This is a genomic window from Kibdelosporangium persicum (genome assembly GCF_013280595.1).
Classification (GTDB): Bacteria; Actinomycetota; Actinomycetes; order Mycobacteriales; family Pseudonocardiaceae; genus Kibdelosporangium; species Kibdelosporangium persicum.
On record NZ_JAAATY010000001.1, the window covers coordinates 378,329 to 492,298 of the forward strand.

Annotated in this window: 101 protein-coding genes (2 of these 101 only partly in view); 53 read left to right on the forward strand and 48 right to left on the reverse strand. The window is 68.6% G+C overall.

What is annotated here, in order from left to right; all coding sequences use genetic code 11:
* Window positions 1-547, forward strand: the 3' portion of a protein-coding gene (locus GC106_RS01775) for an AraC family transcriptional regulator (protein WP_173124626.1). The gene continues 320 nt to the left of window position 1, outside the view; the window shows 547 of its 867 coding nt (coding positions 321-867); the start codon falls outside the window, past its left edge; it ends in the stop codon at window positions 545-547.
* Between the two features lie 7 nt (window positions 548-554).
* Here GC106_RS01775 and GC106_RS01780 read toward each other — a convergent pair whose 3' ends face one another.
* Window positions 555-1,916: a PepSY-associated TM helix domain-containing protein gene (locus tag GC106_RS01780; RefSeq protein WP_173123607.1), complete on the reverse strand. Its 1,362-nt coding sequence runs from the start codon at window positions 1,914-1,916 to the stop codon at window positions 555-557.
* A gap of 140 nt (window positions 1,917-2,056) precedes the next feature.
* On the opposite strand from GC106_RS01780, the gene GC106_RS01785 reads away from it, so the two are divergent.
* Both GC106_RS01785 and GC106_RS01790 read left to right on the forward strand, forming a co-directional pair.
* Complete coding sequence (locus tag GC106_RS01785) at window positions 2,057-3,058, forward strand: carboxylate-amine ligase (protein ID WP_217279921.1); 1,002 nt, start codon at window positions 2,057-2,059, stop codon at window positions 3,056-3,058.
* A 44-nt stretch (window positions 3,059-3,102) separates the two neighbouring features.
* Window positions 3,103-4,008, forward strand: a complete 906-nt coding sequence (locus tag GC106_RS01790; RefSeq protein WP_173124630.1) for an iron-containing redox enzyme family protein — start codon at window positions 3,103-3,105, stop codon at window positions 4,006-4,008.
* On the opposite strand, the gene GC106_RS01795 is transcribed toward GC106_RS01790, so the two are convergent.
* The 3 genes from GC106_RS01795 to GC106_RS01805 are packed head-to-tail and all read right to left on the reverse strand — an operon-like array spanning window position 3,965 to window position 5,275.
* Window positions 3,965-4,195 carry a CDGSH iron-sulfur domain-containing protein gene (locus tag GC106_RS01795; protein WP_173123609.1) on the reverse strand — a complete coding sequence of 77 codons (231 nt, stop codon included), beginning with the start codon at window positions 4,193-4,195 and terminating at the stop codon, window positions 3,965-3,967. The two genes, GC106_RS01790 and GC106_RS01795, sit on opposite strands and share 44 nt — an antisense overlap.
* Window positions 4,179-4,832 carry a HemK2/MTQ2 family protein methyltransferase gene (locus GC106_RS01800; protein ID WP_173123611.1) on the reverse strand — a complete coding sequence of 218 codons (654 nt, stop codon included), beginning with the start codon at window positions 4,830-4,832 and terminating at the stop codon, window positions 4,179-4,181. Before GC106_RS01800 ends, GC106_RS01795 begins: the two co-directional genes overlap by 17 nt.
* A gap of 38 nt (window positions 4,833-4,870) precedes the next feature.
* Entirely contained in the window at window positions 4,871-5,275 is a 405-nt protein-coding gene (locus tag GC106_RS01805) for a DUF6098 family protein (RefSeq protein ID WP_173123613.1), read from the reverse strand.
* Between the two features lie 93 nt (window positions 5,276-5,368).
* On the opposite strand from GC106_RS01805, the gene GC106_RS01810 reads away from it, so the two are divergent.
* The 3 genes from GC106_RS01810 (at window position 5,369) to GC106_RS01820 (ending at window position 6,637) form a co-directional block, all read left to right on the forward strand.
* Window positions 5,369-5,869, forward strand: coding sequence for a hemerythrin domain-containing protein (locus GC106_RS01810; RefSeq protein WP_173123615.1), 501 nt, complete (start codon window positions 5,369-5,371; stop codon window positions 5,867-5,869).
* A gap of 35 nt (window positions 5,870-5,904) precedes the next feature.
* On the forward strand, window positions 5,905-6,180 hold the full coding sequence (locus GC106_RS01815) for a hypothetical protein (protein WP_173123617.1): 276 nt from the start codon (window positions 5,905-5,907) through the stop codon (window positions 6,178-6,180).
* A gap of 109 nt (window positions 6,181-6,289) precedes the next feature.
* Window positions 6,290-6,637: a DUF1330 domain-containing protein gene (locus GC106_RS01820; RefSeq protein WP_173123619.1), complete on the forward strand. Its 348-nt coding sequence runs from the start codon at window positions 6,290-6,292 to the stop codon at window positions 6,635-6,637.
* On the opposite strand, the gene GC106_RS01825 is transcribed toward GC106_RS01820, so the two are convergent.
* From GC106_RS01825 to GC106_RS01840, 4 genes are read right to left on the reverse strand one after another with little or no spacing between them, the layout of a single operon-like run.
* Window positions 6,625-7,311 (reverse strand): J domain-containing protein, encoded by a 687-nt coding sequence (locus GC106_RS01825; protein WP_173123620.1) that lies wholly within the window; start codon window positions 7,309-7,311, stop codon window positions 6,625-6,627. The two genes, GC106_RS01820 and GC106_RS01825, sit on opposite strands and share 13 nt — an antisense overlap.
* Window positions 7,312-7,350: 39 nt before the next feature.
* On the reverse strand, window positions 7,351-9,336 hold the full coding sequence (locus GC106_RS01830) for an iron ABC transporter permease (protein WP_173123622.1): 1,986 nt from the start codon (window positions 9,334-9,336) through the stop codon (window positions 7,351-7,353).
* Complete coding sequence (locus GC106_RS01835) at window positions 9,336-10,298, reverse strand: ABC transporter substrate-binding protein (protein WP_173123624.1); 963 nt, start codon at window positions 10,296-10,298, stop codon at window positions 9,336-9,338. The genes GC106_RS01830 and GC106_RS01835 overlap by 1 nt, the downstream gene beginning before the upstream one ends.
* Before the next feature lie 11 nt (window positions 10,299-10,309).
* A complete protein-coding gene (locus GC106_RS01840; RefSeq protein ID WP_312872348.1) occupies window positions 10,310-11,047 on the reverse strand; it encodes an ABC transporter ATP-binding protein in 738 nt (245 codons plus the stop codon).
* Window positions 11,048-11,362: 315 nt separating this feature from the next.
* Between GC106_RS01840 and GC106_RS01845 the strand changes: the two genes are divergently transcribed.
* A complete protein-coding gene (locus GC106_RS01845) occupies window positions 11,363-13,582 on the forward strand; it encodes a PQQ-dependent sugar dehydrogenase (RefSeq protein WP_173123628.1) in 2,220 nt (739 codons plus the stop codon).
* A 43-nt stretch (window positions 13,583-13,625) separates the two neighbouring features.
* Here the strand turns inward: GC106_RS01845 and GC106_RS01850 are convergent, their stop codons facing one another.
* From GC106_RS01850 to GC106_RS01875, 6 genes are all read right to left on the reverse strand, one after another.
* Window positions 13,626-15,734: an amylo-alpha-1,6-glucosidase gene (locus GC106_RS01850; RefSeq protein ID WP_173123630.1), complete on the reverse strand. Its 2,109-nt coding sequence runs from the start codon at window positions 15,732-15,734 to the stop codon at window positions 13,626-13,628.
* On the reverse strand, window positions 15,731-16,906 hold the full coding sequence (locus GC106_RS01855) for a glycosyltransferase family 4 protein (protein ID WP_217279923.1): 1,176 nt from the start codon (window positions 16,904-16,906) through the stop codon (window positions 15,731-15,733). The genes GC106_RS01850 and GC106_RS01855 overlap by 4 nt, the downstream gene beginning before the upstream one ends.
* Before the next feature lie 111 nt (window positions 16,907-17,017).
* Window positions 17,018-18,055 (reverse strand): class I SAM-dependent methyltransferase, encoded by a 1,038-nt coding sequence (locus GC106_RS01860; protein WP_173123632.1) that lies wholly within the window; start codon window positions 18,053-18,055, stop codon window positions 17,018-17,020.
* 10 nt (window positions 18,056-18,065) lie between these two features.
* Window positions 18,066-19,220 carry an esterase-like activity of phytase family protein gene (locus GC106_RS01865; RefSeq protein ID WP_173123634.1) on the reverse strand — a complete coding sequence of 385 codons (1,155 nt, stop codon included), beginning with the start codon at window positions 19,218-19,220 and terminating at the stop codon, window positions 18,066-18,068.
* 76 nt (window positions 19,221-19,296) lie between these two features.
* Entirely contained in the window at window positions 19,297-19,488 is a 192-nt protein-coding gene (locus GC106_RS01870; protein ID WP_173123636.1) for a PspC domain-containing protein, read from the reverse strand.
* A 319-nt stretch (window positions 19,489-19,807) separates the two neighbouring features.
* Window positions 19,808-20,557: a TetR/AcrR family transcriptional regulator gene (locus GC106_RS01875; RefSeq protein WP_173123638.1), complete on the reverse strand. Its 750-nt coding sequence runs from the start codon at window positions 20,555-20,557 to the stop codon at window positions 19,808-19,810.
* Window positions 20,558-20,614: 57 nt separating this feature from the next.
* Between GC106_RS01875 and GC106_RS01880 the strand changes: the two genes are divergently transcribed.
* Window positions 20,615-21,469 carry an SDR family oxidoreductase gene (locus tag GC106_RS01880; protein WP_173123640.1) on the forward strand — a complete coding sequence of 285 codons (855 nt, stop codon included), beginning with the start codon at window positions 20,615-20,617 and terminating at the stop codon, window positions 21,467-21,469.
* A gap of 93 nt (window positions 21,470-21,562) precedes the next feature.
* On the opposite strand, the gene GC106_RS01885 is transcribed toward GC106_RS01880, so the two are convergent.
* Together GC106_RS01885 and GC106_RS01890 are read right to left on the reverse strand one after the other, a co-directional pair.
* Entirely contained in the window at window positions 21,563-24,883 is a 3,321-nt protein-coding gene (locus GC106_RS01885; protein ID WP_173123642.1) for a ThuA domain-containing protein, read from the reverse strand.
* 14 nt (window positions 24,884-24,897) lie between these two features.
* A complete protein-coding gene (locus GC106_RS01890; protein ID WP_173123644.1) occupies window positions 24,898-25,998 on the reverse strand; it encodes a sugar phosphate isomerase/epimerase family protein in 1,101 nt (366 codons plus the stop codon).
* 688 nt (window positions 25,999-26,686) lie between these two features.
* Between GC106_RS01890 and GC106_RS01895 the strand changes: the two genes are divergently transcribed.
* Entirely contained in the window at window positions 26,687-28,501 is a 1,815-nt protein-coding gene (locus tag GC106_RS01895) for a S8 family peptidase (protein ID WP_173123646.1), read from the forward strand.
* Between the two features lie 47 nt (window positions 28,502-28,548).
* On the opposite strand, the gene GC106_RS01900 is transcribed toward GC106_RS01895, so the two are convergent.
* The gene (locus tag GC106_RS01900) at window positions 28,549-29,907 is read right to left on the reverse strand and encodes an NAD-dependent succinate-semialdehyde dehydrogenase (protein ID WP_173123648.1); all 1,359 of its coding nucleotides are present in this window, start codon (window positions 29,905-29,907) and stop codon (window positions 28,549-28,551) included.
* A gap of 194 nt (window positions 29,908-30,101) precedes the next feature.
* Between GC106_RS01900 and GC106_RS01905 the strand changes: the two genes are divergently transcribed.
* Window positions 30,102-31,034 (forward strand): RluA family pseudouridine synthase, encoded by a 933-nt coding sequence (locus tag GC106_RS01905; protein WP_173123650.1) that lies wholly within the window; start codon window positions 30,102-30,104, stop codon window positions 31,032-31,034.
* A 6-nt stretch (window positions 31,035-31,040) separates the two neighbouring features.
* Here GC106_RS01905 and GC106_RS01910 read toward each other — a convergent pair whose 3' ends face one another.
* Complete coding sequence (locus GC106_RS01910; RefSeq protein WP_173123652.1) at window positions 31,041-31,736, reverse strand: SDR family NAD(P)-dependent oxidoreductase; 696 nt, start codon at window positions 31,734-31,736, stop codon at window positions 31,041-31,043.
* An 82-nt stretch (window positions 31,737-31,818) separates the two neighbouring features.
* Between GC106_RS01910 and GC106_RS01915 the strand changes: the two genes are divergently transcribed.
* Both GC106_RS01915 and GC106_RS01920 read left to right on the forward strand, forming a co-directional pair.
* Complete coding sequence (locus GC106_RS01915; RefSeq protein ID WP_173123654.1) at window positions 31,819-32,706, forward strand: NAD-dependent protein deacetylase; 888 nt, start codon at window positions 31,819-31,821, stop codon at window positions 32,704-32,706.
* 9 nt (window positions 32,707-32,715) lie between these two features.
* Entirely contained in the window at window positions 32,716-33,798 is a 1,083-nt protein-coding gene (locus tag GC106_RS01920; RefSeq protein ID WP_173123656.1) for a carboxylate-amine ligase, read from the forward strand.
* Here the strand turns inward: GC106_RS01920 and GC106_RS01925 are convergent, their stop codons facing one another.
* A complete protein-coding gene (locus GC106_RS01925) occupies window positions 33,799-34,944 on the reverse strand; it encodes an AI-2E family transporter (RefSeq protein WP_312872349.1) in 1,146 nt (381 codons plus the stop codon).
* A gap of 236 nt (window positions 34,945-35,180) precedes the next feature.
* Here GC106_RS01925 and GC106_RS01930 point away from each other — a divergent pair, with 236 nt between their 5' ends.
* From GC106_RS01930 to GC106_RS01940, 3 genes are read left to right on the forward strand one after another with little or no spacing between them, the layout of a single operon-like run.
* The gene (locus GC106_RS01930) at window positions 35,181-35,951 is read left to right on the forward strand and encodes a hypothetical protein (RefSeq protein ID WP_173123658.1); all 771 of its coding nucleotides are present in this window, start codon (window positions 35,181-35,183) and stop codon (window positions 35,949-35,951) included.
* A complete protein-coding gene (locus GC106_RS01935) occupies window positions 35,948-36,370 on the forward strand; it encodes a phage holin family protein (RefSeq protein ID WP_173123660.1) in 423 nt (140 codons plus the stop codon). Before GC106_RS01930 ends, GC106_RS01935 begins: the two co-directional genes overlap by 4 nt.
* Before the next feature lie 10 nt (window positions 36,371-36,380).
* On the forward strand, window positions 36,381-36,980 hold the full coding sequence (locus tag GC106_RS01940; protein WP_173123662.1) for a DUF3618 domain-containing protein: 600 nt from the start codon (window positions 36,381-36,383) through the stop codon (window positions 36,978-36,980).
* A 64-nt stretch (window positions 36,981-37,044) separates the two neighbouring features.
* On the opposite strand, the gene GC106_RS01945 is transcribed toward GC106_RS01940, so the two are convergent.
* Window positions 37,045-37,929 (reverse strand): YihY/virulence factor BrkB family protein, encoded by an 885-nt coding sequence (locus tag GC106_RS01945; protein WP_312872350.1) that lies wholly within the window; start codon window positions 37,927-37,929, stop codon window positions 37,045-37,047.
* 435 nt (window positions 37,930-38,364) lie between these two features.
* On the opposite strand from GC106_RS01945, the gene GC106_RS01950 reads away from it, so the two are divergent.
* Together GC106_RS01950 and GC106_RS01955 are read left to right on the forward strand one after the other, a co-directional pair.
* On the forward strand, window positions 38,365-39,444 hold the full coding sequence (locus GC106_RS01950) for an NAD(P)H-dependent amine dehydrogenase family protein (protein ID WP_246364614.1): 1,080 nt from the start codon (window positions 38,365-38,367) through the stop codon (window positions 39,442-39,444).
* A gap of 62 nt (window positions 39,445-39,506) precedes the next feature.
* Window positions 39,507-39,989, forward strand: coding sequence for a carboxymuconolactone decarboxylase family protein (locus tag GC106_RS01955; protein WP_173123666.1), 483 nt, complete (start codon window positions 39,507-39,509; stop codon window positions 39,987-39,989).
* A 55-nt stretch (window positions 39,990-40,044) separates the two neighbouring features.
* On the opposite strand, the gene GC106_RS01960 is transcribed toward GC106_RS01955, so the two are convergent.
* From GC106_RS01960 to GC106_RS01970, 3 genes are all read right to left on the reverse strand, one after another.
* Window positions 40,045-41,520 carry a GMC oxidoreductase gene (locus GC106_RS01960; protein ID WP_446684925.1) on the reverse strand — a complete coding sequence of 492 codons (1,476 nt, stop codon included), beginning with the start codon at window positions 41,518-41,520 and terminating at the stop codon, window positions 40,045-40,047.
* Between the two features lie 460 nt (window positions 41,521-41,980).
* Window positions 41,981-42,970 (reverse strand): helix-turn-helix transcriptional regulator, encoded by a 990-nt coding sequence (locus GC106_RS01965; RefSeq protein WP_173123669.1) that lies wholly within the window; start codon window positions 42,968-42,970, stop codon window positions 41,981-41,983.
* A 35-nt stretch (window positions 42,971-43,005) separates the two neighbouring features.
* Window positions 43,006-43,353, reverse strand: coding sequence for a hypothetical protein (locus GC106_RS01970; protein ID WP_173123671.1), 348 nt, complete (start codon window positions 43,351-43,353; stop codon window positions 43,006-43,008).
* Between the two features lie 43 nt (window positions 43,354-43,396).
* On the opposite strand from GC106_RS01970, the gene GC106_RS01975 reads away from it, so the two are divergent.
* Entirely contained in the window at window positions 43,397-44,287 is an 891-nt protein-coding gene (locus GC106_RS01975; protein ID WP_173123673.1) for a PfkB family carbohydrate kinase, read from the forward strand.
* On the forward strand, window positions 44,284-44,508 hold the full coding sequence (locus GC106_RS01980; protein ID WP_173123675.1) for a hypervirulence associated TUDOR domain-containing protein: 225 nt from the start codon (window positions 44,284-44,286) through the stop codon (window positions 44,506-44,508). The genes GC106_RS01975 and GC106_RS01980 overlap by 4 nt, the downstream gene beginning before the upstream one ends.
* Here the strand turns inward: GC106_RS01980 and GC106_RS01985 are convergent.
* Genes GC106_RS01985 through GC106_RS02000 form a run of 4 tightly spaced genes read right to left on the reverse strand, consistent with a single transcriptional unit; the run spans window position 44,489 to window position 48,146 of the window.
* Entirely contained in the window at window positions 44,489-44,980 is a 492-nt protein-coding gene (locus tag GC106_RS01985; protein WP_173124638.1) for a DUF1360 domain-containing protein, read from the reverse strand. The two genes, GC106_RS01980 and GC106_RS01985, sit on opposite strands and share 20 nt — an antisense overlap.
* Before the next feature lie 53 nt (window positions 44,981-45,033).
* Window positions 45,034-45,918 (reverse strand): carbohydrate ABC transporter permease, encoded by an 885-nt coding sequence (locus GC106_RS01990; RefSeq protein ID WP_173123677.1) that lies wholly within the window; start codon window positions 45,916-45,918, stop codon window positions 45,034-45,036.
* A complete protein-coding gene (locus tag GC106_RS01995; RefSeq protein ID WP_173123679.1) occupies window positions 45,915-46,817 on the reverse strand; it encodes a carbohydrate ABC transporter permease in 903 nt (300 codons plus the stop codon). Before GC106_RS01995 ends, GC106_RS01990 begins: the two co-directional genes overlap by 4 nt.
* 3 nt (window positions 46,818-46,820) lie before the next feature.
* Window positions 46,821-48,146: an extracellular solute-binding protein gene (locus tag GC106_RS02000; RefSeq protein ID WP_312872351.1), complete on the reverse strand. Its 1,326-nt coding sequence runs from the start codon at window positions 48,144-48,146 to the stop codon at window positions 46,821-46,823.
* 63 nt (window positions 48,147-48,209) lie between these two features.
* On the opposite strand from GC106_RS02000, the gene GC106_RS02005 reads away from it, so the two are divergent.
* Entirely contained in the window at window positions 48,210-49,055 is an 846-nt protein-coding gene (locus GC106_RS02005; protein ID WP_173123681.1) for a phosphotransferase family protein, read from the forward strand.
* A 41-nt stretch (window positions 49,056-49,096) separates the two neighbouring features.
* Here the strand turns inward: GC106_RS02005 and GC106_RS02010 are convergent, their stop codons facing one another.
* Complete coding sequence (locus tag GC106_RS02010; RefSeq protein WP_173123683.1) at window positions 49,097-49,582, reverse strand: GNAT family N-acetyltransferase; 486 nt, start codon at window positions 49,580-49,582, stop codon at window positions 49,097-49,099.
* Window positions 49,583-49,605: 23 nt separating this feature from the next.
* Window positions 49,606-51,642 carry a transglycosylase domain-containing protein gene (locus tag GC106_RS02015; protein WP_173123685.1) on the reverse strand — a complete coding sequence of 679 codons (2,037 nt, stop codon included), beginning with the start codon at window positions 51,640-51,642 and terminating at the stop codon, window positions 49,606-49,608.
* A gap of 229 nt (window positions 51,643-51,871) precedes the next feature.
* Between GC106_RS02015 and GC106_RS02020 the strand changes: the two genes are divergently transcribed.
* Window positions 51,872-52,975 (forward strand): AIR synthase-related protein, encoded by a 1,104-nt coding sequence (locus GC106_RS02020; protein WP_173123687.1) that lies wholly within the window; start codon window positions 51,872-51,874, stop codon window positions 52,973-52,975.
* A 49-nt stretch (window positions 52,976-53,024) separates the two neighbouring features.
* On the opposite strand, the gene GC106_RS02025 is transcribed toward GC106_RS02020, so the two are convergent.
* The 3 genes from GC106_RS02025 to GC106_RS02035 all read right to left on the reverse strand — a co-directional run bounded on the left by GC106_RS02025 (window position 53,025) and on the right by GC106_RS02035 (window position 57,428).
* A complete protein-coding gene (locus tag GC106_RS02025) occupies window positions 53,025-55,073 on the reverse strand; it encodes an nSTAND1 domain-containing NTPase (protein ID WP_173123689.1) in 2,049 nt (682 codons plus the stop codon).
* Window positions 55,070-55,963: an SIR2 family NAD-dependent protein deacylase gene (locus GC106_RS02030; protein ID WP_173123691.1), complete on the reverse strand. Its 894-nt coding sequence runs from the start codon at window positions 55,961-55,963 to the stop codon at window positions 55,070-55,072. Before GC106_RS02030 ends, GC106_RS02025 begins: the two co-directional genes overlap by 4 nt.
* Window positions 55,964-56,177: 214 nt before the next feature.
* Window positions 56,178-57,428 carry an outer membrane protein assembly factor BamB family protein gene (locus tag GC106_RS02035; RefSeq protein ID WP_173123693.1) on the reverse strand — a complete coding sequence of 417 codons (1,251 nt, stop codon included), beginning with the start codon at window positions 57,426-57,428 and terminating at the stop codon, window positions 56,178-56,180.
* Between the two features lie 137 nt (window positions 57,429-57,565).
* Here GC106_RS02035 and GC106_RS02040 point away from each other — a divergent pair, with 137 nt between their 5' ends.
* Window positions 57,566-58,315, forward strand: coding sequence for an SDR family oxidoreductase (locus tag GC106_RS02040; RefSeq protein WP_217279925.1), 750 nt, complete (start codon window positions 57,566-57,568; stop codon window positions 58,313-58,315).
* Window positions 58,316-58,334: 19 nt separating this feature from the next.
* Here the strand turns inward: GC106_RS02040 and GC106_RS02045 are convergent, their stop codons facing one another.
* From GC106_RS02045 to GC106_RS02065, 5 genes are all read right to left on the reverse strand, one after another.
* Entirely contained in the window at window positions 58,335-59,555 is a 1,221-nt protein-coding gene (locus tag GC106_RS02045) for a serine hydrolase domain-containing protein (protein ID WP_173123697.1), read from the reverse strand.
* 285 nt (window positions 59,556-59,840) lie between these two features.
* Window positions 59,841-60,602 carry an ABC transporter permease gene (locus tag GC106_RS02050; RefSeq protein WP_173123700.1) on the reverse strand — a complete coding sequence of 254 codons (762 nt, stop codon included), beginning with the start codon at window positions 60,600-60,602 and terminating at the stop codon, window positions 59,841-59,843.
* Complete coding sequence (locus tag GC106_RS02055; protein ID WP_173123702.1) at window positions 60,602-61,375, reverse strand: ABC transporter ATP-binding protein; 774 nt, start codon at window positions 61,373-61,375, stop codon at window positions 60,602-60,604. The genes GC106_RS02050 and GC106_RS02055 overlap by 1 nt, the downstream gene beginning before the upstream one ends.
* On the reverse strand, window positions 61,375-61,779 hold the full coding sequence (locus GC106_RS02060; RefSeq protein ID WP_173123703.1) for a DUF1048 domain-containing protein: 405 nt from the start codon (window positions 61,777-61,779) through the stop codon (window positions 61,375-61,377). Before GC106_RS02060 ends, GC106_RS02055 begins: the two co-directional genes overlap by 1 nt.
* A complete protein-coding gene (locus GC106_RS02065) occupies window positions 61,776-62,105 on the reverse strand; it encodes a PadR family transcriptional regulator (protein WP_173123705.1) in 330 nt (109 codons plus the stop codon). Before GC106_RS02065 ends, GC106_RS02060 begins: the two co-directional genes overlap by 4 nt.
* A gap of 133 nt (window positions 62,106-62,238) precedes the next feature.
* Between GC106_RS02065 and GC106_RS02070 the strand changes: the two genes are divergently transcribed.
* The 4 genes from GC106_RS02070 (at window position 62,239) to GC106_RS02085 (ending at window position 68,239) form a co-directional block, all read left to right on the forward strand.
* Complete coding sequence (locus tag GC106_RS02070) at window positions 62,239-63,237, forward strand: acyl-CoA dehydrogenase family protein (RefSeq protein WP_173123706.1); 999 nt, start codon at window positions 62,239-62,241, stop codon at window positions 63,235-63,237.
* A gap of 145 nt (window positions 63,238-63,382) precedes the next feature.
* Window positions 63,383-63,538, forward strand: a complete 156-nt coding sequence (locus GC106_RS02075) for a hypothetical protein (RefSeq protein ID WP_173123708.1) — start codon at window positions 63,383-63,385, stop codon at window positions 63,536-63,538.
* Between the two features lie 2 nt (window positions 63,539-63,540).
* Entirely contained in the window at window positions 63,541-65,799 is a 2,259-nt protein-coding gene (locus tag GC106_RS02080) for a TOMM precursor leader peptide-binding protein (RefSeq protein WP_173123710.1), read from the forward strand.
* Window positions 65,800-65,926: 127 nt separating this feature from the next.
* Window positions 65,927-68,239: a sensor histidine kinase gene (locus GC106_RS02085; RefSeq protein WP_173123712.1), complete on the forward strand. Its 2,313-nt coding sequence runs from the start codon at window positions 65,927-65,929 to the stop codon at window positions 68,237-68,239.
* 34 nt (window positions 68,240-68,273) lie between these two features.
* Here the strand turns inward: GC106_RS02085 and GC106_RS02090 are convergent, their stop codons facing one another.
* Together GC106_RS02090 and GC106_RS02095 are read right to left on the reverse strand one after the other, a co-directional pair.
* Complete coding sequence (locus GC106_RS02090) at window positions 68,274-68,879, reverse strand: response regulator transcription factor (protein WP_173123714.1); 606 nt, start codon at window positions 68,877-68,879, stop codon at window positions 68,274-68,276.
* 93 nt (window positions 68,880-68,972) lie between these two features.
* Window positions 68,973-69,737 carry an AfsR/SARP family transcriptional regulator gene (locus GC106_RS02095; protein ID WP_312872352.1) on the reverse strand — a complete coding sequence of 255 codons (765 nt, stop codon included), beginning with the start codon at window positions 69,735-69,737 and terminating at the stop codon, window positions 68,973-68,975.
* A 271-nt stretch (window positions 69,738-70,008) separates the two neighbouring features.
* Between GC106_RS02095 and GC106_RS02100 the strand changes: the two genes are divergently transcribed.
* The 8 genes from GC106_RS02100 to GC106_RS02135 are packed head-to-tail and all read left to right on the forward strand — an operon-like array spanning window position 70,009 to window position 81,330.
* Window positions 70,009-71,211: a 3-deoxy-7-phosphoheptulonate synthase gene (locus tag GC106_RS02100; RefSeq protein ID WP_312872353.1), complete on the forward strand. Its 1,203-nt coding sequence runs from the start codon at window positions 70,009-70,011 to the stop codon at window positions 71,209-71,211.
* A gap of 29 nt (window positions 71,212-71,240) precedes the next feature.
* Window positions 71,241-72,575, forward strand: coding sequence for an NDP-hexose 2,3-dehydratase family protein (locus tag GC106_RS02105; protein WP_312872354.1), 1,335 nt, complete (start codon window positions 71,241-71,243; stop codon window positions 72,573-72,575).
* Window positions 72,572-73,684, forward strand: a complete 1,113-nt coding sequence (locus tag GC106_RS02110) for a DegT/DnrJ/EryC1/StrS family aminotransferase (RefSeq protein WP_173123718.1) — start codon at window positions 72,572-72,574, stop codon at window positions 73,682-73,684. The genes GC106_RS02105 and GC106_RS02110 overlap by 4 nt, the downstream gene beginning before the upstream one ends.
* A gap of 29 nt (window positions 73,685-73,713) precedes the next feature.
* Window positions 73,714-74,367 carry an isochorismatase family protein gene (locus GC106_RS02115; RefSeq protein WP_173123720.1) on the forward strand — a complete coding sequence of 218 codons (654 nt, stop codon included), beginning with the start codon at window positions 73,714-73,716 and terminating at the stop codon, window positions 74,365-74,367.
* Window positions 74,364-76,256, forward strand: a complete 1,893-nt coding sequence (locus GC106_RS02120; protein ID WP_173123722.1) for an anthranilate synthase family protein — start codon at window positions 74,364-74,366, stop codon at window positions 76,254-76,256. The genes GC106_RS02115 and GC106_RS02120 overlap by 4 nt, the downstream gene beginning before the upstream one ends.
* Window positions 76,257-76,259: 3 nt before the next feature.
* Window positions 76,260-77,807, forward strand: a complete 1,548-nt coding sequence (locus GC106_RS47470; RefSeq protein ID WP_246364616.1) for a zinc-binding dehydrogenase — start codon at window positions 76,260-76,262, stop codon at window positions 77,805-77,807.
* Between the two features lie 32 nt (window positions 77,808-77,839).
* On the forward strand, window positions 77,840-79,399 hold the full coding sequence (locus GC106_RS02130) for a class I adenylate-forming enzyme family protein (RefSeq protein ID WP_173123724.1): 1,560 nt from the start codon (window positions 77,840-77,842) through the stop codon (window positions 79,397-79,399).
* On the forward strand, window positions 79,396-81,330 hold the full coding sequence (locus tag GC106_RS02135) for an FAD/NAD(P)-binding protein (RefSeq protein WP_246364618.1): 1,935 nt from the start codon (window positions 79,396-79,398) through the stop codon (window positions 81,328-81,330). The genes GC106_RS02130 and GC106_RS02135 overlap by 4 nt, the downstream gene beginning before the upstream one ends.
* A 45-nt stretch (window positions 81,331-81,375) precedes the next feature.
* Here GC106_RS02135 and GC106_RS02140 read toward each other — a convergent pair whose 3' ends face one another.
* Window positions 81,376-82,185: an AfsR/SARP family transcriptional regulator gene (locus GC106_RS02140; protein ID WP_312872355.1), complete on the reverse strand. Its 810-nt coding sequence runs from the start codon at window positions 82,183-82,185 to the stop codon at window positions 81,376-81,378.
* 241 nt (window positions 82,186-82,426) lie between these two features.
* Here GC106_RS02140 and GC106_RS02145 point away from each other — a divergent pair, with 241 nt between their 5' ends.
* From GC106_RS02145 to GC106_RS02170, 6 genes are read left to right on the forward strand one after another with little or no spacing between them, the layout of a single operon-like run.
* On the forward strand, window positions 82,427-83,674 hold the full coding sequence (locus GC106_RS02145) for an IS701 family transposase (RefSeq protein ID WP_246364620.1): 1,248 nt from the start codon (window positions 82,427-82,429) through the stop codon (window positions 83,672-83,674).
* A complete protein-coding gene (locus tag GC106_RS02150) occupies window positions 83,659-84,420 on the forward strand; it encodes a 2,3-dihydro-2,3-dihydroxybenzoate dehydrogenase (RefSeq protein ID WP_173123726.1) in 762 nt (253 codons plus the stop codon). Before GC106_RS02145 ends, GC106_RS02150 begins: the two co-directional genes overlap by 16 nt.
* Window positions 84,421-84,453: 33 nt before the next feature.
* A complete protein-coding gene (locus GC106_RS02155; RefSeq protein WP_173123728.1) occupies window positions 84,454-85,188 on the forward strand; it encodes a class I SAM-dependent methyltransferase in 735 nt (244 codons plus the stop codon).
* Window positions 85,188-85,808 carry a dTDP-4-dehydrorhamnose 3,5-epimerase family protein gene (locus GC106_RS02160; RefSeq protein ID WP_173123730.1) on the forward strand — a complete coding sequence of 207 codons (621 nt, stop codon included), beginning with the start codon at window positions 85,188-85,190 and terminating at the stop codon, window positions 85,806-85,808. Before GC106_RS02155 ends, GC106_RS02160 begins: the two co-directional genes overlap by 1 nt.
* Entirely contained in the window at window positions 85,808-86,722 is a 915-nt protein-coding gene (locus GC106_RS02165; RefSeq protein WP_173123732.1) for an NAD-dependent epimerase/dehydratase family protein, read from the forward strand. The genes GC106_RS02160 and GC106_RS02165 overlap by 1 nt, the downstream gene beginning before the upstream one ends.
* A gap of 3 nt (window positions 86,723-86,725) precedes the next feature.
* Window positions 86,726-87,646: an oxygenase MpaB family protein gene (locus GC106_RS02170; RefSeq protein ID WP_173123734.1), complete on the forward strand. Its 921-nt coding sequence runs from the start codon at window positions 86,726-86,728 to the stop codon at window positions 87,644-87,646.
* A gap of 48 nt (window positions 87,647-87,694) precedes the next feature.
* On the opposite strand, the gene GC106_RS02175 is transcribed toward GC106_RS02170, so the two are convergent.
* Window positions 87,695-88,498, reverse strand: coding sequence for a phytanoyl-CoA dioxygenase family protein (locus GC106_RS02175; RefSeq protein WP_173123736.1), 804 nt, complete (start codon window positions 88,496-88,498; stop codon window positions 87,695-87,697).
* Between the two features lie 212 nt (window positions 88,499-88,710).
* Between GC106_RS02175 and GC106_RS02180 the strand changes: the two genes are divergently transcribed.
* Window positions 88,711-89,820: a nucleotide disphospho-sugar-binding domain-containing protein gene (locus GC106_RS02180; RefSeq protein WP_173123738.1), complete on the forward strand. Its 1,110-nt coding sequence runs from the start codon at window positions 88,711-88,713 to the stop codon at window positions 89,818-89,820.
* Window positions 89,817-91,142, forward strand: a complete 1,326-nt coding sequence (locus GC106_RS02185; RefSeq protein WP_173123740.1) for a protoporphyrinogen/coproporphyrinogen oxidase — start codon at window positions 89,817-89,819, stop codon at window positions 91,140-91,142. The genes GC106_RS02180 and GC106_RS02185 overlap by 4 nt, the downstream gene beginning before the upstream one ends.
* 200 nt (window positions 91,143-91,342) lie before the next feature.
* Here GC106_RS02185 and GC106_RS02190 read toward each other — a convergent pair whose 3' ends face one another.
* Window positions 91,343-92,947 (reverse strand): MFS transporter, encoded by a 1,605-nt coding sequence (locus GC106_RS02190; protein ID WP_173123742.1) that lies wholly within the window; start codon window positions 92,945-92,947, stop codon window positions 91,343-91,345.
* A gap of 33 nt (window positions 92,948-92,980) precedes the next feature.
* Complete coding sequence (locus tag GC106_RS02195; RefSeq protein ID WP_312872415.1) at window positions 92,981-93,613, reverse strand: NADPH-dependent FMN reductase; 633 nt, start codon at window positions 93,611-93,613, stop codon at window positions 92,981-92,983.
* Between the two features lie 137 nt (window positions 93,614-93,750).
* On the opposite strand from GC106_RS02195, the gene GC106_RS02200 reads away from it, so the two are divergent.
* From GC106_RS02200 to GC106_RS02230, 7 genes are all read left to right on the forward strand, one after another.
* Window positions 93,751-97,017 carry an AfsR/SARP family transcriptional regulator gene (locus GC106_RS02200; RefSeq protein ID WP_173123744.1) on the forward strand — a complete coding sequence of 1,089 codons (3,267 nt, stop codon included), beginning with the start codon at window positions 93,751-93,753 and terminating at the stop codon, window positions 97,015-97,017.
* 101 nt (window positions 97,018-97,118) lie between these two features.
* Entirely contained in the window at window positions 97,119-97,856 is a 738-nt protein-coding gene (locus tag GC106_RS02205) for a DUF2306 domain-containing protein (protein ID WP_217279926.1), read from the forward strand.
* A gap of 73 nt (window positions 97,857-97,929) precedes the next feature.
* Entirely contained in the window at window positions 97,930-98,874 is a 945-nt protein-coding gene (gene ispH, locus GC106_RS02210) for a 4-hydroxy-3-methylbut-2-enyl diphosphate reductase (RefSeq protein WP_173123746.1), read from the forward strand.
* A 29-nt stretch (window positions 98,875-98,903) separates the two neighbouring features.
* Complete coding sequence (locus GC106_RS02215) at window positions 98,904-99,965, forward strand: polyprenyl synthetase family protein (protein WP_173123748.1); 1,062 nt, start codon at window positions 98,904-98,906, stop codon at window positions 99,963-99,965.
* A 13-nt stretch (window positions 99,966-99,978) separates the two neighbouring features.
* The gene (locus GC106_RS02220; RefSeq protein WP_173123750.1) at window positions 99,979-101,781 is read left to right on the forward strand and encodes a 1-deoxy-D-xylulose-5-phosphate synthase; all 1,803 of its coding nucleotides are present in this window, start codon (window positions 99,979-99,981) and stop codon (window positions 101,779-101,781) included.
* Between the two features lie 17 nt (window positions 101,782-101,798).
* Window positions 101,799-102,923, forward strand: coding sequence for a flavodoxin-dependent (E)-4-hydroxy-3-methylbut-2-enyl-diphosphate synthase (ispG, locus tag GC106_RS02225; protein WP_173124653.1), 1,125 nt, complete (start codon window positions 101,799-101,801; stop codon window positions 102,921-102,923).
* Window positions 102,924-103,023: 100 nt separating this feature from the next.
* Window positions 103,024-105,162: an ATP-binding protein gene (locus GC106_RS02230; RefSeq protein ID WP_173123752.1), complete on the forward strand. Its 2,139-nt coding sequence runs from the start codon at window positions 103,024-103,026 to the stop codon at window positions 105,160-105,162.
* A gap of 2 nt (window positions 105,163-105,164) precedes the next feature.
* Here GC106_RS02230 and GC106_RS02235 read toward each other — a convergent pair whose 3' ends face one another.
* Complete coding sequence (locus GC106_RS02235) at window positions 105,165-106,136, reverse strand: UbiA family prenyltransferase (RefSeq protein ID WP_173123754.1); 972 nt, start codon at window positions 106,134-106,136, stop codon at window positions 105,165-105,167.
* 135 nt (window positions 106,137-106,271) lie between these two features.
* On the opposite strand from GC106_RS02235, the gene GC106_RS02240 reads away from it, so the two are divergent.
* Together GC106_RS02240 and GC106_RS02245 are read left to right on the forward strand one after the other, a co-directional pair.
* Window positions 106,272-107,483 carry a methyltransferase domain-containing protein gene (locus GC106_RS02240; RefSeq protein WP_173124654.1) on the forward strand — a complete coding sequence of 404 codons (1,212 nt, stop codon included), beginning with the start codon at window positions 106,272-106,274 and terminating at the stop codon, window positions 107,481-107,483.
* Entirely contained in the window at window positions 107,480-108,865 is a 1,386-nt protein-coding gene (locus GC106_RS02245; protein WP_173123756.1) for a class-II fumarase/aspartase family protein, read from the forward strand. Before GC106_RS02240 ends, GC106_RS02245 begins: the two co-directional genes overlap by 4 nt.
* 42 nt (window positions 108,866-108,907) lie before the next feature.
* On the opposite strand, the gene rfbA is transcribed toward GC106_RS02245, so the two are convergent.
* The gene (gene rfbA / locus GC106_RS02250) at window positions 108,908-109,780 is read right to left on the reverse strand and encodes a glucose-1-phosphate thymidylyltransferase RfbA (RefSeq protein WP_173123758.1); all 873 of its coding nucleotides are present in this window, start codon (window positions 109,778-109,780) and stop codon (window positions 108,908-108,910) included.
* Window positions 109,781-109,965: 185 nt separating this feature from the next.
* Here rfbA and GC106_RS02255 point away from each other — a divergent pair, with 185 nt between their 5' ends.
* A complete protein-coding gene (locus GC106_RS02255; protein WP_173123760.1) occupies window positions 109,966-110,706 on the forward strand; it encodes a phosphotransferase family protein in 741 nt (246 codons plus the stop codon).
* Between the two features lie 53 nt (window positions 110,707-110,759).
* Window positions 110,760-111,983: a PP2C family protein-serine/threonine phosphatase gene (locus GC106_RS02260; protein ID WP_312872358.1), complete on the forward strand. Its 1,224-nt coding sequence runs from the start codon at window positions 110,760-110,762 to the stop codon at window positions 111,981-111,983.
* Here the strand turns inward: GC106_RS02260 and GC106_RS02265 are convergent.
* The 3 genes in view from GC106_RS02265 to GC106_RS02275 are tightly spaced (at most 57 nt apart) and all read right to left on the reverse strand, a layout consistent with a single transcriptional unit that may run on beyond the window.
* A complete protein-coding gene (locus GC106_RS02265) occupies window positions 111,945-112,484 on the reverse strand; it encodes an ATP-binding protein (protein ID WP_173123762.1) in 540 nt (179 codons plus the stop codon). The genes GC106_RS02260 and GC106_RS02265 overlap by 39 nt on opposite strands.
* 57 nt (window positions 112,485-112,541) lie before the next feature.
* Complete coding sequence (locus GC106_RS02270; protein WP_173123764.1) at window positions 112,542-113,678, reverse strand: MFS transporter; 1,137 nt, start codon at window positions 113,676-113,678, stop codon at window positions 112,542-112,544.
* On the reverse strand, window positions 113,654-113,970 hold the 3' portion of the coding sequence (locus GC106_RS02275; RefSeq protein ID WP_173123766.1) for a MarR family winged helix-turn-helix transcriptional regulator. It continues 181 nt past the right edge of the window; 317 of the gene's 498 nt are visible here — the last part of the coding sequence; its start codon lies beyond the right edge, outside the window — the gene reads right to left on this strand; its stop codon occupies window positions 113,654-113,656. Before GC106_RS02275 ends, GC106_RS02270 begins: the two co-directional genes overlap by 25 nt.

Consider the following 113,970-nt stretch of genomic DNA (forward strand, 5'->3'; position numbering starts at 1 on the left):
TCCACTTCTGCGGACTTTGCCCGAAACCATCCACCTACCGGCTCGGCTGGGCGTCGACCTGCGGCTGGCGGTGGACCTGCTGAGCGCGGAGCTGACCGAGCCGCGTCTGGGCACGGACGCGTTGGTCCCGGCGTTGCTGGAGTCCCTGCTCGTCTACATCCTCAGGACCTGGTTCGAGTCTCCGGACGAACCGGCGACCGGCTGGGCGCTGGCCCTTCGTGATCCGGTGATCGCGGCCGCGCTGCGCGCCATGCACGAGAATCCGGCTGAGCCGTGGACCGTCGCGACTCTGGCTTCCTCGGCGGGCCTCTCCCGGGCTCCGTTCGCCCGCCGCTTCGCGGAGAAGGTCGGTCAGCCGCCGTTGACCTACTTGACCTGGTGGCGTATGACCATCGCCGCCCAGTTGCTGCGTGACACCACGGCTCCGCTGACCGTGATAGCCGGGAAGGTCGGCTACGGGTCGGAGTTCGCCTTCTCGGCTGCTTTCAAGCGTCAGTTTGGTGTCTCTCCTGGTAGGTATCGGCGTGCTCGGGATCTTCAGTCGTAGGTTCTTCCTACTTCTGGGCGTTTCTCCTGGTGGCTTTCGTTCGGCCGATCGCCGTGTCGACGAGGAGGAAGCCGATCAGCGACACGCCCAGAACCGGGAGGTACCACGCGAACACGGCGGCCACCGCTACCAGGCCGGCCAGTACTGGTTTCGGCAGGGCCCGCCATGCCCCTCGGGGGTATGGTCTGCCGAAGGCGAGGGTGTCCTTCGTCGGTCTCCGGTGCCACCACATGCGATAGCCCCAGACGATCATGGCCAGCAGGGCCAGGCAGACCACTGCCAGAAGTATCTGGTTGGGCAGGCCGAACAGCACACCCATGTGAGCGTCGATTCCCCACCGCGCCAACTTCGCGCCCACCGGATAGTCGTCGAACTTCAGGGTCGCCAGGACCTCGCCGGTGCCCGGGTCGATGGCCGCCGAGTCCGCTTTGGTCGGCCAGGAATTCTGGATCTGCTTGACCACGTAGGAACTGCCTTGTTCGGCAGGCACCGCGATCTCGACCGCGCCGTCCAGACCGGCACCTCTGGCGATGTTCAGGATCTGGTCGACGCTCGCGCCGGTGACCTGGCCACCGCCGTGACTGTGCTCGCCGTGGCCGCCGTGGTCGGACGCTGCGGCGGGCAGTGCCGGCGTTTCCCACGACAGTGCCGCGCGGATGTCACTGACCGTCTCGCCTGCGTACTGCGACCAGGTCAAGCCCGTGGCCGACAGGAACAGCAGGACGATCGCGACCGACGTACCCGTGGTGGCGTGCCAGGACAGCAGCCTCCGGCGGCCGGTGCCCTTCGCTGGCCGGCGGCGGCCCCACCAGAGGACCAGGCCGCCGAGCACCACCACCCAGAGCCAGCTCGCCGCCAGTTCGCTGTACAAGCGGCCGAAGTCGCCGAGGTGCAGGCCACGGTGCAGCTCGTCGATCCAGGTGCGGACGGGTCCGGCCTGGCTCGAGCCGTAGGTCTCCAGGGTGCCGCGGACCTCGCTGGTGTACGGGTCGACGTAGGCCGTCAGCCAGTGGCTCGGCGCCAGATCCGCCCGGCTGAAGATCACCTGCGTGGTCGCGTCCTCGGCGTCGCCTGGTCGTACGCGCACGAGGGTGGCGTCAGGCAAGGCCCGCTGTGCCGCGTCCACCTGCTCCTGCAGCGGCTGCTTGCCCTGCCCGACCGGCACAGTCATTTCGTGTGCGTAGATCACCCGTTCCAACTGCGGCGTGAAGATGTACAGCAGGCCGCTCAGCGCCGCGACGAACAGGAACGGGCCCACGAACACGCCGAGGTAGAAGTGCAGCCTCAGCAACAGCGGGCGTAAGGAGCCTTTTCGCGCGGGTCTGGCCGACGCGGGCGTGGTCGCCTCAGTCAGTTCGTGGGTCGTCATCGTCGTCCTCGCGATCGCAGGGTGCTGGACAACCAGTCGGATGAGAGCCACCGGAAGTTCCCGGCCTCCCCTTCCCCTCGTGAGCGTTTATCGGGGTTCTAACACTGATAAACACTCACGAGGGCGGGTACTCCCTGGTCGTGACGATCGGTGTGGAAGAGGAGTTCCTGGTCGTGGATCCGGTCACCCGCCGGACCGCGCCCTTCGCGGACTCCGTGCTCAAGCAGGTCGGGCGGCTGCCGCGCGGCGCCCGGGTGCATCCGGAGATGCTCACCAGTCAGGTCGAGTTCGCCACCGGTGTCTGTGACTCCCTCGGTGACCTGAGGGAACAGCTCGTCGCGGGACGGCGGGAACTGGCCGCCGCCGCCGGACGCGAGGGCCTGGGGCTGGTCTCGTCGGGTACTGCGGTACTGGCCGGACTGGACGTGCCCATGACGTCCGGTGCCCGTTTCGAGCGGATCGCGGGTATGTACGCGGGCGTCCTCGAGGACTACGAGGTCTCGGGGTGCCATGTGCACGTCGGGATCGAGGATCGGGACACCGCTGTCGCCGTGATCAACCACCTGTCGTACTGGTTGCCGACGTTGCTGGCGGTGTCCGCCAACTCACCGTTCGACAACGGACGCGACACCGGATATGCCAGTTGGCGGATGGTCCAGCAGTCACGGCTGCCAGGCGGTGGGCTGACGCCGTGGTTCGGTTCCGCCGCCGAGCACGATCACGCCGTCGATCAGCTGGTGGACCTGGGGGTGCTCGTCGACCACGCCATGACGTTCTGGCTCGCGCGGCCGTCGCCGCGTTATCCCACGGTCGAGGTGCGGGTGGCGGACGCGGCGGCGACCGTGGACGAAGCCGTGCAGCAGGCCGCGCTGACCGAGGCACTCGTGAAGTACGCCCTCGACCAGCTGGATGCCGGGCACGAGGCGAAGCCGATTCCGGACCAGTGGGCGGCGGCCGCGGTCTGGTCCGCCGCACGGTACGGAATGGACGGTCCGGGGATCGACCTGCGGACCGGACAGTGCGTGCCCGCCAAGGTCCTGCTTGCTGAACTGACCGCGTTGACCGGAACGGACGTGCACGTCAGACCGCGGATGACGGGCGATCCGGTGACCGTGGTCGACGCCTTGTTGGAGGAACTGTGAAGTTGCCGGAGCCCCGTGGGCCCCTTTCCCACGCGGTGATCGACATGCTGCGTGGCGGCAGCCGGGAGTGGCCGGCGATGTCCGACCCCTACGGCGAAGACCTGCAGTTGGCGCTGCATACCGCGTACGAACTGCACTACCGCGGTTTCACCGGCGTGGATCCCGAATGGGAATGGGATCCCGACCTGCTGCGGCTACGCCGTGAGATGGAGAAGGCGTTCCTTGACGCGTTGCGTGCCGACGTGCGCGGCGGCGACGACATCGAAGGCGAACTGGCCGAGTTGCTGGTCGAGCCGGTCGACGGCAAGGGCGTCAGCCACTTCCTCAAGGACGAGGGGGAGTGGTGGCACATGCGTGAGTACTTCGTGCACCGGTCGATCTACCACCACAAGGAGGCCGACCCGCACGCGTGGGTGATCCCCCGGTTGCAGGGGCAGGCCAAGGCAGCCCTGGTCGCGGTCGAGTTCGACGAGTTCGGCGGCGGCCGGGGCGACCGGCTGCACTCCCAGCTGTACGTCGACCTGCTCGCCGGGGCCGGGCTGAACACCGGCTACCTGCACTACCTCGACCAGGCACCGGCCGAGATGCTGGCCGTGGTGAACATGATGTCCCTGTTCGGGCTGCACCGGTCACTGCGCGGTGCGCTGGTCGGGCATTTCGCCGCCGCGGAGATCACCACCGCCCCCAGCGCGCAGCGGATGGTCAAGGCGCTCGCGCGGCTGGAGGCGGACGAGGCGTGCGTGCACTTCTACACCGAACACATGGAAGCCGACGCGGTGCACGAACAAGTGATGCGCCGCGACGTCATCGGTGACCTGCTCAAGCGTGAGCCGGAACTGACCGGATCGGTCGTGTTCGGCATCCAGGCGACCGAACTGCTGGAGGACCGGTTCGGCGAGCACGTCCTCAGTTCGTGGCGGGCCGGTCGTTCTTCGCTTCGTCAGTCCTGACCTTGCGGCGGTGGCTGGTGTCGCAGAACGGATACCGTTTGCTGCGCCGGCACGCGCACACCGCGACGACGAACCGGTCGGAGCGGACGACGGTACCGTCGTCCATGGTGACTTCGACCGGTCCGTCGATCAGGATCGGTCCGCCCGGTACGACGACGACTCGCCGTGCCTCATCGGGTCGGGACATCGGCGCGGATCACCACCAGTTCCTCGTGGTCCTGGCCGGGCTCGACAAGCCCTTGGGACACAAGCCATTCCGTGCGTGACCGCATCACGGGTCCGAACGGGACGACCTGACGGGCGATCACGGAGGCCTTCAAACCGGATCCCCGCAACGCATGGACAGTGCTGTCCGAACCACACAGTTCGGAGTGGACGATCAAAGCCATGCCGTCCTCGTTCAACAGCAACGGGATGACGGCACACAAGGGATCGAGGACCGCGCGGCCACGGTCTCCGGCGTCCCACGCCCTGGCCTTGCCGTGCGGGGCGACCTGACGTGCGGGCACATAGGGAGGATTCGCCAGGATGACGTCGAAGCGTTCCCTGCCGACGAGATCGCCGAAATGCCCGCGCAACGCACGGATCGGGACGCCGTTGACGCGCCCGTTCACCCACGCGGCGGTGGCTGCCCGTCGGGACACGTCGATCGCGGTCACTTCGGCGGCACCGAGCCGACCCGCCGTCACAGCGAGTGCACCGGTCCCGGTGCAGACGTCCAGAACGGACGCCCGGGCGGGAAGCGGCGCCGTGCGCAGGGCATCGGCCAACAGCCAGGTGTCTTCCTGCGGGCGGTACACACCCGGCGGTCTGAGCAGCCACATAGGACGTAGATTCCCGTTGCGCGACCGGTCAAACTGCTTCAGGCGCCGGACTTCCCGGCGTCCATTCGCTCTCTGTAGCGCTGTTGCGCCTCGGCCAGCAACTCGTCACCCAACCACGCCACAGGCGTCACGTTGACCAGCAGCGGTTCGTTGTCCGGGCCATGGCTGATCACCTCACCGGTCAGCACCCACGGCCGGGCGCCCTCGTCGACCTTCTGCACGTACTGGCAGATCCGCCGGGCCATCCAGTCCTCTGTGGGCAAAGTCCACCAGGACGGCGGGCGTAACGGGTTGGCCGAGTGTCCCGGCATGCGCAGACCGCTTTCGTGATCCACGCTGGGGTGCACGGCATCGGCTTCCGGCCCCGAGGAGTACCTCAGGAACAGCGGCAGATCCATGCCCATCAGCTCGATCAGCTGGTCGAGCCTCGTCACCACAGGCATTCCCACCCGCAGGTGGTTCCCACGTCCGGCCGTATTAAACGCGACAACCGGCGGGTAACCCCCGGATACCGAGACTGACTTCTGGGAGGGATCATGTCGACCGACGCCATTGTGCTGCTGAAGGAAGACCACAAGCAGATCCGCAGGCTGTTCACCGAGTTCACCAACGCGGGCGAGAACGCGACGGCGACCAAGGGCCGGCTGGTCGACAAGATGATCGAGCTGCTGACCGTGCACACGTACATCGAGAACGAGTGCATGTACCCAGAGGTGCGCAAGCTCCTGCCGGACATCGAGGACGACGTGCTGGAGTCCTATGAGGAGCATCATGTCGCGGACGTGCTGTGCGCCGAGCTGGCCATGATGAAGCCGGAGGACGAGCGGTTCGACGCCAAGACGACCGTGCTGATCGAGAACGTCACGCACCACATGGAGGAAGAGGAGTCCGAGTGGTTCCCCAAGGTCCGTGCGGGCCTGGGCCGCAAGCAGTTGCAGGAGATCGGCGCCAGGATGATCGAGATGCGGAAGCAGGCGCCGCGCAGGCCGTCGCAGCCGAGCGCGCTCAAGAAGGCGGTGGACGCGATACTCTCGTAATGGCGGGAGCGCCACCAGGTGGAATGGAGCAGCTGATGACCGAGCCGGACCCGAGGATCGTCGACGCCGAGATCGTCGAGGAACCGGCGCAGCCGGTCCCGCAGCCGCAGTTCGACTACACCGACGGTGGCGTGCCCACGTTCGACTACGTACGCGACCGGATCGAGAACAAGTACGCCACCTCGATCGGCGCCAACGAACTGGCCGAGGACACGCCGCAGGCCAAGTCGGTCGACGAGCAGATGGCCGAGCGCGAGCAGGCCGGCCGCGACAAGCTGGAGGAGATCCGCCGGCAACTGCGTGGCGAGTGACCGATCCGATCGAGTTGCGCCTGCCCGCCGTCACATTACGTGGCGGGTAATCGACGCCATTCCCTCCTTCGAACAGGATGGACACATCCGATTCGAAAGGGAGAACACCATGACCGCCTACGGAATCGCCCACCTGCGCCAGGCCGGGCCGCCGCACCCCGAGGTGTACGAGTACCTGGAGCGCATCCAGGCCACTATGGATCCGTATGGCGCGAAGTTCCTCGTGCACGGTGGCGAGATGGACGTCCTGGAAGGGGTCTGGCCGGGAGCTCTCGTGATGATCGAGTTTCCGAGCATGGACGCCGCACGCGAGTGGTACCGGTCACCGGCGTACCAGGAGATCCTGCCGCTGCGGGCCGATCACATGGTCGGGGACCTCATCCTGGTCGAAGGGTGCGGGCCCGATCACGACTCCGCGCAGTTCGCCGCCGAACTCCGGGCGGTTCACAGCCGGTAGCCGTGGTCCAGCAGGGCGGCGATCGGCGGGTGGTCGAGCAGACGGTGGTGGAAATCCTGGGCCTGGCGCCGGATTTCCACCGCACGCCGGACGATCGGCCGCATTCCCAGCACCAGCAGGGTGATGATCGTGGCCCACAGCAGGAACAACAGCGTCAAGGAATGGGACGGCTCGAAGAGGAAAAGCAGGTACCCGATCATCGCGACCAGACCGAGAAACGCCGCGACCAGCAAAGCGAATCCGAGCCGGGACGACGCCCCTGCCGTTTGCAGTGCCGCGACGAGCCGCCGGTCTCGGGCATTGACCCGCTGTGACCAGCACCAGTCGCAGTACGGCAAATCCACTCGCTCCTCGGGCACGTCGAGCTTGGTCAGGACGATGACCAGCGGTCTTCGGGCCGTGCGCACCCCGCACGACCAGCAGATCATCCGTTTCCACCTGTCCGGTCTTCGCCGCGCTCGGGTTGTGGTGGAGGCGGTGTACGCCGAAGGCATGCTGACCGTGCGAAGGGCCCGGATTTTCCGGTACGCCTGCTGAATCCGCTGGAATGTGTCGACGTTTCCCCCGTTGTCCGGGTGGGCGCGCCGTACCAGCTTCCGGTACGCCGATCTCAGTTCGGCGTCCGAAACCGACTTGGGTACGCCGAGAATGGCGTAATAGTCGACATCCGGCACAGCTCAGTACAGTACCGCCGGGTCCATCACTCAACTGTGTCACTTGGCACGGAGCAGCCACACCAGATATGGCGTCCCCAGCAGCGCGGTGACGATGCCGACCGGGATCTCTGTCGGGGCGAGCACACTCCGGCCGACGGTGTCCGCCACCACCACGAGCACCGCTCCCAGGACTGCCGCCATCGGCATCAACCGGTGGGTCGCGGTGCCGACGATGCGCCGCGCGAGGTGCGGCGCGACGAGACCGACGAAGCCCACGGTGCCGACGGCCGCAGCTGTGCCCGCCGCGAGCAGGGCGCCGCCGCACAGCACCAGCATCCGTGTCCGGCCCAAAGCCAGGCCCAGGCTGCGCGGCAGGTCATCACCGAGTGCCAGCATGTTCACCGCGCGACCGCCCACGATCAACATCACCGCGACGACCGCGGGCAGCAGCAGCCAGCCGAGCGTGCTGAGGTCACGCGCGTACGTGCTGCCGGCGAGCCACGTGAGCGCTGCCGTGATGTTCATCTGTGCCCCGACGACCATGACATTTACCAGCGCCATTGTCGTCGCGGCCATACCGAGACCGATGAGCACGACACGGGTCGGGTCGAGTTGCCGTGCGATGAGGACGATGATCACCATCGCCAGCACACCACCGGCTGTCGCGGCCACGGGGAGCACGGCGACCGGCGCCGAAGGGATGACGAGGATCACCAGCATCGCCGCGGCCGAGGCGCCGCCGGTGATGCCCATCAGTCCCGGTTCGGCCAGCGGATTGCGTACCACCGACTGCACGGCGACACCCGCGATCGCCAGGCACGCACCCGCACCCGCCGCGACAAGAATCCGTGGCAGCCGGAAGGACACCACCGCGTTCGCCATCTCCTGCCCGGACCCGGTGACGACCGACGCCAGATCACTCCAGCTGATGTCCATGTCGCCGACCCGCAGACCGACGACGGCGGCCACAGCCAGAAGACCGCACCCGATGACCAACGCGGTGACGAAGCGGGACTTGCGTGCCTGTGCCACGACGACAGCGGCACCGCGATCAGCGTCGCCGGTGATCACCCGCCTGGCCAGGACGATGAAGATCGGACCGCCGATGAGCGCGGTGACGATCCCGACGGGAAGCTCGCCGTACCCGGCCGACGGCGGGAGGGCCACCTGCGCGGCCGCGTCCGCCGCCAGCACGAGCGTCGCGGCGGTCAAGCCTGCCAACGGAATCAGCAGCGAATGACCGTGAATGCCGAGCAACCGCACGGCGACCGGAGCGATCAGACCCACAAAACCAATGGGACCGGCGACGGTCACGGCGGCCGCGGCGAGAACCACCGCGAGCGACAGGGCCATCGGACGGACCCGGTTCACCTGCACGCCCATCGCCTGAGCGGTCTCGTCACCGAGCGACAGCAGATCCAGCGACCTGGCCAGCAAAGGCGCGAGGGCCGCTCCGGCAAGGACGACCGCGCCGACGACCAGCGGCCGGTCCAGTCCTGTCTGCATCAGCGAACCGTTGCCCCAGAAGAACAGTCCCCGAGTCTGGTGCTCGTCCAGGATCTGCAGGAACTCCGCACCGGCCATGCCGATCAGCGAGACCGTGGCTCCCGCCAGCAACACCCGTCCGGGCGTCAGCACACCGCCGACGGTCAGCAGGTACACCAGCGCCACGGCGGCCAGACCACCGAGGAACGCGACTCCGCCGTTGCCGAACACCCCGGCGTTCACGCCAGCGAAAGCCAGTGCGGCGACGGCGAAGTACGCGCCCGCGTTGACGCCCAGCGTGTCCGGCGCCGCCAACGGGTTGCGCGTCGCGCCCTGGATCAGCGCACCCGAGACGCCGAGCGCTATGCCGACGACCAGACCGGCCAGCGTGCGGGGAATCCTGCTGCCCCACAGCACGTTCCGGGTGTTCTCGTCCCCGTTGCCGGCCACGAAGGACAGGACGTCGAGGACACCGACACCGGCGGCGCCGAGCCCGAGGTGCACGACGATCACCGCGCACAGGACGACCGCGACGCCGCCGGTGATGAGCTTGGGCATCAGGCCGCCAGTGCCTTGCCCACACCGTCGAGGATCTGCACGGCCGACAGCGGGCCGCCGAAGGTCCAGGTTCCCGGGTCGAGCGCGTACAGCTTGTTCTTCTTGACGAACTCGAGGTTGGTCCACACCGGATTGGCGGCGAGCGACCCGGTGAACGGGTTGTCGTTGGCCTGGGCGACGTAGATCAGGGCGGCGTCGGCCGGGATCTGGGTCAGTCCTTCGACGCCCACGGTGGTCAGGCCCCACTTGTCCGGCTGGCCCTGCCAGGTGTTGCGCAGCCCGGCCAGTCCGAGGACCTCGGCGACGAGCGTGGTGCCGCCGAACATCCGGATGTTCGGCGTGCCGTTGGCGGTGTAGGCCTGCGCGAACGCGTACGGCATGCCCGCGGGGATCTTCTGCTTGACCTCGGCGGCCTTCGCGTCGATCCGGCCGAGCACCTCACGGCCCTTGTCCTGCTTGCCCACGGCCTTGGCCAGCTCGGTGAAGTTCTTCTTCATCGTCTCGAACTGCGGGGCGACCGGGTAGTCGAACGACAGCACCGGCGCGATCGCCTTGAGCTGGTCGTGGTTGACCGCGACGGTCTTCTCCTCGCCGACGATGAGGTCGGGCTGCAACGCCTTGATCCGTTCCAGGCTGGGCTCCTGGCGCTGGCCGACGTCGGCCACGCCGGCGGGCAGCGCCGCACCGGGCGCGGTGACCCACTTCTGGTAGCCCTCGTTGTCCGCGTTGCCGACCGGAGTCACGCCGAGCGCGACGAGTTCCTCGGTATAAGCCCATTCCAGCACCACGACCTTGGTCGCCGGCTTGGGCAGGCTGACCTGACCCCGTGCCGTCTGGACGGTGATCGCCCCGCCGCCGCCGTCACCGGCACTGCCGCCGCCACCGGCGGTCTGCCCGGCCGTACCACCGCCACACCCGGCGAGGACCAACGCGACACACGCGACTACAAGCGCGCGAACCATTTCCTACTCCCTTACGCTGTGCGGCGCGGAAAACACGCCAGATACCCGGTCCCCGGGTCACGGACCACGGTCACAGCCAGGCCGAACGCCTGCTCGATCGTCGCCGCGGTCAGGACTTCTCCGGCCGCGCCGGCGGCCACGATCTTCTGGTCGGCCACCACAACGACGTCGTCGCCGTACGCGGCCGCCTGGGTGAGGTCGTGCAGGACGACCCCGCACGCGATGTCGTGCTCGTGGGCCAGCTTGCGGGCCACGTCCAGGACTTCGAACTGGTGCTTGAGGTCCAGGTAGGTGGTCGGTTCGTCGAGCAGGACGATCCGGGTCTTCTGCGCCAGCACGGTCGCCAGCCACGCGCGTTGCCGTTCGCCGCCGGACAGTTCGTCCAGCCGGCGGTCCGCGAGCGAGGCCGCGTCGGTGACGTCCAGCGCCCATTCCACCGCTTCGGCGTCCTCCGGCGTGTGCCGGGCGAAGGCGCCCCGGTGCGCGTAACGGCCGTGCCGCGCCAGTTCCCGGACCGTCACGCCTGCCGGAACGACGGGCGTCTGCGGCAGGAAGGCCAGGTGCCGGGCCAGCTCACGCCGCGGCAGCTCGGCCAGTGAGGTGCCGTTGACCTGCACGTTTCCGTCGATGGCCGGCAGCAGGCCGGCCAGGGTCCGCAGCAGGGTCGACTTGCCGCACCCGTTCGGGCCGACGAAGACCGTCACTGTGCCCGGCCGCAGCGCCACGTCGACGTCACGCAGCACAGGCACGCCCGCATGGCCCACTACCAGCCCAGTTGCTCGAAGCTCTCCCCGCACGGCGGCGACCCTAAACGATATAGGCAAGCCTAACCTAATCGGGTAGGATTGATCACACTTTTCCGGCGCCGGTGCGGTGTGACCGGGTGAGCGCCGGGGAACGCACCGCGACCGGGTTCGTCCACTCGGCACGGTCGATGCGACTCATCGGTGGCCCGGCGAGTGTGCGATGTGCACCAGTCGGCCGATCATGCTACCGCCGTCTGTCCGAAGTGCGATGTCCGCGGCGAAACCCCATCCCTGCCGAACCGCCAAGGGGAACCGCCGATGAAAAGGCTCATCTCCGTGCTGGTCCTGCTGGCCGGCGCGCTGGTCGGCTTACCCGGCGGGCTGGTGGCCTCCGCCGCCGTGCCCGCCGGCTTCACCGACACCGCCGTGATCTCCGGACTGTCCGCACCGACCCAGGCCGCCTTCTCGCCTGACGGACGCGTCTTCATCGCCGAGAAGAGCGGGATCGTCAAGGTCTACGACGGTCTGGGCGACACCACGCCGACCGTTTTCGCCGACCTCAGGCCACAGGTGCACGACTTCTGGGACCGCGGCCTGCTCGGTCTCGCACTCCACCCGCAATTCCCGGTCACACCGCATGTCTACGTGCTGTACACATACGACTACCTCGGGTGGGGGGACGTGTGTCCCGACCCGCCGGGTGCGACCAATCAGGGCTGCCTCGTCCAGGGCAGACTGTCGCGGCTGATCGCGAACGGCAACACCGCGTCCGCCGAACAGGTCGTGCTCACCGACTGGTGCCAGCAGTACCCGAGCCACTCGATCGGCTCGCTCGCGTTCGGCCCGGACGGCGCGCTGTACGTCAGCGGCGGCGACGGTGCCAGCTTCAACTTCGCCGACTGGGGCCAGGTCGGCAACCCGTGTGGTGACCCGCCCGGCGCCGCTGGGACGAATCTCAGCCCGCCGACCGCACTCGGTGGGGCACTGCGGTCCCAGTCCGTCCGTCGGGCGGCCGACCAACCGCGCACATTGGACGGGACGGTCATCCGTATCGACCCAGCGACGGGCGCGGGCATGCCCGGCAACCCGTTCGCGTCGAGCACGAACGCCAACGCCAAGCGTGTGATCGCGTACGGCCTCCGGAATCCCTTCCGGATGGGCGTCCGGCCCGGCACCAACGAACTGTGGGTCGGCGACGTCGGCTGGGGAACGTGGGAAGAGGTCAACCGGATCTCGAACATGACCGACGGCGTGGCCGAGAACTTCGGCTGGCCCTGTTACGAAGGCGGCGCCCGGCAGTCGGGCTACGACAACGCGAACCTCACGTCCTGTGAGAACCTCTACGGCACCGGGCAGAACGCGCCGCACTTCGCCTACAACCACAGCAACAACGTTGTCGCGGGCGACGGATGCCCGACCGGCAGCTCCTCGGTCGGCGGAATGGCGTTCGAGAACAACAGCAATTACCCCGCCGAGTACCGAGGTGCGTTGTTCTTCGCCGACGCGTCCCGAGGATGCATCTGGGCCATGCGCCGCAACGCTTCCGGCACGCCTGACCCGTCGATGATCACGCCGTTCGTGACCGGTGCCGCTGTGCCGGTGCACATCCTGTCGGGACCCGGTGGCGACATCTTCTACGTGGCGCTGAACGGCGGCCAGCTGCGTCGCGTCAGCTACCCGACCGGCAACCGCGCGCCGACGGCGGTCGCCACGGCGAACCCCACCAGCGGTGCCGTGCCGTTGAACGTCCAGTTCTCGGGCTCGGGATCGAGCGATCCGGACGCGCAGGCGTTGGCCTACGCGTGGGATCTCGACGGTGATGGCGCGTTCGACGACTCGACGGCGGTGAATCCGGCGCGGACGTACACCACGGACGCGATCGTGCCGGTCAAACTCCGGGTCACCGATCCCGGTGGCCTGACGGACACCGCCACCGTGGTGGTGACCGCGGGCAATCCGGCCAATCCCGATCCGGTCCCGGTGATCGACACCCCGGACACCACACTGAGGTGGAAGGTCGGTGATCCGATCACGTTCTCCGGTCGCGCCACCGACGCCCAGGACGGTCCGCTGGCGGCCAGCGCGCTGACGTGGACGCTGCTGTTGCAGCATTGCCCGAGCAACTGCCATTCCCACACCGTGCAGACCTTCTCCGGCACCGCGAACGGCGGTTTCTCCGCACCCGACCACGAATATCCGTCCTATTTGGAGCTCGTGCTCACCGCCCGGGACTCCAGCGGGCGCACCGCGAGCACCTCGGTGCGGCTGGATCCGCGAACCGTGGTGCTGACGTTCGCCAGCAACCCGTCCGGCCGGACGCTGACGCACTTCAGCACCTCGGCGACGGCACCGTTCACGCGGACCGTGATCGTGGGTTCCGCCAACACGATCAGTGCTCCCAGCCCGCAGGGCAGCGGGCTGGTCAGGTACTGCTTCCGGTCGTGGTCTGACGGTGGCGCGCAGAGCCACACGATCACGGCTCCGGCAACACCGACGACCTACACGGCCAGCTTCCGGACGGCATTGCTGTCCTGTTAGCTCCGAAGGCGGCCGGGGCGTCCGAAGTGGACGCCCCTGACCGCTAACCGAGCGTCCAGTCGCCCGGCAGACCCGTCACGTTCGCGTCGTCCCCGCTGCCGTGGATGTCCACTGTGGCCGAACCGAGGCGCAGCTCGGTGAGGGCGAGGGAACCCCACTGCGCCGGGATGTTCGGTTTGACGGTCAACGTCCGGCGGGGCACGTTCGGATCCAGCCCGAGGAACGCGCGCACGAGCAGCATCGGCGCCGCGCTCGCCCACGCCTGTGGTGAGCACGAGGTGGGATAGGGCACCGGTGGGCTGAACCGGTCACGGGCGAATCCGCAGTACAGTTCGGGTAGCCGCCCGCCGAACGCCGCTGCGGCGTCGAGCAATCCGGTGGCCAGCCGCTGTGCCAACGCGATGGCGCCATCAAGATGGCTGTAGCGCAGCAGACCGGCCACAGCGATCGCTGTGTCGTGTGGCCACACCGACCCGTTGTGGTAACTCATCGGGTTGTACGCGCCCATGGACGCGGCGAGCGTACGCAAACCGTAGCCCGTGTCCATGTCGTCGCCGCTCAACCGCTTGATGATGGTGGCGGCGTGCTCGTCGGTGGCGATTCCCGACCAGAGACAGTGCGCCACGTTGCTGGTCAGGGCGTCCACCGGCGTCTTCTGACCGTCCAGTGCCACGGCGTACCAGCCCTTGTCGGGCAACCAGAACGCTTCGGCGAAGCGTCGCCGCAGCTGGTCCGCGTTGGCCCGGCACCGTTCGGCGAGCGCGGTGTCGTCGGATGCTTCAGCCAGTTCCGCTCGTGCCAGCCAGGCCGCGTAGACGTATGCCTGGACCTCGCACAGGGCGATGGGCGCCCGCGCGATGCGGCCACCGGCGTCGTTGACACCGTCGAAACTGTCCTTCCAGCCCTGGTTGATCAGGCCTCGGTCGGTAGCCCGCCGGTATTCGACGAAGCCGTCGCCATCACGGTCGCCGTACTCGGTGATCCACGACAGTGCCGCGTCGGCGGCCGGCAGCAGCGACCGGATCGTCGCCTCGTCAGCGCCCCACCGCCAGCATTCGGCCAACAGCATGACGAACAGCGGTGTGGCGTCGACCGAGCCGTAGTACTGGCTGCCACCGAGCACGCGGGTGTTGTCCGGCCCCATCCGCAGCTCGTGCAGAATCCGGCCCGGCTCCTCCTCGGTGAGCGGATCGACGCGCTTGCCCTGCAACTCCGCCAGCGTCTGCAGGGTTCCTGTGCCCAGCCCCACGTCCAACGGCAACGCCATCCACGCCGTCAGCAGGCTGTCACGGCCGAACAACGTCATGAACCACGGTGCACCCGCGGCGACGAACGGCCGGCCGTTGCGGGACGGGTCGTGGATCTGCAACGCGCCCAGATCGCTTTCCGTGCGGCGCAGCACCTGGGACAGCACGGGATCGTCGGCCCGGACCGCGGTGCTGGCACTGCGCCACGCCTGGATCTTGCGGGCCGGGCCACTGCTCTCCAGCTGCTGGCCGCGGTGGAACAGGGGCTTCACCCGGCGGTCGGCCAGCGTCGGCTGCACCACGATCTCCGTCGACCACCGGCCTTTGGCCGGGACGACCGCGTGCCAGCTCAGCATGCCGGGCACCACGACCGGATCGGCCGAGGCGCTGACCGAGAGGCCACGCGACCCGTCGTGCCGGTCACGCAGCAACAGTTCCGCCCCTGTGACGATCGTGTCGGCGTCTCGCTGGGCCGCCCGGCCCTCCTTGACCGCGAACAGGTCCTGGAAGTCGGCGTCCACGTTGAGCACCAGCGTGACGACAGTCGCCTCGGCACTGAGGTTCTCGAGCGTGACGGTCTCGCGGAGACCGTCACCGATCAGCCGCTCGCGCACCACCAGCAGAGTGCTGTCCGCCTGACCGGCCCGGGGAGGCCGGCGCGCGACGAACCGGCCGACGAACGCCTCCGGCGTGATCACCGACAACGGGTGCGGCACGTCACCGTCCAGCCGCAGTTCCCACCGCGACATCAGCCGGGCGTCCCGGAAGAAGAGCCCCTGCGCGGTGCCCGGCCTGATGTCGCCGGTGTTGTCCGACAGGCAGAAGGTGCCGCCTTCCACGAGGGTCACCGTGCCGCCCGGACTGAACGTCGACACGGGTTCGCCCGCGTTGAACGCCTCGGTCATACCCTGTCCCCGGCGGTGCGTTCATAGGCCCGGTCCAAGGCCGAGTCCAGGGCCGCGAAGTCCTTCCGCAGAGTGGCCAGCGTGGTGGGCCGCGCCAGCCGCACGGCAGCACGGTAAGCGGCTTCATAACCCGAGCCGAGACCGTCCACCCCGAAGTGCTTCGTGACGTGCTCGCGGCACGCGGCGGGATCGATGGACCGCACCTCGTGCAGCGCGTCGACGAGTTCGTCCGGTTCGTCGCGGATCAGGCCGGTCACGCCGTCGACGACGACTTCCGGCACGGCGCCCGCGCGCAAGGCGACCACCGGCGTGCCGCACGCCATGGCCTCGATCATCACCATGCCGAACGGCTCCTCCCACCGGATCGGGAAGAGCAGGCAGCGCGCGGACGCCAGCAGCCTGCGCTTCTCCGTGGCGTCGGCGACGCCGAAGACGTGGTCCTCGTCGGTCAGCCGCGGCCGGACTTCCAGCTCGAAGTATTCCTTCTCGATCGGCTCCGCGCACTTGCCCGCCAGCACCAGCGGTATGCCCGCGGCGTGCGCCGCTTCCAGCGCCAGGTGCGGCGCCTTGTCCGGATGGAACCGGCCGAGGAACAAGGCGTAGTCGTCCTTGTGGCGCTGGAACGGCCATTCGTCCACCCGCAGGGCGTTGTGCACGGTGCTCAGCCAGTTCAGGTCCGGCGCGAGCTTGCGTTGCCGTTCGCTGATCGCGACGAGTTGGACGTCGTCGCCGAGCGCCCGGTAGTACCGGTAGAGGTCCGCGTCGACCGGGCCGTGGACCGTCACCACGGTAGGCAGGCCGGTGGTGGCGAAAACGGGAGCGTTGAGCGGTCCGGCGAACGTGTGGTCATGCACCACGTCGAGGCCATCGGCCGACGCGATCCGCTCGATCGCGCGGCGGACTGCCATCGCGTGCATGACTTCGGGATACGGCTCGCCGAGCCGTTCGGGGACAGTGCGATCCCACACCGGCTCGAAGTCCGCGGTGGTGCCGTTGCGGCCGGCGCCGACCAACGTCACGCGGTGCCCACGCGCCACCAGGGCATCCGCGAGATCGGCCACGACGGCCTCGACGCCGCCGTACGCACGGGGCGGGACATCGAAGTAGGGCGGGGCGACCAGTGCGATCCTGAGCCGATCTGCCACAGCGCCAGTGGAAAGCACGCTGCTCAAATCCTCCTCCTCGTCGTGACGGGCGAACGACTGTTAGCACTCTCCGCCCTTGAGTGCTAACAAGTCCGGCCTGTCCCGCGCAAGATCTCCGGCGCGGAGATCTGGATCACATCACCCGAGCCGGTAGAACCGCCACGTGTCCGACTCGATCGGCAGGATGCTGACGTCGCTGAACCCGGCCTCCTCGGCGTACTTGCGCATCGTGGCCGGGCGCATGACGGTGCCGGTCATGGCCGAGGCCGGGTCGCCCATCGTGGCGGGGAGGCAGGCGACCAGGCTCCAGCCGTACTCGAACTGTTCGACGAGCGGGCCGGGCGCGGTGAACTCCTCGCCGGGCTTCGTGTCGACGACCAGCACGGTGCCGCCGGGCGCCAGCAGGCCGCGCGCGGTGCGTAGGGTGTCGACCGGATGGGTCATGTCGTGCAGGGCTTCGATGATGATCACGACGTCATAGGGGTCCGCCGAGGTCAGTTCGGCCGCGTCCATCGCCGAGAACGTGACCCGGCCGGCGACACCCGATTCCCGGGCGTTGCGCCGGGCGGCTTCGATGGCCTTGGTGTCGAGGTCGAGACCGTCCACTGTGATCAGTGGGTACGCCAGCGCCATGGCGATGCTCGACCACCCGAGACCACAGGCGATGTCGGCGACCCGGGCCCCGCCCTCGGACAGTCGCTTGTGGACGTCCGGGATGGCGGGCAGCCATTCCCTGCCCAGCAGGTTCAGGAACGTCGCGCGGTTGGAGGTGGACCGGCCTTCCGGCTCCCACGGGATGGGGGAGGGTGCCTCGCCGGTGCGGTAGACGTCCACCAGTTCGGCCAGCCGGCGGGCGACGCGGACGAGGTCGATGGTGGGCTGGGTGCCGTAGAGCACGTGATCACGGTCGGCCAGCACCGGGACGTGCTCGGCGGGCAGGGTGAAGACGCGGGCACCGTCCACTGTGAGCAGACCGCAGGACGCCTGGTGTTCCAGCCACTCCCGGGTGTACCGCTCGTGGGTTCCGGTCCGTTCGGCCAGTTCCGCCGACGTCATCGGGCCGCCTTCGGCGAGCGCCCGGTAGTAACCGAGGCGCTCGCCGAGGTACACGGCGTACATCCGCAGTGCGCCGGTGATGTCCTCGAACAGCTTGCCTGCCAACGCGGTCGGTTCCATGACCGCCAAGTTAGCGCAGGTCGTCCGGCAGGCGCAGGACGATGAACTCGTTGTCGTCCGGCTTTCCGGCAGTGCGTCCGGAGGAGAACGGCAGGTTGTTGTCGTTCAGCACGCCGAGTGTCCGGTCGTCCAGCAGGACCAGGTCCTCGATGGTCTGGAACGGGAACGTGAACGTCTCGCCGAAACCACCGACCCGGCGCGGGTTGGCGATGTTCATCAGGTCGGCGACGAGGGTCTTGTCCAGCTTGCCGTCCCGGTCCCGGTCGCGCTTGTCGGCGAGGTAGACCCGCTTGATCCTGGCATCCGCGCCTTGGCCGCCGTCGCGTTCGACGACCAGGATCCGGTTGCGGTCCACCGTAATGGCGTCGCCGATGGCCAGGTCCGGCGAACCGAGCTGGTAGATCCACCGCTTGCCGGTGTACCGGTTGGCCGCGAGGTCGAACTCGTTGAGCCGCAACGTTCCCGGCTCGTCACCGGCGACCGTTCCTTCCAGCAGCGCGTTGAGCGTGCGGCCGTCCGGTGAGATCGCCAGGCCTTCGAAACCCTTGCTGCCGCCGATGTTCGCGGTGCCGCCGGGGTTTTCCGGGGCGAACACGCCGGGCAGCGGGACCGGCGGGGCGAGCAGGCGGCCGCCGCGGTCGAAGTGCAGCAGGTACGGGCCGAACTCGTCACCGAGCCAGAACGTCCCGTCACCGGCGCGGACGATCGACTCGGGGTCGAAGTCCGCGCCGGTGAGGACCCGGTCCGGCCTGGTCAGCGGGAACGGGACGTGCCGGTCCGGGTCGGTCAGGGTGATTCCGCCGAGCACGTCCACGCGGCCCGCGGCGAAGTCAGGTCCGATGCGGTGAATCCGCAGCGCGAAGTCCGCGCTGGTGGCCTTGTTGCCGAATCCGTTGTCGCTCAGGACGTCGAAGGTGCCGTCCGAGTTTCTGACGACACCGCTGAAGCCCTGGATCGGCTGGTCGGCGAACGGCAGGGAGACGCCGTTGACCGGCGCGGTCCCCAGTGCCGCGCCGGACGGCTCGCTGGCTGGTACGAAGCTCGCCGCGGGTAACGACGCGAACTGCAGCAACGTCGCCCGCCTGGTCTCGTACGCGGGCGCCGCCGGAGCCAGCGCCAACGCCGTGACCAGCACGGACAGGCCGACGGCCAGGGGTTTTCTCATGACGTTCCGATCTATCGGGGGGTGAAGCGTGCCGGACGCTAAGACCACCAGAAGAACGGACCGTGAACAAGATCGATCAGTAGTCCCGCCGCGGCATGACCATCCACAGCACGATGTACAGCACGAACTGCGGCCCGGGCAGCAGGCAGGACACCACGAAGAGGATCCGCATGGACTTCGGTTTCCAGCCCAGCTTCTCGGCCAGCCCGGCGCACACGCCCGCGATCACCTTGTTGTGCCGCGACCTGGTCAAAGTTGTGGTTGCCATACAGATAGGTTGCCATCGCCCGGGCATGCGAAACATCGGTGACAACCCGGACCCGGACCCTGAACCGCGTGCTCAGGGCAACCAGGGCAGCGCCGTGTCCACCATTGCGGCACCACGAAACGCACGTTCCGGCACCATGAAACGCACGTTCCGGCACCATGAGATCCCCCTGGCGGACGGGCTGGCTGGGGACACCTTGGTCTCGCCCCTGGCCGGTGCGGGCGGTGCGGAGCCGCCCGCCGGAATTTCACGGTGCCGGAATGGTGGACACGGGGTGCCGGAATGGTGGACACGGGGTGCCGGAGTGGTGGACACGGGTTTAGTGCTGGGATGTCATCGCGGCGATGCCGTCGAGGAGGGCCTTCAGGCCGAGCGTGAACGCGTGCGTGGTGGCCTGGGCGGCGGTGCGGTCGAAGCCGCCGTCCTGCCAGGACTGCGTGATCGCGGGGTAGCGGTCCGGGTCGAAGATCTCCTCCCAGAACACCTGGCGGTCGGTCCACCAGTCCGCCGTGGACTGACCGCTGAGGGTTTCGGCCTGCCGGTGTTCGGCCTGTGCGCCCGCTGCCGCTTCGACGAAGGTGACGATCGCGTCGACCGCCGCCGAGGCCTGGGCGGCGGGCAGGCCGGTGCCGGCCAGTGCCGACAGCAGGAAGTCCTGACGGGCGAACAGGCCTGGGCCCAGGGGCGGGCGGACGGTGGACACGCCGCGCAGCCACGGGTGGCGTTCGTGCAGGTTCGAGGTCTGCCGGGCGTAGTGCTCGACCTGGGCGCGCCAGTCGCCCGCCGGTACGAGGTCGAGTTCCCGCCAGGCCGCGTCGACCATCAGGTCGAGCAGTTCCGCCTTGCCGGGCACGTGCGTGTACAGGGTCATCGTGCCGACGCCCAGCGCGGCGGCGACTTTGTCCATGGTCATCGCGTCGAGACCGTCCTGGTCGGCGACTGCCACGGCGGCCTCGACGATCTTGGCCAGGGAGACCTTGGGCGGGCGTCCCCGGCCCGACCGGACCTGGTTCTCGCGCCACAGCAGGCGCAGGGTCTCGCGGGGATCGCCGGTGCCGCTGTGTTCCATTCCGTAGATCGTACGGTAATGTTTATCCGTAGCTGATACGGAAATCGGGGAGGCGTGGTGCGGGTATTGGTCACGGGAGCCACCGGCAACGTCGGGCGGCATGTGACGGCGAGTCTGGTCGAAGCGGGTATCCCGGTCCGGGTGCTGACCCGGGACCCCGCGAAGGCGCCGGAGGGCGTGGAGGTCGTCCGGGGCGACCTCAGGAAGCCTTCGGGTGCTTGGTTCGACGGCGTGGACCGGCTCTATCTCTTCCCGGAGCCGGCCACGGCGGCGCAGGTCGTCGATCTCGCCAAGGGCGCGGGTGTGCGGCGGATCGTCGTGCTTTCGTCGGGAGCCGTGACTGGTGGCCTCGACACGACGTTCCACCTGCCGGTTGAACAGGCGGTCGAGCGGTCCGGTCTGGAGTGGACACACGTCCGGCCGGGGGAGTTCGCGGCCAACAAGGTTTCGCTGTGGGGGCCGTCGATCCGGGCCGAGCGGGTGGTGCGGGACGCGAACCCGGACGCCGCCTGGTTCCCGGTGCACGAACAGGACGTCGCCGACGTGGCGGTGAAGGCGTTGGTGGAGGACGGCCACACGGGCAAGGCTTATGACGTCAACGGGCCCGAACTGGTCAGCCTGCGCGATCAGGTGCGGGCGATCGCGCGGGCGCTGGGCGAGGACGTCCGCTTCGAGCAGGTCACTCCGGAGCAGGCGCGGGAGATCTACGTCGCACAGGGCGGATTCGCCGCCGAAGCCGCCGACTTCCTGCTGGGCTTCACCGATTACGACGGCAATCCGGCCGATCCCGGCCAGGTCGCGGACTTCGACCCGAGCCTGCTCGGGCCTTTGCCGACGGCCGAGGCGGTGACCGGCAGGCCGGCGCGGACCTTCGCCCAGTGGGCGCGGGACCGGGTGGCGGACTTCCGATAAGCCACACACAAAAGTGCGCCCACCGCGCGGGCCGTGGCGGGCAGTTCGCCACGGACCTGCGCGGTGGGCGCGGATCCGGGTCGAGAACCTCCGCTAGGAGGTGAACTCGACCCAGTTCAGGTTGATCAGACCTGTTTGCGGTCCGCCCGGCACCCCGGTGAACACCAGGTACAGCCGGTGTGTCCCGGGCGCCTGGCTGACCGGCACGCTCTGGCTGGCGAACCCGTTGTTGCCGTTGGTCGCCGCCAGTGTCGCGGTGGCCACCACCGGGCCGGTCGGCGAGTCCAGCCGCAGTTCGACGCCGGCCCGTGGCTGGCCCACGGTCGCCGCCGAGCCGCCGGAGTACCGGAATGTCACCGAGGTGATGCCGCCGAGGTTGACCGGGTCGAAGGCGATGTGGTCGCCCACGTCGATCGCGTTGACGTGCAGGCCCGCTCCGGTGTCCGCGGTCAGCGTCGTGTCGACGCCCTGCTTGACTTGGGCGAACTCCGCCTGCTGGCGCCGGAGCTGGATCTTGGCCTGGCTGATCGTCTCCAGTGCGGGCTGGCCGTTCGCGCCGAGGTCCGTGTACTTGGCGCTGATGCCGCCGTACAGGTAGCCGCCGGCGTGGTCGCCGCCGTCAGGCGGTGTCGGCAACGTGCCCGAACACCCGGAGGTCTCGGCCTGCCCGTGGCCGTGTTCGTCGTGCCCGAGCACGAACGACACCGTCACCCGGCTGCAGTCGATCTGGCCGTCCTCGGGATCGGTCACGTTGACGGTGAACGGAATCGGGTCGCCCCAGTTGAAGAACGTGCCTTCGATCGGGGCGTCCACCGTCACCGTCGGTGCCGTATTGCCGACCGTGATGGTCCGCGTCAGCACCGCTGTCTTGCCACTGGAGTCCGTGACCGTGAGTTTCGCGTTGTAGACGCCGTTGGTGGTGTATGTGAACGACGCGTTCGGGTCGGCCGAATCCACCGTGCCGTCGTTGGTGAAGTCCCAGGCGTACGAGATCGACTCACCCGGGTCCGGGTCGTGCGACCCCGCGCTGGAGAAGTTCACGGTCAGCGGCGCCTGGCCTGAGGTCGGCGAGGCGTCGAGAACCGCGACGGGCGAGCGCTTGCCCTTGACGTACCGGATCACGGCGAGCTGGGCGTCCGGGTTCGGCCGGAAGAAGCCGTCACCGTACTCCAGCACGTACAGGCTGCCGTCCGGGCCGAACTCCATCTCCATCGGGTTGTCGAAGACGAACCCGGGCAGCAGTTGCTCGACACCGGTCAGGTTGCCCTTGCCGTCGGTGTTCATCATGAAGATCTTGTCGCGGGTGAACTCGCCGAACACGACCGAGTTGTCGTAGTACTCGGGGAACTTGGTCTCCGACGTGGATTCCTTGTCGTACTTGTAGATCGGGCCGCCGTGCGGGCCGACGCCACCGGTGCCGATCACCGGCCACTTGAAGTCACACGGCGTCGGCGGGTTCTGCATGTAGGAACCCGGGCACGGCGTGCGGGCCTCGTAGGTGTACCAGAACTGCGGCTGCTGAACGGGCGGCAGCACGGTCCGGCCGGTGTTGCGCGGTGAGTTGTTCACCGGTGCACCACAGTTGAACGGCTGACCCGGCGTGCGCGTGGCGAAGTCGAAGTCCACATAGGGCGACGACGGCAACGTGCAGAACGGCCAGCCGTGGTTGCCCGAGGTCCTGGTGGCGAACCACTTCCCGGTGCCCTCCGGTCCCCGGGTCGGCGAGGACGTCCGGGAGTCGGGGGAGTAGTCGCCGACGTAGACCATGCCGCTGGCGTCCACATCGAACCGGAACGGGTTGCGCAGGCCCATCAGGAAGATCTCCGGGCGGGTCTTGTTGTCGTGGTCCTCCGCCTCGGGGAACAGGTTGCCGTCGGGGATCGTGTACGTCCCGTTCGGACGGACCTTGATCCGCAGCAGCTTGCCGCGCAGGTCGTTGGTGTTGGCCGACGAACGCTGCGCGTCGTAACCCGGGCCCTGCGTCGGCGCGTCGTTGATCGGCGTGTAGCCGTCCGACCCGCTGGCGTTGGTGTCGTCACCGGTGACCATGTACAGCAGGCCCTTGGCGTCGAACTTGACCTTGCCCGCCACGTGGCAGCAGATGCCGCGGTCCACGTCCACCCGCAGGATCTGCTGCTCGGTGGCCATGTCCAGGTGTGGCGTCGGCGTCTCGACGAGCTTGACCCGGGAGAGCTGGTTGTAGCCCTTGAACGCGTCCCACGCCTTGGGGTCGTTGCTGGTCGCGGGAGCGTCGCCCTCATTGACGTTCGGGGTCGCCGGGTTGTCGAGCGGGGTGTTCAGCGGTGGCGCGTAATAGATGTAGACCCACTTGTTGTTCGCGAAGTCGGGGTCGATCGCGACCGACTGCAGCCCGTCCTCGTCGTGCTGGTACACCGGGATCGTGGTGATCACCGGGCTGGCGTTGGTCTTCGGGTCGTACAGGCGGATCTGGCCGCCACGCGTGTTGTGCAGCACACGCCCGTCCGGCAGCACCGCGAGCGACATCGGCTCGCCGGGCTCGTCGTTGAGCGTGACCTTCTCGTAGTTGCCGATCACGGTCGCACCGCAGTCGCCCTCGACGACGCCCGCGGCCCACTCGATGCCGCCGAGCAGGTGCTTGCGGAACGCGCCCTGACGGTACGTCTCGATGGAGTGGCCGAGGCCGGTGTACCAGGAACGACCACCGACGTGGTCCTGGCACCAGGCGATCGGGTGGTCGAAACCCATGGTGCCGCCCGCGAACGAGCGCTCGTCCACAGTGGCCAGAACGTGCTCGGAGCCGCGGACGTTGGACGCGAAGTTGTACCACTCCTCGGTCAACGTCAGCGTCCGCGGCACGGTCTCGGTCGACGGGTGCGCGCGGTCGGCGACCTGGACGTTGCCCGTGCTGACGCCGGTCGCACCGGCGACCCGGGTACCGACAAGGTCACGGTAGAACTGCCAGTCCGGCTCGGTCTCGGCGGCCGCGTGCACACCGACCCAGCCGCCACCGCCGCGGATGTACGCCTCGAAAGCGGCTTCCTGCGCGGGGTTGAGCACGTTGCCGACCGTGTTGAGGAACACCACGGCACGGAAGCCGGCCAGGTTCTCCGCCGTGAACGCGCCGGCGTCCTCGGTCACCGTGACCTGGAAGCCGTTGTTCTGCGCCAGGGACCGGACGGTCCGTACACCGTCCTGAATGGACGGACGGCGGGGACCGTCGGTCTTGGTGAACACCAGGACCTTGAAGCTGGCGGGCCTGCGGACGTCGGACCGCAGCGCCGCGGGACCGTTCTGCTCGGCGACCAGCGGCTCGGAGTTCGCGTCCGGGATGGGCGCGGCGGCCGTGGGGGAACTGCCCACGAGCGCGAGTGATGAGGCGACGACAAAGCTGGCCGAGGCGGCCAGCCATCGTCGCCCGTACGGGCGAGGCATGAGTCAGCGGCTCCTCAGCGGCGGTAGATCGTCAGCTCGGACATGTTGGTGTAGCTCAGCGCGGCGAAGTCGAGTGACTGCGCCGGCAGCGCCGTGCCGCCCGGAGCGGTGTCCTGCTCCCAGTTGGCGTGGTGGAAGTCCTGCTCGCCGATGGTCTGGAAGAACTGCTGGAAGTTGATGTCGCCGTCGCCGAGCGGCACCATGTCGTGGCCGTTGGGCACGGCGGTGTTGCGGTTGCCGTCCTTGGCGTGGAACAGCGGGAACCGGGTGGTCCGCGGGGCGACCGTGAGGATCGGGTCGAACAGGTCCGTCTGCTGACGGCCCCAGCGGTCGGTGTACTCCTTGTGCTTGTACCGGGCCACGTACGCCCAGAAGATGTCCATCTCGAAGAACACGTACCGCGGATCGGTCTTCTCGAAGAAGTACTCGAGCCGTCGCGTGCCGGACGAACGGGTCGGCTTGCCGTTCGCGTCGAGCGGGCCGGTGTCGAGCAGGAAGCTGTAGGCGGCGTCGTGGTTGTGGGTGTAGAGCCGCAGGCCGCGTGCCCTCGCGCGGCGCCCCAGGTCGTTCCACGTGTCGGCGGCGGCGTCCCAGTCGGCCTGGTACGCCGAGTTGGTCGGGTCGCTGCCGGTACCGATGTTCTTCATGCCCAGTTCCTGGGCGATGTCCATCTGCTGTTCGAAGGTGGCCGGGTTGATCTGGGTGTGCGTGCCGTTGGCGACCAGGCCGTTGTCGTCGAGAATCTTGCGGATCTCCTTCGGCGTGATCTGGCGGCCGAGGATCTGGGTGCTCTGGGTGTACCCGGCGAACTCGATCTCCTTGTAGCCGATCTCGGCGAGGCGGGCGAGGACCCGTTCGAATCCGTACGGCACTCCAGTGTTGTCCGGGGCCGCGTTGATGCGGTCACGGACGCTGTACAGGATGATCCCGCGGTTGCGGGCCGGGATCAGCGGCTCGGCTCGCAGTCTCCGTCCCCTGCCGTGATCGGTGTCGGCGAAGGCGGGCGTCGCCGTGGCGAGCACCGGTAAGCCGGCCGCGCCGAGTACGGCGGCGGCTCCGGCTGACGCGGTGAACACGTCACGGCGGGTGAACCGTCTGTCCTGCTTTTCTTCCATGGCGAATAGCGCCTTTCTCAAACCGGCGTGCGCGTACTTCGGGTGGCTGACGACACCCATGGCGGCGGGCTCAGACAACGACCGGTCGTCTGACGCGGCGGTGTTGCCACCTCCGCTTGCAGTCAACGGATGTTAGCTACTTATGACGGACAAATGAAGACTTTCGCATCGGACATACAGAAGTTGAGGTCGACCAGGCGTACTTCTGTGTTACGGAGCGAAACCAGAGGCGGCAAAGTGGTCACGCATTCGAACGAACCGGCCGTCACAGCCTGGTCGCCGGGCGGACTTCGGCTCAGCCGTTGAACGAAGTGTCCGACCCGTACGGCCCACCGGACGGCCGTCCACCGCGAGCCATCGGCCGGGCGGTCGCCCAGTCGCCCCGGTTGGTTCAGGCAGTGAACAATTGCCAGCCTCCCAGGCCCCCTCGTGAGTGTTTTTCCGGGTTAGAACACGGAAAAACACTCACGAGAGGGGTGGTGGGACGGAAGGTGCCCGGGCGGCGGGGTGCGAGCCGCGGGCCGGTCCGGCGAGGGGAGGTTGGCCCGGACCGTCAGAACACTACGAAAGTACGTTGTCCCTGGCGCCGCGCAGATCAAATAATTCTCCGGCAAGAGCTCACTCCACCCGCCGGGACGCCATCGAGGGCTGGCCGCTTCCGGCGTCCCTGCGCGCGCAAGGAGCTTTCATGCGTCACAGACCCCTGTCCGCGAGATTACTCGGGACGACCGCGGCCGCGGCCGCGGTTCTCGCCACCGTGTTACCGACGAATGCTGTCGCCGCCCAGCAGATCATCGCCGAGAACGCGCCGAACAAGATCCAGGACAGTTATGTCGTCGTTCTGAAGGACAACATCGCTGTGCGGGGCGCCGCCGACAACCTCGCCGCCCGGTACGGTGGCAAGGTCGGGTTCGTGTACCAGGCCGCGCTCAAGGGTTTCTCCGTCACCATGCCGGCCGCGCAGGCCCGCAAGCTCGCCGCCGACCCGTCGGTGTCCTATGTGGAGCAGGACAGGACCGTCGGCCTGCTGGCCGATCAGCTGAACCCGCCGTCCTGGGGGCTTGACCGGGTCGACCAGGCCGACCTTCCGCTGAACCAGAAGTACAGCTACGCCACCGAGGCCTCGAACGTCACCGCCTACGTCATCGACACCGGCATCAACTACGACCACCAGGACTTCGGCGGGCGTGCCACGTTCGGCTTCGACGCGTTCACCGACGGCAGGCAGGGCAAGGACTGTCACGGGCATGGCTCCCACGTGGCCGGTACGGTCGGCGGCAACTCCTACGGCCTGGCCAAGAAGGTCAAGCTGAAGGCCGTCCGCGTGCTCAACTGCCAGGGCGGCGGTTCGATCTCCACCGAGGCCGCGGGTGTGGACTGGGTGACCGCGAACGCCGTTCTGCCCGCCGTGGCCAACATGAGCCTGTACACCGGTGTGCGCAACGAGCCGAGCCGGGTGCTCGACGACGCGGTGCGCGCGTCGATCGGCAAGGGCATCTCGTACGTTGTCGCGGCCGGTAACTTCAACGACGACTCGTGCCAGTACTCGCCGCAGCGGGTCACGGAGACGATCAACGTCGGCGCGACCGCGCGGACCGACGCTCGCGCCACGTTCTCCAGCTTCGGTACGTGCACCGACATTTTCGCGCCAGGACAGGACATCGTCTCGGCGGCGTCGGCGAACAACACCGGTTCCGCCACCATGAGCGGTACTTCGATGGCCTCGCCGCACGTTGCCGGTGCTGTCGCCCTGTATCTGGCTGACAACCCGACGAAGACACCGGCCGAGGTGCACAGCGCGATCCTGGCCGGGGCGACGCCGAACAAGGTGACCAACCCTGGTGCGGGCACGCCGAACCGGCTGCTGCGCGTCAATTCCACTGGCACGCCGTCGGTTTCGGTGACCAACCCGGGTCCGCAGAACACCGCCGTCGGTGCTTCGGTGAACCTGCAGCTGACGGCTTCCGGCGGGACAGCGCCGTACGCGTGGTCCGCGACCGGTCTGCCCGCCGGCCTGTCGATCGGCTCGGCCAACGGGCTGATCACCGGTGCGCCGACCACCGCCGGTACCTACAACGTGACGGTCACCGCGACGGCTTCCGCGGGTGGTTCGGGTTCCGCCTCGTTCCAGTGGACGGTCGGCACGGTTCAGACGTGCACCCCGCAGACCAACGGGAACGACGTGTCCATTCCGGACGCGGGCGCCGCGGTGACGAGCTCGGTGACGTTCGCGGGCTGCACCGGCAACGCGTCGGCCACCAGCACGGTCGAGGTCCACATCAAGCACACCTGGCGTGGTGACCTGGTGATCGACCTCGTCGCTCCGGACGGCACCGCGTACCGGCTGAAGAACTCCAGCGGCTCGGACAGCGCGGACAATGTGGACGCCACCTACCCCGTGGACCTGTCCGGTGAGGCCCGCAACGGCACCTGGCAGCTCAAGGTGCAGGACGTGGCCCGGTTCGACACCGGCACCATCGACACCTGGACGCTCACCCTGTAACTGCGGACCGGGGGTACTCGGCGGCACCCGGGTACCCCCGGCCGGCCTCAGAGCCGGATGGACTTCTTGTTCATGAACTCCTCGATGCCCGCGGCACCGAGTTCCCGGCCCATCCCGGACCGCTTGATCCCGCCGAACGGCAGGTCCGCCTGCGACCCGCCGGACCTGTTCAGGTAGACCATGCCGGACTCGATCCGGTCGGCCACCCGCCGGTTGCGCTCCGGATCGGTGCCGAACACCGCCGCGCCGAGGCCGAAGGGCGAGTCGTTGGCGATCGCGATCGCCTCCTCCTCGTTCTCCGCCTTGAAGATCAGCGCGACCGGGCCGAAGATCTCCTCGTGGTAGGCGGCCATCTCGGGTGTCACGTCGGTCAGCACGGTCGCCTCCAGGTACGCGCCCGGGCCGATCCGTTTGCCGCCGGTACGCAGCGTCGCGCCCTGCTCGATCGCCTTCCCGACCTGCGCGGCGACCTCGTCGGCCGCGGAGATCGACGCCAGCGGGCCGAACGGCACCTTGGGGTCGGCCGGGTCGCCCGGCTGGAAGTAGTCGCCCACCCGCTTGGTGAACTTGTCGACGAACTCGTCGTAGAGCTCCGACAGCACGATGATCCGCTTCGGCGCGTTGCAGGACTGCCCGCAGTTGCGCATCCGCGCGGTCGAGGTGGCCTTGACCGTCTCGTCCATGTCGTTGGTGTCCAGCACGATCAGCGGGTCCGAGCCGCCGAGTTCCAGCACACAACGCTTGAGGTTGCGGCCTGCCTCCGCCGCGACGGACACGCCCGCCGCCTCGCTCCCGGTCAGCGACACGCCCTGGATGCGCGGGTCGGCCAGGATGCCGGGAATCTGCTTGCTGGAGGCGAGAATGTTGACGTACGCGTCCTCGGGCACACCGGCCTCGTGCAGGATCTCCTCGATCGCCGCGGCCGACCGCGGGCAGATCGACGCGTGCTTGAGCAGGATGGTGTTGCCGAGCACCAGGTTCGGCGCCACGAACCGGGCGACCTGGTAGCACGGGAAGTTCCACGGCATCACGCCGAGCAGCGCGCCGATCGGCTCCTTGCGGATGACCGCGTCGCCGCCCTTGACCTTCAGCGGCTCGTCGGCCAGCAGCGCCGGGCCGTTGTTCCCGTAGTAGGTGAAGATGTCGACGACGATGCCGATCTCGCCGCGGCCCTCGTTGATCCGCTTGCCCATTTCCAGGGTCATGATCGCGGCCAGGTCGTCGGCCCGCTCGGCGAACAGTTCCGCCGCACGCAACACGATCTTCGCGCGTTCCCCGACCGGCCGCCTGCGCCACGAGGTGTAGCCGCGGTGGACCTTCTCGATCGCCGCGGACACCTCCTCCTCGGTCGAGTTCGGGATCTCTTCGATCAGTTCGCCCGTGGCCGGGTTGGTGACTGAGTACATGGGGGCGTGAGCCTCCGTTCTCTACGGCACGGTGCCTAGGTCGACGCCATTTTAGTCGACCGTATATTGCATACACTAGATCCGTGGAACGCGCGAGTGCTTTGTCTCACAACGGTTTCCAAAACGAACGGCCGTCTTGAATGGATTTCCGGGCGAACCGGGCGCACCTTCGTCCTGGCACTACAGTCGGTGCCGTGCGACGACGGCTTCGTTCTCCCATTCCGCCCCGGTTCGGGCTGGACGCGGCGCGACTCCGCATGCCGGAAGAAGGCGAGTGGGCGTCCCTGTTGGAGCACCTCGTGGCACGGCTGCCCAGGGTGGCACCGGAACGAATCGAGCAGATGCTGCGCGAGGAGCGCATCTTCGGCTCCGACGGGCCGCTCGGCGTCGAAGCGCCCTTCGTGCCCGGGTCGTTCATCTGGTTTCACCGGGATCTGCCCGACGAGGTGCCCGTTCCGTTCGACGTCGCTGTGGTGCACCGCGACGAGCATCTGTTGGTAGTGGACAAACCGCACTTCCTCGCCGCGATTCCCCGGGGGCGGCACATCCAGGAGACGGCGTTGGTGCGGCTGCGCCGTCAGCTCGACCTGCCGGACCTGTCGCCCGCGCACCGGCTCGACCGGGTCACGGCCGGGCTGATGATGTTCGTGATCACCCGCGACAAGCGCGGGAAGTACCAGGAGATGTTCCGGCATCGCAAGGTGCACAAGGAATACGAGGCGATCGCGCCGTACCGTGCTGATTTGACGTTGCCCACGACTGTGCGCAGCCGCATCGTCAAGGAGCGCGGAGTCCTGGTGGCCCAGGAGGTGCCGGGGGATCCGAACGCCGAGACCTACGTCGAACTCGCCGAACACCGGAACGGCTTGGGGCGCTACCGGTTGGTCCCGGCGACCGGGCGCACACATCAGCTGCGTGTGCACATGAACGGTCTCGGTGTGCCCATTCTCGGCGACGACTTCTACCCGGAGCTACGCGAGAAGCCGCTCGACGACTTCACCAAACCCCTGCAGTTGCTGGCGAAGGTCGTCGAGTTCGACGATCCGCTGACCGGCGAGGGCCGCAGGTTCACCAGCACGCTGCGGCTCGGCGCGTGGGATTCGCTGACGGCCTGGGCCGGTGGTTGATACGCCCTACCAGGCCGGGCTGGTGCTCATTCCGCCGTCCACAACGAGATCGTGCCCGGTGATCCACGTCCCCATCGGCGAGGCGAGGAACACACACGCATTGCCGACGTCCTCCGGCTTCCCCAGCCTGCCGAGGGGCGAGGCCCGTTGCCAGCTCGCCACGCCCTCGGGCCACTGTTCGGCGATACCGGGTCGTTCGACCAGCCCGGGCGAGACGGTGTTGCAACGGATGCCCAACGGTCCGTACTCCAGCGCGGCCGATCGGGCATGCATGATCAGCGCTGCCTTGGCGGCGCTGTAGTGACCGTGTCCCCGGGCCGGACGGGTGCCTTCGATCGACGCGATGTGCGTGACGCTGCCGCCTGTTTCCCGCATGACCTGGACCGCCGCCTGGGTGCAGTTGAAGGCGATCGTCAGGTTGGTGTCGATCACCTCGCGCCATTGCGCCGCCGTCATCCCGTCGAGTTGCCGCACGGGCTGGACTCCGGCGCTGTTGACCACGGCGTCGAGCCGCCCTTTCCGGGCGGCCGCCTCCTGGAAGAACGCGCGGCAGGCCTGTTCGTCGGTGAGGTCGCCCTCGCTGTGCCCGGCGTGCGTGATCACGTCCGCGCCCGCCTGCTCGAACTGGCGCACGACGCCTTCGCCGATCCCGCCGTTCGCGCCCACGACCAGCACGATCATTCCCGACGCCAACCCGTTCATGACCCGACACTATCGGTGGCACCCTCGTGAGTGTTTATCAGTGTTCTAACCCGGATAAACACTCACGAGTAGGCTTGGTGCCGTGCGGACACGGCCGACATTGAGCTACACCCCGGTCGGGGAGCCGTTGCCGTGGACGACCGACATCACCGAGCTGGTCGATGTGGTCGCCGGCGGCGGAGTGGTGGTGCTGAGCGGTGCGGGATTGTCCACGGAGTCAGGGATTCCCGACTACCGTGGCGCGACCGGCAGTCTGCGACGGCACACACCCATGACGTACGACGAGTTCGTCGGCAGCGTCGAAGGACGGCAGCGGTACTGGGCACGCAGCCACGTCGGGTGGCGCACGATCGCCAGGGCACAGCCCAACGACGGGCACCGTGCGGTGACCAGTTTGTCCGCCGCGGGCCTGGTTTCCGGAGTGATCACGCAGAACGTCGACGGGTTACATCAGGCGGCGGGCACGCCTGACGTGGTCGAGTTGCACGGCAGCCTCGACCGGGTCGTGTGCCTGGACTGCCGGCGGACCAGTCCGCGCGAGGAACTGGACCGGCGCCTGCGGCTGGCCAATCCCACGTTCACCGGCACGGCGATCCGCGTCAACCCGGACGGCGACGTGGAGCTCGCCGACGAGGTGGTTAGGGAGTTCCGGCTGGTCTCGTGCGACGGCTGCGAATCCGGTGTGCTCAAACCGGACGTGGTGTTCTTCGGCGAGAACGTGCCGAAGCCGCGGGTCGAGCAGTGCTACCGGCTGGTCGACGAGGCGAAGGCACTTGTTGTCCTGGGTTCGTCACTGACGGTCATGTCCGGGCTGCGGTTCGTCCGGCACGCCGCCAGGGCAGGTAAGCCCGTCGCCATCGTCAACAGGGGGCAGACCAGGGGTGACGGTCACGCGACGATCCGTGTGGATCTACCGCTGGGTGCGGCGCTGACCGATGTGACGCGCTTGATTGATCTTCGCTGCGGGTAGCCCGCAGGCATGAGTCTCACGGTTGGCGTCGAAGAAGAGTTCTTCGTGGTGGACGATCGCGGTCAGTTGGCGCGGGACGCGGCCAAGATCGTCGACGGCGCCGAAGAACACGAGGGTGAGCTGCAGACCGAGCTCACCCGCGCCCAGGCCGAATCGGCCACCGGCGTGTGCCGGACGAACGAGGAACTGCTCAGCCAGCTCACCGAGTTGCGCACCGAACTGGCCACGGCCGCCCGGTCCCGTGGCCGTCGGCTGATCCCCAGTGGTTCGCCGCTGCTGGTGGCGGACGATCCGCCCGGGATCACGGCCAACCCGCGCTACGAGCGGATGGCCGCACACTTCCGTGCCACGGTCCGTCAGGTGATTACGTGCGGCTGTCACGTGCACATCGCGATCCCGGACAGGGCGACCGGCGTCCAGGTGATCAACCACGTCCGGCCGTGGCTGCCGGTTCTGCTGGCGCTGACGGCCAACTCGCCGGTGGTGGGCGGCCAGGACACCGGCTACTGCAGCTGGCGTTACCGGCAGTGGACCCAGTGGCCGTCGGCCGGGCCGCCGCCGCTGTTCGAGTCGCTCGACCACTACGAGGGCATCGTCGACGGCTGGCTGCGGGCCGGTGCGGTCCTGGACCGCGGGATGATCTACTGGGACATCCGGCTGTCGGAACACCAGCCGACGCTGGAGTTCCGCGTCAGCGACGTGGCGGCCACACCGGAGGAAGCGGTGTTGCTCGCGGTGCTGGCCCGAGGCCTGGCGCAGTCGGCGTTCGACGACATCGACAGCGGCAAACGCCCGCCGCGGCTGTCCAACGAGATCCTCCGGGCACAGCTGTGGCGTGCCACCCGGGACGGCTTCACCGGCCAGTGCCCGCACCCGGACAGCGGCGACACGGTGCCCACGCAGACGCTCGTGCGTGAACTCATCTCGCAGCTGAAGCCGATCCTGCGTGACAACAACGATCTGGACTTCGTCGAGGAACAGTTCGCCCGGCTGCGCGCGATCGGCGGCGGCGCGGACCGGCAACGCGCGGTCTTACAACGCGACAACAGCGCTGCGGCCGTGCTCGACGCGATCGCGGTGCCGCCTCGGTGACTACCGTTGATCCTGGTACGGCAGCCAGATCTCGGTGAGCATGAGCAGGATCGCGGCCGCGATCGGAACGGCCACCAACGCGCCGATCACCCCGAGGAGGACCGCCCCGAGCAGGACCGCGACCAGAGTGACCACGGCGGGTGTCCGCACCGCCCTGCCAATGATCTTGGGCAGCAGCAGGTAGTCCTCGATGAGCTGGTACGCCACGAGGAAACCGACGGTGGCCAGGCACACCGGCAGGGAGACCGTGAGCGCCATCAACGCGACGATCACGCCTGCCAGCAGCGCTCCCGCGATCGGGATGAGGTCCAGGACGGCCACGACGGTCGCGAGCAGCAACGGATAGGGGATGCCCAGGCTGACCGCCCAGATGAACGTCGCGACGGCCGCGACGAGCGACAGCAGCACGTTGCCCAGCAGGTAGGCGCCGACCTTGGCGAAGATCTCGTCGCCGATGAGCACGGCACGCGGCCGCCGCGACGCGGGCGCCAGCCGGATCAGCACCCGGCGCAGCCGGGGGAAGTCCGCGAGGAAGTACACGGTCAGCACGGACACGATCGCCAGGCCGGTGACGGCGTCGACCATCGTCGTCCCGGCCCCGTCCAGTAGGCGGTCGACGTACGCGGTGAGGTGCAGCCGTTGGTCCAGGCGGCCGAGGAACGTCGCCGGATCGGTCAGTTGCGCACGGAAATCCGAGACCTGCTGCATCAGTGTGCCGCCGTGCTCGGTCAGCATGCCGGCCACGGCGACCGCGAATCCGCTCAGCAGACCGGCGATGGCCACCACGACCGCGGTGACCGCGGCCGGCCTCGCCATCCACCGCCCAAGGCCGCGCACGATCGGATCGAGGCCGACCGCGATGAAGAACGCCAGGCACACCAGGACGATCGTGTCCGCGGCCGTCACGATGAGGTATGCCGCACCGACGGCCAGCGACACTCCCAGGGCGGCCGTGAGCCCGACGAAGAAGGGGGATCGTCGGTTCACCGGCTGTCCCGGTTCCCCCAGTGGCCGATCGGGTCCGCTGATCTCGGCCGCGATCCGTTCGGCGTGCGCGACCGGTTCGTCGGCGCGTTGCCGCGGCATCCCGACCTCGCCCATGTGTCCACAGTCGACCGCCCGCGCGCTGAGCGCAATCCTGGTCACCCGAAGGAATGATCAAGCCCCGCAACGGATTAACGGTCTTTCCGGTGGGCACCCCGAATGATTCGCCCTATGTGGACGGCGCCTGCGCCGGGTAGCCCAATTGTTGCAGACCGACCGGGTGCCACCTGGTTATTCCGGCCGCTCATGGGTATTCGGCCCGAAGCCGGGTGACAACCCGGCGTCGGCCGGCCCCAGGGCGCCGGCCGGAGAACCCCAAGCCTCGCGGAGGACCCACGATGACACACCCGCCAGGTGGATACGCCCGGCACCAGGGCACACAGGATCCGCCTTCCACGCCGCAGGTGGCCAAGCACGAAGCCGCGGAGGTCGGCAGCACCGCCGCCGAAGGCGGCAGGCAGGTCATGGACACCGCCGGCGAGCAGACCAAGAGAGTCGCCAGGGAAGCGGGCCAGCAGGCACGCAACCTGATGCACGAAAGCCGCCAGCAGCTCACCGACCAGGCGCGGGAGGGGCAGCGCAAGGCGGCGCAGGGCCTGCACACCCTCGCCGACCAGCTGGACGACATGTACGCCAAGTCCGACCAGTCCGGCATGGGACCGGAGATGATCCACCAGGCCGCCGGGCACACGCGCACGGTCGCCTCATGGCTGGACGACCGGCAGCCCGGGGACCTGCTCAACGAGGTCCGCGACTTCGCCCGGCGCAAGCCCGGGATGTTCCTCGCGGGCGCCGCCCTCGCGGGCATGCTGGTCGGCAGGCTCACCAGGGGAGCGATCGACACGCAACGCGACGAATCGGCGGACGACAACACGACCGACAAGATCCCCGCGCAGCCAGGCCCGGCTCCGACCACCACATCGGTGCCGCCGTCGTACCCGCCGACCCGGGCACCGGCGCCGGGCTACACCACACCACCGGCTCCGGCGTACTCGCAGCCGCCGGTCGAGGGGCAGGTCCCGCCGACCGGATATCCACAGCAGGCCGCTCACCCGGGACAGACCCAGACGCCGCCGCCGTGGAACGGACCTGAATCGGTGCGGCCATGACAGTTCCCCCGACGACGCCACCATCGCAACCAGGTCGCCCGGACGTGGAGAACGTGTCCGTCGGCGAGCTGATGGGCAACGTGTCGCGCGACCTGTCCACGTTGCTGCGGCAGGAACTGGCGCTGGCCAAGGCCGAGCTGAAAGTGGAGGCGGCCAAGGCGGGCCGGGGTGCGGGCATGCTGACCGGCGCGGGCCTCGCGGGCTGGATGGTCCTGCTGTTCCTGTCGATCGCGCTGTGGGCCGGGCTGTCCAACGTGATGGACTCCGGCTGGGCCGGCCTGATCGTCGCCGTCCTCTGGGCCGTGATCGGGGCGGCGCTGTACGCGGCCGGCCGCAAGCAGCTGCGCGGCGTCAACCCCAAGCCAGAACAGACCGCGGACACCCTCAAGCAGGTGCCGGACGCACTCAAGGGCCACTGAGGAGTACCTGATGAGTACCACCGATGATCCACGTCAGATCCGTCAGGAGATCGAACGTACCCAACGTCATCTGAGTTCGGACGTCGACGCGCTCACCGAGAAGGTGACGCCCGGCAAGATCATGCAGCGGCGGGCCGACCGGGTCCGGCGGAGCGTGACGAGCCTGCGTGACCGGGTGATGGGCAGCGCGTCCGACACCGCCTCCACCGCGGGGGACCAGGTCAACCGGGCGACCACGGCCGTGTCCGACGCGGTTTCCGAGGCGCCGCAGGCGATCCGCCGGCAGACCGAGGGCAACCCGTTGGCGGCGGGACTGATCGCGTTCGGCGTCGGCTGGCTGACCTCGTCGCTGCTGCCCGCCACCAAGGCCGAGCGGCAGATGGCCGGCCAGGCCAAGAACTTCGTCCAGCAGCACTCCGAGCAGCTCGGTGAGGTGGCCGGTGAGGTCAAGGACCGGCTCGCCGTGCCGGCCCAGCAGGCGGCCGAGCAGGTGAAGTCCACGGCTCAGGACGCGGCGGGCACCGTGACCGACGAGGCCCGCTCGGCCGCCGAGGACGTGAAGGACCGTGCCCAGGAGGGCAAATCCACCGTTCAGGAGCAGCGTTACTGAGCGGATGGCGAGCGCGGGTGGCGGCCGGGCGACCGGCCACCACCCGAATCGTTCCGGGCCCGAGTCATCCGCCGTCGTCCATCGCCTTGGTGTCGCGGGGCGGCAGGATCGGTTCATGGTCCTCCGGCTGTCCCAGCTCCATCTGCTTGCCACGGGCCAGTTCCGCGTCGAACTCGGCACCGAGCAGGACCGCGAGGTTGGACAACCACAGCCAGATCAGGAAGATCACGATGCCGGCGAGCGAACCGTAGGTCTTGTTGTACGACCCGAAGTTCGCCACGTACAGGCTGAACCCGGCCGAGGCGAGGACCCACAGGAGCACGGCGAGCACACTGCCCGGGGTCAGCCACCGGAAGCCGGGGTGCCGCACGTTCGGCGCGGCCCAGTACAGCAGCGCGAACGCCAGGCTGATCAGGATCGCGATCACCGGCCACTTGGCGATGTCCCAGATCAGCACGCCGGTCGAGCCGATCCCGGCGAACCGGCCGACCCGGTCGGCGATCCCGCCGGTGAGCACCACGCCGAGGGCCGCCACCCCGAGCAGGACGACGATGGCCAACGTGATGCCGATCCGTAACGGGATGGTCTTGAACAACGGGCGCCCTTCTTCGACCTCGTAGATCGCGTTGGACGCCCGGATGAACGCGCCGATGTACCCCGACGCCGTCCATAACGCGAAGACGAGGCTGATGATCGCCAACGGCCCGGCGAGGTAGTTCGCGGTCTTCAGCTCGTTGACCGCGTTGAGGACCAGATCGCGCGCCGGGCCCGGCGCCATCTGCTGGATGTTGTCGGTCAGTGCCTTGGTCGATTCCGGGCCGAGCAGACCGAGTAACGAGGTCAGCACGAGGATGCCGGGAAAGAGGGACAGCACGCTGTAGTAGGTCAGCGCGGCCGCCCAGTCGTCCAGGCTGTCTCGTGAGAACTGCTTGACTGTGCGCTTCAGCACCTGCCACCACGAACGCTTTGGCAAGTCCGTCGGGCTTTTCACATGCTTGGCCATGGTCGCCTCCCGAGCGGGGGATACCCGCGCCGGGCGCGGCCATGCCGTCCGGCTTGACACTCCACTGTGGACGGTGTGGTCGGCGCGGTGGCCAGTGCCGCGAGGGGTGTGCCAGGCTGTGGTCGGGCATGGCGTCGCCGCCGCGGTCGTGGCAGTCCGGTCTGCCGAGCACGCCCGGGGGTGCCGGTCGGCCGGGTGGCCTCGCCTTCGAACTCAGCCCTGCTGATCAGCGGCGCCGCCACCCGGGGCGACGCGGCGATCTCGCGCCGATCAACGGCCCTGGGCGGCACGCGGCGGTCCCGGTCTACTGTGGATGGCGTTGCGCCAGGCGGCTGAATGGATCTGGCGTGCCGCGTGGGCTTTGTGGTTACCTCAGTGCCCATGACCGCCCCCTTGATTGACACGGTTGTCTGGGGTACAGGCAACATCGGCCGCGCGGCGATCCGTGCCGTGCAAGCCCATCCGGCGTTACGGCTGTCCGGTGTGATCGTGCACAGCCCGGACAAGGCCGGCAAAGACGCAGGCGATCTGGCTGGTCTGGACCAGCAGCTCGGGATCGCGGCGAGCGACGACGCGGGCGCCGTGCTCGCGACGAACCCCCAAGCCGTGGTGTACGCGGCGTCCGGCGAGGTCAGGCCGATGGAGGCGATCGACGACATCGCCAAGGCGATCAGAGTCGGCGCGGTTGTCGTGACGCCGTCCGTGTACACGCTCTACGACCAGCGCAACGCCCCGGCCGAGGTACGGGAGCCGTTGCTCGCCGCGATCGAGGACGGCGGCGGCTCGTTGTTCGTGTCCGGCGTGGATCCCGGCTGGGGCAACGACGTCCTGCCGTTGCTGATCAGCGGGGTCGCCACGGACATCGACGTGATCCGGTGCCAGGAGATCTTCGACTACACCACCTACGACCAGCCGGACTCGGTGCGCTGGCTGGTGGGCATGGGCCAGCCGATGGACTACGAGCCGCCGATGGTCGCGCCGGGCATCCCGACCATGGTGTGGGGCGGGCAGATCCGGCTGATGGCCCGCGCGCTGCGGGCCGACCTGGACGAAATCCGCGAGACCGTGGCACGCCGGGAACTTGAGGAGACCGTGACCACCGAGCTGATGGGGGACTTCGAGAAAGGCACCCAGGGCGCGCTGCGCTTCGAGGTCCAGGGCATCGTCGGCGGCCGGCCGCGGATCGTGATCGAGCACGTCACCCGCATCCACCCGTCCTGCGCACCGGACTGGCCGATGCCGCCGAGCGGGGACGGCGCGCATCGCGTGATCATCGAGGGCAGTCCCCGGATCGAGGTGTCGGTGGAGGCGACGGACCAGAACGGCAACAGGTCCGCGGGCGGCAACGCGACGGCGGTGGGGCGGCTGGTCGGCGCGATCGACTGGCTGGTGGACGCGCGACCCGGTCTGTACGACGCGATCGACGTCCCGCTGCGGCCGGCGGCCGGCAAGCTCCGCTGATCGCCAGGACATGACAAACTGAAACGTGTTCTAATACAGTGGGCGGGAGCGAGGAGGCACCGATGAACATCGACATCCCCGAGGGCAAGGACCCGATCGGGTACGTGTGGGGTGAGATGGTCCCGGGCATCGGCACGGCGGCCGCGAACTTCTCCCTCGCGGTGTACGCGCACACCACCCTGGGGCTGCGCGAGTTCGAGGCGGCCCGGCTGCGGATCGCCCAGATCAACGGCTGCGTGTTCTGTCTGGACTGGCGCACCGAACGGGACGGCGAGAAGGTCGAGGACTCGTTCCTCGACGACGTGACCAACTGGCGCACAACGGAAAGCTTCGACGACCGGACCCGGCTCGCGGCCGAGTACGCCGAGCGGTACGCGGTGGACCACCACAACCTCGACGAGGAGTTCTGGGCCCGGATGGCCCGGCACTACACGCAGCACGAGATCGTCGAGCTCAGCATGAGCATCGGCTCGTGGCTGGCGTTCGGCCGGCTCAACCACGTGCTCGGCCTGGACGTGATGTGCGTGCTGCCCAGCCCCTCGTGAGTGTTTATCCGGGTTAGAACACGGATAAACACTCACGAGGGGGTTGGCGGTGGGGTTAGAAGTCAGCGGCGATGATCCGGTCGATGTTGCGTTCCGCCAGGGCGGTGATCGTCACGAACGGGTTCACGCTGGTGTTGCCGGGAATCAGCGCGCCGTCGATCACGTACAGGCCGGAGTACCCGTGCAGCCGGCCGTGGTTGTCGGTCGCCTTGCCGAGCACCGCACCGCCCAGCGGGTGGTACGTCAGGTGATCGCCCCAGATCTTGTACACCCCGAACAGGTCCGTCCGGTAGATCGTGCCCTCCTTGGCGTTGATCTTGTCGAAGATCGACTTGGCCATGTCGATCGACGGCTGCTTCCACGCGGTCTGCCAGTTCAGCTCGACCCGGTTGGCCGCGGAGTTCCAGGAGAACTGCGCCCGGTGCGGGTTCCTGGTGATGGACAGGTAGAACGAGGCGTACGTCTCGATGCCGGTGGGCAGCGGCGCCACTTCGGCGAACGCGCCGCCGGCGTCCCAGTTGTCGATCCCGGCGGTGGGAATGGACGCCTGGACCGCGCCGGTCGGGTCCCACAGGTGGTTGGCGCGCCCGCACATCACGTTGCCGTTGTCGCCCCAGCCCTTGCCGATCTCGTTGTTCAGGCCGGGCAGCACGCCCGTGGCCTTCAACTTGGTCAGCAGTTTGCTCGTGCCGACGCTGCCCGCGGCGAAGAACACCTTGTCCGCGGTCACGTTCTTGGTCGCCACAACGGTGCCGGTGGTGTCGAGCTGCTCGACGGCGATGGCGTAGCGGCCGTTCGCGGGCGCGACGGACGTGACCCGGTGCAGGGCTGAGATGGCCACGCGTCCGGTCGCCTTCGCCTGTGCCAGATAGGTTTTCTGCAGGGTCTTCTTGCCGGCGTTGTTGCCGTAGAGCAGTTCGCCCGCGACCGCGGACTTGGGCACGGTCCCGGCGACCTCCTGCTTCATGTACTCCCAGTCGTACACATTGGGCACGAAGACGAAGGAGAAACCGGACCGCTCGGCGTGTTTGCGGCCCACCCTGGCGTACTGGTAGCAGGCGACGCTGTTCCACCACGCCTGGTCCACATTGGTCACACCGAGACCGGCGTTGGCCCTGGGGTAGTAGACGTTGTACATCTCGTCGGCGTTCACCGTCGGCAGGATCGCGCCGAACCGTTCCCGTCTCGGGGTGACCGCCATGCCGCCGTTGACCAGTGAACCGCCGCCGACGCCCCGGCCCTGGTACACCGCGATGCCGCCGAACTCCTCAGCGTCGAGAATCCCGGTGTACCGCGGGATGTCCTTGTCGATCGGGAACCCGAGGAAGTTGCTGAGCGGTTGCTTGGTCCTGGTGCGCAGCCAGTAGGACCGCTGGTCCGGGGCGGTGGTGTTGGCGAAGATCTTGCCGTCGCTGCCGGGCGTGTCCCAGGCCATGCCCATTTCAAGCATGTGAACGTCGATGCCCGCCTGAGCGAGCCGCAGTGCGGCGACCGAGCCGCCGTATCCGGTGCCGATGACCAGGGCGGGCACGTGGGCGCCGGGCGGAATGGGAGCGGGGGCAGGGGCCGCGGTGGCTCGACCGGCCAGCGTCGCGAGTCCCAGGATAGAACCAGTTCCGGTAATGAAGGTGCGGCGGGATACCGTCGGAAAACCCTTGCCACGCATGACGTTATCACTCATGTGAGCTTCCTCACCGTTGCGGGGATTAGAACAAGTTATACGTTCGAGCGTCGGTGAAGTCACTAGTTACTAGTGGGTAACTTGTTTCCGGCCGCCGGCTCCGGTAGAGGCGATCGGACGTCGAAATCACCGCGAAAGCCCCGACTTTCCGCTGCGGTTCCTCACGCCGTGTGCATGCTTGCGCTGTTGGGCCGCACGGCCGTTCGCATTGGCAGGTACTTGGGGCACGCTGATCGGCAGCGTGTGCTGCCTGCTGATCGGATCAGCAGCGGATGCGCGGGCGGTTCCTGATATCCGTGCCGCCGGCCGACTATGGGGTGACCCGTCCGGTGGCTGTCGTGGACGGACTTTCGCCGTAGCGCTCACGGTAGGACCGGCTGAACCGGCCGAGGTGGGTGAAACCCCAGCGCGACGCGACTTCCGTGACGGTGCCGCTGGAATGCCCGGCCCGGATGTCCGCCAGTTCGGCACGGACACGGCGCAGTCGCAGGTCGCGCACGTAGTTCAGCGGCGACATGCCGAACTCGGCCCGGAACGCGCGTTGCAGCGTGCGGACGGTGGTGCGGGCGGCCGCCGCGATGTCGGCGACGGTGATCGGCTGGTCGATGTTCCGCTCGCAGAAGTCCAGCGCCCGGCGCAAGGCCGGAGTGGTCAGTGCGCCGCGGTCGTGCTCGAAGGCGGGCGTACGGGTGTGCGGGTGGATGTCGAGCAGCCCGTGCACGAGCATCTGCTCGAAATGCGCGGCGGCCAGCGGGGACCCGGCCAGCAGGCCGGACATCGACCGGTCGCCGAAGGCCTGCACCAGCCGCAGCCACGCGGCGAAGTCCCGCCTGTCCGGACGGAACACGGGGTCGAACCGCACCGGCCGGCTCGGCGTGTCGGCCAGCCGGGCCCGGATCGCCTCCTCGACCGTGGACTGTCCGATCCGGACGATCCACTGCTTGCTCCGGTCGAACCGGATCCGCAGGTGTGTGCCGGGCGAACTGAGCAAGTGGTGCGACCGGACCGGTTCGCCGTCCAGCGCCAGGTCGGTGTGCCCGGACAGGCGGATCAAGACCGTGTACGCGTGTGACAACTCGACCGCGCGCATCTCGACCTCACGGTCGATGTCCATCTGGTAGAGCTGAACGCCCGACCTCGCGCCGGGGTGGGGCAACCCCGCGAGCAACGACAGCTGTAGTGCCCCCGTGGGCCTCGGGGGGACGTGCAGCCGGACCGACCCCGGCTCCAGGTAGGCGTCGAACAGCTCTCGCATCGCGTCCACGTCGTCGCTCGCGAACAGCGGCCCTGTTTCCCGCACCGGCCCCCCTTCAATCAGGGCAGTATGAGCCCCGGTCACACCAAGGCGGCGGTCACCCCGCACAGTACCGCCCAGGTCGTGGCGACGCCGACAACTTTGATCCGGCGGCTCCGGTCGGTCAGCGTCGTGCCGAACGCGACCGCGTCGGTCAGGTCGGCGGCGGCACGGGCCCAGAGCACTGACCGCAGTGCCGGCCCTGGCCGGGCGAACATCATGCCGAGGCCGAGTGCGGTGTCGCGGCCGCCGATGGACCTGATGAGCACGTTCGTGGCCGACGAAGAGGGCAGCCCGGCCGGTCTGGCCAGGAGCTCGGGCTTGACCAGGAGTGCGGCGCTGTAGGCGGCGGTCACCGCGCCGAGGACGCGGGCAGCTGTCACGGTCATTGACCAGGAGTACCCATCGTCCGCGTGGGGTATCGCCAGGGATGTGAATGTCTGCGAGACGGTCGTGCTCGGGCAGGTCGCCCGTGACCTCGTGCTGGTGGTCCCGCAGGTACCGGACGCCGGGTCGACGGCGCCGGTGCACCGGCGGCGGGAAATGCTCGGCGGCAAGGGCGCCAACATCGCGGTCGCCGCCACCCAGCTCGGCAGCACGGTGGCGCTGGTCGGGGTGGTCGGCGCCGACGACACCTCGGACTGGCTGATCGCGCAGGCCCACGCGGACGGCATCGACACCAGGCACGTCATCCGCCGGCAAGGGACCCCGGCGGCACTGATCGTCGACCTGGTCACGCCGGACGCCCAGTGGCGTTACCTCGAGGACATCCCGGAGGCCGTCATGGTCACCGAAGCCGACGTGACCGCCGCCCAGTCCACCCTCGCAGCCGCCCGGTCGGTGATCATCCAGCTCCAGCAGCCCACCGGGACGGCACTGGCCGCCGCCAGGTACGCCCGCGACGCGCGGATCGTGCTCGACGGCGTGCCCGAGTCGGACGAACTGCTCGCCTGCGCTGACGTGCTGAGGGCGGATCAGCAGGAAGGCGAACTGCTGACCGGCGCCGAGCTGGACACGGCGGACAAGGCCGTGCGCGCGGGCCGTGATCTGCTGCGGCGTGGCCCCTCGGTGGTGGCGCTGGCCACCGCCGAGGCCAACGTGTTCGTCTGGCAGGACGGGCACGCGGTGTTCCCGCTGGGCGACACGGAGGTGAAGGACACCACGGGCGGCGGCGACGCGCTCGTGGCCGCTCTGACCGTCGGCCTCACGCACGGTCTCGACCCGCACGATGCCGGGAAGATGGCGGTCACGGCGTCGGCGCGGACAGTCGACCATCCCGGCGGACGGCCGGATCTGCGGCGCGAGGAGGTTTGGCCGCGATGAGCAGAACGTTCAAGAAGGGCGACAAGGTCGAATGGGACAGCCACGGCGGCACGGCTGTCGGCGTGGTCGTCCGGAAGATCACCGAGGACACAGAGGCTGCAGGCCGTACCGTGCGGGCGTCCCAGGACCACCCGCAGTACCTCGTGCGTAGCGAGAAAAGCGGCGGCGAGGCCGTGCACAAGCCGGAGGCGCTGCGCCCGGTCAGCCAGCGGCCTGCTTGAGCGCGTCGTAGCCGAGCTGCAGGGCGTCCGCCGCGGCCACGGACGTCAGCACCGTGCTGGCCAGGCGGGTGAACCGGGGAGCGAACACCATGCCCGCGGCCAGGCCGGTGGCGACCCACATGGCCAGGCAGAACGGGCAGGTCAGCAGCTCGCCGACGGCGTGCCGGGCACCGTGGCCGCGGACGGACTCGTTGAGCTCGGCGTCCCCGGCGGGCTGCTCGTAGCGGACGAACGGCGCCCGCAACGGGCTGGTCACCGCGTCCTTCGCGAGCAGCCTGCTGGCCTTGTGGGTGGCTATGCCCAGCAGCACGGTGTCGCCGAGGCTGAACCGCTCCGGCAGGCGCTTGCCCAGCAGTTTGCCGGTCAGCGCCAGCGCTCCGGTCATTCCCCCGAAGACGCCCAACGCCCCGAGGTAGCCCCGCAACGGGCGCTCTTCCTTGCCGTTCTCGTACTGTTCCTGCGTCTCGCGCATGGCCTGCTCCAGTGATCGCACGCCGCAGGGATACCCCGATCGCCGGGCTTGACTCATTGAGTTGTCAGGCCCCGGACGAAGTAACGCTGGGCGAAGAGGAACAGCAGGATCATCGGCGCGGTGGCGATGGTGCTCGCGGCCAGCACGAGCTCCCACTGCGACTCGCCGCCCTCGCCGAACCGGTCCAGGATCGTCTTGAGCCCGCGGGGCAGCGTGTAGAAGTCCGTGTCGCGCAGGTAGATCAACGGTTTGATCAGGTCGGTCCACGCCGCCTTGAGCTCGAACACGAACACCACGATCATCGCGGGCACGGTCAGCGGCAGCGCGATCCTGGCGAACGTGCGCAGGTGCCCGGCGCCGTCGACCTTGGCCGCGTCGAAGACCTCACCGGGCAGGCCGAGGAAGAACTGGCGCAGCAGGAAGACGTAGAACGCCGAGCCGAACAGGTTCTGCGCCCACAACGGGATCTGGGTCGTCGCCAGGCCCACGGCGTGCCATTCCAGGTAGACGGGCACCATGGTGACCGCGCCGGGCAGCATCATGGTCGCCAGGACCAGCCCGAACATCACGTTGCGGCCCCGGAACCGGAAACGCGCGAAGCCGTAGGCGACCACCGCGCTGGAGATCGTCGCCGTCGCCGCCGCCGCGACGCCCACGAGCAGGCTGTTGACGATCCACAGCAGCAGCGGGACCGCCTGCCAGACCTCGACATAGTTGCCGAACGCCACCGGATCGGGGATCAGCGCGTTGTCGAAGACGTGTGCCCGGTCCTTGAGCGACGAACTGATCAGCCAGATCAGCGGATACAGGAACGCCGCGCCGGTCAGCACCAGGGCCAGGACCGAGAGGACTCTCGTGCCGGCGTGGGTACGCGGTTTCTCGATCGACTCGGCCGGTTCGGCGACCGTCGCCGCGACAGGGGCTTCCACCAGGCTCATCGCGGCTCGCTTTCGTAGTACACCAGCCGCCGGCTGGCGCGGACCTGGACGGCGGTGATCACCGCGATCACCACGAACAGCGCCCACGCGAGCGCCGAGGCGTACCCCATCCGCAGCGAGCTGAACGCCTGCTGGAACAGGTAGATCACGTAGAACAACGCGGAGTCACCCTGGTTGTCGGCGACCTCGCTGTTGCCGAAGAACATCGCGTACGCCTCGGTGAACGTCTGCAGCGAGGCGATCGTGTTCACGATGACCGTGAAGTAGATCGTGCCGCTGATCCCCGGCAGCGTGATGTGCCAGAACTGCTTCCACGAGGACGCCCCGTCGAGGCGGGCGGCCTCGTAGAGCTCCTGCGGCACGCGGCTGAGCGCGGCGAGATAGATGACCGCCGTGCTGCCCACGCCCCACAGGCTCATCAGCACGAGCCCCGGTTTGATCCAGGCCGGATCGGTGGTCCAGTTCGGCCCGGTGAACCCGAACCAGCCGAGCAGCTCGTTGATCGCGCCGGTCTGCCCGTTGAGCAGCAACAGGAACATCGCGGCCAGGGCGACCGGCGGCGTCATCACCGGCAGGTACAGCACGGTACGGAAGAACCCGCTCGCCCGGCCGGCCCGGCGCAGCAACGACGCCAGGGCGAGCGCCAGCACGATCAGCAACGGGACATGCAGGACCGTGAAGAACAACGTGTTGTACAGGGCGATGCCGACCTTGGGGTCGGTCACCAGCTCCTGGTAGTTGTCCAGACCCACGAAGGTCGCGGGCTTGAGCATGTCGTAGCGGGTCAGCGAGAGGAACAGGCTGAAGATCATCGGGCCCGCGGTGAACACGAGGAAACCCGCTATCCACGGAGACAGGAACATCCACGCCGCGCGGGTGTCACCGCGTTGTCTGGCCATCACCTACCGTCCGATCACTCTGCGGAGCGCGAGATCGGCCTCGCGCTGGGCCTGGGCGAGTGCCGCCTCGGCGGTCTGCTCACCGCCGAGCACCCGGATGGCGGCCGAGCGCCACACGCGGACCAGATCCGGCGCCGCCGGGCTCGGGGGCAACGCGAAAGCCTTCTCCTGCAAGGACAACACCACGGGCACACCCTGTTCGACGATCCGGTTGCCCGCCGGGCGGTAGACCTCCGAGAAGATCGCGGCGTCCGCGTCCCGGTTCGCCGTGAAGGTCCCGCCGTACGGGCGGCCTTTCGCGGCCAGGCCGTCCCGGCGCGCCTTGGCCGCGGTGACCCAGGTGTCCTTCGCGGTCATGGTGACCAGGAAGTCGCATGCCTGCTCGGGATGTGCCGCTCCTCGCGGGATCGCCCACGCCTGGCCGCCGAGTTCGGTGAACGGGGTCCCGGTGCGGTCGGTCATCGGCTTGACGGTCACGTCGACGTCCGGCGAGTTGGTGGCCAACGTGTTGATGTAGAAGGAATCCATCGGCATGGCGGCCAGCTGGTCCTTGGCGTACTGGTTGCCCGCGCCGAACTCGTCGAAGCCGTCCTTGAAGGCCTTGAACGACGCCCAGGGTGCCTGCGCCTTGACCAGGTCGGTGGTGAACCGCATCGCCTCGACGACCTTCGGGTCGTCGAGCACCGCCGCGCGGCCGTCCGGGGAGATCAGTTCGACACCGTTGGCCTTGGCCCACAACGGGAAGAAGTCCGGCAGCTTGGGGTCGAAGCCGATCCGCCGGATGCGTCCGCCGTCGACGGCGGTGACCTTGCGGGTCTGCTCCGCGAGGGCCTGCCAGTCGTCGGTGGGCAGGGTGGCCGGGTCGATGCCCGCGGCCCGCAGCGCCGGGTTGTTGAGGATCATCAGTTTGACGGTCGCGAAGTCCGGCAGCCCGTAGGTGTGTCCGTCCACAGTGACCTGGCGGACGGCGGCGGGCCGGAACACCGACATGTCGACCCGGTGCCTGCGCAGGCAGTCGTCGATGGGCTGGACGGCCCCGCGGGCCGCGAACCCGCCCAGTTTGATCCGGTCGGCGTAGACCAGGTCAGGCGGTTCGCCGCTGGCCACGGCGGACAGGAACTGCTGCTCGTCGAACGCGCCTTCGGTGATCCGCAGATCGATCCCGGGGTACTTCTGCCGGAACACCCCGACCCGTGCCGTGGCGTGCTCGTCGGGTAACCCGAAACCCATGGTGGTCAACACGTTCGGTGCGTCGTCCGGCGACTCGCCCAGTCCCGCGCACCCGGTGGCCAGCGCCGCCACCACCGCAAGAATCCACGCTCTGCCCACCGCGCATCTCCTCCTTGAGACGAGCCGGAGGTACCCCTGGACCAGGATCGGTAAACTGCCTCGATGGATGAGCGAGTGCGCGCCTGGCTGCCCGGCCGCCGGATCGACCACGCCGAGCGGCTGTCCGGCGGCCACCGCAACGAGAACGTCCTGATTGTCACGGACGACGGCGAGCGCTACGTCCTGCGCACGTACTTGGCCGACAATCGCTGTGCCTTCGAGGCGGCGCTGGCGGTCCGGCTCGAAGGCGTCGTCCCGGTGCCCGAGGTGGTGGCCGCCGATCCCGCGGGTGATCCGCCGTTGATGCTGTCGCGCTTCGTTCCCGGGACGCCGCCGACGTCAGCCGCGGGAGTGGGGGAGGCGCTGGCCCGGGTCGGGAGCGTCACGTTCGACCGGCCGGGTTTCCTGTCCGCTGCGCTGGAGCCGGACGGCACCGAGCCGGTGACGGGACTGGCGGCCTTCGTGGAGTCCTGCGTGCGCAAGGGGAACGTGTTGACTGTCGCCGAACAGCGGGCGCTGGTCCGGCTGGCTGAGCGATGGGAGCCGCTGGCCGCCTCGGTCCGTGGCGCCAGGTCGTTGGTGCACTCGGACTTCAACCTCAAGAACCTGCTCGTCACGCCCGACGGTCAGGTCACGGTGCTGGACTGGGAGTTCGCCCTGAGTACGTCGCCGCTGGTCGACGTCGGGAACATGCTGCGGTTCGGCGACGAACTTCCGCCGGGCTTCGAGGCCGAGTTCATCGCGGGATTCCGCGCCGCCGGAGGCGTGCTGCCGGACGACTGGCGTGCGGTGAGCCGGGCGCTGGACTTGTTCGCTGTGGCGGATTTCCTCACTCGGCCGGCGCGACACGTGTTCCTGGCGAAGGCGGTGCGGTTGATCCGCGAGGAACTGCTCGCCTCCCGCTGGTGACCCTCGTGAGTGTTTATCCGTGTTCTAACACTGATAAACACTCACGAGGGGTCGCTGCGCAATCGGCTGTACAGCAGGCCGTCCCGCCACTGGCCGGCCCGGAACTCGGCCGCTCGGACCACGCCCTCCAACTGGAACCCGGCCTTCTCCAGCGCCCGCTGCTCGGCCAGGTTCTCCGGATGGGTGCATGCCTGGATCCGCTGTACGGGCGTGTGGTGGAACAGGTACTCGCACAGCATCGCCTGCGCCCGCCAGCCGATGCCCTTGCCACGCCACTCAGGAAGCAGCGCGATCCCGATCTCCCAGTACCAGGACTCGGGCATGTAAGCACCACGGCGCCAGGAGACGTAACCGGCGGTGTCGTCGCCGACGGCGACCATGAGCCTGCCGCCGTCCGGGCTCAGATACCCGTTGGCGGCGAACTGTCTGGCCGGTTCCTGTGCGTCCCGGAATCCGGTCCAGTCCAGTCCGATCAGGCCCGGTTCGACGGCGAACCGCCGGAACATGGCCAGATCGGGCTCGGCCACCGGTCGTAGGTGGATCTCTTGCGTCAACGATCCCCCAGAATGGTCTGCATGGTCTTGAAGTACGGCGGTGCGGCCACCGTACCGCCGAACGCGCCGTGGCCGCAGGATCCGATGTGGACCGGGTTGCTGGGGCAGAGCTGACCGGGTTTGCCGCCGTCGGCGAAGACCAGGGACGAGACCGCGTACTTGTCCACGCCACCGACGAACGCCACTGACTGGTTGGTCTGAGTCGTGCCGGTCTTGCCGATGTCCGGCCGTGTCCAGCCTGCCGCGCGTGCCGACGCGGCAGTCGTGCCGCTGACGGTGTCCTTGCTCAGCCCTTCCATCAGGGTGCCGGCCACGTCGCCGGCCAGGGCCTGCTCACAAGGGGACGTCTTGATGCCGACCGGGTTGCCCGCGGCGTCAGTGACCGACAGGATCGGCGTCGGCGCGCACCAGACTCCGCCGCTCATCAGCGTCGCCGGGACGTTGGCCAGCTCCAGCGGGCTGACCGGGCTGTTGCCCAGGGTGAACGACGGCTTGTCCTGGAAGTAGTCGGCCTGTGCCTGGTTGCGCTGGGGGTCGGACGAGTTCGGGTCGGGTTTCTGGCCGACGTCGTTGCTGCGCATGGTCGTGCGCAGGCCGAGCCGCGACGCCATGGCGACCACGGCGGGCAGTCCGACTCGCTGTTCCAGTCCGACGAACGCGGTGTTGGGAGACGTGGCGAGGCCGTCGGCCAACGTGATCGGGTCCGGGTAGTCGCCGTCGTTGTGCACGGTGTAGCACTGGCGGTTGCCCGGCAGCGGGAAGCACTGGCTCGGCGGGTTGGGCAGTGGTGTGCCGAGTGATGCCGTGCCCGCTTCCAACGCGGCCGCGGCCGTGAAGACCTTGAACACCGAGCCCGCACCGAACGGGTCGCTCACGTCGGCGACCAGGTCGCGGGTCGTCTGTCCCTGGCCCGCGTCCGTGCCGAGGCTCCGGTTGGCCACCAGCGCGAGGATCTCGTGGGAGGTGGCGCCGGGGGACACGATCGCCATGGTGTTGGCGACGCCGGGTTGCCTGACCGGCACGTTGGCGTCGACCGCCTGCTTGGCGGCCGCGCTCACCGAACTGTCCATTGTGGTCTTGATGGTGAACCCGCCGTGGGTCAGCCGCTCCTCGGTCAGCCCGGCGTCCTCCAGGTACGTGATCGCGTACCGGCAGAAGAACCCGGCGTCTGGCTGGGCGCCGTAGCAGGTGCTCGCCGGGACGTTCGGTCCGGTGACGCCGAGCGGCGCGGCCTTGGCCTGTGTGGCGGTCTGCTGGTCGATGGCGTTGTTCGCGAGCATCGCGTCGATCACTGTGTCGCGCCTGCGCTGGGCGTTCACCGGGTGCGTGTACGGGTTGTACGTCACCGGGTTGTTGACCATGCCGGCCAGCAAAGCGGCCTGCGGCACGGTCAACTTGTCCGCCGTGGTGCCGAAGTAGGCGCGGGCCGCGGCCTCGACGCCGTAGACCTTGCCGGTGAACTCGACGACGTTCAGGTAGTCGGTGAGGATTTCGTCCTTGGCGAGGTGTTCGTCCAGGTCGATGGCGGAGCGGGCCTCACGTATCTTGCGCGTCAGGGTGTCCGCCCGGTCGGCCGCCTGCGCCGCCGGGTCGTCCTTGTCCACGACGTTGATCAAGTAGTTCTTCACCAGCTGCTGGGTGATGGTCGAGCCGCCCTGGCGGTCGCCGCCGGTCGCGTCGGAGATCGCGGCCCGCGCCACGCCCCGCGGATCGATCCCGTGCTCCTGGTAGAACCGCCGGTCCTCAATAGACACCACGGCGTCCTTCATCGCGGCGGAGATCCGGCCGGCGCCGACGGTGATCCGGTACTGGTCGAACACCGAGGCGATCGGCGTGCCGTCACGATCGGTGATGGTGGTCACCCCCGGCAAGTCCTTCGAGATCGCCGTGGGAGTGATCCGGATGACCGAATCACTCACGTCCGCGGCGACCACACCGGCACTGATGGTCACCGGGGCCAGGATTCCGGCGGCAAGACCACCCCCGGCGGCACAGCCGCCGAGCAGCTTGAGCAGATTTCGGCGCACACCCATGTGACCCGAATGTACGCCGCGGTGACCAGGCAGAATGGACGAAGCAGGCATGACGGGCGACAAGATCACGGCATTCGCCGGGTGAGTCCGGTCACTACGGGCGTGCGTGACCGCCAAATCGCCTGGTGGCAGCGGGCGCGTCACCGGATCGTGGCACTAGGGTTGAGCACGCCCCGGCGGAAATTCCGGCGGGACCACGGAGCCGATTTTTCGACGAGGTGTGACGAGAGTGTCCAACCTGGGTGAGTACCAGCGCGCGGGCGTCGACTATTCCATTCTGGACAAGGTCAAGCGGGCCGCGGTGCACCGCGCCGCGGCCACCAGCGGACAGCTCGCCGGGCACGGCGCAGAGGAGGTCAGCGGCTCCCGTGGCTCGACCGCGTACGTGCTGAAGGTCGGCGGCCTCACCCTCGCCACCGTCACCGAGGGCCTGGGCACCAAGTCGGTCATCGCGGAGGACTACCTGGCCCTGACCGGGGAGAGCCGGTTCGCCGACGTCGCCGTGGACGCCGTCGCCGCGATCGTGAACGACGTGATCTCGGTCGGCGCCAACCCGATGGTCGTCACCGCGTACTTCGCCACCGGCGACGCGGCCTGGTACTCCGACGAGCGCAAGTCGCTCGAACTGCTGGCGGGCTGGCAGAAGGCGTGCGAGCTGTCCGGCGCGACCTGGGGCGGCGGCGAGTCGCCCGCGCTGCCCGGCATGCTCACCGGCGCCGGGATCGAACTGGCCGGCAGCGCCCTGGCGCTGGTGCCCGAAGGCCGCGAGCCGGTGTTCGGCGACGGGGTCACGCCCGGCGACCGGATCGTCGTGCTGCCCAGCTCCGGCCTGCACACCAACGGCTCGTCGCTGGCCCGCCGGATCGCCGACCGGCTGCCCGACGGCCTGGGCACCAAACTGCCCAGCGGCCGTGACCTCGGCGCCGCGCTGCTCGACCCCTCGGTGCTCTACCCGGCGTTCGTCCGGGGACTGCTGGAATCGTCGGTGCGGCCGAACTTCCTCAACCCGATCACCGGCCACGGCCTGCTGAAGATGATGCGGTCGTCGACGAACGTCCGGTACGTGCTCGACACCGTGCCCGAGGTCCCGGAGGTGCTCGAGTTCCTGACCCGGCAGGCGGAGATGTCCACCGCGGAGTCGTACGCGACCCTCAACATGGGCATCGGCTACGTCGCGGTCGTCCCGGCGGACGACGCCGACAAGACCGTGGAGATCGCCCGTGCCGCGGGGTACGACGCGATCGTCGCCGGTGAGGTCGTCGCGGGTGACCGTTCGGTGTCGGTTCCTTCGCTGGGAATCGAGTACCACGACGAGGAATTCACCGTCACCTGAGAGCCAGAGCCGCCGCCTGCCGGGCAGCGCGTTCACCAGGCGACTCGTCCTACAGGTCGGCGGCCCAGACCAGAAGTGTGAATACTCCGACCAATCCCAGTGCGACACCTTGGACATATCCGGCGGTTGAGGCCCAGCCAAGACTCTGGAACATCCAGGCGAAACCAATGCCCGCTCCCTGGAGTGTCACGGCCGGTAGTGGCCAGGTGATCAGTAGTTGTTTGGCTTTGCGCCTTTCGGTAAAAGGGACGAGCGCCCTCAGGGCATTTTGTCCGAACGATGCCTGCCTGCCGAGCTGTGTAATCATCATCCCGTAGGGGATGGTGAGAACGAGCGCCGCGTTCGTGATCGTGAGCAGGTGGTATGAAATGCCAAGGTGATTGATCACCGGTTGGAGCAGAAGGGAGGGCACCGCCAATGAGCCGAAGGCCAGCAATGCGGCGCCCGTCCATGCGGCCCAGAGGCTTGCTCTATTGACCTGGAATCGACGTGGCGAGAGGTAGACCGGACAGTTGACGCGGGAGTAGACCAGTTGCAGCCCTCGGCGAACCTGTTCGTTGTCGCTGTTGAGTGCGGCGTGCAGGATCTTTTGCTTCGACTCCTCGAGGCTCTTCGCCGATCCGGTGCGGTTCACGTCGACGTCACCAGGAAAGACTGAGGTGGCCCTGATGAAGGAGCGGGCGGCTCGCAGGGTCAGGATCTCGTTGAGCGCATGCTCCACCTTTTCGCAGTTTTCGTCGGTGAGGGTATCGCTCATCAAGCCGGCCAGTGTGGCGATCGCCCGATCCGACTCGGCGACGAACTGGACGTAGTCCGCCCTGGTTTTCCGGAGACTCTGATGCGGTGGAGTCCCGGGGAAAACCTTCTTCTCGGCCGCGTCATGGATCAACGAAATGAACTGTTTTGCCTCGTCGGTCTGGTGTCTTCGGTGTTCCTCCCGCCATTCCAGAATGATCTTGCCAAGCAGGTCGTGCAGAAGTTCGAACTCCTCGCGGTTCAGCCTGATCACTCGCTGGAGGATCGGGGTTCCGCTCGCGGTGAGGCGTCGCATCACCGACCGGATCAGTCGTACGAGTTCATCCCGTGGCAACCGGGACAACCACGGGCCTTCGTGGTCGTTGTACACGTTGAGGAAGTCCGGCTTCTGCAGCAGGTCGGCGAGATCGTCGACGGTGAGTGCCGTTTTCGCTCCGGTCGGCAGGACCAGGTACCGGGAGACCGCCCAGAAGAGCGCCGTCTGCGCGGGTTCCAGTCCGTTGAGGATTCCCGACGTGAAGTTGCTCAGGATCTGGCTGGCACCACCGAGTTCCTCGTAGGCCCGCAGGTCCAGCCGCGGTTGGTCCAGGCCTTGGGCCTTGCTCCACATCGTCGACCAGATGATCTGGAAGAAGCCGGGTTCGAAGCGTTGTTCGCCAGGTTCCTGGTTGCCGGACGAGCGTTTCTCCAGATCGTCGATGGTCCGGGTGACCAGGCTCCGCTCGACCGCCACGGTCGCGTCCACTGTGTCCAGTGGACCGTAGACGGCCTGCTCGAGCGCTTCGCGGGACAGTGAGGGGATGCGATAGCCGCCGTTGAGCAGGCCCGGCACTCTGCGCATCAACGGTTCGAGGCTGGCGAGGTAGTCCTCTCGCACGCTGATCAGGACGCAGGCGGCATCCGTGCCGCTGTGCACGAGTTTGGCCATGGTGGCGAACAGGTCCTCGGACGACACCCCCGCGTTGATCCGCTCCTCGAACTGGTCGACGATCACCACCGTCCTGCGGTCGGTGTCCACCCAGTGTTGTTCGAGCAGGGGCAGCAGATCCAGGTCGTCCGGTGACTCCCAGTCCGCGTCGGCCAAGGCGGCCCTCGTGCGGGCGAGGATGTCGTCACGGGGATCGGTGATGGTCACCGGAACGTGGGCCTTGTCCGCCAGCAGAACCGGCAGCAGTCCCGCGTTGATCAAGGAGGACTTCCCGGTGCCGCTCGGTGCGTAGACGATGAGGGTCGGCAGCGTCGCGACGAGGTTGGAGACGACCTGTACCTCCCGGTCCCTGCCGAAGAACAGATCGGATTCCGAGGTCCTGAACGGCCGCAGTCCCACCCACGGGTTCGTCATGACATCTCCAGTTCCATGGCCTGCCGGAGCCTTACGCAGAACTGTGCGAGATCTCCGTTGTGCACGTTGACGTTCCGGTGCCGCCACAGATCGACCTCGATCGGGTCCGGGTTCAGCTGCACTGCCCAGTGCCGTCGCTTTTCCCGGCCGGACAACGCATTGCGCAGCGCCAGCACCCGGAGAAACGCCCGGAAGTTCCAGTCGTACAACGAGTAGCCGAGGAACAGGAACCGGCGTGTCTTGTACTCCCTGGTGAGCGCGGGTGGTGGAAAGTACGGTGAGACACTGCCGCCGGAGTTGACTATGAAGTCGACGTAGTCGTCCTCGGTGATGATCACGTTGTCCGGGCCGTCCTGTGCGGACTGGTGGACCGAACCGTGCATCTTGAACAAGAACGTGCAACCGGGCGGGAACTCGCTGACCGCGAAGTCCCGGCTCTCCATGGTCGTTGTCCTGCCGTCCGGGAGGATCAGCTCGAGGCCGAGCATGTGGTGGTCATTGCCGTCGGAGGCTCGTAAACCTTGTGTCACCGTGCATATCGGCCGGTCTGCGGCGTGGAAGGCCCGTTCGATGAACGAGTCGTAGTTCGTGGTGATGATGAAGAGGTTCTGCTGCCGGTTCGGCAGTCCGGCGAGCATGGTGGCCACGTCGCTCGGCCGCTGGCTGGTCTGTTCGATCTCAAAACGCCGGTGCAGATGCTTGTAGAGGGCATCTCGGTCGAAGACGGTGTACTCGAAGACCTGCGCCACTTTGGCCAGTTCATCCGCGGTGCCCTGGGGATAGGCGCCCTCCATCATGGCGACGAGTTCTTTGGCGAGGCCGCGGCTGTCCGGGAGTCGATGGGCGGGGGCGCATCCGACGAGGGACGCGCCCGCCCCGACGAACGGCACGATTTCCCCGTTCGCCAGCCAATCGGCGACCTTGGCGAATGGAAACGCGTCGAGACCGAATGATTCGGCGATCGTGGCTCACCCCTCCGGCGACAGCACCTTTGACTGCTAGGTGCTGTCGCCGGATTGTGGTGAGCTGTTAGCTGTCACTGGGCAACGAATGGGTTTCAGGCTGCTGACCGCTGTATCGTCACCCGGTCGGCGTAGGTATCGGTCACTTGACCGGCTTGTAGGTCGCGCCCTTGTCGACGGCGAGGTACTTGTCGACCATGTCCGGGGAGACGCCGGGCGCGTCCGGCGCGTCCTTGCCGGTCTTGGCGTCCAACGCCACCGGATCGTTGGCGCCTTTGCCGTAGACCAAGCCGTGGTAGGCGGCGGTGATGGTGGGTGCGACGCGGTCGGGGCCGTCCTTGATCTCCCACAACGTGTTCGGGCCGACGTTGGTCGCCTCGAAGGCGAAGGTCCGCTCGCTGTTGCCGTCGCAGACGATGATCGACACCTGGTCGTAGAAGCAGGCGACGTTGTAGCTCAGCATGCTCGGCACGTCGGTGGCCAGGCTGTACAGCGCTTTGCCGGTGGTCACGTCCAGGATGTCGAACTGGTAGTCGCCGCTGCTGTAGACCTTGCGGTTGCTGGCCACCAGCTTGGGCGAGATCGGCATCAGTGTGGTGCCGTAGCCGCCGAGGGGAGTCGACCACTTCTCGGCGCCGTCGGTCTCGGCCAGCCCGGTCAGCGTCCGGGGCTCACCGATGAAGGGCTTGCCGCCGTTGCCGACGACCATGCCGCTGTCCACCTCGCCGGCCAGGAACTGGTCCTTGCTCCACCGCACCTGGTGGGTGTTCCTGTCGATGACGTACGTCAGGCCGACGTTGGTGGAGTCGTCGAAGTACGTGACCACGACGGAAGAGTCCGACGCGCCGACGACAGCGACCTCGCCGCCCATGGTGCTGGTGGCGCCCTTCAGGTCGATGTCGATCGTGGCCGACCAGTCCTTCTCGCCGGACTTGACGTCGACCGCGACCACCTCGATCTTCGGGTGCGCGGGAGTCGTGCCCTTCGCGGGCTCGGACCCGCTGAACGCCGCGTAGACCTTGTCCTGGTGGACGTGCGGCGGTTTGCCGAGCGGCTCGGTGCCGGTCGAGATCTGACCGGGCACCGACCAGAGCGGCCGCGCGGTGAGCCCGTCGAACGCGTTGAGCTCGTTCGCCTTGACGCTGTAGATGTAGCCGTCGTGCAGCGTCGCCAGCTTCCTGTCCCGGTGGAAGAAGGTCTGGCTGGGGAACTTCGCCGACGTCTTCTCGAACACCTTCGGCGGGTCGAACGCCGTGCGCTCGGGCTGCTGCGCCGTGGCCGGCGGTGCCTCGCTCGAGGTGTTTGGTGTGGACTGTCCAGTTTGGCTGCCTTCGCCGCCGCCGCAGGCCGTCAGCACCGCCGCCGCCAGCACGACACCCAAACCCGATTTCAAGCCCCGCATGCTCATCCCCAAGATCGCGAACAACCGTGAGCCGGATGGTAGGCAGCCCGGCCCACGGTTGTCGCGCCGATCTCTTGCGGTTTTCTTTCGGTCGCCGCCTGCCCCGGCCGAGCGGTAAGCTCCCGATCATGGTGCGGGGGCGCGTGGCGTTGGTGACCGGGGTCAGTCGTCGGGCGGGGATCGGTTATGCCGTCGCCCAACGACTTTCCGACCTGGGCGCCCGGTTGTTCCTGCATCACTACGCGCCGCACGACAGCGAACAGCCGTGGGGCGCGGACCCAGACGGGCCGCCGGTGCTCAGTTCCGCCCATGCCTCGGTCGACCTGGCGGATCCCACGGGCCCGCAGCGCTTGATGGACGCCGCGGTCGAGGCGTTCGGGCACGTGGACATCCTGGTGTGCAACCACGCTCTGAGCGGCGGCGACGGCCCGCTGGGCACGCTGGACGCCGAGATGCTCGACCGGCACTGGGCGGTCAACACCCGGTCGGCGATCCTGCTCACCCAGGCCTTCGCCGCTCAGCACGACGGCAGGCCAGGCGGACGCGTCATCTTCATGACGTCCGGTCAGGATCTCGGCCCGATGCGGCATGAGGTCGCCTACGCGGCAGCCAAAGGTGCGCTCGCGTCGATCACCCGCACCCTGGCCGACCACCTCGCCGACCAGATGATCACGCTGAACGCCGTCAACCCCGGGCCGGTGGACACCGGCTACCCCCCGCCTGCGGTGATCGAGCAGGTCAGCCGTCGCTTCCCGCAAGGCCGGTGGGGACAGCCGGACGATCCGGCCCGCCTGATCGCGTGGCTGGTCAGTGCCGACGCCGCGTGGATCACCGGCCAGGTGATCAACTCCGAGGGCGGGTTCCGGCGCTTCGACTGACCAGGCGCTGCCGTGAGCGTCAGCCGAGACAGGACCGGACGGCTGTGATCAGGTTCGCCGCCCGCGGGTCGTCGGGCCGGTAGTTCCAGAGGTTCGTGACGTAGCAGAAGCCGACCTCCGCGTCCGGATCGGCGAAGGCGATCGACCCGCCGGAGCCAGGGTGGCCGAACGACCCCGGCCCGGCCATCGGCACCGGCGGGCAGGCTCGCCAGAACCCGAGCGACATGTTGAAGGAACGGTCAGCCGGGATGGTCAACCCCGGTGGCAGCCCGTACATCGTCGTCTTGTCGGTCTGCACGACGGTCATGCGCTCGACCGTCGCCGGGTCGAGCAGCCGTACGCCGTCGACGTCACTGACTGTGGCGGCATACATCCGAGCCAGCGAGCGTGCGTCCGCGACCATGTTCGCGGCCGGGAACTCCGCCGCGCGCCAGGCACGCGTCCGGAAGTACCCGGTGGAGGGATCCATGGCGCCGCCGAGCACGCCCGCGTGCATCTGGACCGCGTCCGGACTCCACATGGATTGGACCCATGCGGTGACCGTCTCGGCGTCCAGCCCGGATATGGCGACCATCCCGGCGAGCAACTCGTCCAGGGTGAACGCGGCGGCGTCCTCGAACCGCGCCACTCGTGGTTCCTGGTCCTCCGGCAGGCCGATCCAGGCGCTCAGTCCGAGCGGTGCGGCAACCTCCTCGGCGAAGAACCTGCCGAGTGACTTCCCGGTGATCCGGCGTACGACCTCGCCGACCAGATACCCGTACGTGACGGCGTGGTAAACGTGTTGGGTTCCCGGCTGCCACAACGGCTGCTGCGCCTCCAGTGCGCGGATGACCGGGTCCCAGGCGCACGCCTCCTCGAAGGTCAGCGGCCCGTCGACGACCGGCAGGCCGGCCTGGTGCGACAGCAGCCAACGCACCAGGATCTTGTCCTTGCCGTTGGCACCGAACTCCGGCCAGTACCGGACCACCGGGGCGTCCAGATCCAGGTCACCGCGCTGTGCCAGTAAATGGGCGCAGATCGCGGTGGCGCCCTTGGTCGTCGACGCCACCTGGACGATGGTGTCCTTGTGCCACGGCCGGTTCGCCTCCCGATCGGCGAGACCGTCCCACAGGTCGACGACCGGACGGCCGCCCACGTAGACACTGCAGGCCGCGCCGATCTCGCCGGGGTTTCCCTCGAAGTTCGCGCGGAACGCGTCGGCGACCTTTCCCCAGCCGTCCTCGACATGGGTGTCCGTCATGATGTGTTCCCTTCCTCAAGCGGGCACGGCGAAGAAGCCCGCATACGGGTCAAAGCACTGTGGTTGTCGCTGATCCGGCCCGCAGGGCCGCGGCGACTAGGCCGTGTTTCAAATGCCCGATCGCGATAGCCGGGCCGGATGCGGCCCCTGACGCCACCGCGGGACCGCCCAAAGACAACCAGTATTCGCGGCGATCCCGCGGCGACGCCAGGAACCGCCCCACCGAGCCGATTCCGGCCTCCGGCCGGGGCAGACTCTCATCGACCGGGACATTCGAAACACGACCTAGGAGATCCTGCGGCGGTAAGAGGCCGTGGCGAAGACGTACGCCACCACAAGGATGCCGGCGCACCACGCCAGGGCGATCCAGATGTCGGTGCCCACCGGCTGCTGCGCGAACAGGTCACGGATGGAGTTGACGATGGACGTCACCGGCTGGTTCTCGGCGAACCAGCGCACTGGGCCGGGCATGGTGCCGGTGGGGACGAACGCCGAGCTGAGGAACGGCAGGAAGATGAGCGGGTAGGAGAACGCCCCCGCGCCTTCCGCCGACTTGGCGGTCAGACCGGCGATCACCGCGATCCACGTCAGCGCGAGGGTGACCAGGATCAGGCTGCCGATGACCGCGAGCCAGGCCGGCACCCCTGCCCCTGACCGGAAGCCCATGAGCAGAGCGACTCCGACGACGATCACGAGCGAGATCAGGTTGGCGACCAGCGAGGTCAGCACGTGCGCCCACAGCACGCCCGACCGTGCGATCGGCAGGGACTGGAAGCGCTCGAAGATCCCGCTCTTCAGGTCGATGAAAAGCCGGTACGCGGTGTAGGAGACGCCTGAGGCGATCGTGATCAGCAGGATGCCGGGCAGCATGTAGTTCACATACGACCCCGAGCCCGTGTTGATCGCGCCGCCGAACACGTAGACGAATATCAGCATCATGACGACCGGCACGATCGCGGTCGTGATGATGGTGTCCACACTGCGCGTGATGTGGCGCAGGGATCGTCCCAACAGGATGGTGGTGTCGCCGAGAAAGTGCTTGGCCATCAGGAGTCCTTGCCGTTGGCGCCGACGATGGCGAAGAAGACGTCCTCCAGGGTCGGCTGCTTCTCGACGTATTCGACCTTGGCAGGCGGGAGAAGCCGCCTGAGTTCGGCGAGGGTGCCGTTGACGATGATCCGGCCCTGGTGCAGGATCGCGATCCGGTCGGCGAGTTGTTCGGCCTCGTCCAGGTACTGCGTCGTCAGCAGTACCGTGGTACCGCGTGCGGCGAGGGCCTTCACGGCGTCCCACACCTCGATGCGTGCTTCGGGGTCGAGCCCGGTGGTCGGTTCGTCCAGGAAGATCACCGGCGGATTCCCGATGAGGCTCATGGCGATGTCCAGCCGGCGGCGCATGCCGCCCGAGTACGTCGCCACCTTCCGCGTGGCCGCCTCGGTCAGCGAGAACCGCGTGAGCAGGTCGTCCGCGATCCTGCCCGGGTTCTTCTGGTGCCGCAGCCGGGCGACGAGCACGAGGTTCTCGCGTCCACTGAGGACTTCGTCGACGGCGGCGAACTGCCCGGTGAGGCTGATCGACTCCCGCACGTCCGCCGGCTGGGTGGCGACGTCGAAGCCGTTGACGCTCGCCGTTCCCGCGTCCGCCTTGAGCAATGTGGACAGGATTCGCACGACCGTGGTCTTGCCCGCCCCGTTGGAGCCCAGCAGCGCGAAGATGCTGCCGCGTGCCACGTCGAAGTCCACACCGCGCAGTACCTGCAACGCCTTGTAGGACTTCCGCAGGCCCTGCACACGGATCGCCTGGACTTGCTGTGTCGTCATCAGACGGTCCCGTCCTGGTTCCCGGCGTCTTCGCCGGCGGCCTGGTCGATGGCGCTGATCAGCCTGTTCCGTTCCCTGGCGACGTATCCGCCCTTCGTGTAGTTCTGCACCAACGCCTCCACGAACTCCACCGGGTCCTGCCCGACGATCTCGCGGATCGGCGTTCCGTCCGCCGCGGCCCGTTCGAACAGGTCGGCGACATCCTCGAACAGCGATGCCGCGCCATCGGAGTCCGAGGGCCCGAAGTGCATGACGTACCGTTCGATCGCCTCCACCGCCGTGCGGTAGTTCGGGGGGAGTTGCTTCACGCGCGCCTTGTACTGCCGCCATCGACGCTTGTCGCCGATCACCGTCGTGATGAACTTGGCGATCAAGCCGTCCTTGTCCGTGTCGGACATGGTCATGTGCCTCCTTTGTGGAGCTGTTCGAGCCGTTCGGAGAGAAAGCTCCAGGTCTTCCAGAACTCGTCGAGGTGTCGGCGTCCCTGAGCGTTGAGCGAGTAGACCTTGCGTGGCGGTCCCTTCTCGGACGGGACCTTCGCCACGTCGACGAAACCGCGTTGCTCGATCCTGATCAGCAACGCGTAGACGGTGCCCTCGGCGATGTCGGAGAAACCCTGCTCCCGCAACCACGCCGTGATCTCGTAGCCGTACGCGGACCGGCCGGACAGGATCGCCAGCACGATGCCCTCCAGCACGCCCTTGAGCATCTCCGTCATCTGCTTACTCACGGACCACCTCCTCGTGGTACCCAGTGATGCTGAGTACCGGTAGATAGTAACACTGAATAGTGGTTCGGCAAGCCCTCCGGGTGACTTCCGGGAAGTTAGGGCAACCTAACCTGAAAATGGTTATGATGGTCGAATGACTGATCTGGTTGAGCGTGCGCGGTGGATCGCGGACACGGTGTTGTTCCCGGATGCCTCGCAGGTCGACGCGAGCGGCGTCATCCCCGAGAGCCACTTCCGTGTCATGGCGGCTGAAGGCCTGTACGGTGTCGCGGCCCCGGCGGCAGGCCTGGAACCCGCCGACCTCGTCGGGGTGATCGAAGTACTGGCGGGCGGCTGTCTGGCCACGACGTTCACCTGGATCCAGCACCACGTCACGGTCATCGGCCTGGCCAACACGCGGAACGCCGGCCTGCGTGCCCAATACCTCGATGACCTCGCCGCGGGCCGGAAACGCAGCGGCGTCGCCTTCGCCGGTGCCCTGGCGGATCCGCCGCGCCTGCGGGCGTCCCGAGTGGACGGTGGATGGATCTTCGACGGCGATGCGCCCTTCGTGAGCGGCTGGGGCATCGTGGACGTCCTGCAGTTGTCCGGCAACGCGCAGGACGGCATCGTCAACGCCTTGGTGGACGCCAAAGGCTTGGCCGCGCAGCCGTACGAACTGGTGTCGTTGCAGGCCACGGCAACCGTGCGGCTGAAGTTCGACAAGCTGTTCATCCCGGACGCGCGGATCATCGGAGTGCTGCCGCTGGAGCAGTTCCAGGCGACGCAGCACATCGGCTCCCGGCTGAACGGTGCCTTGCCGACCGGGCTTGCCCTGCGCTGCGCCCGGCTGTTGGACGAACACGGCCGGGCGCAGGCCGCGGCCGCGATTCGTGGCCGGATCGACGAAGTCCGGGCCGCGTTGGACGCGGGCATGGCCGACCCCGAGTCGTTGCCCGCGGCCCGCGCGGCAGCGTCCGAACTGGCCTATCGCGCGGCCGCGGCCGTGGTGGTCGCTGAAGGCTCCCCGGCGGTGGTCGCCGGTGGTCACGGCCAACGCCTTGTCCGCGAGGCACTTTTCACCCTCGTGGCCGGAAGCCGCACGCCGATGAAGAACGCGTTGCTGGACGTGCTGACGTCCCAGCAGGCATGATACCGGTGCGACTGCTCCGATCGGATGTCGTCCACTGTGAGGATCACACATGTGGACGGTGGAATACCGCACTGGCGCGAGGGATCGCCCGGCGAGACCATTCATGGGACCTGTTGGTGCGGTAACGCCATGGATAGGACGTCACATGACTGTTCTCGATGACATCCTCGCGCAGATGACCACGAAGTCGCCGGCCGAGCCCGCCGGCCTGCTCATCGAACGGTTCGACCACTGGCACAATCCGGCCGACGCGATGGTGCTGCCGACCAGGACCGGCTGCTCCGCGGGCGAAACGGACTGACAATGGCCGAGACCGGGCCCGCTTGGCCGATCGGCTTCAAGCGTCACCTGCGGGCCGAGGTCGCCGAAGGCGACGGAGTGTTCGTGTTCGCCGAAGACGGCGTGACTGTGTTACGTGGCACGGGAATCGGCGCGGTGGCGGGACTGCTGGACGTCCCGGCGCCGGCACCCGACCTGATGGCCGCCCGGCCAGGCGGCCTGGCGCCCGGCCAAGTCGGCCACGTGCTCGCTCGGCTGGCCGAGTCCGGTCTGCTGTCCCATCGCCGCCCGGCACCGGGCTCCGATCCCGCCGCGGACGCCTACTGGGAGGCGGCCGGAATCGACCCAGCGGACGCCGTCACCGGGATCGACGGCGCACGCGTCAGAGTCGACGTCATCGGTGACGTCGACCCGGGCCCGGCTCGCACTGCCCTGGCGGGTATCGGGCCCGTGCGCGTCGTCGGCGACGGTCCTGCGGATCTCGCGGTAGTGCTGTGCGACGACTACCTCAACCCCACGCTGGCCGAGGCCGACGCGGCCTGCCGTGCGGCTGGAATTCCTTGGCTGCCCGTCAAACCGCTCGGTACCAAGATCTGGCTCGGTCCCGTGTTCACTCCGGGGCCGGGCTGCTGGCACTGCCTCGCCGCCCGGTTGCGCGTACATCGGGTGGCCGAGTCATCCGCGCTGCTCGCGTTGGGACACTCCGGGCCCGCGCCGTACCCCCTCATCGCCACGCCCACATCTGCCGCGCTCGCCGGGCACTTCGCAGCGATGGAGGTCAGTTCATGGCTGGCCGGCAGGCGGCGCCCGGGGCAGCGGTCCGTGTGGACGTTCGACACCCTCGGCCGGAGCACCGAATCGCACGAACTGCGGCCACGTCCACAGTGCCCGGTGTGCGGCGACCCAGGCCTGATGCGGGCACTGGCTCGGACGCCGGTCACGCTCAATTCACGTTCCACAGTGGACTCAGGCGGCGGCCACCGGTCCAGCACGGCTGTCGAGACACTGGACCGATACCGGCACCTGATCAGTCCGGTGACCGGTGTGGTCAAACAGATCCAGCAGGATAGTCGCGGTCCGGCGATGTTCAACTCGTTCCGGTCCGGCGCGAACCTCGCGGTATCCGGCCTGAGCATCGACAACCTGCGCTCCGCGGTGCGGTTCGAGACCGGGGGCAAGGGGGTCACGCCGCTGGACGCGGAAGTCGGCGCGCTGTGCGAGGCGATCGAGCGCTACAGCGGCACCTTCGCGGGCGACGAGGAACGAGTACCAGGGTCCTTGCGGTCGTTGGGTGATGACGCGATCCATCCCAACACCTGCCAGCTCTACGACCCGCGGCAGTACACGCGGCGGCGGGCCTGGAACGCCGCACACGCGCCTTTCCAGTACGTCTGCGATCCGCTGGACGTCGACGCCGAGCTCGACTGGACTCCGGTGTGGTCACTGACGAACCGTCGTTTCCGCCTGCTGCCGACCGGCCTGCTGTACTTCAACGCCCCGGCCGCACCAGGACCCCGGTACGTTTTCGCCGACTCCAACGGAAACGCGGCGGGCAGCAGCCTGGAAGACGCTGTCCTGCAAGGTGCGTTGGAGATCGTGGAACGCGACGCGGTCGCCTTGTGGTGGTACAACCGCCTCACCATGCCCGGGGTCGATCTCACCTCCTTCGCCGACGAGTGGATCGCGGGCCTGCGCGAGGTCTACGCCGAACTCGGCCGCGAACTGTGGGTCCTCGACGTCACCTCGGACGTCGGCATCCCGGTCATGGTCGCGGTGTCCCGCAAGCTCGGCCCCGGCCCGGAGGACATCACGTTCGGATTCGGGGCACACCTCGACCCGCGCATCGCCCTGCGGCGGGCGCTGACCGAGCTGAACCAGCTCATGCCTCCGTTGATCGCCAGTGATGACGCGTACGGCTGTGAGGACATCGACGCGGTCCGGTGGTGGCAGGAAGCGACTTTGGCGGGGCAGCCGTACCTCGCGCCCGCGCGCTCGGTCCGGCCGCGAACCCCGGCGGACTACCCGGACCTGACCGGCGACGACCTACTTGACGAAGTGAACCTGGTGCGCGCCAGGCTGGAGCGGCTGGGCCTGGAGGTGCTGGTCCTCGACCAGACCCGGCCGGACACCGGCCTGCCGGTGGTCAAGGTGATCGTGCCGGGCATGCGGCACTTCTGGACCCGTTTCGCACCAGGCAGGTTGTTCGACGTCCCGGTCCGGCAGGGCCTGCTTTCCCGGCCACGCCGGTACGACGAGCTCAACCCGTACCCGATGTTCCTGTAGCCGCAAGGCGTTCCGCGCACGCTGAAACGGCCTTTCCCTCGCCTTCGCTCCTCGTCGCCAGTGATCGCCATCACTACAATGGGACCAACTTCGCCATTGGGACAACTGGGGTACTGGGGGCCTGTTGATGACGGCTGACCGGGATGGGCCATACCTGGCGCCGAAAGTGGCCGCGGCGATCGTCGCGGTCGACTTCTGCTGCTACAGCGCGTTCGGGCTGTTACAGATGCTCGACGCGGACGCGGGCGTGCTCGAGCTGGCGGTCGGTGTGCTGCTGATGGCCATGATGTTGTCCTTCCACATGCTCTTCTTCCACCAGTGGCGCAACTACCTGCTGCTGGGAGTCCAGGCTCTGCTGGCGTACGTGCCGATCATCTGGTTCGGGCAGGCGTGGATCGGCATGCCGAGTTTCCTGGCGGGCAGGATTCTGCTGTTGCTCCCGTCGGTGGCGGGCTGGCTGTCGTTCGCGGGGATCGTGCTGCTCACCGCCCTGGCGCAGGCGGCGGTGAACGACTCGATGCTGGACGTCATCTACACCACAGTCACCACAGCGTTGTTCGGCCTGGCCATCTACGGGCTGACCTGGCTGTCGAAACTGGTCACCCGGTTGCACGACGCACACAGCGAACTGGCCAACTGCGCGGTGACGGACGAGCGGCTGCGGTTCGCCAGAGACCTGCACGACCTGCTCGGCCTGAGCCTGTCGGCCATCTCGTTGCGCGGTGCGACCGCGCTGCGGCTACTGGCCCGCAGTCCTTCGCTGGCCAAGGAAGAACTGTCCGGAATCCTCGACGTGGCACGCCGGGCGCTCGCCGATGTCCGTGTGGTGGCAGGCGGTTATCACGAGCTGTCGTTGGAGGACGAGTGCGAGGCCGCGGAGTCGATGCTGTCCTCGGCGGACATGAAGACCACAGTGGACCTGACAGGCGAGCCCATGCCGGCTTCGGTGCGGACCGCGTTGGCCAGGGTGTTACGGGAGGGCGTGACGAACGTGTTGCGCCACAGCAAGGGCACGCGGTGCGAGATCACCGTTCGGAAGGACGGCGGCGACGCGGTTCTGAAGGTCGTCAACGACGGCGCCACCGTCGAACAACAGGAGCGGATCAACGAAGGCAGCGGCGGCATCCAGAACCTCAGGCACCGGGTCGCCGAGCTCGGCGGGGACCTGACCGCGGGGCGGCTGGACGGCGAGAAGTTCGAGCTGCGGGCCCGTATTCCGTTACTCGCCTCGCCGGAAGATCGAGAGGCCAAGCCGGAGTGGGTTGCGCCGCGCGGGGGTTGGCGGCCACGTCAAGAACCACCACGCTGGCTGCTGACCGCCGTGCTGTGCCTGACCTGCCTGTCCGCGGCCATCCACGTGTTGTACCAAGCTGACACGACGGTCGACCTGTGGGTGAACCTCGGCATCCTGCTTTCGTTGCTGGCGTTGCAGCTCGGCTATTTCAGCCGGCCGACCCGCCGGCTGTCGTCCGCGTCCGGCTACCTGATGCTCGGCCTGATGGCCGTGCTGGCGAGCGCGCCCGTGGTGCTGTGCGGCGCGGACTGGGTGAGCCTGCCCGGCCTTCTCGCGGGCAGTACGTTGCTGGTGCTTCCACCGCGGTTCGCTTGGGTGGCGTTCGGCGCCGTCGTCGCCGCCACCGGCTGGGGACGCGGGTACTTCGACGCTCCGGAACTCAGCGTGGCCTTCACCGTGATCGCCACGGTGACCAACGGCCTGATCGTGTACGGCCTGACCTGGTTGTCGCGCCTGGTGACCGACCTCGAAGCGGCACGAATGGAACTCGCCCGGCGCGCGGTGGCAGGCGAACGGCTGCGGTTCGCCAGGGACCTGCACGACCTGTTGGGGCTCAGCCTGTCCGCGATCACGTTGAAGTGCGAGCTGACCCGCAGGCTGATCGCCATCGACCCGGTCAAGGCGCGGGCGGAACTGATGACGATCCAGGACCTGACCCGGCAGGCACTGACCGACGTGCGCTCGGTGGCCAGCGGCTACCAGAACGTCTCCCTGGACGCGGAATCGCAGGCCGTCCGGTCGCTGCTGGCGGCCGCGGACGTGACTGTCCGGATGGAGACCAGATACGGCGCGCTGCCCGCGAAGGTCCGGACCGTGCTCGCCGCCCTGCTGCGGGAAGGTGTGACGAACGCTTTGCGGCACAGCAAGGTCCGGCGCTGCGAGATCGTGATCAGGCAGGACGGTGAAACGGTGACGCTGCAGATCGTCAATGACGGTGCGGCGGCGGGAACTTCGGGTGGTGACGATTCCCTTGGCGGCAGCGGAATCCGCAACCTGGCGCACCGGGTCCGGGCCCTGGGCGGCGAACTGTCCGCGCGACCGATCCCCGGTGGCCGGTTCAGGTTACGGGCGACCCTGCCCACCCAGGTCGAGTCGGCCGGTCACAGCGACGAGGCCGTGGGCGTCATTTCGACCGCGGTGTGGTGAGCACAGGCCGCATCCGGCCCGGCGAGCCGTCAACCTAGAGCCAGCCGGCTTCGCGGGCGATCCGGATGGCGTCCAACCGGTTGCGGCCCTGTAACTTCGTCACGCTCGTCGTGAGGTAGTTGCGCACGGTTCCCAGCGACAGGTTGAGGTCGGCCGCGATGTCGGTCGGATTCTTGCCGTCCGCGGCCATCCTCAGCACCTGGATCTCCCGGTTGGTCAGCGGGCATTCCGTGCTGCCCCAGGCGGCCACGGCCAGGTCGCCGTCCACCACTCGGCGACCGGCCGCGACTCCGCGCACGGCGTTGGCCAGTTCGTCGGCGGGCGAGTCCTTGAGGATGAACCCGCTGACGCTGGCCGACAACGCACGCCGCAACGTGCCCGGACGGCCCAGGTTGGTCAGGATCAACGTGCGGCAGGTGGGAACGCGGTGGTGGATCTCGCCTGCCGCGTCCAGTCCGTCCTTGCGCGGCAGGTCTATGTCGATCACGGCGACGTCCGGGCGGGTACGTAAGGCCGCGGGCAGGATCTCGTCGCCCTCGGCGACCTCGGCCACGACTTCGATGTCGGGTTCGAGGTTCAGCAACGCGGCCAGCGCGCCGCGGATCATGTGCACGTCCTCGGCCAGCAGTACCTTGATCATCAGTCCCCCCTCACTGATCGACCATGGCCCAGCCAACGGGCCGATCGGGCGTTATGTCCGAGTTTAGCCCGCAACTGGCAACTGGCAGGGGGTCTATCGTCCCGGCTGGTCGTCGGAGAGCAGGCCCAGCAGCAACTGCTGCAGTTCCCGGCCCGGTTCCAGACCCAGCTCCCTGACCAGCGTGGTTCGCAGTTCGTGGTACGTGTACACGGCCTCACCGCGCCGGCCGCTGCGCTGGAGGACCTGGATCAACTGGGCGTGCACCTGTTCGTCCAACGGGTTCTCGGTGGCCAGCGCCCGCAGTTCGCCGAGCAGTTCCCGGTGCATGCCCGCTTCGATCTCGGCCTGTATCCGCAGGTTGTGCGCGTTGCGCCGACGCTCCTGCAACTCCGCCGCGTAGGCGGTGAGCCGGGGCCCGCACTCGACGTTGGCCAGTGGGGGACCGGACCACAACGACATCGCGGAGCGCAAGATCCCGGCCGCCTCGGCGTACCGCTGCTCCGCCATGGCCGCGCGGCCTTGTTCATAGCGCCTGCGGAAATGGAACACGTCGACCTGATCCGGCTCGATCGCCAACTGGTAACCGCCGGTCCTGGTCCGCACGAAGTTTTTCGGATCGTCGGTGAAACCGTTGTCCTTCGCGAGTTTCCGCAGGTGATAAACGTACGTCTGCATGGTTCGCTGCGCGCTGGCGGGCCGTACGTCCCACCACAGTTCCCGGCGCAGTGATTCGCTGGTGACGGTCATTCCCGGCTGTGCGAGCAGCATTGCCAGCAGCTGCAGCAACTTCGGGGCGTTCGGCGTGCAGTCACGCCCGTCGAAGCTGATCTCGACCGGGCCGAGCAGGGTGAACGTCACCCGGGCCTGGCTAGCGGATCGGCCACTGTCCATCAAGTTCCCCCTTCGTGCTTCGTCAGGTTCGAGAAACTGTCGCAAAAGTTTCCAGCGCCACGGCAGTGAAGCGGGACATGTGGTTGAGGTGAATCAATACCGGTGCGCCCTGTGTGAAATTCATGGTCCGGGGCGTCGACGGCGCTTCGACGCCAGTTCGAACCCGCACCCGTAGCGTCGGCTCCATTGGTGCTGCGTCGCCGTGAACATGGACAACCACCAGACGTTTGGGGAACGGGTGAATTCCACTATTCGGCTAGAGGCGCCCGCGTACGAGGTCGTGCCGGATCTCGGGCCGGTCCCGGCCGCACAACAGCCCGAATGGCACGACCTCCCGCATCTGGCACGGGTCCGTGCCAAGCTCGCCGCCGAGCCGGGACTGGTGCGAGCAGATCATGTGGACTTGTTGAAGTCGGCGCTCGCCGGCGTGGCCCAGGGCAGGGCACACGTGCTGCAGGCGGGCGACTGCGCCGAGGACCCGGCTCATCGGACGCGAGGACACGTCTCCCGCAAAACAGCGTTGCTGGATCTGTTGGCGGGCACGCTGAAACTCATCGCCGGCAAGCCGGTGGTCCGCGTCGGCCGGATCGCCGGGCAGTTCACCAAGCCCAGGTCGGTGGGCGTCCAGGTGGTCGGTGGGGTCGAACTGCCGGTCTACCGAGGCCACATGATCAACGCTCCTGGTCCCGATCCGGAGAGCAGACGGCCGGACCCTGACCGGATCCTCGAGTGCTACCGCGCCGCGCACGAGGTGATGGGACATCTCGGCTGGTTTGACGGCATCGGCCAGGCGCGCGTGGACGCGCCCGTCTGGACCAGTCATGAGGCGCTGCTCCTGGACTACGAGATACCGATGGTCCGGCAGGACGGCCCGGGCCGTCCGGTGCTGGCGTCCACGCATTGGCCGTGGATCGGCAACCGAACGCGCCAGGTGGACGGTGCGCACGTCGCACTGCTCGCTCAGGTGCGTAATCCGTTGTCCTGCAAGGTGGACGCGGATATCACCGTGGACGAGTTACTGGCGTTGTGCGAACGGCTCGATCCCGGCCGTGAGCCCGGCAGGCTGACTTTCATCTCACGCATGGGCGCGGAAATCGTCGCCGATCGGTTGCCGCCGCTCGTGGTCGCGGTGCGAGACGCGGGCCATCCGGTCGTCTGGCTGTGCGATCCCATGCACGGCAACACGATCCGTACGCCGGACGGGCTCAAGACCCGGCTGGTGGACACGATGGTCCGTGAGGTCACCGAGTTCCAGACGGCTGTCACCGCGGCCGGTGGCGTGGCGGGCGGCGTGCACCTGGAGACCACCACCGAGGACGTCACCGAGTGCGTGACCGACGAGTCCGAACTGGACCGTGTCGGCGACAGATACACCAGCTTGTGCGATCCGCGGCTCGCCCCGGCCCAGGCGGTGGCCGTGGTGTCCGCGTGGCGCGGATGACCCGGCAGACAAGGCAAGGAGGTCCTGCGGTGTTCTCGACCGCGGCCGATGTGTGCGACTGGCTCGCCGAACGGCGGGCGATCAACGACTACCGCGTCAAGGAGGTCCCGCTCGATCAGCTGGACGGCTGGCGCATCCGGGACAACGGCGACATCGGGCACCGCACCGGCCGGTTCTACACGGTCACCGGACTCGAGGTCACCGGCGCCGACCGGCCGGTCGGCAGCTGGCAGCAGCCGATCATCGACCAGCCGGAGATCGGCATCCTCGGCATCGTGGTCAAGCGGTTCAACGGGGCGCCGCACTGCCTGTTGCAGGCCAAGATGGAGCCGGGCAACGTCAACATGCTCCAGCTCTCGCCGACCGTGCAGGCGACCAGGAGCAACTACACCAGGGCACACGGCGGCAAGCCGGTGCCGTACCTCGACTACTTCCTTGCGCCACGGCGCGACAGCGTGCTGTTCGACGCGCTGCAATCCGAACAAGGCGCATGGTTCCTGGCCAAGCGCAACCGCAACATGATCGTCGAGGTGACCGGTGACGTGCCGGTGCTGCCCGACTTCTGCTGGGTGCGGATGGACGATCTCGGTGAGCTGTTGCGGATCGACAACCTGGTCAACATGGACACCCGGACGGTGCTGTCGGGTGCGGCGAGCCTGCGTCAGGTGTCCGGCGAGGCCGCGCAACGCCCCCGGCACACCGTCGCCGAGCTGCTCAGCTGGTTCACCGAGGCCAAGGCGCGCAGTTCGATGAAACGGCGGCGAATCCCGCTGGCCGAGGTGTCCGGCTGGGCGCACGAGCACGGGATGATCAAACACCACCAGGACCGGCACTTCGCCGTGCTGGGACTGGAGGTCCTGGCCAGCAACCGGGAAGTCACCGGGTGGTCGCAGCCGATGATCGCCCCACGCGGCTACGGCGTCGTGGCGTTCCTGTCCAAACGGGTCCGCGGCACGCCGCACCTGTTGATCCAGGCCAGGATGGAGGCCGGTGCCTTCGACGCGATCGAGATGGCCCCGACCGTGCAGTGCATCCCGGACAACTACCGGGACCTGCCGGCCGGGCAACGGCCGCACTTCCTCGACGAGGTGCTGTCGGCCCCGGAGTCCCGGATCAGGTTCGACTGCGTGCACTCCGAGGAGGGCGGCCGGTTCTACCACGCGCAGAACCGCTACATGCTGGTGGAACTGCCGGAGGACGCGCCAGAGCCGGACCTGCCGGAGAACTTCGTCTGGATGACCCCGCGGCAGCTGATGGGGTTCGTCCGGTACGGCAACCACCTCAACGTCGAGGCCCGCAGCCTGGTGGCCTGCCTCGGCCTGTCCGCCGACAGCCCGGCACTACAGGGAAGGAGCGTCGCATGACGACACGGGTCTGGAGCTACCTCGCGGAGTACCACGAGGAACAGGACTCCATTTTGGACGCTGTGCGTACCGTCTTCGAGTCGGGGCAGCTGATCCTCGGCAAGAGCGTGCGGGAGTTCGAGCGCGAGTACGCGGCCTACCACGGACTGCGGCACTGCGTCAGTGTGGACAACGGGACCAACGCGGTGCAACTCGGGTTGGAGGCGTTGGGAGTCGGCTCCGGCGACGAGGTGATCACGGTGTCCAACACCGCGGCGCCCACGGTGGTCGCGATCGACGGCACTGGCGCCAAACCTGTCTTCGTCGACGTGCGCGAGCAGGACTACCTGATGGACGTCGATCTGATCGAAGCCGCGATCACCGCGCGTACCAAAGCGATCGTGCCGGTGCACCTCTACGGTCAGTGCGTGGACATGGAGCCAGTGCGCCGCCTGGCGGAGAAGCACGGCCTGGTGGTGCTCGAGGACTGCGCCCAGGCGCACGGTGCACGACATCACGGCAGGCTCGCGGGCACCATGAGTGACGCGGCGGCTTTTTCCTTCTACCCGACCAAGGTCCTCGGAGCGTACGGCGACGGCGGCGCGGTCATCACATCCGATGACACCGTGGCCAGGAACCTGCGCCGTCTGCGGTACTACGGGATGGAAGAGGTCTACTACGTCGTCCAGACTCCCGGCCACAACAGCAGGCTGGACGACGTCCAGGCGGAGATCCTGCGCCGCAAGCTGACCCGGCTGAACGACTACATCGTCGCCCGGCGGGCGATCGCGGCCCGCTACGCCGAGGAACTGTCCGATGTCGACGGTCTGGTGCTGCCGGCGACCACGCCGGGCAACGACCACGTCCACTACGTCTACGTGGTCCGGCATCCCGAGCGGGACACGATCATCGAACGGCTCAAGGGATACGACATCGCGCTGAACATCAGCTACCCGTGGCCGGTGCACACGATGACCGGCTTCAGCCACCTCGGATACCGGCAGGGCGACCTGCCGGTCACCGAGCGGCTGGCCAAGCAGATCTTCTCGCTGCCGATGTACCCGTCGCTGGCCCTGGACGAGCAGGACAAGGTGATCAGTGCCCTGCGCGACGTGCTGGCCACCCTCTGACGCTCCCTCTCGCAGGCAGGAGAACCTTCGTGCCAGGAATTCCTCCCATCGAGCCGTACTCGCTGCCCGGCGGGCCCGACCTGCCCGCGAACACCGCGGGCTGGGTCGCCGACCCGCGGCGGGCGGTGCTGCTCGTGCACGACATGCAGCGCTACTTCCTCCGGCCCTTCCCGGCTGGACTGCGGGCGAACCTGGTCGGCAACGTGGACCTGCTGCGGCGGACCTGCGCCGCGGCGGGTGTCCCGGTCGCCTACACCGCCCAGCCGGGCAGCATGACCGACCAGCAACGGGGACTGCTCAAGGACTTCTGGGGTCCCGGCATGCGCGTCGACCCGGCCGACCGTGACATCGTCGAACCGCTCGTGGTGGCCGAGGACGACTGGGTGTTCACCAAGTGGCGCTACAGCGCGTTCTTCCGGTCCGACCTGCTCGCCAGGATGCGGGCGCACGGCCGTGACCAGTTGGTGGTGTGCGGGGTGTACGCGCACGTCGGCATTCTGATGACCGCGGTCGAGGCGTTCACCAACGACATCGAGACGTTCCTGGCCGCCGACGCGATCGCGGACTTCTCCGCCGAGCACCACCAGTCGACGTTGTGCTACGCCGCCACCCGCTGCGCGGTGGTCGCCACCACCGAGGACCTCGCCGTCCGGCTGACCGTGGCCCAGGAGGCCAAGGTATGACTGATCCCGATCTGCTGGAAGCGGTCCTGGCGCCGCATCCGCCGCCGTTCGCCCTGATCCACCGGCCGGACACCGATCCGGCCGCGCTGGAGGTTTTCGTCGGGGAGTGCGCCGAGATCGCTCGACTGGCCGACATCCCACCACCTCGCACCGCCCACCGGCCTGGTAGGACCACTCAGGACACACTGGTGCTCGTGCCCTTCCGGCAGATCGCCGAGCGCGGCTTCACCTGTGTCGACGACGGCACGCCGTTGCTCGCGATGACACTGACCGGACAGCAGAAGGTTCCGCTCGGACCGGCGTTGGCGCGACTGCCCGACGAGGTCATCCGACTGGACGGCGAGTCGTTCGACGTGTCCGATGAGGACTATGCGGAGACCGTGCGTCAGGTCGTGACCGAGGAGATCGGCCGCGGCATCGGCGCCAACTTCGTCATCCGCCGCACGTGTGTTCTCGACATCGCCGGCTACCGGCCGCGCACGGCGCTGAGCTTCTTCCGCAGCCTGCTGGCGCGGGAAACGGGCGCCTACTGGACGTTCGTCGTCCACACCGGCGACCGCACGCTGGTCGGCGCGACGCCGGAGCGGCACGTCAGCCTGCGCGAGGGCACCGCGGTGATGAACCCGATCAGCGGCACGTACCGGTATCCGCAGGCCGGGCCGAGCCTACCCGGGGTGCTCGACTTCCTCGCCGACGGCAAGGAGACCGACGAGCTCTACATGGTGCTCGACGAGGAACTCAAGATGATGGCCCGGATCTGTGACGAGGGCGGCCGGGTGGTCGGGCCGTACCTGAAGGAGATGGCCAGGCTCGCGCACACCGAGTACCTCATCGAGGGCCGCAGTTCCCGCGATCCACGGGAACTGTTGCGAGAGACCATGTTCGCGCCGACGGTCACCGGCAGCCCGTTGGAGAGCGCGTGCCGGGTGATCTCCCGTTACGAGCCGGAAGGCCGTGGTTACTACTCCGGAGTGGTCGCGTTGCTAGGCCGGGATGCCGACGGCGCGCCCAGCCTGGATTCGTCGATCCTGATCCGGACCGCGGACATCGACCGGACCGGCCGGGCCCGCATCAGCGTGGGCGCGACCCTGGTCCGGCACTCCGACCCGGTCGCCGAAGCGGCCGAGACCCGGGCGAAGGCGGACGGCCTGCTGGCCGCGCTGCGCGCGAACCGGCCCGCGCGCTTCGGTTCGCACCCGGCGGTCCGAGGCGCGCTCGCCCGCCGCAACGCGGGCATATCCCGGTTCTGGCTCGCGGGCACCGGCCAGCGGGCACGTGCCGGATTCGCCTTGGCCGGGCGCGAGGTGCTGGTGGTGGACGCCGAGGACACGTTCACCACGATGATCTGCCACCAACTGCGCTCGCTCGGGCTGTCGGCCACCGTGCGCCGGTTCGACGAGCCACACGGGTTCGACGGCTACGACCTTGTGGTGATGGGGCCAGGACCGGGAGATCCGCATGACGAAACGGACGAACGGATCGGCAAGGTCTGGTGCTCCCTGCGCGAACTGCTGGTCCGCCGGTTGCCCTTCCTCGCGGTGTGCCTGAGTCATCAGGTGCTGAGCCTGCAGCTGGGCATGCCGGTGCAGCGCAAACCCCGGCCGAGCCAGGGCGAGCGGCGCGTGATCGACTTGTTCGGCAGCTACGAACGGGTCGGGTTCTACAACACGTTCACCGCGATCAGCACCGACGACAAGATCCGGGTGCCGGAGACCGGCGTGGTGGAGGTCAGCCGGGACCCGGACAGCGGTGAGGTGTACGCACTACGTGGCCCGCACTTCGCGTCGGTGCAGTTCCACGCGGAATCCGTGCTGACCACCGACGGCGTCGGCATCGTGGCGCGGCTGCTGACCGACCTGCTCGGCACGGTCCCGGAAAGGTGGGACTGAGGCATGTACGCGGCGTACATCGAGCAGTTCGGCGGGCCGGAGGTCATCCGGTACGGCGAGCTGCCCGACCCGGTGCCTGGCCCGGCAGAGGTCCTGGTCGACGTCATCGCTGCCACGGTCAACCCGGTGGACACGTTCGTCCGGTCCGGGCGATGGCGCACGCCTCTCCGGTTCCCCTTCGTCGTCGGCCGTGATCTCGTCGGTGTGGTCGCCGCGGACGCGGCAGGGTTCCGTGCCGGTGATCGCGTGTGGTGCAACAGTTTGGGCCACGCCGAGCGTCAGGGAGCGGCCGCGCAGCGAGCGGTGGTTCCGGCTGACCGGCTCTACCACCTGCCTGCGGGAGTCGATCCGGCGGACGCGGTGGCCGTGGTTCACCCTGCCGGGACCGCCTACCTCGGCCTGTTCACCCATGGGAAGGTGCGGCCGGGCGAGACGGTGTTCGTGGCGGGGGCGGCCGGCAACGTCGGCGCCGCGTTGGTCACGCTCGCCGTCGACGCCGGTGCACGCGTGATCGCGTCAGCGTCCGCTCAGGACGCTGACTACTGCCGATTCCTTGGCGCGGAGAAGGTCTTCGACTACCGGGATCCGGACCTGACAGACCTGCTGAAGACCGCGTGCCCACAGGGGATGGACGTGTGGCTGGACACGGCCGGTCGCAACGACCTGACCACGGCCGTCGAGCTCCTCGCGTTCCGAGGCCGGATCGTCCTGCTCGCCGGTCTCGACAGCGCGCCGGTACTGCCTGCCGGAGCGCTGTACCTCAAGGACGGTGTGGTGACCGGCTTCACCATCTCGCGGGCGAGTGTCGCCGAGCTGGCCGAGGCGTCGCACGTCATCAACCGCATGCTGGCGGCCGGGAAGTTGCGGCCGAGAACGCGGGCGGAACTGCCGTTGAGCGCCATGGCCGAGGCCCACCGGCGGCTGGAACAAGGACTACTGCACGGCAAAAGGCTCGTGCTGAACACGGGTGTCAACCATTCGAACGGGGAAGAGGAGCCATCGGTGACCGGACAGTCAATTGTGGACACAAGCCCGCTTTTCGAGCTGAGCGCCGAGATCCGCGTCGACGCCACGCCCGCCGAGGTCTACGCGGTGGTCAGTGACCTGCCGCGGAGTGCGGAGTGGAGCCCGGAGTGCCGGGGCGGCGAGTGGATCTCCGGTGAGCCCGGCCAGGCCGGCTCGGTGTTCCGGGGTGAGAACCTGCGCAGCGAGGAAGTGGTCGCGTGGGCGCCGCTGGTGCGCGGCACGTGGCACACCGAGTGCCGCGTGGTCGCGGCCGAACCCGGCCGGACGTTCCGCTGGATGATGCTGTCCTACGCCGGTGAGGACCAGGAAAGCGTGTGGGGCTTCGACATCCGGCCCGAGGGCACCGGCAGCGTACTGACCCACCACTTCCGGATGGGCAAGGCGACGTTCGGCATCCGCAAGATCGTCGCCGATTTGTCCGAAGAGGACCGCAGGCGGTTCGTCGCCGACTGGACCGCCAAGCTCGACCAGGACCTCGCCGACACGCTCAAGCGGCTCAGGGACGTCATCGAACAGCAGGGCTGATCCCGGTGGCACACCGGTGAAAGGAGTGTTGCATGCTGGTCCAACGCATCGCCAACAAAGGTATCCGGCTCGGCACTCTGCTCGAGCGGGCCGCGGCACGGCATCCCGGCAACGTGATCGTGCTCGATCACGACCTGGACGTCGCCCCACAGACCGGCAGGCGGGCGACTGTCGCCGAACTGGCCGAGCTGGTGGACGAGCTGGCCGCCCGGCTGTGGGCTGCGGGCCTGCGCCCGGGTGAGCGGGCCGTGGTCCACAAGGCCTCCGGTTTCGACATCACCCTGCTGGCGCTGGCGATCTCCCGGGTCGGCGGTGTTCCGGTGCTGTTGTCGCCCAAACTGGACGGCGAGACCGTCGCCGAACTGGTCCGCCGGGTGGATCGGCCGGTGCTGGTCACCGACCAGGACAAGCTGGACAACCACCTGCCCGCGTCGATCTTCGACCTGGTCAAGCGGGTGCTGGTGGCCAAGGGCAGCCACGCCCGGGCGGAACGGCTGGACGCGTTCGCCGGGGCGCCGCGGGTCGAGCCGGTGATCCGTCCGCCGGACCAGCCCGCGCTGATCACCCACACGTCCGGCACGACCGGAATCCCGAAACTGGCCGTGCACACCGGGTACACGCTCAACGCGCGGCACCGGTTGCAGGTCACGTTGTTCCGGGCGGTGCGCAAGCGCCAGACTGTCGCGGTGCACGTGTCCTTTGTGCACTCCCGGATGTTCACGGCGCTCAGTGTGCCGATGTCGCGCGGGTTCCCGATGCTGGTGCTCGGTGAATCGGAGCCCGGGCACGTGGCCCGGATGTTCGCCGCCACGCGACCGGGGTTCATCGAGGCACACCCGAACTCGTTCCTCGAGTGGGAGGAACTGGCCGACCACCCGAGCAAGCCCTTGTCCACCGTGAGCGTGTTCAGCAGCACGTTCGACGCGATCCACCCGCGGACCGTGCGGCGCATGCTGGCCGGTTCGCGCCGCCGGTTCCCGGTCTTCTTCCAGCTGTACGGGCAGAGCGAATGCGGCCCGCTGATCGGTCGGGGCTACACCAAACGCAACGCGCACAAGATGGACGGCCGTTGCGTCGGATACGCGGTGCCGGGAATGACGGCAGTGCGTGTGGTGAGCAAGGACGGGAAGCCCCCGACGGAGTCCTCGCCCGGCTACATCGAGGTGCGGACCGCGGGCCGGATCGTGACGTATCTCGGCGAGCAGGACCGGTACCGCAAGCAGGAGAACGACGGCTGGTGGCGGATGGGCGACGTCGGCTACAAGACCAAGCTCGGCTGCCTGCACCTGCTGGACCGGGAGGTCGACGAGATCCCGGGCTTCGGCAGCACGCTGGCCGTGGAGGACAAGCTCTTCGAGCGGATGCCCCAGCTCACCGAGGTGATCATCATTCCCGGCCCGGACGGTGACCCGACGCCGGTGGTGTGCACCAAGGACGACCAACCGCTTGATCGAGTCGCCTGGCAGCGGGCGGTGACCGGGCTGCCGGCCATGGCCGAGCCGGTGCAGTGGAAGCACGGCGAGCTGCCCCAGACCGCGACCACCAAGATCAAGCGATTGGAGCTGGTCAAAATGCTCCAGGCCGGTCGATGATGGCACTCGAGATCGGTATCGTCGGCGCCGGGCCGCGCGGGCTGTCCGTGCTGGAGCGGTTGTGCGCCAACGAGCGGCACTCGCCGTCACATTCGGCCGTCACAATCCACGTCGTGGACCCGGCTGGCGCGGGTCCCGGCGCGGTGTGGCGTACCGACCAGTCACGCCACCTGCTGACCAACACCGTGGCCTCCCAGATCACTGTCTACACCGACGACAGCGTACGGATGGATGGCCCGGTCGAGCCGGGCCCCAGCCTGTACGAATGGGCACGGTCCGTGGCTCTGTTCGGTTCGGTCGAGGATTTCGACGAGAAGACCCTCGCGGAGGCACGGGCGCTCGGCCCGGACGACTATCCGACACGGGCGTTCTACGGTTACTACCTGAAGCACGCGTTCGAACGTGTGGTGGCCAACGCGCCACCCCACGTCACAGTGCACGTCCACAAATCTCGCGCGGTCGCCATCGCGGACACCCTCGGCACGGTCGGCGGGCCGCAAGGGTTGCGGTTGCAGAACGGCACGCGGCTCAACCACCTGGATGCCGTGGTTCTGGCGCAAGGGCATGTGCCCGCCAGGATCACCAGCCGGGAGGCCCGGACCGCGAGCCTGGCCCGGATTCACTACCTCACCTACATCACCCCGGCCAACCCGGCGGACGTCGACCTGAGCGGGATCGAGCCGGGACAGACCGTGCTGCTGCGTGGCCTTGGCCTGAACTTCTTCGACTACTTGGCGTTGTTCACGGCCGGCCGCGGGGGAGTGTTCCGCCGCGACGGGGACGGCCTGGTGTACCAGGCTTCTGGGCGGGAGCCACGGTTGTTCGCGAGCTCACGGCGCGGGGTGCCGTACCACTCGCGCGGAGAGAACCAGAAGGGTGCGTTCGGCCGCTACACGCCTCAGTTGCTGACTCCGTCGATGATCGCGCGGTTGCGGGCACGGGCGAACCGCGGTGACTGGGTGCGCTTCGACAGCGACCTGTGGCCCGTGATCGCCAGGGAGGTGGAAAGCCTCTACTACGGCACCTGGCTCACCGCGGCGGGGCGGGATGCCGAACGACAGGACTTCGTGGCCCGGTACCTGGCCGTGGCACAGAAGGACCAGCCCGCGCTGCTGGACCGGTTCGGCATTCCGCGCAACGATCGATGGGACTGGGAACGCGTGGCGCGGCCGTACGCGGGGGTGCGGTTCACCGACCGGGCGCACTTCCAGTCGTGGCTGCTGGACTACCTTTCCTGTGATGTGCGGGAGGCGAAGGCCGGCAACGTGTCGGGTCCGCTCAAGGCGGCGCTCGACGCGTTGCGGGACCTGCGCAACGAGATCAGGCTCGTGGTCGACCACTGTGGACTGGAAGGGCATTCGTACCGCGATCAGTTGCAGGGGTGGTACACGCCGCTCAACGCTTACCTGTCCATCGGTCCGCCGGTGTCGCGGATCGAAGAGATGATCGCCTTGGTCCGGGCTGGTGTGCTGACGCTGCTCGGGCCGGGAACGCAGGTCGGCATCGACACGGCCGAACCCGCGTTCGTCGCGGCGTCCAGGGTGGTGCCGGGCGAACCGGTCCGGGCGAAGGTGCTGATCGAAGCCCGCCTGCCGGAACCGGATCTGCGCCGCACCGAGGATCCGTTGTTGCGGCACATGCTCGACACGGATCAGTGTCGTCCGCACGTGATCCCGGCCGCGGCCGGTGGTTCGTACGAAACCGGTGGCCTCGCCGTCACCGACCGGCCGAACCGGGTGATCGACGCGCAGGGCGACGTCCACCCACGCCGGTTCGCTTACGGCGTGCCGACTGAAGCCGTGCATTGGGTGACAGCGGCGGGTATCCGGCCCGGCGTGGACTCGGTGACCGTTGGCGACTCAGACGCCATCGCCCGTGCGGTCCTGGCCCTCGCGCCAGTCGCCAACGGTTCCGTCCCCGTAATCGTGTGACAACCCCTCGTGAGTGTTTATCAGGGTTAGAACCCTGATAAACACTCACGAGTCTATTAGGTGCTGGTGGAGGCGTTGCAGTTCGGCGCCCGGCTCCAGGCCCAGTTCCTCGTTCAGGTGCGTGCGCAGCCTCCGGTACGCGTGTAGGGCGTCGCCGCGCCTGCCGCTGCGGTCCAGCACGCGGATCAGTTGCGCGTACACCGATTCGTCCAGGGGATTGGTGTCGGCCAGGGAACGTAACTCGCCGATGAGCTCGCGGTGCTGGCCGGACTCCACTTCTGCCTGGATACGCAGGATTTGCGCGTTGCGTCGTTGCTCCTGCAGGTCGATGGTGTACGCCGACAACACCGGGCCGTGCTGGACGTTCGCCAGCGGCGGGCCCGACCACAGGTCCAATGCGGAGCGCAGCCGGGCCGCTGCCTCGCCGAACCGGCAGTCCGCCATCAGCATCCGGCCGTCCCGGCACAGCTGCTGGAAGCGGTGCACGTCGACCTGCCAGGGCTCGATCCGCAGCACGTACCCGAGCCGCCGGGTGACCAGCAGCCGGTCCGGCTGGCCGGTCAGCCCGGCCTGCCGGAACAGCGAACGGAGTTGGTAGATGTAGGTCTGCAAGGTCGGCTGGGCGCTGCGCGGCAGGCGATCCCGCCACAGTTCGCGCTGGATGGTCTCGGTCTGCACCACCTGGCCGGGCCTGGTCAGCAGCACGGCCAGTACCTGGAGCAACTTCGGTGTCGTCGGCGCGACGTCCTTGTCGGCGCTGACCATTCGGAGCTGGCCAAGTACGGTGAATGTCACGTCAAGCCCGGACAGGTCGGCAATCCGGGTGTCCCATTCGACGAAATCCGACGGCAGCACGTGTGCTTTCCCCTTTCGCGGAACGGATCGGGCCCATCCCAGCCACGGTGACGCACCATCCCGGCCTGCCAGCAGTGCAGAACCACACGAAGTGCGGTTGAAGAACTCCGGTGCCCGGTATGAGGACCTCATACCCGCCCGCGGTCAAGAGACTTCGTTGAGAACGGCTCGAACCGCCGGTCCTAACGTGGGAGCAGATCCGCGATGCGCCCGGATTGGACCACGAGCGAGGTGATCATCCATGAGCGACGCGGTCTTGGCCGACCTGCCCGATCTGGCTGGCCGCCCGCGAGACCCGCTCCGCGCGGCCATCCTCGGCGACCTCGGGCAGGTGCTGTTCGAATCGTTGCCCCGCAGTGACCAGCGCCGCCACGGGATGTCCTACCTGCAAGGCCTGCTCACCACGCCGGGACGCAAGTCGATCCGCAACATGGCCGCCCGGTTCGGCGGGCCCGCGACCGAACAGAGCCTGCACCACTTCATCAATTCGTCCACATGGGACTGGGACGAGATCCGCCGTGCGCTGGCGCACTATCTCGACCGCAGCACGTCGTTGCCGGCGTGGGTGGTGCGGCCGATGGTCATCCCGAAGTCGGGCCCGCACTCGGTCGGCGTGGACCGCAGGTTCTCCGTCGCCCGTGGACATGCGGTGCACGCGCAACAGGCGGTCGGGATCTGGGCGGCCTCCGACGAGCTGAGCGGTCCGGTGAACTGGCGGCTACGGCTTTCAGCGGCCTGGCTGGAGGATGAGAGCCGACGCAGTCAGGTGGCGATTCCCGGTGACGTTCGCGGGCCCGAGACGTTGGCGGACTGTGCCGTACGGGCGTGTGTGCGGACCGCGACAGGCTGGGATCTGCCGGTTCGCCCGGTCGTGATGGACGTTCCCGGCGCTGACCCCATCACGGTGGTCCGCGGCCTGCGGGCCGCGGGGCTGCGCATGCTGATCCGGGTCGATCCCGGCTTGCCGCTGACCGTCTGCGACCCGGCACTGCCAGGCCACACGGTCGCGCCGGTGCCCGCGGGCCGGGTTGTCGCCGCGGCCAAGGGTTTGCGCCGCCCGGTGACGCTGCCCTGCCTGAGCGCGGGCGGCATCGACGACGTGCCCCGAACGGTCCTGGCGGCCTCCGTTCGCGTCCGGATGCCCGCCAGCCTGCGCAAGACCGGGCGAGCAGGCCGGTACGGCGAATTGTTGTTGCTCGCCGAGGGAAGCGCTGGTCCCGGCCGTCCGGAACGGTTGTGGCTGACCGACATGGTCGGTGCCCATCCGGCGGCGCTGCTGCGCTACAGCGGGCTGATCCGCCGGGTCGACCAGGACTTCTCCGACATCGCCGAACCGGCCGGGATCCGGGACTTCGCGGGCCGTTCCTACGGCGGATGGCACCGGCACATCACCCTCGCGTCGGCCGCGCACTCGGTCGGCGCGCTGGCCGGACTGGCCGAACGGCGGAAAACGATCAGGAAGGGGAACCAGACATGGTCGCTGTGGTGACCGGGGCCGCCGGGGGGATCGGCACAGCGGTGGCCAGACGGCTCGCCGGGACCGCCACCACGGTCGCGATGGTCGACCGCGAGGCCACCGCGCTGGCCGAAGCGGTGGAGAAGCTCACCGCCGACGGCTTACCGGTGTGCGGTTTCCTCGCCGACGTGGCCGACAGCGCCGAGGTCGAGTCCGTTGTGGCCGAAGTGGAGGATCGGCTCGGACCGGTGGAGTCGCTGGTCAACGCCGCCGGTGTGCTGCGGCTCGGCGACGCGCGGCACTGCGCGGACGACGACTGGGACGTCATGTTCGCCGTGAACGCGGCCGGTGTCTTCCGGATGTCGAGGGCCGTGGTCAACCGGATGGTGCCACGCGGCCGCGGTGCCATCGTCACGGTCGCGTCCAACGCCGCCGGAACACCCCGGTCGGGGATGTCCGGCTACGCCGCGTCGAAGGCCGCGGCGGTGATGCTGACCAAGAGCATGGGACTGGAAGTCGCGCGGTACGGCATCCGGTGCAACGTGGTCGCACCCGGGTCCACCGACACGGCGATGCTGCGGTCGATGTGGCACGGCGAGGCCGGGCCGAAGGCCACTCTCGAAGGTGATCTCGCCGCGTACCGGCTGGGCATCCCGCTCGGCAAGATCGGGCAGCCGTCCGATGTGGCCGACGCGGTGGGGTTCCTGCTGTCCGACCGGGCCGGGCACATCACGATGGCCACGTTGACCGTCGACGGCGGGGCCACGCTCGGAGTTTGACCGGTTCACCTCTTCTGGAAGAAAGGACTGCCTGTGGCGACGAGGACAGCTCCGGGGATCTACCACCGGGCCGAGCTGTATGACGTGATCTACCGTGGCAGGGGCAAGGACTACCAGGGCGACGTCCGTGAACTGGTCGAGCTGGTCCGCGCGCGCAACGAGCGGGCGTCGTCGCTGCTGGACGTCGCCTGCGGGACCGGCGGGCACCTGCGCCACTTCGCCAAGGAGTTCGAGCGCGTCGCCGGTGTCGACCTGGCCCAGGACATGGTGGACACCGCCCGGCGCAACCTGCCTGGCATCCCGGTGCATCAGGGCGACATGTGCCGATTCGACCTGGGTGAGCGGTTCGACGTGATCACGTGCATGTTCAGCTCGATCGGCTATCTCGGCGATGTGTCCGAACTGGACTCGGCACTGCGTTGCCTCGCCGCACACCTCAACCCTGGTGGCGTGCTGATCATCGAACCGTGGTGGTTCCCGGAGCGTGCCGTCGGAGGGCACGTCGTGAGCAATCTCGTGTCCGAAGGAGACTACACCGTTTCCCGTGTGTCGCATGCGGTGTTGACCGACAAGGCACACGAGATGCAGGTGCACTACATCGTCGCCACCCCGGAGCAGGGGATCGAGCACTTCACCGACACGCACGTGCTGTCGTTGTTCACCCGTGAACAGTACGAATCGGCCTTCACCAAGGCCGGGTGCGCGGTCGAGTACCTCACCGAGGGGCGGCCCGGTCCTGGCTTGTTCATCGGCACGAAGGCAAGCTGATGCGGTCGGAGCCGTTGACTGTGGACGGTGCCTACGTGTTCACGCCGCCGGTCTACCGGGACGACCGCGGCTTCATCCTGGCACCGTTCCAGGAAGAACCGTTCGGTACCCAGGTGGGGTATCCGCTCTTCCCGATCGCGCAGACCTGCTTCTCCCGTTCCCGTCGGGGCGTGGTGCGTGGCGTGCACTACACGGCCACTCCACCGGGGATGGCGAAGTACGTGTACTGCGTGCAGGGCGTGATCCAGGACGTGCTCATCGACCTGCGGACCGGTTCGCCGACGTACGGCGAATACGACAGCGTGGTGCTCGACGAGAAGGAGTTCAAGGCGCTGTACGTGCCGGTCGGTGTTGGGCACGCGTTCGTCTCGCTGGCCGATGACAGCGTGATGCACTACATGCTGTCCGAAAGCTACACCGCAGGGACCGAGTTCGCGGTGCATCCGCTCGACCCGGAACTGGGTCTGCCGTTGGTCATCGACTCCGATCCCATTCTGTCCGACCGGGACAGGAACGCGCCGACACTCGCCGAGGCCAAGGCGGCCGGGCTGTTGCCGAGATACGACAAGTGCCTGGAGATCGAAGCCAAGTACGGCCACCCAGGCCGGCGGGACCCGTGATGCGGGCCGCGGTCCTCGGTGGCACGGGCTGGGTCGGCCGGCACGTGTGCGCCCTGTTCGAAAAGCGTGGCCACCAAGCCATCGCGGTGGCCCGGCATCGGCCCGCGGACCTGCCGTACCCGTACGAACGACTCGACCTCGCCGACGTGACGCCGGACGAGATCGCGGACCTCATCGTGCGGGAACGGGTCGATGTCGTGGTGAACGCGACCGACGGCGCCAACGCCCACGACGGGTTCCATGGCTCTGACGAGCACATGACACGGGTGAACCTGGACGCTGTGCACACGGTGATCGACGCACTGGGCAGTGTGCCGTGGCGGCCCCGTCTGGTGCACCTCGGCACGATCCACGAATACGGCGTCTTCGCCGAAGGCTTCGCGGTCCACGAGGACGTGCCCGCGAAGCCGGCGAACGTGTACACACGGACCAAGTACGCGGGCTCGGTCGCGGTACTCGACGCAACCCGGCAGGGCAAAGTGGACGGTGTGGTACTGCGGATCACCCAGATCTTCGGGCCACGGCCCTCACCGGCCACGTTCCCGGGCAAACTGCTGGCCACGCTGCGCGTGGCAGCGGCGGGCGAGCCGGTCTCGGTCCGGATCGCGGCGGCCAGACGCGACTTCGTCGACGTGCGGGACGTGGCGGAGGCGGTCGTGCTCGCGGCCGGGAGCCCGGTCACCGGCCGGGTGATCAACATCGGCAGCGGGACCGCGCTGGCCATCCGTGACCTGGTCGAGCAGTTCGTCGCGGCGGCCGGTCTGCCGCCCGGCGCGGTACGCGAGGACCCCAGCCCGGTGACCAGTCTGGGCGGCGGCTGGATGCTCGCGGACATCCGGCTGGCGGAGGAACTACTCGGCTGGCGCCCGCACTTCGGGGTGCCGGACTCGTTGCGTGCCATGTGGGAGAGCTGACTTATGGGTGCCAAGGAACGCTATTCACGGCTGCGTGAGATCGAGTCGATGGACGTGGCGGAGTCCTGTAGCCGGATCTGGTTGCTGGACATGGCCTACGAGTTTCCGTGGGAATGGCAGATCGCCGGCAGCATCGCCTTCTACGCGAGCTTCGCGCCCGCCAGGCTGGCCGAACTGCTCGTGCGGACCGGGGAACTGACCGGGAACACCGAGAAGCGGCTCGAGGACACGTCGATCCTGATGTGGGAGACCTTCCGGCACGGTGTGCGCGGGAAGGAAGGCAAAGCGGCGGTGCGGCAGCTCAACCGTATCCACCGCAACGCCGTACGGCACATCAGCGACGAGCACCGGCAATGGCGGATCACCAACGAGGACTACTTGTTCGTGCTCGCCACCACCATGTTGACCACCATCCGCTGCGCACGCAGGATCACCTGGCGGCCGTTGAGTGACAAGGAGATCACTGCCGCCTATCTGCACTTCCGCGAGATCGGCGAGGTCATGGGGCTGAAGCAGATCCCGCAGACCTATGCGGAGATGGCGCAGTTCCATGACGGCTACGTCGCCAAACACGTCCGCTACTCCGCCGAGGCGGAACGGCTGTACCTGGCGACGCGAGGCATGATCGTGGATGTGCTGACCGGGTGGATGCCGAAGCGGCTGGCCGGCGCCGGACAGCGGCTCGCGCTGGCGGGCCTGCCCGCGCTGCTGCCCAAGGAGTTGCGTACGGCCTTCGGCGTGCCCGACCCGTCGCCGGCGCTGTCCGCGGTCGTCAACACGGTGTTCCGGCTGCGGGCGGCGTTCGTGCGCCGGATGTCTCCGCGTACGGAATCGGCCATGCCGGACCGTTTCCCGACCGAGAAGTTCCCGGACGCCGACTACCGGATGGACCAGATCGGTCCCGCGCACACCGTCCGCGACTGACCGAAGCCGCCCTGAAGGGCCCGTAGTGGACCCTTCAGGGCATCGGTGTCACTGGAAGTCGGCCACCAACGGGTAGCGCTCGGTGTCGAGGCGTTGGCCCGGCTGCACGCCCAGATCCTCTTCGGCCGTGCCGTACTCAGGGTCGAAAACCGTGTCTGCGTCAATGTAGACAGTGCCGAGCGAGACCCGGTCCTGCTGGGTCAGGTTGGCACCGGCCATGTGTACCACCCGCTCGTGGTGGAAGGTCATCCCGCCGGCCCGCAGCGGCACGACGATCCGGGGCTGCCAGGCCAGTTCCGGGCGGGTGGTGAAGATGTCCCAGTCGTCGGTGGTCGGCTCCGGGCCGATGTGGGAGCCGGGCACGAAGCTCATACAGCCACGCTCCACCGGCACGTCAGTGAGCGCGACCCACGCGGTCAGCGACGCGCCGTACGCGCCGCGGTCCGCACCGCTTTTCCACGGCCAGTAAGGAGCGTCGATGTGCGGCGGCGTGACGCTGGACTTGTCGTGGGGCTTGCGGACGATCTCGCTGCGGAACATCCGCAGCTTGTTGCCGGTGAGCTTCTCCGCGATGGCGGTGATCCGCGGGTGCAGCGCGAGCCTGCGCAGCACGGCGCTCTCCGGGTTGTCCACCCACTCCATCACCGTCCCGTCCACAACGGACGGGTCGACGGTCTTGTCCCACGCCATCTTCTGGCCCCGGCTCAGCCACTCCTCGGCGTCGCGGAGGCACTCCGCGACCTCCTCGTCGGTGAGCACCTTGGGCAAGTGTGCGAACCCGTTCGCCCGGAACGCCGCGATGGCCTCGTCCGTCAGGTTCTCCGGCGTGGTGAGCTCCGCTGGATTCGACATACCGGTTGTTCCTTTCTCCGTTGTGGACAAAAGCGCCGTACTGTCCACTGCTGGCAACGAATCCGAGGCTAGGCGGCGGAACACGCCGGTGCGCGAACCGGGAACGGGATCTGTCAAGTCCCGCGCCCGACCTGACAGATCACGCCCGGATCGCTTGGGGCCGAACGGCTTCGCGCCCGACACTCCGGGTGCCGAATCCCCTAGGAGGAGTTGTGAAGTTCCTGTTCGTACCGGGGAACAGCCCTTCCCCGATCTTCTCCCAAGCCGTGCTGGCCACGGCGGCCCGCAGCGCCGGGCACCAGGTCATGGTAGGCGGAATCGACTGGGTGCTGCCGGACATCGCCAGCGTCGGCCTTTCGCCCGTCCGGATCTCCCCGTTGACCGAGCAGGACGTCGCCGAGTTCATGGCCACCGCGCCGGAGGACCCGGTGGAGCAGGCGATCGCGGTCGGCCGGATCTACGCCAGGATCGCGCTGGACACCCAGCGGCCGTTGCTGGAGCTGGCCGAACACTGGCGGCCGGACCTGGTGGTCGGCGGTTCGATGTTCTACAGCGCCCCGCTGCTGGCCCACCAGCTCGGCATCCCGGCGGTGCGGCTGGACTGGGACCGTTGTGACTCCGCGATGTACGCGCCGGGCGCGGCCGAGGTGCTGGAACCGGAGTTGTCCCGGTTCGGCCTGACCACCATGCCGGATCCGGACCTGTGGGTGGACATCTGCCCGCCGAGCCTGCGGGCCAAGGACGCGCCGGACGTGCGGCTGATGCGCTGGTCGCCGGTGAACCCGCAGATCCCGCTCGAACCGTGGATGTACCGCAAGGGCGACCGGCCACGCGTGTACATCACGGCGGGCGCAAGGCTTTTCAGCGGTGACCACCTGCGTGACATGGCGCGCGGTATCGCGGACCTCGGCGCCGAGGTGCTGATCGGCGCGCCCGAACGGGTGGCCAAGGACCTGAGGGAGCAGTTGCCGGACGCGACGATCGGCTGGATGCCGCTGGACGTCGTCGCGCCGACGTGTGACGTCATCCTGCACCACGGTGGTGGCGTCACCGACATGACCGCGATCCGCTACGGCGTCCCGCAGGTGATCGTGAACTACGACATCTCCCGTGACGCGATGCAGCAGCTGGCGGACTACGGTGCCGCGATCATGCTCAAGCCGGGCGAGCAGGAGCCGGAGAAGATCGCGGCGGCCTGCCGTGAGGTCCTGGGCGATCCCCGGTTCCGGGCACGGGCCGGCGAGCTGGCCGCGGAGATCGAGTCCCTGCCCGCGCCCGCGGAGGTCGTGGGCCTGATGGAGAAGCTGGTGACCGGACGATGAGCGGCCGGACCAGGACCGCCGTGATCGGCGGCGGGATGGCGGGGTGTGCCGCGACCAAGGAGCTGGTCGCCAGGGGACATTCGGTCGACGTGTTCGAGGCCGGTGACGGGCTCGGTGGCCGGGCCCGTTCGTGGCACCGGCCGGAGATCGAACCGAGTGTCGGCATCAACCTGATGTGCGCCAGCATCTACGACCTGATGTGGCAGCGTGTGCGCGAGTACGGCCTGGAGGACCAGCTGGTCGAGATCTCCAGCAACCTGCTGGTGGTCGACAACGGGGTGCCCGCGAGCCTGCCGTCCGACTCGCCGGCCGCGGTGCTGTCCTACCGGCATGCCCCGCGCCGTGACCGGTTGTCCTTCGTGGTCAACTCGATGAAGGAGTTCGTCCTCAACAAGAAGAAGATCGACCTGTTCGACGCGGAGAAACTGGCCGCGTTCGACGACGGCGCGACCGCGGTGGACTACGGCCGCAGGTTCCTGTCGCGGCGCGGGTTCGACTACATGCTGCGGTCCCAGATCGAAGGGTTCTGGAACTTCCGGTGCGAGGAGATCTCGGCCGCGCACGCGAAGGCGTTGCTCGCCACCATGGGCGGCGTGAAGTTCTACGTGTTCGCCAACGGCATGCAGGTTCTGGCCGAACGCGACACACTGGGCGCACGGGTCCGGTTGGGGCACGAGGTCACTGAGGTCCGTCAGGTCGGTGACCGTGTCGAGCTGACGTGGCGTTCGGGCGGTGACGTCGACTCGGACGTGTACGACAACGTCGTGGTGGCGACTCCGGCGCCGATAGCGGCCAAGTTGACGGCGTCCTTGCCCGGGCAGTGGGTGGACGCCGACACCCGCAGGTTCCTGGAGACCCAGGAGTACGAGCCCGCGCTGTCGGTGTCCTATCTGGTCGATCGGGGAAACCTGCCGTCGCAGACGCACCTGATGGCCGGTGGGGCCGGGGATCCGAAGATCCGCAACATGATCATCTACCCGCGGCGGACAGCCGAGGGACGGCGGGAGAAGTTCCTGGTGTTCGCGTATCCCGGCAGGGAGATCACCCGCAAGCTGCTGGGCCGGCCGGCGGAGAAGCAGTTCGAGACGGTGACCCCGCTGCTGCGCACGATGGTGCCGGACTTCCCGGCGGACCCGGAGCCGTTCCAGATCGCCGAACGGCCCTACGGGTTCCCGATCCCGGCACCGGGCCGGTACCGGTGGTCGGTCCGGGTGTCGAAGAGCCAACGCCCGCCCGTGGTGTACGCGGGCGACTACTTCAGCGCCCCGACAACAGAGGCAGCCTTGCTGGCGGGAACCCGCGCCGCGGCCAGGCTGATCTGACCCGCGTGTCCACCATTGCGGCACCGTGAGATACACGTTCCGGCACCATGAGTTCGCCCCGGCGATGCTGTTGGGGGGATTTCATGGTGCTGGAACGTGTGTTTCGGGGTGCCGGAAAGGTGGACACGGCGCGCAAAGGGCGGGATGCCTGGTCCGGAAGGGTTCCGGGCCAGGCATCCCGCGGGAGGCGAGGGCAAAGGTCAGCTGGGGGTACCTGCCTGTTGCCCTCGCAGGGCGGAGGTGTCCTCCTCGGACTCCGCCGGTGACTCCTCGGCACCCACGGGGGGAAGGTGCCGCAGGAGGCTGACCGAAACGACGGCGAGTGCCGCCATGAGCACCGCGCCGACCAGGCCCGCGATGTTCAGGCCGCTGGTGAACGCTTCCCTGGCCGGTTCCAGCAGCGCGGTGGCCTGCTCGGGCGGCAGGTTCTGGGCCGCCGCCACGGCACCGTTCAGGCTTTCCCTGCCTGCTTCCGCCGCCTGCGTGGGCAGTCCGGCCGGTGTCGTCGATTCGATCTCCGAGCGGTAGACGGCCGTGGCGATCGTGCCCATCACCGCGACGCCCAGGCCGACGCCGAGTTCGCCGCTGGTCTCGGACAGCGCCGCCGCCGCACCGGCTTTCTCACCCGGCGCGGTGCCGACCACCATGTCGGTGGTGAGCACGCCCATGGGGCTCAGGCCCGTGATGGTCACGACGCCCGCCACGATCAGCAGACCGATTCCCGACACCGCGTCCACCTGGGTGATCAGGACAAAACCGACGACCGAGATCACCGCGCCGCCCGCGATCACGTAGGCCGGGCGCACCTTGCGGGCCAGGAACGGGGCGATCAGCGATCCCAGCACCGCCGCCAGCGCGATCGGGATCATCCACAGCCCGGCCGTCATCGGCGACAGTTCCCGCACCGACTGGAGGAACTGCGGGTAGAGGAAGTTCACGCCGTTGATCGCGGTGATTCCCAGCAGCAGCAAGGCGAGCGCGGCGGTGAACGCCCGGATCCTGAACAGCTTCAGGTCGATCATCGGGTGGGTCAGGCGCTTCTGCCTGCGGGCGAACACGTAGCCGAGCACGAGACCGGCCACGATCGCCACCCACGGCAGCCAGGACCCGTGCCCGGCCGCGATCTCCTTCAGGCCGTAGATGACCGGCAGGATGGTCGCCAGCGACAGCACCACGCTCAGCAGGTCCAGTTTGCCGCCGTCCGGGTCGCGGTACTCCGGCAGCAGGATCGGCGCCAGCACCACCAGCAGCACCATCACCGGGACGGCGATCAGGAACACCGAACCCCACCAGAAGTTCTCCAGCAGCGCGCCACCGACGATCGGGCCGATCGAGATGCCCGCCGAGAACGTCGTCATCCAGATGCCGATGGCCAGGCCTCGTTGCCTGGGGTCCTTGAACATGTTGCTGATCAACGCGAGCGTGGACGGCATCAGCGTCGCACCGGCGACACCGAGCGCCGCACGGGCGATGATGAGCATCAGCGGCGAGGTGGAGTACGCCGCGAGCACTGACGCCAGTGCGAACGCGATCGCACCGATCACCAGCAGTTTGCGGCGCCCGATCCGGTCGCCGAGGGTACCCATGGTGACCAGGAACCCGGCGATCAGGAAGCCGTAGATGTCCAGGATCCACAACAGTTCCGTGCTGCTGGGCCGCAGATCCGCGCCGAGGTGCGGCGCGGCCAGGAACAGCACGCTGACGTCGAGGGCGAGCACGAGCAGCGGCAGGGTGAGCACGGCGAGACCGAGCCACTCCTTCGGCCCGGCCCGCAGACCGGGCTGAACGGCCTCGTTGGTCGGCATGGGAATGTCCTTTCTTCGGATGACGAGGAGGGTTCAGCGTCCGTACGGGTGTCTGGACCGGTGGGCGCGCAGGGCTCTCGCCCACCACCCGAGCCGGGCCAGCAGCACGTCGGCCGCCTTGTCCTCGGCCGCGCTGTCACGGGGCCTGCCGTCTTCGCCGAATCGTTCGGTGTGGTTGTGGAAGCTGACCGTCTCGCGGATGGTGACCGCGTCCAGTTCGGCGAAGACCAGCCGCAGCTGTTCCACCGCACGAAGCCCGCCCGCCAGGCCGCCGTAGGAGACGAAACCCACCGGCTTGGCCTGCCACTCCGCACGGAACCAGTCGATCGCCGTCTTCAGCGAACCGGGAAAGCTGTGGTTGTACTCGGGGGTGACGATCACGAACGCGTCCGCGGCGGACAGCCACCGGGCGAGACTGCGGACGGGCTGGGGACGGTGGCCGTCGGGTTCGTGGCCGTCCACGCTCAGCACGTCGGGCAGCCACGCCTCACCGAGGTCGATGACGTCCAGGTCGATGTCGTCGTGCCGGCCGGCGCGCCCGGCGAACCAGCGGGCCACGGTCGGGCCGAACCGGCCTTCGCGGGTGCTGCCGATGATCACGGCCAGCCGGATCCGGTCGGCCGGCAGGTGCTCGGACGGCTCGCCAGGGCGGCCGTCGGCGGCCACGGTTGTCACAGCGCCGCGCTCCTTTCTCTCGGCTGCCTTCCGGTCGTGACCTCACAGTGCACGGGGTGCGTTCCGGTTCTGTTGTGGTCGCGTTGTGGTGACCGTTTTGTCCCCTAGGGGTGGGTTACCGTGAGCGCATGCGTTTCGGGGTGCTCGGTCCGCTGGAGGTGTGGACCGCGGATGGCAGACCGGTACGGGTACCCGAGCTGAAGGTGCGCGGGCTGCTCGCCGCGCTGCTGGTGCGCGCTGGTCAGCCCGTGTCGGCCGACCAGCTGGTCGAGGACCTCTGGGGCGCCGATCCGCCCGGCAAACCCGGTGGGGTGCTGCGCAGCAAGGTCTCCCAGTTGCGGCGCGCGCTGGCCGCGGCCGAGCCGGACGCCCGGTCGCTTGTCGTCCACCGCGCACCCGGCTACCTGGTCAAAGTCGGGTCAGACGGCGCCGAGACGGACGCGCAGCAGTTCCAGCAGCTCGTCACGCGGGCACGGGCGCTGGACGACCCGCGCAACCGCGCCGGGGTGCTGGCGGAGGCGTTGGCGTTGTGGCGGGGCGCCGCGTACGCCGACTTCGCCGATGAGCAGTTCACCAGGCCGGCCATCGTCTCGCTGACCGAGCTGCGCATCACCGCCGTGGAGGAGCAGGCCGAGGCACGCCTGGCACTGGGCGAGCACAGCCTTCTCGCAGGTGAGCTCGCCGACGTGATCGAACAGCACCCCCTTCGCGAGCGGCTGCGGGCAGCGTACATGCGTTCGTTGTACGGAGCGGGCAGGGCGGGCGACGCGCTGGCGAGCTTCGAGGACCTCCGGCGGCGGCTGGCCGGCGAGCTCGGCATCGATCCCAGCCCTGAGCTGGCCGCTTTGCACCAGGCGATCCTGCGTCAGGACCCGGCGCTGACGGTCGCGCCCGCCCCGGTCACCTCAGCCGCCCGGCCGAGCGGCAACCTGCCCGCGGCGCTGTCGGACCTGATCGGCCGGGACGAAGCCGTGGCCGAGGTGGGCGACCTGGTCCGATCGGCTCGGCTGGTCACGCTCACCGGTCCGGGGGGCGTCGGGAAGACCCGGCTGGCGCTCAGCACCGCGTCCGACCTGACGAAGTCCTTCGCGGATGGCGTGTGGCTCGCCGAGCTGGACGCATTGGCCGGTCCCGCCGAGGTGATCGCCACCGCGTTGGGCGTCCGGGACGGCGCGATCTCCGGCTTCGCCCCGCGCACGGATTCCCCGTCGTCCGCCGGCCCGGCGGCGGAACCGTTGGCCGAGCGCCTGGCCGGGGCGTTGCGGCACAAGCGGATGCTGCTTGTGCTGGACAACTGCGAACAGGTGGTCGACCAGGTCGCCCGGTTGGTCGAGACGCTGCTGCTGTCCGCTCCCGGGCTGACGATCCTGGCCACCAGCCGGCAACCGCTCGGTGTGGACGGTGAGCGGTTGTGGGTGGTGCCGCCGTTGGAGTTGCCCGCCGAACCGGATGTCGAGAAGCTGGCCACGGCCAGTTCGGTGCGGCTGTTCGTGGCCAGAGCCGCCGCCACCGCGCCGGGGTTCGTCCTCGATCGCGACAACGCCGAGGCGATCGCGGTCATCTGTGCCCGGTTGGACGGTCTGCCGCTGGCGTTGGAGCTGGCGGCGACAAGGGTACGGACGTTGGGCGTGCACCAGCTCGCTGAGCGGCTCGACGACCGGTTCCACGTGCTCGCCGCCGGTCATCGCGGTGCGCCGGCCCGGCAGCAGACGCTGCGCGGAATGATCGACTGGAGCTGGGAGCTGCTCACCCCCGCCGAGCGGGTGTTGTTGCGCCGCTTGGCCATCCACTCGGGTGGGTGCACGCTCGCGGCCGTCGAGGCGGTGTGCGCGGGCGGATCGGCTGGCCCGGCTGGCCCGGAAGTCCTTGACCTGCTTGCCAGACTGGTCGATCGGTCCCTTGTGGTCACCGACGGGCGGGACAGCGCGGACGGGCCTCGCTACCGGCTGCTGGAGTCCGTGGCGGCGTACGCGATGGAGCGGCTGGCGGAGTCCGGCGAGTTCGATCCCGTGCAACGGGCGCATTACGAGTACTTCACGGCTTTCGCCGAGCAGGCCGAACCGCACCTGCGAAGCCATGGCCAGCGGCAGTGGCTGCGGCGGCTGGACGCCGAGACCGGGAACCTGCACGCGGCGTTGGACGGCGCGGTCCGGCAGGGTGACGCCCATGCGGCGCTCCGGCTTGTGAACGCCACGGCCTGGTACCGATATCTACGCGGGCGCTGGGGTGCGGCGCGGCGAGCGCTGGAGCGGGCGCTCGGCGTCGACGGCCCGGCACCGGAGGCGGCACGGGCCATGGCGCGGATATGGCTGGCGGGAGGCGAAATCCTCACCCGTGAAGCAGCCGAGCCGTTCTCGGAACACGAGCTGTGCCAGCGTATCGAGGACCCTGTTCGGCGCGCCCGGGCTGAGTGGTTCCTCGGCTTCGCCCGGATCGGGTTCGGAGGCGCGGCGGTCGGCGACGAGTCGGTGAAGCGAATCCTCGCGGTGTTCCGGGGCAACGCCGACCGGTGGGGCACGGCGGCCACGCTGACCACACGAGCGTGGAACGCGTTGGCACGCAGTGATCTCGGCATGGCGGCCGACGACGCCGAACGAGCCATGGCCATCTTCAGCGAACTGGGCGACGACTGGGGCCGGATGCAGGCGATGGACGTGCTCGGCGAGGTCGCGCAGATCACCGGTGACTATCCCCGGGCGGCTCGCCTGCACCGCGACGGGCTGCGTGTCGCCGAGGAGCTCGGGCTGTGGCCGGACGTGTCGTACAAGCTCGCCCAGCTGGGCCGGATAGCGTTGCTGTCCGGTGATTATCCGCGGGCGGACGAGTTCCACGAACGGGCCCGCCGGCTCGCGGCCGAGCAGTCGGACAGGTTCGGCGAGCAGTTCGCGCAGATCGGCCTCGCCCTCGCGGCACGCAGGCAGGGATCGCTGGAGCGGGCCGAAGAGCACCTGGACGGCTGGCTCGGGTGGTACCGCGAGATCGGGTGGAGTCCCGGAGTCGCACTGGTCTGCGCCGAACGCGGGTTCATCGCCGAGGCCCGTGGTGACGTGAACGCGGCGCTGGAGCTGCACCGCGCTGGATTCGCCGCGGCGAAGGACACCGGTGATCCGAGAGCGCTCGCGCTCGCCGTCGAGGGCATCGCCGGTGCGCTTTCGCTCGCAGGTGAAGCCAGGAGCGCCGCGCGGTTGCTCGGCGCGGCAGGCGCGGCCAGGCAGGGCGCCGGTGCGCCGTTGCCACCGGCCGAACGCGCGGACATCGACCGGATCACCGGCCGGACCCGCGAAACGTTGGGGGAGGAGGACTTCGCCATCGAGTACGAGCGCGGATCCCGGCTCTCCCCGGCCGCCGCTTTGTCCTCTGTGGACGATGTGATGGACCGGGCAGGCCGGACCTGACAGATCTCCGCGCGGGTTGGTTGCGGCCGGTCGGACCGCTGGGTAACGGTGGGTGGTGCCCGAATCACTCAGTGCAGCCACCTGTCGAGAGGATCCCCGGCATGGCATTCCCGTCTGAAATGGACACTCCGGCCCGCGTCGCCGCGCGGCCCGCACCGCGCGGGCGCGGGCGTGACGTGTCCTGGTGGCGACGGCCTTGGTTGATACCGCTGGTGCTGCTGGTCGCCGCTTTCCTGTGGTACACGCTGCCGCCCTATCTGAGCTTCGACCCGGACCAGGTGCCGATTCCCCTGCATCCCGGCTATCCGCCGCACTACCTCGCGCTGGTGTTGCACATCGCCACCGGAACCATCACGTTCCTGACCGTGTGCCTGCAGTTGTGGCCGTGGCTGCGCCGCAGGCACCCGGCCGTGCACCGGTTCAGCGGACGGCTCTACGTCTTCGCCGGCGCGATCCCCAGCGCGCTGCTCGCGCTCGTGGTCGTCCCGGCCGCGTTCGACGGCCAACCCGTTGGCCTGATTGGCAACACCTTGTCATCCTTGCTGTGGCTGGGTACCACCGCCGCCGGATTCGCCGCCGCCCGGCGCCGCCGGTTCGCCGACCACCGCCGGTGGATGGTCTACAGCTTCGCGCTCGCGCTGCACATCGTGTGGGGCCGGGTGTTCGGGCTGATGGCCGAGCACCTTCCCTGGTTCGCCGTGGATTTCCAGGTCATCAAGGAATGGTCGGGCTGGTTCGGTGTCGCGGTCAACCTCGCCGTCGCCTGGTGGTTCCTCAACCGCACGCGGCGGCGGAATAGCAAGACCCTGTCACCCGGCATGACAAATTCAATTCGTTGACGCCACAAGCCGTGCGGTGCCACATTCGAAACAGGTCACATTCGATGGTGACGTCGCACGAAAGTGGAGCGAAATGGATTCCCCGAAAAAGGTCATCCTGGTCGAGCCGCGTAGTTTCTGCGCAGGCGTGCGCCGGGCGATAGCCATCATCGACCTCGCGCTCGAACGGCACGGCGCGCCGATCTACGTCCGCAAGGAGATCGTGCACAACCACTACGTGGTGCGGCAGTTCGAACGGCGTGGTGTCCGGTTCGTGGACTCCGAGCAGGAGGTGCCGGAAGGCGCCGTGTGCGTGTTCTCGGCACACGGCGTCTCGCCGCAGGTGCGCGAGAACGCCGCCGCGCGCCGGCTCGACGTGCTCGACGCGACGTGCCCGCTGGTGTCCAAAGTGCACCAGGAAGCCCGCCGGTTCGCCCGGGACGGGCGGACGTTGCTGTTGGTCGGGCACGCCGGGCACGAGGAGGTCGAAGGCACCTTCGGGCACGCGCCGGACCAGACGGTGATCGTGCAGACGGTCGAGGACGCCGAGGCGCTGGACCTGCCGGCGGACGCGCCGCTGGCGTTCCTCACCCAGACCACGCTCTCGGTGGACGAGACCAAGGACATCATCGCGGTGCTCCGCCGCCGGTTCTCCGACCTGCGCGGGCCCGGCACCGACGACATCTGCTACGCCAGCCAGAACCGCCAGGACGGCATCCGGGCCGTGGTGCCGCGCAGCGATCTGGTCCTGGTGGTCGGCTCACGCAACTCGAGCAACTCGATCCGGATGGTCGAGGTGGCCCGGCGCCTGGGCACGGCCGCGTACCTGGTGCCCGACGTGACCGAGTTCGACCCGGCCTGGCTGGCCGGGGTCCGTGTCGTCGCGCTGAGCGCGGGCGCGAGCGCGCCGGAGATCCTCGTCGAACAGTTGCTGGACCGGCTGGCCGAGCTGGGTTACGCGGACGTCGAGCTCGAGCGGGTGGCGGTCGAGGACATCGTCTTCTCCCCACCCGCACGGCTGACGGCCGCGGCGGAGTGACCAGGGGATTGACCGGGAAAGGGACGGACATGCTCAACCAGACACCAGAGCAGACCCGAACACAGGCGGCCAGGCCGGCTCGGCTCGAGCTGATGGCCGCCATCGAGACCAGGCTCAGCGGGTTCCTCACGCAGGAGCGCGCCCGATGGGCCGAGGTGGACCACCGCTGTCTCGTGCCGGTGGACGCGGTGGCCGATCTGGTCGCGGCCGGCGGCAAGAGGTGGCGTCCCGCCTTCTGTGTCAGCGGTTTCCTCGCTGCGGGCGGGCCGGAAGCGCTGACCGGGATCGTGCTGGACGCCGCGGCGGCGGTGGAACTGGTGCACGCCGCCGCACTGCTGCACGACGACGTCCTCGACGACTCGCCGTTGCGCCGTGGCACGCCGACCGCGCACACCAAGCACGCCGCCGCGCACGCCGCCAAGGGCTGGCTCGGCGAATCACGCCGCTTCGGCGAGGGCACCGCGATCCTGGCCGGCGACCTGGCCATGGTCTACGCCGGTCGGCTCACCGCGGCGCTGCCGCCCGCGGCCCGGCCGGTGTGGGACGACATGCTGACCGAGATCCAGGTCGGCCAGTACCTCGACATGGCGGTGGCCGCCGAGTGCGTCGTGGACTCGCAGCTCTCCCGGTGGGTCGCGGTCTGCAAGTCCGGCCGGTACAGCATCCACCGGCCGTTGCTGCTGGGCGCGGCGATCGCCGGGCGGCCGGAGCTGGCAGGCGGGTTCGCCGAGTACGGCGAGGCACTGGGGGAGGCCTTCCAGCTGCGGGACGACCTGATCGACACCTTCGGCGACAGCACCGCGACCGGCAAGCCGGTCGGCTCGGACCTGGCCCAGCACAAGATGACCCTGCTGCTGGCCATGGCCTGCGGCCGGGACGACCGGCTGCGCGCCCTGGTCGCCGAGCGGGACTGGGACGTCGAGGCGATCCGCGGGCGGCTGCTGGCCGTCGGCGCCCAGGACGAGATCGAGCGCCGCATCGACGACCTGGTGCGGCGGGCCCGCGCCGCGATCGGCCGGGCCGATCTGCCCGCCGGGTGGCGGGACGAGCTGACCGACATGGCGGCCGAGGTCGCCTACCGCGACCGGTGAGGAGCACCGACGGATGGCATTGCTGGAAACCGTGAGCGGGCCCGCGCGGCTGCGCGAGCTGACCATCGACGAGCTGACCACCCTGGCCGGGGAGATCCGGGCCTTCCTGATCGAGCGGGTGGCCGCGTCGGGCGGCCACCTCGGCCCCAACCTGGGCGTCGTCGAGCTGACCATCGCGCTGCACGCCGTGTTCGACTCGCCCCGTGACCGGCTGTTGTGGGACACCGGGCACCAGTCGTACGTGCACAAGATCCTCACCGGCAGGCAGGCCGGGTTCGACCGGCTGCGCAAGTCCGGCGGCCTGTCCGGCTACCCGAACCCGGCGGAGTCCGAGCACGACCTGGTGGAGAACTCACACGCCTCGACCGCACTGTCCTATGCGGACGGCCTGGCCCGTGCGGACGCCTACCTCGGCCGCACGGACCGCGCGGTGGTCGCCATCATCGGCGACGGCGCGATGACCGGTGGCATGGCGTGGGAGGCGTTGAACAACATCGCGGGCGGCCCCGACCGGCCGCTGATCATCGTGCTCAACGACAACGAACGGTCCTACGCGCCGACCGTCGGCGGATGGGCCGAGCACCTGGCCGACCTGCGGGCGGGCCGCGGCACGGACGTGTTCAGCGGCTTCGGCCTGGACTACCTCGGCCCGGTAGACGGCCACGACATCCAGGCCGTGCAGGACGCGCTGCGTGCCGCGCGGGCACTGGCCAAGCCGGTGGTCGTGCACGTGATCACCGAGAAGGGCAAGGGTTTCGAGCACACCGAGAACAACGAACTGGACCTCGGGCACGCGATCAAGCCGATGGACCCGCGTACCGGACGGCCGCTGGGCACGTCGGTCCCGTCGTTCACGTCGGTGTTCGGCTCGACGCTCGTCGAACTGGCCGAGGAACGCCCCGACCTGGTCGCCATCACCGCCGCGATGACCGAGCCGACCGGTCTGCTGCCGTTGCGGAAGCAGTACCCGGACCGCGTGATCGACGTCGGTATCGCCGAGCAGCACGCGGTCACCATGGCCGCCGGGCTGTCCATGGGCGGCGTGCACCCGGTCGTGGCGATTTACGCCACCTTCGTCAACCGTGCGCTGGACCAGTTGTTGATGGACGTGGCGCTGCACAAGCGCCCGGTGACGTTCGTCCTCGACCGTTCCGGCGTGACCGGCGACGACGGACCGTCCCACAACGGCATGTGGGATCTCTCGGTGCTGCAGGTGGTTCCGGGCCTGCGGATCGCTGCCCCGCGCGACGGCGCCCGGCTGGCCGAACTGCTGCGGGAGGCGGTGGCGTGGTCGGAAGGGCCGACGCTGCTGCGCTTCCCCAAAGGCGCGGCCGGCGACGACATCCCGGCCGTGGCCAGGTTCGGCGGCATGGACGTGCTGCGCCGAACGGGCTCGCTGGACGTGCTGATCGTCGCGGTCGGCGCGCTCGCCGGGCTGGCGCTCACCGTCGCCGACGGCGTACGGGCGCAAGGCATAGGCGTGACCGTGGTCGACCCGCGATGGGTCACGCCGGTCAATCCGGCGTTGGCGGACATGGCCCGTCGGCACCGCCTCACGATCACCATCGAGGACAACAGCCGCACCGGCGGCGTGGGCTCCGCCATCGCACAGACGCTGCGGGACGCCCGGGTGAGCACGCCGCTGCGGGAGTTCGGGATCCCACGCCGGTTCCTCGGCCATGGTTCGCGCGCCGAAGTACTCGCCGCGTGTGGCCTGACCGCACAGGAGATCTCCAGGTCCGTCGTGGAGTTCGTCGCCGAACTGGGCGCCGGGCCACAGCACGCCGAACTGGACGCCGAAGGGAGCATGTGGTGACGACCGTCGCGTTGGGTATGCCGAAACCGCGGGTGGAGGAGCCGCCGCCGCTCTCGGTCGCCACCCGCCGGAAGTCCCGCCGGATCATGGTCGGTCCGGTGCCCGTGGGCGGGGACGCGCCCGTTTCGGTGCAGTCGATGACCACCACACCGACCGCCGACGTCAACGCCACGTTGCAGCAGATCGCCGAGCTCACCGCGTCGGGCTGCCAGATCGTGCGGGTGGCGGTGCCGTCGGCGGACGACGCCGAGGCGTTGCCGGTGATCGCGCGCAAGTCGCAGATCCCGGTGATCGCCGACATCCACTTCCAGCCGAAGTACGTCTTCGCCGCGATCGACGCGGGGTGTGCGGCCGTGCGCGTGAATCCCGGCAATATCCGGAAGTTCGACGATCAGGTGGGCGCGATCGCAAGGGCCGCCTCGGATGCCGGTGTACCGATCCGGATCGGCGTGAACGCGGGCTCGCTCGACCCGCGGCTGCTGCGCAAGCACGGCGGCGTCACGCCGGAAGCACTGGTCGAGTCGGCGTTGTGGGAGTGCTCGCTGTTCGAGGAGCACCACTTCCAGGACATCAAGATCTCGGTCAAACACCACGACCCGGTGGTGATGATCGAGGCGTACCGGCAACTCGCCGCGCAGTGTGACTACCCGTTGCACCTCGGTGTGACCGAGGCGGGCCCGCAGTTCCAGGGCACGATCAAGTCCGCGGTCGCGTTCGGCGCGCTGCTGGCCGAGGGCATCGGCGACACGATCCGGGTGTCGCTGTCCGCGCCGCCGGTCGAGGAGGTCAAGGTCGGCAACCAGATCCTGGAGTCGCTGGGCCTGCGGCCCCGTGGGCTGGACATCGTGTCCTGCCCGTCCTGCGGCCGCGCCCAGGTCGACGTGCACACCCTGGCCGAGCGGGTCAGCGCGGCACTGGAGGGCTTCCCGGTGCCGCTGCGGGTCGCCGTGATGGGCTGCGTGGTCAACGGGCCGGGGGAGGCGCGCGAGGCCGACCTGGGTGTCGCGTCCGGCAACGGCAAGGGACAGATCTTCGTCAAGGGCAAGGTGATCAAGACCGTGCCGGAGTCGCAGATCGTGGAGACGCTGCTGGAAGAGGCCGCACGGATCGCCGCCGAGATGGGAGTCGACATCGAGGCGTGACCGCGCTTTCCCCCCACTACGCGCTTTCGACGGCGGGTCGACAACTGGCGGATACCGTCGGTGACACGAGCCTCGAAGTCCTGGGAAGGGGGAGGCGTAGGTGCGCACGACAGCGACAGGCACGATCAACGCGCCGGTGCCGCTGGTGGGCCGGGACGCGGAGCTGACGGCGCTGCGCGCACGGCTGCTCGGCCGGGACGTGCGGCTGATCACCGTCACCGGGCAGGTCGGTGTCGGCAAGAGCAGGCTGGTGACGGCCTTGTTCGACGAGGTCCGCGGCCGGTTCACCGGCGGTGCCGCGTTCCTGGACCTGACCGGCACGGACCTCGACGGCGTGGACGTGCCGCGCGACCGGCACTTCCTGCTCGCACTGGACGGGTGCGAGGACCACCACACGGAGACGTTGGCCGCGCTGGTCACGGCACACCCGAAGCTGACGGTGCTGGTGGCCGCACCGGCGCGGCTCGGCGTCTACGGCGAGGCCGTGGTCCGGTTGGCGCCTCTGCAACTGCCGGACGTGGCCAAGGCAACCGATCTGACCGCGTTGGAGCGCGTTCCGGCCGTACGGCTCTTCGTTGAGCGAACCAGGGCAGTGCGGCCGGATTTCACCCTCACCGACGCCAATCGCGCCGCCGTGACCGAGCTGTGCGTGTGGACTGACGGCGTGCCGCTGGCGATCGAACTGCTCGCGGCGAGGATGGAGCTGTCGTCGCCGCAGCGGTTGCTGGCCGAGCTGAACGACGACCCGGATGGCTTGGCGGGCGACGGTTCGGTCACGTTGTCGCGGCACCACAGCATGACCGCGGCGGTGGAGTGGAGCCTGGCCCGGCTCGGCACCGAGGAACGGCAGTCGCTAGAGCGGCTGGCCGTGTTCACCGGTCACTTCGACGCCGCCGCGGCCGGCGCGGTCGGCCGTGCGCCCCGGCTGCTGGCCGGTCTGGTCGACAAGAACCTGTTGAGCACCACCGAATGCCAGGACGGCGACCTGATCTTCCGGATGTCCGTCGCCGCTCGCCGCCACATCGTCCGGCGCCAAGCGCACGTGCCCGCTCGCCGCGCCCACGCCGAGCACTTCCTGGGCATGGCCGCCCAGGCGCGGACCGCGTTGCGTGGCCCGGAACAGACGCGATGGCACGAGTTGCTCGACGGCTGGCACGCGGACATCGTTGCCGCGCTGAGCTTTCTGCGCGAATCCGGTGACGATTCCGCACTGATCCGGCTGGCGTCAGACCTGCGTGACCACTGGCTCGCGGGTCGGCTCAGCGAGGGCGTGCGGTGGCTGTCCACGCCCACCCGGTTGACGTCCCGCGGCGCCGAGGTCCTGGGTGACCTGCTGCTTGCCATGGGACAGCGGGAAAACGCCGAACGCCGGTACACGCAGGCGGCTGCCGGCTACCGTCTGCTCGACGACAGTGCGGGCGTCGCGCGGTGCGAACGTGGCCTCGGGGTGGTCGCGCATCACAGCGGTGCGCTTGCCGCTGCCGGACGGCTGCTGCGCACCAGCGTGGCCCGGCTGTCCGGCGTCGACCACGCTGTGGCGTCGTTGCACTTGGCGGAGTACTTGCTGGACGGGCACGGCCCGCAGCAGGCGAAAACGGCGGCCGAGGCCGCGTTGCGCGAGTTCACCCGGCACCAGGACGGGCGGGGGGTCGCCCAGGCTCAGTACGTACTCGCCGACATCGCGGACGCAGCGGGAGACCGTGCGGAGGCACTGCGGTTGTGCCGCAAGGCGTTGGGCAGCTTCGTCGATGCGACGGGGTTGGAACGTCTCGCTGTGTTGCTTGCCGGCGGCCGTGACCGTACGGGTTGCGAGCACGCCATGCGGGCGCTGGGCGCAGCGGCCGCGATGCGTGAATCCACAGGCCACGCCGCCTCGCCCGCACTGCGCGCGGCGTCCGCTGAAGCCGAGTCACTGGTTCGAGCCCGGCTGGGCGACCAGGCCGTCGGCGAGTTGCGCGCTGACGGAGCCGCCCAGCCGGTGCACGTGGTCGTCGCCGAGGCACTCGCCCCGCTGGAACGGAGGTCAGGCCGAGGGCGGTCGTGGAATGAGCACCCGTTGACCGACCGGGAGCTGGAGGTGGCCGAGCTGGTCGCCTGCGGCATGACCAACCGTGAGGTGGCGCGCAGGCTCGGCATCGCCGAGTGGACCGCGGTGAACCACCTGCGCAAGATCATGCGCAAGCTGGACTGCTCCTCGCGGGTGCAGGTGGCCAGCTGGATGACCACGCTCGAACGCTGACGTCAGAACCCGATGTGGAGCACGTTGGTCGCCAGCACGCACACCACGGTCGTACGGAACACAACGACACCACGGCTGCGAGCCAGTAGCGCGTGGCCATCGTGGACGAACCCGACGTACTGGCGCAGCCGCAAGGCGATGGCGGGCAGCAACGCGAACGGTAGCCACCACGGCACCCAGCCCGCCAAGGCCGGCACGACAACGACGCCGATGTTGGCCGCGGTGAGCAGGCCGAGGAAGACCTTGTTGCCGTTGGGCGAAGTCAGCACCGCCACGGTGCGACGGCCCGCGGCCGCGTCGCCGTCCTTGTCGTTCGTGTTCGAGTAACCCGCGATGAGCAACTGGCCGAATCCGAACAGCAGGCCCTCGACCAGCACCAGCGCCGGGAGGTGCCCGGTGGCCAGGCCATAGGGAGCGATCAGGAACGCCGCCGCCGAGAACAACAGGACGAGCTCGCCGAGCCCGTAGTAGCTCAGCTTCAGGCCCCACGAGTACTGCACGCTCAACGTCAACAGCAGGCCGGTGACCAGCAGCACCCAGGCATCCTGGTGGTCGGTGTACGCGATCGCGGCGACCCACCAGGCCACGCCCCAGCCCAGGCTGAGGTAGCCGAACCGCTGTGCCTGCGCCGGGGTCAGCTCGCCGGTCAGCAACGGCTTGCGCTTCAACGGCCGAAGCTGGCTCTTGCTCGCGTCCAGGTAGTTGGCGCGGTCGCTGCCGTCCTTGATCCCGGTGACGTCGTCCAGCGTCATCACGGCGAACAGCACACCGGCCTGGCCGAGTGCGAAGAACAGCAACGTGAGCAGCGTTCCGCCGTCGGCTTTGAGCACCGGGGCCAGTGCGGTCCAGGCGATCAACGGCGCCAGGTAGAAATCCAGGACGAACTGGAACTTCACCAGCCTGGCGTAACTCCGGACGGTCCGCGGCACGCCACGCCGCGCGGTGATTTCGGTGGTATCGGTACGCGCCGTCATGGTATTTCCTTACGAAACGTAGGGAACGGGCCGCGGCCACCGTAGGCACTCGATTCACCCGGCCGGAATAGCAATTATCCGTCATTGTCGCGCGCGCGTTCACCGGTCACGCTGGATGGCGTGACCACTTCGAGCATGTGCCGTGTCTGCGCCGGTCCGGTCGAGGAGTTCCTGGACCTGGGCAGGCAGCCGTTGTCCGACGCGTTCCGCGACCCGGCGGACCGCGAACCCGAGTTCTTCTTCCGGCTCGCTGTCGGCCGGTGCGCCCAGTGCACCATGGTGCAACTGGTCGAGGAGGTGCCGAGGGAGTCGATGTTCCACCAGGACTACCCGTACCACTCGTCCGGCTCGGCGGTGATGCGCGAGCACTTCCAGCGGCTGGCCGGCCGGTTGCTGGCGGGCGAGCTGAGCGGCCCGGACCCCTTCGTCGTCGAGATCGGCTGCAACGACGGGATCATGTTGCGCACGATCGGCCAGGCCGGTGTGCGCCACCTGGGCGTCGAGCCGTCCGGCGGGGTGGCCGAGATCGCCAGGAGCAACGGGGTCAGCGTCCGCAACGACTTCTTCCAGGAGTCGACAGCCGTGCAGATCCGCCGGGAACACGGCCCGGCCGACGTGATCTACGCGGCCAACACGTTCTGCCACATCCCTTACGTGGACTCGATCTTCGCCGGGATCGACGCGTTGCTCGGCCCCGGCGGCGTGTTCGTGTTCGAGGACCCGTACCTCGGTGACATCGTGGCCAAGACGTCCTTCGACCAGATCTACGACGAGCACTTCTTCCTGTTCTCGGCCCGTTCGGTCGCCGCGATGGCACGGCACTTCGGCTTCGAACTCGTTGACGTGGAACGGCTTGAGGTGCACGGCGGCGAGGTCCGCTACACCCTGGCCCGCGCCGGTGCCCGCACGCCCAGCCCGGCCGTCGCGGAGTTGCTGGCCGAGGAGGAGGCCGCCGGCCTGGCGAACATGGCCACGTTGAGGCGTTTCGCGGACAACGTGCACCGCGTCCGCGACGATCTCCGCTCACTGCTGGAGGACCTGCGCGCTCAGGGAAAGCGTGTCGTCGCCTACGGAGCGACCGCCAAAAGCGCCACGGTGGCGAACTTCTGTGGCATCGGCCCGGATCTGGTCGAGTTCGTCTGCGACACCACACCGGCCAAGCAGGGCAGGCTGACGCCCGGTTCGCACATCCCAGTCCGGCCCGCGAGCGCGTTCGCCGATCCGTACCCGCAGTACGCGCTGCTGTTCGCCTGGAACCACGCCGAGGAGATCATGGGCAAGGAGCAGGATTTTCAGGCCGCGGGGGGCCAGTGGATCCGGTACGTCCCGACGGTGACCGTCGAATGAGCGCACCGGGCACCGACGCCGGGCTGCTGGCACCGACGTGGGCGGGCAGCCCGGCCGAGGCCGAGGTGACCGACGAGGCCGTGCTACGCGCGATGGCCGAGGTGGAGGCCGCGCTGGCGCGGACCCAGGCCTCGCTCGGCCTGCTGCCGGAGCGGGCGGCGCGGGCGATCACCGAGGCCGTCCGTGACCACCGGTTGGACCTGGTCGCCTTGGCCCGTGCGGCTCGGGCGGCGGCCAATCCGGTGGTGGCGTTCGTTCCCGCGTTCACCGCTATTGTGTCCGATGTGGACTCAGCGGCGGCCGAGTACGTCCACCGTGGATCGACCAGTCAGGACATCCTGGACTCGGCGTGCATGCTGATCTCCCGGCGTGTGCTCGGCCTGATCTCGGCCGATCTGGAACGGGTCGCGCACGCGATGGCGGCGTTGGCCGCGGAACACCGGCTGACTGTCCAGGCGGGCCGGACGCTCGCTCAGCACGCGGTGCCGATCACGTTCGGGCTCAAGGCCGCGGGCTGGTTGCAGCTGGTTCTCGACGCCCTGGAGCGGGTCCGGGCGGTCGCGTTGCCCGCGCAACTCGGTGGCGCGGCCGGAACGCTTGCCGCGTATGGCGAGTACGCCGCTCTCGACGGACAGGGGGCGGGGGCGATCGACCTGGTGGCGCCGTTCGCGGCCGAGCTCGGACTGGCCGAACCGGTGCTGCCGTGGCATGCCGCGCGTACACCGCTTGCGGACCTCGCTGCGGTGCTGTCCTTTGTGACTGGTGCGCTCGGGAAGTTCGCGCTGGACGTGCAGACGTTGTCCCGCACCGAGATCGCGGAGGTCGCCGAGCCCGCGGCGCCGGGCAGGGGAGCGTCGTCGGCCATGCCGCAGAAGCGCAACCCGGTACTGGCCACCTTGATCATCACGGCCGCCCGGCAGGTTCCGGCGCACGCGCTCGTACTGACCCAGTCGATGCTGGCCGAGGACGAACGTGCCCCGGGCGCCTGGCATGCGGAATGGCAGCCGTGGCGGGAGGCTCTGCGGCTCACCGGCGGCGCGGCCCATCTCGCGGCGGAACTGGCGAGTGGTCTGCGGGTGTACCCCGAACGGATGCGGGCGAACGTCCGTCTGACCCAGGGCGAGCTCGTCAGCGAACGCCTGAATGTGGCGCTGGCACCGGTGCTGGGCAGGGCGGCGGCCAAAAAGCTGCTCGGCGAGGTGTCCCGGGAGGCGGCCGTGACGGGGAAGCCGATGGCCGAGGTGTTGCTGGGGCGCGCCGAGCTGACCGGGGCGTTGAGTGCCGGCCGGATGGCCGTGTTGCTCGACCCGGCCGGGTACGTCGGTGAGGCTTCGGCGTTGGTGGACCGAGTGCTGGACCGGGCGAAGTCCGTCCTGAGCTGATTCGGCGCTTCGACTGGGCCCGGCTCGCGTGAGCCGGGCCGTTCAGCCGAGTTCCCTGGCGATCGCCATCACGTACTGGCCGTAGCCGGACTTGGCCTGGCGTTCGCCCAGTGCGTAGCAGGCCGCGGCATCGATGAATCCCATCCGCAGCGCGACTTCCTCCAGGCACGCTATCCGCACGCCCTGCCGGTGCTCCAGGGTCTGCACGTACTGCCCGGCGAGCAGCAACGACTCCGGGGTCCCGGTGTCCAGCCAGGCGAAGCCGCGGCCCAGTTCGACCAGTTTCGCCCGGCCCCTGGCCAGGTAGACCTTGTTCACGTCGGTGATCTCCAGTTCGCCACGGGCGGACGGCTGGATGTTCTTGGCGATGTCGACGACCTCGTTGTCGTAGAAGTACAGTCCGGTGATGGCCCGGTTGGACCGCGGGTGGGCCGGTTTCTCCTCCAGCGACAGCAGTTTTCCGTGCTCGTCGGTCTCGCCCACGCCGTAGCGCTCCGGATCGTGCACGGGGTATCCGAAAAGGACACAGCCGTCGATGTCCCTGGCGCTTTCGACCAGCACGTCGGAGAAACGCGGGCCGTGGAAGATGTTGTCGCCGAGCACGAGGGCCGCGGAGTCGTCGCCGACGTGGTCCGCGCCGATGACGAAGGCCTCGGCGAGACCGTTCGGTTCGTCCTGCACCGCGTAGTCCAGGTTCAGGCCGAAGTCCGAGCCGTCGCCCAGCAGCCGCTGGAACTGCGGCTGGTCCGGTCGGGTGGTGATGATCAGGATGTCCTGGATGCCCGCCAGCATCAGCACCGACAGCGGGTAGTAGATCATCGGCTTGTCGTTCACCGGCAGCAGTTGCTTGGAGACCGCCAGCGTGATCGGGTGCAGCCGGGTGCCGGATCCTCCGGCGAGGATGATCCCCTTCATTGCCGTCAATCTACGGACACCGGCTCCACGCGGGCTGGAGATTCACTAGTGGCCGGACACCCGTTCGCAGGACGCTCCTCAGGGCGCGGCGCGGCGAATGACGTTGTGCTCATCGTGACCAGCCCTCAGCGCACCACTGATAAACCCGTGGCGGCGTCGGTGGTCATCCCGCGATAGTGGCCGACGTGGACAAGATCGAGGTCGTCGTGGCCCATCACGAGCGCGCGACCCTGCGGGCCGGCGACGTGTTCCTGAAGATCGACGTTGATCGGGCGAACACCGACGTCGAGGTGGCGGCGATGGCCCTGGCGCCGATCCCGACCCCGGAAGTCCTGTGGCGCAAGCCACCCGTGCTCGCGATCGCCGCCCTCCCAGGGACGGCGCTCGGCCGCCTCGGTGAGCCGTCGACGGCGTCGCCGGCGGCGTGGGCCGCAGCGGGTGCCGCCGTCCGGACGTTGCACGACGCGCCGTTGCCGCCATGGCCTGGGCGGAGCGTCGACGAGATCACGGCGCGACTCGACAGCGAATGTGAGTGGCTTGTCACACATGACGTCCTTCCCACCGAGCTGGTCAGGCGCAACCGCCGGATCGCCGAGACCGCACTGAGACCGTGGACACCGGTGTTCACGCACGGCGACCTGCAGATCAGTCACGTGTTCGTCGACGGTGACGAGATCACCGGCGTGATCGACTGGTCCGAGGCGGCGCCTGGCGACGCCCTGTACGACCTCGCCACCCTGACGCTCGGGCATGAGGAACGCCTCGGCGACGTCCTCGCCGGCTACGGCACCGACGTCGACCTCGACGTGATCCGCGCGTGGTGGTCGTTGCGAAGCCTGCTGGGGGTTCGCTGGCTGGTCGAGCACGGCTTCGACCCGTCCGCGCCGGGCTGCGAGGTGGACGTGCTGAGCAGATCACGGCGGTGAGGCCGCGGAAGTGGCGCACCGTCGGCGGGAAGGGCGTCGGTTAGCCTTGGCGGGTGCAGGACGATGTGACAGGTGCCGAAGACCAGCTGCTTCGCATCGAGAGTGTGACCGACTCGACGCTGTCGCATCTCGATTTGGAGAAACTGCTGGCCGAACTGCTGCTGCGGATCCGTGAGCAGCTCGCGGCCGACACCGCCACGGTTCTGTTGCACGACAGCAATTCCAGGCAGCTGATCGCCACCGCGACCGCGGGTTTCGAGGAGGAGGTCCGGCAGGGCGTCCGGATTCCGGTGGGCGCCGGGTTCGCCGGGCAGGTGGCCGCGCAGCGCAGACCCATCGTGGTCAATCACGTCGACGCGTCGACCGTGGTCAACCCCCTGCTGTGGGAAAAAGGGCTGCACACGCTGCTGGGCGTGCCGATGGTCGCGGGTGGCCAGTTGATCGGTGTCCTGCATGTCGGGTCGATCGCCCAGCGGACGTTCACCGAGCAGGACGTCCACCTCCTCCAGCTGGCGGCGGACCGGATGGCGCTGGCCACCCAGGCGCAGGTGGCCAGGACCGAACGCGCCACCGCCACGGCGCTGCAGCGCAGCCTGCTGCCCGCGCGGTTGCCCAGGCTCGCCGGACTGGAGTTCGCCACGCGCTACGTTCCCGGTGCCGAACTGCGGGTCGGCGGTGACTGGTACGACGTCTTCCCGTTGCCCGATGATCGCTGGGGCATCGTGATGGGCGACGTGGTCGGGCACGGACTGCCCGCCGCGGTGGTGATGGGACGGTTGCGCAGCGCACTGCGTGCGTACGCACTGCTCGACACGGACGATCCCGCGAGCGTGCTGGACAAACTGAACCGCAAGGCGATGCATTTCGAGCCGGGCGCCATGGCGACCGTGCTGTACGCGGTCGTCGAGCCGACGTACGACAGGTTCCGCATTTCCCTCGCCGGGCACCCACCGCCCGTCATGGTCGCCCCCGGCGAGCCCGCCCGGCTGGTGGAGCTGGCACCGGACCCGCCGATCGGGGTGCGGCACCCGGGACCGCGTCATTCCAGCGTCGTGGAGATCCCGGGCGAGTCGGTCGTCTGCTTCTACACCGACGGCCTGGTGGAACGGCGGGGGTGGACGCTGGACATGGGGTTGGAGCTGCTGTGTGGAGCGCTGGACGCCAGGCCTGCCGAGTCGGTCGCCGCGCGGGTGATGTCCGTGATGACGAGGGCCGAGCCGCCCGAGGACGACATCGCCTTACTGGTCATGCGTCGCCCAGGGGACGGCGAGGTCTGAGTCGTCGGCGCGGGAGTCCGGCGTCGCCGGCCAGCCCAACACGACAGTGGTCCCCAGCGGGGTGTGCGCGAGCTCGAACACCTCCGCCAGCCGCTCCATCATGACCAGTCCACGGCCACGGAACCCCGGGTTCTCCGGCGGCGGACGCCATTCGCCCTCGTCGGACACGATGATCCGGACGGCGTGGTCGGGCTGGATGCGCGCGGCGAACAGCGTCAACGTGCCGGAATCACCAGGGTAGGCGTGCTCGACGGCGTTGCTGATGGCCTCGTCCGTCGCCAGCACGATGTCCTGCCCGTGGACGGTCGGGAGGCCCAGTCGGCGAGTCCACTCCGTCACCTGGGCACGAGCCACGCCGACCTGCGCGGGTGTGGCGGGGAATCGCATGTGGACGTGCGGGTGGGCGAGATCGGACCTCGCCACCACGTCGGCGGCGGCGGGCGGCAGGGTACGAGCCCACGCGTTCAGGCTCTGATCGTCGGGCATCAGCTGCGTTGTCACCCGCTCCCGAAAGATGGCATCGGCTCCACAGGGTGACATACCCGCCGGGATTTCCCCCTAACCGGCCGGTGGTGTCCGCGTGACGGCGAGCATGGTGCATCCCGCCGCCGCGAGCAGGGCGGCCGGGTAGCCGCTCCACTCGACGAGCACACCGGCGGCCGTGGGCCCGACGATGGTGCCGATGGTCAACGCGGTGTTGACCGCGGCGAGCCCGGCGGAGGGCCGGTCAGCGAAAACGACCGCGCTCCACAGGCCCTGGGCGGCGACCACGGCGTTGTAACCGGCTCCGAACAACACGGCCGCGACCAGGGCCAACGCCAGATTCGTCCCGGTGCCGAGCAGCACGAGCGCCGCCGTCAGCAGCACCACGCTCGTGACGTAGCCGCGCCGCAACCCGAGTGCGGTGAAGACCGTTCCACTGAGGGAAGCGAGAATCCCGGCCACGCCGCACACGGCGTAGGCGATCCGGGCGGGAGTGGCCGCGATACCGGCTTCACGCAGGGCGTCGACGCTGAACGCCCACCACACCGAGCTGCCGAGGCCGATCAGAACGGCCGACACGAGCAGCGGACCCGACCTCGGGCACACGAACCAGGACCAGCTCAACTCGACCCGGCGAGGCCGGATCGCGGCACGAGCGGGCGCACGCAGGACCGCGAGCACGCCGACGCCGACGGCCACGGCGACGAACACCAACCAGGCCAGCCGCCAGCTCTGACCGGCGGCGACGGCGATCGGCCCGGCGAGCGCCACGCCCCACCCGGTGCCCGAGCTGATCGTCGACCAGGCGAGCGCCCGCCGTGCCGGCGTGACCTCGACTTCGACGATGTCCGCGTACGGCGGGAAGGCCAATCCCGCCGCCGCGCCGGCCACCACGACGCCGACCGCCAGGGATGTGGCGTTCGTGGCCGCCGCGACAACCGTCATGCCTACGACTGCCAGCCCGGTCGCGCCACCCAGCGCCCACCGCGGGCCGCGCTTGGCCGTCAGCCAGACGGTGAGTGAGTTCGCGGCCAAGTAGGACAGGAACGCCCCGGAGGAGATCAGGCCGGCGGCGTCGGCACTCAGGTGTAACTCGGCCTGCATCTCGGGAAGCAGCAAGCCGTAGCCGTACCGGGCCAGCCCGAACGTCATGGCGATCATCGCCGCGCCGGGCAGGACCGTACGAGTCAGACGGTGTGTTGCAGTGGGCATTGGTCACATGCCTCCCGGTCGCACATCCGGCACACGCGCAGTGCGGGCATTCGAGTGGCCGCCAGGCCGTGCACGATCTTCGCCAACAGTTCTTCCAGGTGATGACGTTCTTCCTCGGTCAGCGTCGCGAGGACTTCGCTGAGCACTGCTTGCCGAGCCCGGAGGACCGCACGCGCCCTGACAGTCCCCGAGCGCGTCAACCGCAACTGCCGCTGGCGCGCGTCGCCACCTGCCGTGCGCGTCACCAACCCGGCGGCGACCAGCCGGTCGACGAGCCGCGTGCCGCCGGAAC

Bases quoted from the DNA above. Each gene is read 5' to 3' on its own strand.
- GC106_RS01780 (WP_173123607.1), bottom strand. From the start codon at position 1,916: ATGACGACCCACGAACTGACTGAGGCGACCACGCCCGCGTCGGCCAGA.
- GC106_RS01790 (WP_173124630.1), top strand. From the start codon at position 3,103: ATGCTGCGTGGCGGCAGCCGGGAGTGGCCGGCGATGTCCGACCCCTAC.
- GC106_RS01795 (WP_173123609.1), bottom strand. From the start codon at position 4,195: ATGTCCCGACCCGATGAGGCACGGCGAGTCGTCGTCGTACCGGGCGGA.
- GC106_RS01800 (WP_173123611.1), bottom strand. From the start codon at position 4,832: ATGTGGCTGCTCAGACCGCCGGGTGTGTACCGCCCGCAGGAAGACACC.
- GC106_RS01805 (WP_173123613.1), bottom strand. From the start codon at position 5,275: ATGCCTGTGGTGACGAGGCTCGACCAGCTGATCGAGCTGATGGGCATG.
- GC106_RS01810 (WP_173123615.1), top strand. From the start codon at position 5,369: ATGTCGACCGACGCCATTGTGCTGCTGAAGGAAGACCACAAGCAGATC.
- GC106_RS01815 (WP_173123617.1), top strand. From the start codon at position 5,905: ATGACCGAGCCGGACCCGAGGATCGTCGACGCCGAGATCGTCGAGGAA.
- GC106_RS01820 (WP_173123619.1), top strand. From the start codon at position 6,290: ATGACCGCCTACGGAATCGCCCACCTGCGCCAGGCCGGGCCGCCGCAC.
- GC106_RS01830 (WP_173123622.1), bottom strand. From the start codon at position 9,336: ATGCCCAAGCTCATCACCGGCGGCGTCGCGGTCGTCCTGTGCGCGGTG.
- GC106_RS01835 (WP_173123624.1), bottom strand. From the start codon at position 10,298: ATGGTTCGCGCGCTTGTAGTCGCGTGTGTCGCGTTGGTCCTCGCCGGG.
- GC106_RS01845 (WP_173123628.1), top strand. From the start codon at position 11,363: ATGAAAAGGCTCATCTCCGTGCTGGTCCTGCTGGCCGGCGCGCTGGTC.
- GC106_RS01850 (WP_173123630.1), bottom strand. From the start codon at position 15,734: ATGACCGAGGCGTTCAACGCGGGCGAACCCGTGTCGACGTTCAGTCCG.
- GC106_RS01860 (WP_173123632.1), bottom strand. From the start codon at position 18,055: ATGGAACCGACCGCGTTGGCAGGCAAGCTGTTCGAGGACATCACCGGC.
- GC106_RS01865 (WP_173123634.1), bottom strand. From the start codon at position 19,220: ATGAGAAAACCCCTGGCCGTCGGCCTGTCCGTGCTGGTCACGGCGTTG.
- GC106_RS01870 (WP_173123636.1), bottom strand. From the start codon at position 19,488: ATGGCAACCACAACTTTGACCAGGTCGCGGCACAACAAGGTGATCGCG.
- GC106_RS01875 (WP_173123638.1), bottom strand. From the start codon at position 20,557: ATGGAACACAGCGGCACCGGCGATCCCCGCGAGACCCTGCGCCTGCTG.
- GC106_RS01885 (WP_173123642.1), bottom strand. From the start codon at position 24,883: ATGCCTCGCCCGTACGGGCGACGATGGCTGGCCGCCTCGGCCAGCTTT.
- GC106_RS01890 (WP_173123644.1), bottom strand. From the start codon at position 25,998: ATGGAAGAAAAGCAGGACAGACGGTTCACCCGCCGTGACGTGTTCACC.
- GC106_RS01895 (WP_173123646.1), top strand. From the start codon at position 26,687: ATGCGTCACAGACCCCTGTCCGCGAGATTACTCGGGACGACCGCGGCC.
- GC106_RS01900 (WP_173123648.1), bottom strand. From the start codon at position 29,907: ATGTACTCAGTCACCAACCCGGCCACGGGCGAACTGATCGAAGAGATC.
- GC106_RS01910 (WP_173123652.1), bottom strand. From the start codon at position 31,736: ATGAACGGGTTGGCGTCGGGAATGATCGTGCTGGTCGTGGGCGCGAAC.
- GC106_RS01920 (WP_173123656.1), top strand. From the start codon at position 32,716: ATGAGTCTCACGGTTGGCGTCGAAGAAGAGTTCTTCGTGGTGGACGAT.
- GC106_RS01930 (WP_173123658.1), top strand. From the start codon at position 35,181: ATGACACACCCGCCAGGTGGATACGCCCGGCACCAGGGCACACAGGAT.
- GC106_RS01935 (WP_173123660.1), top strand. From the start codon at position 35,948: ATGACAGTTCCCCCGACGACGCCACCATCGCAACCAGGTCGCCCGGAC.
- GC106_RS01940 (WP_173123662.1), top strand. From the start codon at position 36,381: ATGAGTACCACCGATGATCCACGTCAGATCCGTCAGGAGATCGAACGT.
- GC106_RS01950 (WP_246364614.1), top strand. From the start codon at position 38,365: ATGACCGCCCCCTTGATTGACACGGTTGTCTGGGGTACAGGCAACATC.
- GC106_RS01955 (WP_173123666.1), top strand. From the start codon at position 39,507: ATGAACATCGACATCCCCGAGGGCAAGGACCCGATCGGGTACGTGTGG.
- GC106_RS01970 (WP_173123671.1), bottom strand. From the start codon at position 43,353: ATGACCGTGACAGCTGCCCGCGTCCTCGGCGCGGTGACCGCCGCCTAC.
- GC106_RS01980 (WP_173123675.1), top strand. From the start codon at position 44,284: ATGAGCAGAACGTTCAAGAAGGGCGACAAGGTCGAATGGGACAGCCAC.
- GC106_RS01985 (WP_173124638.1), bottom strand. From the start codon at position 44,980: ATGCGCGAGACGCAGGAACAGTACGAGAACGGCAAGGAAGAGCGCCCG.
- GC106_RS01990 (WP_173123677.1), bottom strand. From the start codon at position 45,918: ATGAGCCTGGTGGAAGCCCCTGTCGCGGCGACGGTCGCCGAACCGGCC.
- GC106_RS01995 (WP_173123679.1), bottom strand. From the start codon at position 46,817: ATGGCCAGACAACGCGGTGACACCCGCGCGGCGTGGATGTTCCTGTCT.
- GC106_RS02005 (WP_173123681.1), top strand. From the start codon at position 48,210: ATGGATGAGCGAGTGCGCGCCTGGCTGCCCGGCCGCCGGATCGACCAC.
- GC106_RS02015 (WP_173123685.1), bottom strand. From the start codon at position 51,642: ATGGGTGTGCGCCGAAATCTGCTCAAGCTGCTCGGCGGCTGTGCCGCC.
- GC106_RS02025 (WP_173123689.1), bottom strand. From the start codon at position 55,073: ATGACGAACCCGTGGGTGGGACTGCGGCCGTTCAGGACCTCGGAATCC.
- GC106_RS02040 (WP_217279925.1), top strand. From the start codon at position 57,566: ATGGTGCGGGGGCGCGTGGCGTTGGTGACCGGGGTCAGTCGTCGGGCG.
- GC106_RS02045 (WP_173123697.1), bottom strand. From the start codon at position 59,555: ATGACGGACACCCATGTCGAGGACGGCTGGGGAAAGGTCGCCGACGCG.
- GC106_RS02050 (WP_173123700.1), bottom strand. From the start codon at position 60,602: ATGGCCAAGCACTTTCTCGGCGACACCACCATCCTGTTGGGACGATCC.
- GC106_RS02055 (WP_173123702.1), bottom strand. From the start codon at position 61,375: ATGACGACACAGCAAGTCCAGGCGATCCGTGTGCAGGGCCTGCGGAAG.
- GC106_RS02060 (WP_173123703.1), bottom strand. From the start codon at position 61,779: ATGACCATGTCCGACACGGACAAGGACGGCTTGATCGCCAAGTTCATC.
- GC106_RS02070 (WP_173123706.1), top strand. From the start codon at position 62,239: ATGACTGATCTGGTTGAGCGTGCGCGGTGGATCGCGGACACGGTGTTG.
- GC106_RS02075 (WP_173123708.1), top strand. From the start codon at position 63,383: ATGACTGTTCTCGATGACATCCTCGCGCAGATGACCACGAAGTCGCCG.
- GC106_RS02080 (WP_173123710.1), top strand. From the start codon at position 63,541: ATGGCCGAGACCGGGCCCGCTTGGCCGATCGGCTTCAAGCGTCACCTG.
- GC106_RS02085 (WP_173123712.1), top strand. From the start codon at position 65,927: ATGACGGCTGACCGGGATGGGCCATACCTGGCGCCGAAAGTGGCCGCG.
- GC106_RS02090 (WP_173123714.1), bottom strand. From the start codon at position 68,879: ATGATCAAGGTACTGCTGGCCGAGGACGTGCACATGATCCGCGGCGCG.
- GC106_RS02110 (WP_173123718.1), top strand. From the start codon at position 72,572: ATGACGACACGGGTCTGGAGCTACCTCGCGGAGTACCACGAGGAACAG.
- GC106_RS02120 (WP_173123722.1), top strand. From the start codon at position 74,364: ATGACTGATCCCGATCTGCTGGAAGCGGTCCTGGCGCCGCATCCGCCG.
- GC106_RS47470 (WP_246364616.1), top strand. From the start codon at position 76,260: ATGTACGCGGCGTACATCGAGCAGTTCGGCGGGCCGGAGGTCATCCGG.
- GC106_RS02130 (WP_173123724.1), top strand. From the start codon at position 77,840: ATGCTGGTCCAACGCATCGCCAACAAAGGTATCCGGCTCGGCACTCTG.
- GC106_RS02135 (WP_246364618.1), top strand. From the start codon at position 79,396: ATGATGGCACTCGAGATCGGTATCGTCGGCGCCGGGCCGCGCGGGCTG.
- GC106_RS02145 (WP_246364620.1), top strand. From the start codon at position 82,427: ATGAGCGACGCGGTCTTGGCCGACCTGCCCGATCTGGCTGGCCGCCCG.
- GC106_RS02150 (WP_173123726.1), top strand. From the start codon at position 83,659: ATGGTCGCTGTGGTGACCGGGGCCGCCGGGGGGATCGGCACAGCGGTG.
- GC106_RS02160 (WP_173123730.1), top strand. From the start codon at position 85,188: ATGCGGTCGGAGCCGTTGACTGTGGACGGTGCCTACGTGTTCACGCCG.
- GC106_RS02165 (WP_173123732.1), top strand. From the start codon at position 85,808: ATGCGGGCCGCGGTCCTCGGTGGCACGGGCTGGGTCGGCCGGCACGTG.
- GC106_RS02170 (WP_173123734.1), top strand. From the start codon at position 86,726: ATGGGTGCCAAGGAACGCTATTCACGGCTGCGTGAGATCGAGTCGATG.
- GC106_RS02175 (WP_173123736.1), bottom strand. From the start codon at position 88,498: ATGTCGAATCCAGCGGAGCTCACCACGCCGGAGAACCTGACGGACGAG.
- GC106_RS02185 (WP_173123740.1), top strand. From the start codon at position 89,817: ATGAGCGGCCGGACCAGGACCGCCGTGATCGGCGGCGGGATGGCGGGG.
- GC106_RS02190 (WP_173123742.1), bottom strand. From the start codon at position 92,947: ATGCCGACCAACGAGGCCGTTCAGCCCGGTCTGCGGGCCGGGCCGAAG.
- GC106_RS02200 (WP_173123744.1), top strand. From the start codon at position 93,751: ATGCGTTTCGGGGTGCTCGGTCCGCTGGAGGTGTGGACCGCGGATGGC.
- GC106_RS02205 (WP_217279926.1), top strand. From the start codon at position 97,119: ATGGCATTCCCGTCTGAAATGGACACTCCGGCCCGCGTCGCCGCGCGG.
- ispH (WP_173123746.1), top strand. From the start codon at position 97,930: ATGGATTCCCCGAAAAAGGTCATCCTGGTCGAGCCGCGTAGTTTCTGC.
- GC106_RS02215 (WP_173123748.1), top strand. From the start codon at position 98,904: ATGCTCAACCAGACACCAGAGCAGACCCGAACACAGGCGGCCAGGCCG.
- GC106_RS02220 (WP_173123750.1), top strand. From the start codon at position 99,979: ATGGCATTGCTGGAAACCGTGAGCGGGCCCGCGCGGCTGCGCGAGCTG.
- ispG (WP_173124653.1), top strand. From the start codon at position 101,799: ATGCCGAAACCGCGGGTGGAGGAGCCGCCGCCGCTCTCGGTCGCCACC.
- GC106_RS02235 (WP_173123754.1), bottom strand. From the start codon at position 106,136: ATGACGGCGCGTACCGATACCACCGAAATCACCGCGCGGCGTGGCGTG.
- GC106_RS02240 (WP_173124654.1), top strand. From the start codon at position 106,272: ATGTGCCGTGTCTGCGCCGGTCCGGTCGAGGAGTTCCTGGACCTGGGC.
- GC106_RS02245 (WP_173123756.1), top strand. From the start codon at position 107,480: ATGAGCGCACCGGGCACCGACGCCGGGCTGCTGGCACCGACGTGGGCG.
- rfbA (WP_173123758.1), bottom strand. From the start codon at position 109,780: ATGAAGGGGATCATCCTCGCCGGAGGATCCGGCACCCGGCTGCACCCG.
- GC106_RS02270 (WP_173123764.1), bottom strand. From the start codon at position 113,678: ATGCCCACTGCAACACACCGTCTGACTCGTACGGTCCTGCCCGGCGCG.